The 94,054-nt window shown below is 54.0% G+C and carries 68 protein-coding genes and 3 pseudogenes; 30 read left to right on the top strand and 41 right to left on the bottom strand.

Features of this window, described 5'->3' with window-relative positions; translation table 11 throughout:
• Nucleotides 1–224, top strand: a pseudogene (locus LC431_RS21570) (IS4 family transposase); the annotation flags it as partial.
• Nucleotides 225–275: 51 nt separating this feature from the next.
• Here LC431_RS21570 and LC431_RS21565 read toward each other — a convergent pair.
• Nucleotides 276–1,694 (bottom strand): NarK family nitrate/nitrite MFS transporter, encoded by a 1,419-nt coding sequence (locus LC431_RS21565; RefSeq protein ID WP_013575418.1) that lies wholly within the window; start codon nucleotides 1,692–1,694, stop codon nucleotides 276–278.
• A 363-nt stretch (nucleotides 1,695–2,057) separates the two neighbouring features.
• Between LC431_RS21565 and narX the strand changes: the two genes are divergently transcribed.
• Together narX and narL are read left to right on the top strand one after the other, a co-directional pair.
• Entirely contained in the window at nucleotides 2,058–3,848 is a 1,791-nt protein-coding gene (gene narX / locus LC431_RS21560; protein ID WP_013575417.1) for a nitrate/nitrite two-component system sensor histidine kinase NarX, read from the top strand.
• The gene (gene narL / locus LC431_RS21555) at nucleotides 3,845–4,495 is read left to right on the top strand and encodes a two-component system response regulator NarL (protein WP_013575416.1); all 651 of its coding nucleotides are present in this window, start codon (nucleotides 3,845–3,847) and stop codon (nucleotides 4,493–4,495) included. The genes narX and narL overlap by 4 nt, the downstream gene beginning before the upstream one ends.
• Nucleotides 4,496–4,582: 87 nt before the next feature.
• Here narL and LC431_RS21550 read toward each other — a convergent pair whose 3' ends face one another.
• Nucleotides 4,583–6,091 (bottom strand): YchO/YchP family invasin, encoded by a 1,509-nt coding sequence (locus LC431_RS21550; protein WP_223510321.1) that lies wholly within the window; start codon nucleotides 6,089–6,091, stop codon nucleotides 4,583–4,585.
• A gap of 347 nt (nucleotides 6,092–6,438) precedes the next feature.
• Here LC431_RS21550 and LC431_RS21545 point away from each other — a divergent pair, with 347 nt between their 5' ends.
• The 3 genes from LC431_RS21545 to LC431_RS21535 are packed head-to-tail and all read left to right on the top strand — an operon-like array spanning nucleotide 6,439 to nucleotide 10,199.
• Nucleotides 6,439–7,188 (top strand): gluconate 2-dehydrogenase subunit 3 family protein, encoded by a 750-nt coding sequence (locus LC431_RS21545; RefSeq protein ID WP_013575414.1) that lies wholly within the window; start codon nucleotides 6,439–6,441, stop codon nucleotides 7,186–7,188.
• A 15-nt stretch (nucleotides 7,189–7,203) separates the two neighbouring features.
• A complete protein-coding gene (locus LC431_RS21540; protein ID WP_013575413.1) occupies nucleotides 7,204–8,967 on the top strand; it encodes a GMC family oxidoreductase in 1,764 nt (587 codons plus the stop codon).
• Complete coding sequence (locus tag LC431_RS21535; protein WP_223510320.1) at nucleotides 8,964–10,199, top strand: cytochrome c; 1,236 nt, start codon at nucleotides 8,964–8,966, stop codon at nucleotides 10,197–10,199. Before LC431_RS21540 ends, LC431_RS21535 begins: the two co-directional genes overlap by 4 nt.
• Nucleotides 10,200–10,265: 66 nt before the next feature.
• Here the strand turns inward: LC431_RS21535 and LC431_RS21530 are convergent, their stop codons facing one another.
• Nucleotides 10,266–10,685, bottom strand: coding sequence for a hypothetical protein (locus LC431_RS21530; RefSeq protein ID WP_013575411.1), 420 nt, complete (start codon nucleotides 10,683–10,685; stop codon nucleotides 10,266–10,268).
• A gap of 217 nt (nucleotides 10,686–10,902) precedes the next feature.
• Between LC431_RS21530 and rstA the strand changes: the two genes are divergently transcribed.
• The 5 genes from rstA to LC431_RS21505 all read left to right on the top strand — a co-directional run bounded on the left by rstA (nucleotide 10,903) and on the right by LC431_RS21505 (nucleotide 16,446).
• Nucleotides 10,903–11,634 (top strand): two-component system response regulator RstA, encoded by a 732-nt coding sequence (gene rstA, locus LC431_RS21525; RefSeq protein WP_013575410.1) that lies wholly within the window; start codon nucleotides 10,903–10,905, stop codon nucleotides 11,632–11,634.
• Nucleotides 11,631–12,974 (top strand): two-component system sensor histidine kinase RstB, encoded by a 1,344-nt coding sequence (rstB, locus tag LC431_RS21520; RefSeq protein WP_013575409.1) that lies wholly within the window; start codon nucleotides 11,631–11,633, stop codon nucleotides 12,972–12,974. Before rstA ends, rstB begins: the two co-directional genes overlap by 4 nt.
• Nucleotides 12,958–14,439, top strand: coding sequence for a carboxypeptidase M32 (locus LC431_RS21515; RefSeq protein ID WP_112198572.1), 1,482 nt, complete (start codon nucleotides 12,958–12,960; stop codon nucleotides 14,437–14,439). Before rstB ends, LC431_RS21515 begins: the two co-directional genes overlap by 17 nt.
• A gap of 418 nt (nucleotides 14,440–14,857) precedes the next feature.
• The gene (gene asr / locus LC431_RS21510; protein ID WP_015697278.1) at nucleotides 14,858–15,226 is read left to right on the top strand and encodes an acid resistance repetitive basic protein Asr; all 369 of its coding nucleotides are present in this window, start codon (nucleotides 14,858–14,860) and stop codon (nucleotides 15,224–15,226) included.
• 338 nt (nucleotides 15,227–15,564) lie between these two features.
• Nucleotides 15,565–16,446, top strand: coding sequence for a serine protease (locus LC431_RS21505; protein ID WP_013575406.1), 882 nt, complete (start codon nucleotides 15,565–15,567; stop codon nucleotides 16,444–16,446).
• A 75-nt stretch (nucleotides 16,447–16,521) separates the two neighbouring features.
• Here the strand turns inward: LC431_RS21505 and hrpA are convergent, their stop codons facing one another.
• Nucleotides 16,522–20,397: an ATP-dependent RNA helicase HrpA gene (hrpA, locus tag LC431_RS21500; protein WP_112152481.1), complete on the bottom strand. Its 3,876-nt coding sequence runs from the start codon at nucleotides 20,395–20,397 to the stop codon at nucleotides 16,522–16,524.
• A 301-nt stretch (nucleotides 20,398–20,698) separates the two neighbouring features.
• Here hrpA and LC431_RS21495 point away from each other — a divergent pair, with 301 nt between their 5' ends.
• Nucleotides 20,699–21,316 (top strand): FMN-dependent NADH-azoreductase, encoded by a 618-nt coding sequence (locus LC431_RS21495; RefSeq protein WP_013575404.1) that lies wholly within the window; start codon nucleotides 20,699–20,701, stop codon nucleotides 21,314–21,316.
• 121 nt (nucleotides 21,317–21,437) lie between these two features.
• Here the strand turns inward: LC431_RS21495 and LC431_RS21490 are convergent, their stop codons facing one another.
• Genes LC431_RS21490 through LC431_RS21480 form a run of 3 tightly spaced genes read right to left on the bottom strand, consistent with a single transcriptional unit; the run spans nucleotide 21,438 to nucleotide 24,717 of the window.
• Nucleotides 21,438–21,791, bottom strand: a complete 354-nt coding sequence (locus tag LC431_RS21490; RefSeq protein WP_217216571.1) for a YdbL family protein — start codon at nucleotides 21,789–21,791, stop codon at nucleotides 21,438–21,440.
• 8 nt (nucleotides 21,792–21,799) lie between these two features.
• Entirely contained in the window at nucleotides 21,800–21,994 is a 195-nt protein-coding gene (locus LC431_RS21485) for a YnbE family lipoprotein (protein WP_013575402.1), read from the bottom strand.
• Complete coding sequence (locus tag LC431_RS21480) at nucleotides 21,991–24,717, bottom strand: YdbH family protein (RefSeq protein ID WP_217243673.1); 2,727 nt, start codon at nucleotides 24,715–24,717, stop codon at nucleotides 21,991–21,993. The genes LC431_RS21485 and LC431_RS21480 overlap by 4 nt, the downstream gene beginning before the upstream one ends.
• Before the next feature lie 242 nt (nucleotides 24,718–24,959).
• On the opposite strand from LC431_RS21480, the gene LC431_RS21475 reads away from it, so the two are divergent.
• Nucleotides 24,960–25,946 (top strand): 2-hydroxyacid dehydrogenase, encoded by a 987-nt coding sequence (locus LC431_RS21475; protein ID WP_013575400.1) that lies wholly within the window; start codon nucleotides 24,960–24,962, stop codon nucleotides 25,944–25,946.
• A 76-nt stretch (nucleotides 25,947–26,022) separates the two neighbouring features.
• On the opposite strand, the gene LC431_RS21470 is transcribed toward LC431_RS21475, so the two are convergent.
• The 5 genes from LC431_RS21470 to LC431_RS21450 all read right to left on the bottom strand — a co-directional run bounded on the left by LC431_RS21470 (nucleotide 26,023) and on the right by LC431_RS21450 (nucleotide 31,162).
• Entirely contained in the window at nucleotides 26,023–26,952 is a 930-nt protein-coding gene (locus LC431_RS21470) for a metallophosphoesterase (protein ID WP_166860265.1), read from the bottom strand.
• A 20-nt stretch (nucleotides 26,953–26,972) separates the two neighbouring features.
• The gene (locus tag LC431_RS21465) at nucleotides 26,973–27,788 is read right to left on the bottom strand and encodes a carbohydrate ABC transporter permease (RefSeq protein ID WP_013575398.1); all 816 of its coding nucleotides are present in this window, start codon (nucleotides 27,786–27,788) and stop codon (nucleotides 26,973–26,975) included.
• Nucleotides 27,785–28,696, bottom strand: coding sequence for a carbohydrate ABC transporter permease (locus LC431_RS21460; protein ID WP_112198605.1), 912 nt, complete (start codon nucleotides 28,694–28,696; stop codon nucleotides 27,785–27,787). The genes LC431_RS21465 and LC431_RS21460 overlap by 4 nt, the downstream gene beginning before the upstream one ends.
• A 16-nt stretch (nucleotides 28,697–28,712) precedes the next feature.
• Complete coding sequence (locus LC431_RS21455; RefSeq protein ID WP_112152478.1) at nucleotides 28,713–29,993, bottom strand: ABC transporter substrate-binding protein; 1,281 nt, start codon at nucleotides 29,991–29,993, stop codon at nucleotides 28,713–28,715.
• A gap of 65 nt (nucleotides 29,994–30,058) precedes the next feature.
• Nucleotides 30,059–31,162 (bottom strand): ABC transporter ATP-binding protein, encoded by a 1,104-nt coding sequence (locus LC431_RS21450; protein ID WP_013575395.1) that lies wholly within the window; start codon nucleotides 31,160–31,162, stop codon nucleotides 30,059–30,061.
• A 202-nt stretch (nucleotides 31,163–31,364) separates the two neighbouring features.
• Here LC431_RS21450 and hslJ point away from each other — a divergent pair, with 202 nt between their 5' ends.
• Entirely contained in the window at nucleotides 31,365–31,787 is a 423-nt protein-coding gene (gene hslJ, locus LC431_RS21445) for a heat shock protein HslJ (protein ID WP_112198606.1), read from the top strand.
• Nucleotides 31,788–31,837: 50 nt separating this feature from the next.
• Here the strand turns inward: hslJ and LC431_RS21440 are convergent, their stop codons facing one another.
• Nucleotides 31,838–32,119, bottom strand: coding sequence for a DUF333 domain-containing protein (locus tag LC431_RS21440; protein ID WP_013575393.1), 282 nt, complete (start codon nucleotides 32,117–32,119; stop codon nucleotides 31,838–31,840).
• A 514-nt stretch (nucleotides 32,120–32,633) separates the two neighbouring features.
• Between LC431_RS21440 and nifJ the strand changes: the two genes are divergently transcribed.
• Nucleotides 32,634–36,164 (top strand): pyruvate:ferredoxin (flavodoxin) oxidoreductase, encoded by a 3,531-nt coding sequence (gene nifJ / locus LC431_RS21435; protein ID WP_223510319.1) that lies wholly within the window; start codon nucleotides 32,634–32,636, stop codon nucleotides 36,162–36,164.
• Nucleotides 36,165–36,344: 180 nt separating this feature from the next.
• On the opposite strand, the gene LC431_RS21430 is transcribed toward nifJ, so the two are convergent.
• The 7 genes from LC431_RS21430 to LC431_RS21400 all read right to left on the bottom strand — a co-directional run bounded on the left by LC431_RS21430 (nucleotide 36,345) and on the right by LC431_RS21400 (nucleotide 46,646).
• Complete coding sequence (locus LC431_RS21430) at nucleotides 36,345–39,002, bottom strand: glycoside hydrolase family 78 protein (RefSeq protein WP_223510318.1); 2,658 nt, start codon at nucleotides 39,000–39,002, stop codon at nucleotides 36,345–36,347.
• 47 nt (nucleotides 39,003–39,049) lie between these two features.
• Nucleotides 39,050–40,348, bottom strand: coding sequence for an MFS transporter (locus tag LC431_RS21425; protein ID WP_223510317.1), 1,299 nt, complete (start codon nucleotides 40,346–40,348; stop codon nucleotides 39,050–39,052).
• A gap of 108 nt (nucleotides 40,349–40,456) precedes the next feature.
• Nucleotides 40,457–41,323: a helix-turn-helix domain-containing protein gene (locus LC431_RS21420; RefSeq protein ID WP_112152472.1), complete on the bottom strand. Its 867-nt coding sequence runs from the start codon at nucleotides 41,321–41,323 to the stop codon at nucleotides 40,457–40,459.
• Between the two features lie 252 nt (nucleotides 41,324–41,575).
• Complete coding sequence (locus LC431_RS21415; protein ID WP_013575388.1) at nucleotides 41,576–42,286, bottom strand: FadR/GntR family transcriptional regulator; 711 nt, start codon at nucleotides 42,284–42,286, stop codon at nucleotides 41,576–41,578.
• Nucleotides 42,287–42,380: 94 nt separating this feature from the next.
• The gene (locus LC431_RS21410) at nucleotides 42,381–43,157 is read right to left on the bottom strand and encodes an SDR family NAD(P)-dependent oxidoreductase (RefSeq protein ID WP_131638924.1); all 777 of its coding nucleotides are present in this window, start codon (nucleotides 43,155–43,157) and stop codon (nucleotides 42,381–42,383) included.
• Between the two features lie 10 nt (nucleotides 43,158–43,167).
• Nucleotides 43,168–45,306, bottom strand: coding sequence for a heparinase II/III family protein (locus tag LC431_RS21405; RefSeq protein WP_223510316.1), 2,139 nt, complete (start codon nucleotides 45,304–45,306; stop codon nucleotides 43,168–43,170).
• Nucleotides 45,303–46,646, bottom strand: coding sequence for an alginate lyase family protein (locus LC431_RS21400; RefSeq protein ID WP_119261591.1), 1,344 nt, complete (start codon nucleotides 46,644–46,646; stop codon nucleotides 45,303–45,305). Before LC431_RS21400 ends, LC431_RS21405 begins: the two co-directional genes overlap by 4 nt.
• 257 nt (nucleotides 46,647–46,903) lie before the next feature.
• Here LC431_RS21400 and LC431_RS21395 point away from each other — a divergent pair, with 257 nt between their 5' ends.
• Nucleotides 46,904–48,703 (top strand): transporter, encoded by a 1,800-nt coding sequence (locus tag LC431_RS21395; protein WP_112152469.1) that lies wholly within the window; start codon nucleotides 46,904–46,906, stop codon nucleotides 48,701–48,703.
• Nucleotides 48,704–48,819: 116 nt separating this feature from the next.
• Here LC431_RS21395 and LC431_RS21390 read toward each other — a convergent pair whose 3' ends face one another.
• Together LC431_RS21390 and LC431_RS21385 are read right to left on the bottom strand one after the other, a co-directional pair.
• Nucleotides 48,820–49,062 (bottom strand): YgdI/YgdR family lipoprotein, encoded by a 243-nt coding sequence (locus LC431_RS21390; protein WP_013575383.1) that lies wholly within the window; start codon nucleotides 49,060–49,062, stop codon nucleotides 48,820–48,822.
• A 32-nt stretch (nucleotides 49,063–49,094) separates the two neighbouring features.
• Nucleotides 49,095–49,328, bottom strand: a complete 234-nt coding sequence (locus tag LC431_RS21385) for a YgdI/YgdR family lipoprotein (protein ID WP_015689902.1) — start codon at nucleotides 49,326–49,328, stop codon at nucleotides 49,095–49,097.
• 307 nt (nucleotides 49,329–49,635) lie between these two features.
• Between LC431_RS21385 and LC431_RS21380 the strand changes: the two are divergent.
• Both LC431_RS21380 and ttcA read left to right on the top strand, forming a co-directional pair.
• Nucleotides 49,636–49,767, top strand: a pseudogene (locus LC431_RS21380) (site-specific integrase); the annotation flags it as partial.
• Nucleotides 49,768–49,872: 105 nt separating this feature from the next.
• Nucleotides 49,873–50,808 carry a tRNA 2-thiocytidine(32) synthetase TtcA gene (gene ttcA, locus LC431_RS21375; protein ID WP_217216046.1) on the top strand — a complete coding sequence of 312 codons (936 nt, stop codon included), beginning with the start codon at nucleotides 49,873–49,875 and terminating at the stop codon, nucleotides 50,806–50,808.
• A 59-nt stretch (nucleotides 50,809–50,867) separates the two neighbouring features.
• On the opposite strand, the gene LC431_RS21370 is transcribed toward ttcA, so the two are convergent.
• The 3 genes from LC431_RS21370 to LC431_RS21360 all read right to left on the bottom strand — a co-directional run bounded on the left by LC431_RS21370 (nucleotide 50,868) and on the right by LC431_RS21360 (nucleotide 53,827).
• Complete coding sequence (locus LC431_RS21370; protein WP_126124854.1) at nucleotides 50,868–51,545, bottom strand: hypothetical protein; 678 nt, start codon at nucleotides 51,543–51,545, stop codon at nucleotides 50,868–50,870.
• Nucleotides 51,546–51,828: 283 nt separating this feature from the next.
• Nucleotides 51,829–52,812 (bottom strand): zinc transporter ZntB, encoded by a 984-nt coding sequence (zntB, locus tag LC431_RS21365; RefSeq protein WP_013575379.1) that lies wholly within the window; start codon nucleotides 52,810–52,812, stop codon nucleotides 51,829–51,831.
• A gap of 79 nt (nucleotides 52,813–52,891) precedes the next feature.
• Nucleotides 52,892–53,827, bottom strand: coding sequence for a LysR family transcriptional regulator (locus tag LC431_RS21360; protein ID WP_013575378.1), 936 nt, complete (start codon nucleotides 53,825–53,827; stop codon nucleotides 52,892–52,894).
• A gap of 113 nt (nucleotides 53,828–53,940) precedes the next feature.
• On the opposite strand from LC431_RS21360, the gene LC431_RS21355 reads away from it, so the two are divergent.
• Nucleotides 53,941–55,143, top strand: coding sequence for an MFS transporter (locus LC431_RS21355; RefSeq protein ID WP_223510315.1), 1,203 nt, complete (start codon nucleotides 53,941–53,943; stop codon nucleotides 55,141–55,143).
• Between the two features lie 64 nt (nucleotides 55,144–55,207).
• On the opposite strand, the gene LC431_RS21350 is transcribed toward LC431_RS21355, so the two are convergent.
• Both LC431_RS21350 and ycjG read right to left on the bottom strand, forming a co-directional pair.
• Entirely contained in the window at nucleotides 55,208–56,842 is a 1,635-nt protein-coding gene (locus LC431_RS21350) for an ABC transporter substrate-binding protein (RefSeq protein WP_166860228.1), read from the bottom strand.
• Nucleotides 56,843–56,987: 145 nt separating this feature from the next.
• Entirely contained in the window at nucleotides 56,988–57,965 is a 978-nt protein-coding gene (gene ycjG, locus LC431_RS21345; RefSeq protein WP_013575375.1) for an L-Ala-D/L-Glu epimerase, read from the bottom strand.
• 136 nt (nucleotides 57,966–58,101) lie between these two features.
• On the opposite strand from ycjG, the gene tpx reads away from it, so the two are divergent.
• Nucleotides 58,102–58,605 carry a thiol peroxidase gene (gene tpx, locus LC431_RS21340; RefSeq protein ID WP_013575374.1) on the top strand — a complete coding sequence of 168 codons (504 nt, stop codon included), beginning with the start codon at nucleotides 58,102–58,104 and terminating at the stop codon, nucleotides 58,603–58,605.
• A gap of 77 nt (nucleotides 58,606–58,682) precedes the next feature.
• On the opposite strand, the gene tyrR is transcribed toward tpx, so the two are convergent.
• Entirely contained in the window at nucleotides 58,683–60,257 is a 1,575-nt protein-coding gene (gene tyrR / locus LC431_RS21335; protein ID WP_015689897.1) for a transcriptional regulator TyrR, read from the bottom strand.
• 255 nt (nucleotides 60,258–60,512) lie between these two features.
• Here tyrR and xthA point away from each other — a divergent pair, with 255 nt between their 5' ends.
• Nucleotides 60,513–61,322 carry an exodeoxyribonuclease III gene (gene xthA, locus LC431_RS21330; protein ID WP_013575372.1) on the top strand — a complete coding sequence of 270 codons (810 nt, stop codon included), beginning with the start codon at nucleotides 60,513–60,515 and terminating at the stop codon, nucleotides 61,320–61,322.
• Nucleotides 61,322–61,723 (top strand): pyrimidine (deoxy)nucleoside triphosphate diphosphatase, encoded by a 402-nt coding sequence (locus LC431_RS21325; RefSeq protein WP_013575371.1) that lies wholly within the window; start codon nucleotides 61,322–61,324, stop codon nucleotides 61,721–61,723. The genes xthA and LC431_RS21325 overlap by 1 nt, the downstream gene beginning before the upstream one ends.
• Nucleotides 61,724–61,797: 74 nt before the next feature.
• Here the strand turns inward: LC431_RS21325 and LC431_RS21320 are convergent, their stop codons facing one another.
• The 3 genes from LC431_RS21320 to LC431_RS21310 form a co-directional block, all read right to left on the bottom strand.
• Nucleotides 61,798–62,112, bottom strand: a complete 315-nt coding sequence (locus tag LC431_RS21320) for a DUF1496 domain-containing protein (protein ID WP_013575370.1) — start codon at nucleotides 62,110–62,112, stop codon at nucleotides 61,798–61,800.
• Nucleotides 62,105–64,054 (bottom strand): DNA topoisomerase III, encoded by a 1,950-nt coding sequence (locus LC431_RS21315; protein ID WP_013575369.1) that lies wholly within the window; start codon nucleotides 64,052–64,054, stop codon nucleotides 62,105–62,107. The genes LC431_RS21320 and LC431_RS21315 overlap by 8 nt, the downstream gene beginning before the upstream one ends.
• Nucleotides 64,055–64,277: 223 nt before the next feature.
• Nucleotides 64,278–64,829, bottom strand: a complete 552-nt coding sequence (locus LC431_RS21310; protein ID WP_217243682.1) for an NAD(P)H nitroreductase — start codon at nucleotides 64,827–64,829, stop codon at nucleotides 64,278–64,280.
• Between the two features lie 179 nt (nucleotides 64,830–65,008).
• Between LC431_RS21310 and sppA the strand changes: the two genes are divergently transcribed.
• The 3 genes from sppA to pncA all read left to right on the top strand — a co-directional run bounded on the left by sppA (nucleotide 65,009) and on the right by pncA (nucleotide 68,676).
• Complete coding sequence (gene sppA, locus LC431_RS21305; RefSeq protein ID WP_013575367.1) at nucleotides 65,009–66,862, top strand: signal peptide peptidase SppA; 1,854 nt, start codon at nucleotides 65,009–65,011, stop codon at nucleotides 66,860–66,862.
• Nucleotides 66,863–67,019: 157 nt separating this feature from the next.
• Nucleotides 67,020–68,033 (top strand): asparaginase, encoded by a 1,014-nt coding sequence (gene ansA, locus LC431_RS21300; protein WP_013575366.1) that lies wholly within the window; start codon nucleotides 67,020–67,022, stop codon nucleotides 68,031–68,033.
• A gap of 13 nt (nucleotides 68,034–68,046) precedes the next feature.
• A complete protein-coding gene (gene pncA / locus LC431_RS21295) occupies nucleotides 68,047–68,676 on the top strand; it encodes a bifunctional nicotinamidase/pyrazinamidase (RefSeq protein ID WP_013575365.1) in 630 nt (209 codons plus the stop codon).
• A 76-nt stretch (nucleotides 68,677–68,752) separates the two neighbouring features.
• Here the strand turns inward: pncA and LC431_RS21290 are convergent, their stop codons facing one another.
• Complete coding sequence (locus tag LC431_RS21290; RefSeq protein WP_013575364.1) at nucleotides 68,753–69,025, bottom strand: YeaC family protein; 273 nt, start codon at nucleotides 69,023–69,025, stop codon at nucleotides 68,753–68,755.
• Nucleotides 69,026–69,120: 95 nt separating this feature from the next.
• Complete coding sequence (gene msrB / locus LC431_RS21285) at nucleotides 69,121–69,534, bottom strand: peptide-methionine (R)-S-oxide reductase MsrB (protein WP_013575363.1); 414 nt, start codon at nucleotides 69,532–69,534, stop codon at nucleotides 69,121–69,123.
• Nucleotides 69,535–69,883: 349 nt separating this feature from the next.
• On the opposite strand from msrB, the gene gapA reads away from it, so the two are divergent.
• On the top strand, nucleotides 69,884–70,882 hold the full coding sequence (gene gapA, locus LC431_RS21280; protein WP_013575362.1) for a glyceraldehyde-3-phosphate dehydrogenase: 999 nt from the start codon (nucleotides 69,884–69,886) through the stop codon (nucleotides 70,880–70,882).
• Nucleotides 70,883–71,048: 166 nt separating this feature from the next.
• Complete coding sequence (locus tag LC431_RS21275; RefSeq protein WP_013575361.1) at nucleotides 71,049–71,918, top strand: D-hexose-6-phosphate mutarotase; 870 nt, start codon at nucleotides 71,049–71,051, stop codon at nucleotides 71,916–71,918.
• 82 nt (nucleotides 71,919–72,000) lie between these two features.
• On the opposite strand, the gene LC431_RS21270 is transcribed toward LC431_RS21275, so the two are convergent.
• Complete coding sequence (locus LC431_RS21270) at nucleotides 72,001–72,855, bottom strand: aldo/keto reductase (protein WP_112152625.1); 855 nt, start codon at nucleotides 72,853–72,855, stop codon at nucleotides 72,001–72,003.
• A 130-nt stretch (nucleotides 72,856–72,985) separates the two neighbouring features.
• Complete coding sequence (locus LC431_RS21265; protein WP_013575359.1) at nucleotides 72,986–73,735, bottom strand: MipA/OmpV family protein; 750 nt, start codon at nucleotides 73,733–73,735, stop codon at nucleotides 72,986–72,988.
• Between the two features lie 605 nt (nucleotides 73,736–74,340).
• Here LC431_RS21265 and yeaG point away from each other — a divergent pair.
• The 3 genes and pseudogenes from yeaG to LC431_RS21250 all read left to right on the top strand — a co-directional run.
• Complete coding sequence (gene yeaG / locus LC431_RS21260; protein WP_013575358.1) at nucleotides 74,341–76,275, top strand: protein kinase YeaG; 1,935 nt, start codon at nucleotides 74,341–74,343, stop codon at nucleotides 76,273–76,275.
• A 34-nt stretch (nucleotides 76,276–76,309) separates the two neighbouring features.
• The gene (locus tag LC431_RS21255; RefSeq protein WP_223510314.1) at nucleotides 76,310–77,584 is read left to right on the top strand and encodes a YeaH/YhbH family protein; all 1,275 of its coding nucleotides are present in this window, start codon (nucleotides 76,310–76,312) and stop codon (nucleotides 77,582–77,584) included.
• Nucleotides 77,585–77,869: 285 nt separating this feature from the next.
• Nucleotides 77,870–78,078 (top strand): annotated as a pseudogene (locus LC431_RS21250) (integrase core domain-containing protein); the annotation flags it as partial.
• Nucleotides 78,079–78,287: 209 nt separating this feature from the next.
• On the opposite strand, the gene LC431_RS21245 reads toward LC431_RS21250, so the two are convergent.
• From LC431_RS21245 to LC431_RS21220, 6 genes are all read right to left on the bottom strand, one after another.
• Entirely contained in the window at nucleotides 78,288–78,512 is a 225-nt protein-coding gene (locus tag LC431_RS21245) for a hypothetical protein (RefSeq protein WP_173362071.1), read from the bottom strand.
• A 2-nt stretch (nucleotides 78,513–78,514) separates the two neighbouring features.
• Nucleotides 78,515–79,582, bottom strand: coding sequence for a hypothetical protein (locus tag LC431_RS21240; RefSeq protein WP_223510313.1), 1,068 nt, complete (start codon nucleotides 79,580–79,582; stop codon nucleotides 78,515–78,517).
• Between the two features lie 111 nt (nucleotides 79,583–79,693).
• Nucleotides 79,694–80,062 (bottom strand): VENN motif pre-toxin domain-containing protein, encoded by a 369-nt coding sequence (locus tag LC431_RS21235; RefSeq protein WP_223510312.1) that lies wholly within the window; start codon nucleotides 80,060–80,062, stop codon nucleotides 79,694–79,696.
• Nucleotides 80,063–80,459: 397 nt separating this feature from the next.
• Nucleotides 80,460–80,855 carry a hypothetical protein gene (locus tag LC431_RS21230; protein WP_112151910.1) on the bottom strand — a complete coding sequence of 132 codons (396 nt, stop codon included), beginning with the start codon at nucleotides 80,853–80,855 and terminating at the stop codon, nucleotides 80,460–80,462.
• 9 nt (nucleotides 80,856–80,864) lie between these two features.
• Nucleotides 80,865–91,814: a hemagglutinin repeat-containing protein gene (locus LC431_RS21225; protein ID WP_223510311.1), complete on the bottom strand. Its 10,950-nt coding sequence runs from the start codon at nucleotides 91,812–91,814 to the stop codon at nucleotides 80,865–80,867.
• A gap of 36 nt (nucleotides 91,815–91,850) precedes the next feature.
• Complete coding sequence (locus LC431_RS21220) at nucleotides 91,851–93,473, bottom strand: ShlB/FhaC/HecB family hemolysin secretion/activation protein (protein WP_223510310.1); 1,623 nt, start codon at nucleotides 93,471–93,473, stop codon at nucleotides 91,851–91,853.
• Nucleotides 93,474–94,054: the final 581 nt, after the last annotated feature.

Below are 94,054 nucleotides of genomic sequence, written 5' to 3'. Positions count from 1 at the left end.
TGCCTTATCAGCTGAGTTTTAGCGGTGCAGTGTCGGAGATATTACGGTTGTTAATCGGGCTGCCGTGGGCATCAGCGGGAGCCATCCCGGGTCATCTGAAGCATTTTTACAGCAACGCAGCGATGCTCAAACTGCCCTCGAGACGTGAGCGTGAATATGTCAGGGAAGTGAGAGAAAAAAGGTCGAAATATCCCTTAAAAAACAATGCCGGTCACCTTAAGTGACCGGCATTAGCCGAAGCCCCTTCTTTATATTTCCGTCACTGAGTATCGTGATTAGCTTTTGACTTGTTTGGTGGCAAAACCTTTGTTTAGTTTGCGCCAGTACACCAGCCAGGTGATCAGCGCACAGACCACGTAAAACACCAGGAAGACTTTCATCGCGCCAGCCGGTGAACCGGTCAGCGCCAGTGAAGTCCCGAACGCTTTAGGAATAAAGAAACCGCCAATCGCGCCGATTGAAGAGATAAAACCGAGCGCCGCAGCAGTATCCGTCACCGCTTCACGCAGCGCTTCATCATCGCTGGCGCCACGCGCTTTAGCCTGGTCGGTAGTGAGTTTGCGGAAAATCACCGCAATCATCTGGTAGGTAGAGCCACTGCCCAAACCGGCCGTCAGGAACAGCACCATAAATACCGCGAAGAATGCCGGGAAGTTGCCGCCCGCGCCGCCGACCGGCAAGGTCAGGAACAGTAAACCGGCAAAAATCGCCATGACGATGTAATTCACCAGGGTTACGCGAATACCGCCAAGGCGGTCTGACAGCATGCCTCCCGCAGAACGCGCCAGCGCGCCAAAGAACGGGCCGAAGAAGGCGAATTGCAGGATGTTAACGTCGGGGAACTGGGTTTTAGTCAACATCGCAAAACCGGCGGAGAAACCGATAAACGAGCCGAAAGTCGCCAGATACAATATGCTCATGATCCACAGATGACCGCGTTTCAGCACCGGCAACTGCTGGCGGATTGAGGCTTTAGAAGACGCAAGATCGTTCATACCAAACCAGGCAGCAAGCGTACCGATGATCAAAAAGGGTACCCAGATCCACGCCGCATTTTGCAGCCACATGTCCGCACCGTTCGCCAGCGTTTGTTTATCGCTGAAAGCCGCAAACACACCCAGGGAGATGACCAGCGGCGCAACCAGTTGCATCACGCTCACGCCCAGATTACCCAGACCACCATTGATCCCTAATGCGCCGCCCTGCTTCGCTTTCGGGAAGAAGAAGCTGATATTGGACATGCTCGAGGCGAAGTTTGCTCCACCGAAACCGCACAACAGCGCAATGATCAGGAAAACGTTATACGACGTGGTGGTATCCTGCACCGCAAAACCCAGCCACAGGCACGGCAGCACCAGAAACACGGTACTGATGGCTGTCCAGCGGCGGCCGCCGAACAGTGGGATCATAAAGGAGTAAGGCACGCGTAACAGTGCGCCGGACACGGACGGAATAGCGGTCAGCATAAACAACTGATCCGTGGTGAAGTTAAAACCGACTTTATTGAGGTTAACGGAGACCAGGCTGAACAGCATCCAGACGCAGAACCCCAGCAACAAACACGGCACGGAAATCCATAAATTACGGCTGGCCACTTTATGCCCGGTCTTTTCCCAAAAGGCCGGATCTTCCGGACGCCAGTCCTGCAGCAGGCGTGACGGTTTTTCCGTCGGTGAAGCTGATGTGTGTGACATGTGTACCTCGGTGGCAACGCATTGTTGTTGTAATGATTAAGTTATGTCGCACACACTAGGTAGAGCCCCGCTTCAGGATGTTGATACAAATCAACGCAATCGCAGGTGGATAATGCAGGAAAAATGACCATGAATCCTTTGTGAGTATCCGGTGAAAAAAGAATAAACTGCTAGTATTCATAAAGTTGATGAAGAAATATTCTTTCATCTAATGAAGGTATAAATCAGATGGAAATAAAGGAGTAACCATAAAGAGGTATAGGGAAACTTCCTCTGATCATAAAAAATGCCCACTCTGTACAGGCTGGCGTCAGCCCGGCACGGTATCCGCAGCTTTCGATATAGGTTCAGGAAATACTATTCATGTTTAAACGCGCACTGCCTTCTTTGTCGCTCATCAGCCAGATCACATTGCTGATGCTGCTGCTCGGCCTTCTGGGCATTGGCGGAATGAGCATGGCGGCGTGGATGGCGGGCAGTATCGAAGGCAACGCCCATGCGATTAATAAAGCAGGTTCACTGCGTATGCAGAGTTACCGGCTGTTGTCGCAGGTCCCTCTGAGCGAAACCAGTGCCCGTTATATCAGCCAGATGGAAGCTGACGAAAGCAGCGCCGATTTATTACAGGCGGTAGAGCGCGAAAACCTGCAACCGCAGTTTCTGGCGTTACGTCAGTACTGGCAAACTACCCTGCGCGACCAGCTTCTGGCGGCTAAGCATCCGCAAGATGTATCAGCCAATATCGCCGTATTTGTCGGCCAGCTTGATGTGCTGGTCGCCGCACTTGAGTACAAAACCGAATACCATCTGCAACAGATTTCGCTGATTCAGCGCGGGCTGGTGGCGGTCACTGTATTACTGATGGCGCTGACCATCTGGTTCCTGCGCCGCCATCTGTTAACGCCCTGGAAAAGCCTGCTCGCACAGGCCAGCGCCATTACCGCCGGGGATTTCAGCCACCGCTATCAGCGCAAACGTGTGGCGAATGGCGATGCGCATAATGAAATGGATATTCTCGGCGATTCGCTTAACAGCATGTCGCTGGCGCTGGCGGAGATGGTTGATAATCTGGCGCAGCGCGTGGCAGAAAAAACCGCCGACCTGCAACAAAAAAATCAGATGCTGGATTATCTGTACCGTGTGAGCCGTCAGCTTCACACCAGCGACCCGCTTGAGGTGCGCATGGAGCCGGTGCTGAAAGAGTTACAGTCACTGACTCCGCTGAGCGGCATTCAGTTGCGGCAATACGAAAATAACAGTGTGGAAGTGTTCAATGAATTTAGCCATGCTTCACCCCGTCAGCCTGACAGCCCTAAGGTCGGTGAACATGCGGATGACGGCGGCGAATCCCTGAGCTGGAGCCTGCGCGACGATCGTGAAAATTACGGTGTGTTGCTGGCACAGTTGCCGCCGGGCCAGTATCTGGATGACGATCAGCAGCAACTGCTACATACCCTGCTGGAACAGCTCACCAGCACCCTGATGCTGGCGCGTCAGGCAGAACATCAGCAGCAGTTAATGCTGATGGAAGAACGCTCAGCCATCGCCCGCGAACTGCACGATTCGCTGGCACAATCGCTGTCGTGCCTGAAAATTCAGGTGGCCTGCCTGCAAATGCACGCTGACACGTTCTCTGAAGAAGATAAAAATCTGTTGCAGCAAATGCGTGAGGAACTGAGTACCGCTTATCGTCAGTTGCGGGAACTGCTGACCACGTTCCGACTGACGCTCAATACTCCCGGCCTGCGTGCTGCGCTGCAACATACCGTGGATGAATTCTCGCGCCGCATGGGTTTGTCCATCGGTTTTGATTACCAGATCCCGCCGCGTTCCGTGCCGGCCAATCAGGGTATTCACCTGCTGCACATCGCCCGTGAAGCCCTGAACAATGTTTACAAACACGCTAACGCCACGCAGGTATCGCTTTCACTGCACTGTCATGACGGCGAAATCAACATGTGTGTTTGTGACAACGGCGAAGGCATTTCACAGGACGTCGAGCGACAAAATCATTATGGCCTGATCATCATGCAGGATCGCGCCAGTACCTTACACGGCAGCTGTCGGGTCGCCCGACGCCCGGATGGCGGCACAGAAGTCACGGTGCGTTTCCGTCCGGAAGCCCTGCCTGTCAATCCCCAGGAGCAAGTATGAACGACATCACCCCTTCCACTATTTTGCTGATTGACGATCATCCTATGCTGCGTAACGGCGTGAAACAGCTGATCGCGCTGGACTCGCGTCTCAAGGTCATTGGCGAAGCCAGCAATGGCGAACAAGGCGTTGAACTGGCGAAACAGCTCGACCCGGATCTGATCCTGCTGGATCTGAATATGCCGGGCATGAACGGGCTGGATACCCTCGACAGCATGCGCCAGACCTCGCTTTCCGGTCGTATCGTGGTATTCAGCGTGTCGAATCACGAAGATGACGTGGTGACAGCCCTGAAACGTGGCGCGGATGGTTATTTACTGAAAGATATGGAACCGGAAGATTTGCTGGCCGCGTTGCATAACGCCGCCGCCGGGAAGATGGTGCTGAGCGAAGCGCTGACGCCGGTGCTTGCCGCCAGCCTGCGTGAAAGCCGCCCGAGCGGTGACCGCGATATTCAGTCCCTGACGCCGCGCGAACGCGACATCATCAAACTGATCGCTGAAGGTTTACCGAACAAAATGATCGCCCGCCGGTTGAATATCACCGAAAGCACGGTGAAAGTGCACGTCAAACATCTGCTGAAAAAAATGAAACTCAAATCCCGCGTCGAAGCGGCGGTATGGGTGTTGCAGAGTAATGTGCTTTAACAAGGTGTTAGCCTTTAAACCCCCCTCCCTGCCTCCCCCTTCGCTGGGGGAGGAGCAAAAAGCCAGACCATCAGTGCAGTGGCTCGATCAGAAATTCAGCCCCGCGTCGTTGCCGTATTGCGGTTGCGCAGTCAGCGGCGGGGATACATTGAGGGTGATCCAGTTTGACGTCACTTTCTGCGATTTACTGTCTTCCACGGTCACCGACAGACGATAAATGTTGGTGGCGTCCGGGGAATCATCCCACGGCGGCACAATCACACTCCAGCCATCGGGATTACGGTTATTCGCGGGTGGCGTCAGGCTCAGCGCCTGCGTATCGCCCTGCCAGCTCAGCGCCACCACTGAATTCAGCGCGCGCAGTTGCAGTTTCAGCGGCACAGTTTCACCCGGCTGCAATGACCACGGCGGCGTGGCTAAAAACACCGACAAGGTTTTACGCTGTTTGAATTCCATCACCGGCATATTATTGCGATCAACCATGTCCATGCGGCTTCCGCGCAGCGAGCGCGCTGCCGCGACATTCAGGAAAGACAATTGTTGATCCAGCGGCACACCCAGCCGGTAATTGAGGGTCAGCTTCACCACATCCTGATTATCGCCATCCTGCCCGGCCTGATGCTCGGCCATCACCGTCACCAGCGGTACCGGTGTGTAATTCACGCCAAACGACACCGCCGAGGGATTACTCTGCCGCGTGCCGTTGCCGAACAAATCCACCTGATGACCGAAATACTGCTCATAACTCAGCGAAGCCCCCAACTGGCGGTAGAACGGTAAATAGCCTTTGGTGGTGATGTCATAGCCACGCGCCTGACGGCGCAGTTGCGCAGACGTACTGCTGTCGGCTTTATAGGACGAAAACGGATGATAATAATTGGTGGAGAAACGCAGGTAATCTGTCCAGGCTTCCGCGCCCAGACTGCCGCGCGTCAGCTGATGATCGAAATCATTATCCACAAAAGCGTTATATCCCAGCATCCACGCGCCGGTGTTGAAGCGCTGGCCCAGGCCGAAATTACCGACAGTGGCATCCGTCTCGCTTTGCAGGCCAATCTGGCTGTAAACCAGATTGGTTTGAGAATTATATAGCGGGCTGAAAAGCCGGCCGGAGCTGCCGTCAAGATTACGCCCGGTCATATCCAGTGAGGTGCTGACTGTTCCCAGCGGCGAAAGCAAACTGCTGGTTTCTTTTTGCACCAGTTTCGCGGCCTGACTCAACGCCAGCGTCTCCGCCTGCACACGCAGGGGATCATCGCTGTCCGTAGTGGTGGCTCCCAGCTCTTTCAGCGTGGTAGCAAGTTGTTTTTCAGTGGCCGTCGGTCCGGTATTGTTATGGATATACTGGCTGCCAAGGCTCGGTAACGTCTGAGACGGTTGGGTCGGGGTGCCATTGTTAAAGACAGAACTTTCGTCGCTGGCAGGCAGAAAACCGCTGAGGTTATAGCTGAGTGCGCCGTATTCGGTGGGTTCTGCCGTCAGCGCACTGGCGCTTACAGCATAGAAGGCGGTTCCCCCAGCCATCAGCAAAGAGGCGCAGGTCTTGCCTGCAAATCGCTTCAATAAATCAGAAAAAAAATCTGTGACGTCAGTCATACCTTACACATTTTGCCCGTAAGGTTTGATCTTACCGCACGGTCAGCATAATTCAACCTTCACGCCACGAACGGCCACATACATCATTTCCTTAAATGAAATCATGCCAATTCATTTCCATAGTGAATACATGGATGATTTGCCGTCACATCACAAAAAATATCACCTAAAATAACACCAGAGATATCATTGCACACATTTGATAACATTTTTAACAAACCAACCATTTATCTTTACAGTCTGTTTTCATTTATCCTTAGCAGGTTAACGATTATCCCGACGCCACCCGACTGCCCTGGCAGAGTGCGTCCGGACCTTAAAGTGATGTATACCAACAGGGAACATAAATGAGCAAAAAAACCTTGCCCGGCGTGACCCGCAGACAAATTCTCTCCTTCACGGCCGCCTCCGCAGTACTGGGTGCCGCCAAAGCCGCAAACGCGGTGACGCTCAAAGGCACGCCCGTGTGGAGCCCCTTTGACGCCAGCCCGCCGCCGCAGATTGAGACCGATGGCTGGGCGTTCTTCACCGACGCCGAAGCCGCTGCTATGGAAGCTATTGTTGACCGTCTGGTGCCCGCCGATGACCTGAGCGTGGGCGGTAAAGATGCCGGATGCGCAGTGTTTATCGACCGTCAGCTGGCCGGATTCTACGGCACTTATTCCCGCCTCTATATGCAAGGCCCTTTCCAGGACGGTACACCGGAACAAGGTGACCAGTCACCGCTGGTTCCGCAACAGCGTTACCGTCTTGGTCTGGCCGCACTGGATAAATACACCCGGTCACAGCATCAGAAATTATTCAAAGATCTGCCCGGTGACCAACAGGATCAAATCCTGTCAGGCCTTGAGAGTGGAAAAATTGCCCTTGATGGGATCGATTCCAAATTGTTCTTCGCCATTGCACTTAAGAACACGATGGAAGGTTTCTTCGCTGACCCGATTTATGGCGGTAACCGCAATATGGTGTCGTGGAAAATGCTGGGCTTTCCTGGCGCACGCTACGACTACCGCGAATATGTCGGCAAACATAACCAGAAACTCGATCTCGAACCGCTGAGCATTTCCGGCGGCGACGCATGGAAAATGAAAAGCTAAGGGCAGAACAATATTATGGCAAAAAAATTACCCAAAACCGACGTGGTGGTGATCGGACTCGGCTGGGCCGGCTCGATCATCGCCAATGAATTGTGCGACGAAGGTCTGAATGTGGTGGCGATTGAACGCGGTCCGTGGCGTGATACGGCGCGCGATTTCAACGTAGCGACCGTTACTGATGAATTGCGTTACAACACCCGTCAGGAACTGATGTTACGCACCCGTCAGAACACCATCACCATCCGCAACAATCCGGCGCAAACGGCTTTGCCGATGCGCGAATGGGGATCTTTCCATCCGGGTAACGGCACCGGCGGCGCAGGCAACCACTGGGCGGGGATCACCTTCCGTTTCCAGCCAGATGAATTCCGCCTGAAAAGCCATCTGACTGAACGTTACGGCGCGAACGCCATCCCGGAAGAGTTAGTTCTGCAAGACTGGGGCACCGACTGGGACGAAATGGAACCGCATTACGCCTCTTTCGAACGTCTGGCCGGGGTTTCCGGTAAAGCCAGTAACGTGAACGGCGAACATCATGACGGCGGTAACCCGTATGAAGGGATGCGCTCGATTGAATATCCGACCCGCCCGATGGATCAGCCTTACGGCCCGACACTGTTTGCTGAAGCCGCGCGCAATATGGGCTACAAAGCGTTCCCTGTGCCCTCTTCCCTGATTTCCGAGCCTTACACCAACCCGCTCGGTGTAAAAATGGGACCCTGTACCTACTGCGGCTTCTGCACCAACTACGGCTGCGCGAACTATTCCAAGGCCAGCGCCATCACTACCGTATTACCGGCACTGATCCGCAAGGAGAATTTCGAAGCCCGCACCAACTGTGAAGTGATGCAGGTGCTGACCGATTCCACCGGTAAACGCGCCACAGGTGTGGTCTATATCGACTCGTCCGGTGACGAGTGGGAACAACCGGCTGATCTGGTGATCGTCAGTGCCTTTACCTTCGAAAACGTCCGTCTGATGTTGCTTTCCGGTATCGGTAAACCCTATGACCCGGTCACCTTAAGCGGCACCACGGGCCGTAATTACGCTTATCAGACCGCCAACGGTGTACAGCTGTTCTTCGATGACAAAAACTTTAACCCGTTCATCGGTGCAGGCGCGGTCGGGATGGGCATCGACGATTTCAACAATGACAACTTCGATCACAGTGGTCTGGGCTTCTTTGGCGGTGGCAGTATCCGTGTCACACCCATCGGCGGTGCGCCCATCGGCTACCGCCCTGTTCCGCCGGGAACGCCGAAATGGGGCAGCGAATGGAAAAAAGCCACGGTCGCCAACTATCTCAGCTCGATGTCGATCGGCTGTGAGGCCAGCAGCTACACCACCAAAACCAACTATCTGTCGCTGGATCCGAACTATAAAGACCGTCTGGGTCGCCCGCTGCTGCGCGTGACCTTCGATTTCCCGGAAAACGATCTGAAAATGGCCGCGTATTGCACCGGTAAAGTGGCCGAAATCGCCAAAGCGATGAATCCGCGTCAGCTGGTCGCTAATCCGATGAAAGGCCACTGGAACGGTACGCCGTATCAGTCTTCCCACGTGGTCGGCGGATTTGTGATGGGCGCGGATCCGTCCACCAGCTCAGTGAACAAACACCTGCAAGTCTGGGATGTGCCTAATCTGTTCGTGGTCGGCGCGTCTGCCTTCCCGCAAAACCCGGGCTATAACCCGACCGGCACAGTCGGCGCGCTGGCGTTCAAAGCCGCCCATGCAATCCGTAACTACTATCTGAAAAAACCGGGAGAGATGATCGCATGAAAAAGTTAACCTCATTCTCACTCGGTTTACTGGCTTTGAGCATCAGCGGGCTGGCCCACGCGGCAGGCGACGGCTCTTTCGAACAGGTGGAACGTGGCCGGTATCTGGCAACGGTGGGCGACTGCGCCGCCTGTCATACCGCCTCCACGCCGGATGCCAAACCTTTCGCCGGTGGCGTACCGATTGAAACACCGTTTGGCCGTCTGGTCGGCGCAAACATTACGCCAGATGTGCAAACCGGTATCGGCAAATGGACGTTCGATGACTTCCAGCGCGCGATGTCCGAAGGCATCGGCCACGGCGGCAAACGTCTTTACGGTGCGATGCCGTTCACGGCCTACACCAAAGTAACCCGCGAAGATAACGCCGCCATCTGGGCATATCTGCAAACCCTGCAACCGGTGCATCACGAAGTCGAGACTAATCAGTTGCCGTTCCCGTTCAACGTGCGTACCAGCCTGATGGGCTGGAACTGGCTGAACTTCACCCAAGGCGAATTCAAACCGCAGATGGATAAATCAGCGGAATGGAACCGTGGCGCGTATATCGTTGAAGGTCTGGGACACTGCGGCACCTGTCATACACCGAAAAATATGATTGGCGGCGACAAGGACAGCGAGTTCCTGCAAGGCGCAGTGGTAGAAGGCTGGGTCGCGCCGGACATCACCAGCAACAAGCACACCGGTGTCGGCAACTGGACGCAGGAAGATCTGATGCAATATTTGAAAACCGGGTCTAACCGTTTCGATATCGCTTCCGGTCCGATGGCGGAAGAAGTCACCAATTCGTCTCAGCACTGGGCGGATGCTGATCTCAAAGCCGTGGCGGTGTACCTGAAAGACAGCGGTCATGACAGCGGCAGCAAAGCCCCTGCACCGGTGAAAGCCGATGATAAGGCGATGGTGGCCGGGAAAAATATCTATGCTGACCGGTGTTCCGCATGCCATACGCCAGCCGGAAAAGGTCAGGAAGGTCTGTTCCCGCGCCTGGCCGATTCACCGCTCATCAACCAGACCAACGCCACATCGCTTATCCGCGTGGTGCTGACGGGCAGCCGTCCGGTGGCTACCGACAGCCAACCGACCGCGCCGTCGATGCCATCGTTTGATGCCAACATGAGCGATGCTGATGTCGCTAACGTGCTGACGTATATCCGTAACAGTTGGGGAAATGCCGCCGCGCCGGTTTCTGCCTCAGACGTGAAAGAGTTACGCGCAGAACTGAAGAAATAAGCAGGGATCTGCTGAAATGTTAAAGGCCGCGAGAGCGGCCTTTATTTTGAATGCATCATGGAGAAATCAGTGCCGGGGCGGCATCTGCATAATCTGCACCAACAGATGATCATTATTCTGGTTTAATTGCACCAGATGTTTGCATTCTACTTTTATTGCAGTGAGCTGTTCTTCAGTCAGCGAGTACGGCAGATTAATATCAATGCTGTACATATTCTGCTGCTCAGCCAGTTCAATCAGCCGGACAATATTGGTCTCGTCGCTGACCTGGGTGGAAACTACCTGTAAGGCCAGTGCGCGCAACGCTTCCTGCCTGGATTTTTCTTTTTTCGAACGGGATTTCAGAACCATGCCAAAGAACGGCATCACGCCATAAATAGCGTCGACAAAACTCCATTTCTTTTTGCAGGATGCGGACAAGTATTCCATGTAGTCAAAGGATGCTTGTTGACTGCGCGCATCGGGTACCAGGCGGTTTTCATTCATCCCCTCTTCCTCTTCCTGGTCAGGGTCAATCAATTATTTAATCAATGTATAACGCCGAAGATATTCAGCTATATAATGGCATAATTCACTAACACTTTGCCAGTCGCTTCCGGTGCTTTCCGTAACGGAAACTGACATGTTCTATTACGCTAGCACGATAGCGTCGCCCTGCGGGTCACGCTATGCTAATCACCGGATTTCTTAAAGCAGCAAGCCAATGAATAAAATCGTTTTTGTAGAAGATGATGCAGAAGTCGGCAACCTGATCGCCGCCTATCTGGGTAAACACGATATCGACGTGCTGGTTGAACCGCGTGGCGATACCGCGCAGGCGCGTATTGAAAAAGAAAAACCCGATCTGGTTCTGCTCGACATCATGCTGCCGGGTAAAGATGGCATGACATTATGCCGCGATTTACGCCCGATCTTCCCCGGCCCGATTGTGTTGCTCACATCACTCGACAGCGACATGAACCACATTTTGTCGCTTGAAATGGGCGCCAGTGATTACATCCTGAAAACAACGCCACCAGCGGTACTTCTGGCCCGTTTGCGGCTGCATTTACGTCAGAGTCCGGCGCAGAATAGCCAAAATGAACAACCGGTTCAGACGCTCAAAAGCGGCAATGCCCTGCATTTCGGTCAGTTGTGCATCGACCCGGTTAACCGCGAAGTGACACTGGTGGATGAAACGATCGTTCTTTCTACCTCCGACTTTGATTTGTTGTGGGAACTGGCAACACACGCCGGGCGCATTATGGATCGCGAAGCGCTGCTGAAAAACCTTCGCGGGGTCAGCTATGACGGGCTGGATCGCAGCATTGATGTCGCGATCTCCCGCCTGCGTCGCAAACTGTATGACAACACCCTTGAGCCATTTCGCATCAAAACCGTGCGCAATAAAGGCTATCTGTTTGCTCCCAACGCCTGGGAGACGTTACAGGAATGAAAAAGCTTTTCATCCAGTTCTTTCTGTTACTGCTGGTCTGTTTTCTGGTGATGGCGATGCTGGTCGGACTGGTTTACAAAGTCACCGCTGAACGTACCGGCCGTCAGTCCATGAACGATTTGATGAAAAGTTCGCTCTACCTGATGCGCAGTGAACTGCGGGAAATTCCGATTAAAGACTGGAACAAAACCATCAATACGCTGGATCTGAATCTGTCTTTCAAACTGCATATCGAGCCGCTCGGAAAACGCAAACTCAGCCCTGTGCTGGATCAACGTCTTAAAGACGGCGAAATTATTGCGCTTGATGACGAATACACTTTCATTCAGCGTGTGCCGCGCAGCCATTATGTGCTGGTGGTCGGCCCTATTCCGTACCTGTTTTATATGCATGAAATGCGGCTGCTGGATCTGGGGTTGCTGATCTTCATCGGTTTATCGCTGGCCCTGCCGGTATTCCTGTGGATGCGCCCGCACTGGCAGGATTTGCTGCGACTGGAAAACTCCGCGCTGCGCCTCGGTAACGGCCATCTCGACGAACGTATTGATTTTGATTCCACCTCCAGCCTTAACCGGCTGGGCGTGGCCTTTAACCAGATGGCAGACAACATCAGTACGCTGGTCGCCAGTAAAAAACTCCTGATCGACGGTATCGCCCATGAGCTGCGTACGCCGCTGGTCCGCCTGCGTTACCGGCTGGCGATCAGTGAAAACCTGCCGGAATCCGAACAAAATGCCATCAACCGCGATATCGGGCAGCTTGAAGCGCTGATCGACGAATTGCTGACTTATGCACGTCTGGACCGTCCGCAGGTGGCGCTTAACCTGGAAAAAGTCAATCTGGCCGAATGGCTGGAAGACAAAGTCGATGATTTCCGGCTGATCACCGAGCGCACCATTCTCTATGACGCGCCGCAAAATGCCGATTTCGGCGGCGTGGATTTACGTCTGATGGAGCGTGTGCTGGACAATCTGGTCAATAACGGTCTGCGCTATTCACAACAGACATTGCGCGTCAGCCTGTGGTTAGACAGTGAACTCGCCTGCCTGCAGGTTGAAGACGACGGGCCGGGCATCCCGCCGGAAGAACGTACCCGCATCTTTGAGCCCTTTGTTCGCCTGGACCCGAGCCGTGATCGCGCCACCGGCGGCTGCGGGCTGGGGCTGGCAATCGTCCATTCCATCGCCGTCGCTTATCAGGGGCGTATCGCCGTTGACGGCAGCCCGCTCGGCGGTGCCAGTCTGCGTTTCAGCTGGCCGGTAAAACCCACATTCAATCTGGCTGCAGAACAGCCTAATCACGAAAATCAGGAAGGGAGCCACAATGACCATCGCCTATAAAAAATTACACGACACCTTCGCCCGTTTGTCCCGCTTCGGCCATTTATCGGCTATTGCAGGCTGGGATGCCGCGGCCATGATGCCACCGGAAGGCGGACAAGCCCGCTCGGAAGCGCTGGCTGAACTGAGCGTGCTGACGCATCAGATCCTCACGGCGAAACAGGTCGGTGAATGGCTGGAACAGGCCAGCGGCGAACAACTTAATGACGTTGAGCAGGCCAATCTGCGCGAAATGCGCCGTCACTATCAGCAGGCGGCTTTGCTGCCGGAAAGCCTGGTACAGGCAAAATCACTGGCCGGCGCACGTTGCGAGCAGGCGTGGCGTATCCAGCGTAAATCGAACGACTGGGAAGGCTTCTCGGATAACCTGAAAGAAGTGGTTAAGCTGAGCCGTCAGGAAGCACAGTTGCGCGCCGAGGCTGCGGGCATCAGTCGTTACGACGCCCTGCTCGATTTATACGAACCGGGCATGACCTCACAGAAGCTGGATGTGCTGTTTGGCGATCTGAAAACCTGGCTGCCGGACCTGTTACAAACCGTGGTTGAAAAGCAAAAATCCGAAACCCGTATTGCGCCACAGGGGCCGTTTGACATCGAAAAACAGCGGCAGCTTGGTCTGAAAGTGATGGGTAAACTGGGTTTTAATTTCGATGCCGGTCGTCTGGATGTCAGCGCGCACCCGTTCTGTGGCGGGGTTCCGCAGGATGTACGTATCACCACGCGTTACAATGAAAATGAGTTCCTCAGCGCCATGATGGGAGTTATCCACGAAACCGGTCATGCACGTTACGAGCAAAACCTGCCAAAAGAATGGCTGGGCCAGCCGGTTTCCAACGCCCGTTCGATGGGTGTTCACGAATCACAAAGCCTGCTGTTTGAAATGCAACTGGGTTGCAGCGAGCCGTTCCTGAAATCTGTGTATCCGCTGGTTATCGAGCAATTCGGTCACCGTGAAGGGCTGGATGAAAGCAACTTCATGAAGCTGAACCAGCACGTCCAGCCGGGCCTTATCCGTGTTGACGCCGATGAACTGAGCTATCCGGCACACGTCATTCTGCGCTATGAAATCGAAAAAGCGCTGATGGAAGGTGAAATAGAAGTTGATGATATTCCGGCCCTGTGGAACAGAAAGATGCAGGAATATCTTGGCATCGACACTGTTGGCAACTACCGCGACGGCTGCATGCAGGATATCCACTGGACCGACGGTGGCTTCGGTTATTTCCCGACATATACCCTCGGCGCGATGTACGCCGCGCAGTTGTTCCAGACGGCTAACAAAGCCATTCCGACGTTGCAGGATGACATTGTCCGCGGCGACCTGACCGCCCTGTTCCAGTGGCTGCAACAGAATATCTGGCAGCACGGCAGCCGGTTCACGACAGATCAGCTGATGAAAAACGCGACAGGCGAAACGCTGAATCCGGCGTTCTTCCGGGCGCATCTTGAAGGGCGATACTTGTAGGCGGAAGGCGTGCGTTGTCGATTTTTTAAATATAAATCAATAAGTTGAAGTTTTCTTTAAAAGGGAAGTTGCCATTAATACCCCCTCCCCGCCTCCCCCTTCGCAGGGGGAGGAGCAAACACGTGGTCCGCTCCCTCCCCTGCGAAGGGGAGGGCTGGGGTGGGGTTTTAAAGCAAAATCAATAAGTTGAAGTTTGCATTAAACGCAAACACGCGATCCACTGCCCCGTAGCAACCCCATCGCTATATCCTCCAATTTCACCGTAATTTCCTGATTTTATTACGCCCCCCTCCTTTGTACATTCCGTTACACACCGAAACCAATCACTCACGGACAACCAGATCCAACACGCCTAGTATTCTTCATACCGGCCCCGCAGTGGGGTGGACACTTAAACAAAAATTCTGAGGAATTAAAGATGAAAAAAGTATTAGCTCTGGTTGTAGCCGCTGCAATGGGTCTGTCTTCTGTCGCTTTCGCTGCTGAAACTACTGCAACTCCGGCGCCAGCTGCTGCTGCAACTACCGCTGCTCCAGCACCTGCTGCCAAGCATGTGACTAAGCACAAAACTCACAAGAAAGTAGCTCAGAAAGCGCAGGCTGCTAAAAAACACGTGAAACACGCTAAGAAAGCGGCTCCAGTAGCTCAGAAAGCGCAGGCTGCTAAAAAACACGTGAAACATGCTAAGAAAGCTGCACCAGTAGCTCAGAAAGCCCAGGCTGCTAAAAAACACGTGAAACACGCTAAAAAAGCGGCTCCAGCTGCAAAAGCAACTCCAGCAGCATAAGTAGTCAGTAAAAGTCTTTGTGAGCGTATCTACTCACCATTATCAAGACTGATGATTTAACACCCGGTTCGCCGGGTGTTTTTTTCTCCGGTTTTCTATCTTGAGGTACTGATGGAAGATGCTGCGCCGCTACCTGTTCGAAATCACCCTGTGTTCCCTGATCCTTTGCGGTCTGATCACCCTGTTCTTCTACTTCTGAGATACCCCGCGATGACGCCCGTCATCGGCTCAAAAGGCTGAGTTACCAGACAAATATATCCACCACGAAACATAACCGTCTATAATCGTTCCATAATTACGGCTTCCCGGGTTCTCCCTGTTTTCAAGGTCAGAATGTTATGCGCATCGCGTTACCGCTGTTTTTGTGCTTTTTCTGTTTTACCGCCAGTGCCCTTGTACATGCAGACTCTCCTGATGATGCAGATTCCGACACACCTTCCATCAGCATGAAAGAAAAAACGGCCCTTTTCTTTGGTCACGATCAGCGCACACCGGTGGCTGCGGCGGCGCACTGGCCATGGCAGGCCATCGGGCAGATTGAAACCGAGAGCGGCAATTTATGCACCGCGACGCTCATTTCTAAACATCTTGTCCTCACGGCGGGCCATTGTGTGCTGGCGCCTCCGGGCAAAATAGACAAAGTCGTGGCGCTGAGATTCATTTCTCATGATCAGAAATGGCGATATCAGATCACCGCATTACAAACGCTGGTGGATCCGAAATTGGGCAAGAAACTGAAAGCGGATGGCGATGGCTGGATTGTTCCGCCTAAAGCGGCACCGTTTGATTTCGCACTGGTTCGCCTGACAGATGAAAAGCTGGCATTGCCGATCAAACCCCTGCCATTGTGGGAAGGCTCCCGTGACAACCTGACCGCTCTGCTGAAACAGGAAGGCAGGAAAGTGACCCAGGCCGGATACCCGGAAGATCATCTGGATGATTTGTATGTACATCAGGATTGTCTGATCACCGGATGGGCGCAACCGGGTGTGTTATCGCATCGCTGCGATACTTTGCCGGGCGACAGCGGCTCACCGTTGCTGCTGAAAAATGCCGATGGCTGGTCGCTGGTCGCGATTCAAAGTTCCGCGCCAGCGGCACAAGACCGTTATCTGGCCGATAACCGTGCGCTGGCCGTTCCGGCCATCCGCGATGCCCTGAATACGCTGTCCTCAGGTGTGATCAGTGCGAGCACGCCGGTAACGACGCCCGCTCAGTAACCGTAAGCATCACCATTTCAGAGCATAAAAAAACCGCCTTCGTGTATCAGGCGGTTTTTTAGTTCTGAGAACCGGTTAAACCAGTTGCTCCATGGTCTGCAAAATCCGTTTATCCGAAATCGGATACGGCGTGCCCAGTTGCTGAGCGAAATAGCTGACGCGCAGCTCTTCAATCATCCAGCGTATTTCTTTCACCTCATCACTTTGCTGACGCACCGGCGGCAGTTTGTTGAACCACTGCTGCCATTGCTGCCGGATGTTTTCCACTTTCAGCATCTGCGCGCGGTCGCGATGCGGATCCATCGCCAGTTTGTCCATCCGGCGTTCAATCGCCTGCAAATAGCGCAGCGTATCCGGCAGACGTTTCCAGCCATTTTGCGTCACGAAACCGCGATAAATCAGGCCGGACATCTGGGTTTTGATATCTGAAAGCGCCAGCGCCATGTTGATATCAATCCGTCCTTTCAGCCGTTTATTGATGCTGAAAACGGTCGTCAGAATTTGCTCCACCTGAATCGCAATCTGCACCACCGTATCATTCAGGTTGGCGCGCACGTGCTCATGCAGTTTTGCGAAATCTTCTTCACGCCACACCAGCCCGCCGGACTCCGCAATCAGTTTGTCGATGCCGCAGGAAATGCAGTCGTCAATCAGATCCAGCACTTTACCATAGGGGTTAAAATACAGCCCCAGCTTGGCTTTGTTCGGCAACTTCTCATGCAGGTATTTGACCGGTGAAGGAATGTTCAGCAGCAGCAGACGTCGCATTCCGCTGAGCATTGCCTGTTGCTGTTCCAGTTCACTGTCAAACAGGCGGATCGCTACGCTGTCTTTCTCATCCACAATCGCCGGATAAGCTTTTACTTCATAGCCGCCGCGCTTTTGTTCGTAGCGTTCCGGTAAGGTACCAAAGCTCCAGACATGCAGATCGCGTTGTTCGATACCGTCATCAGCCACCGCAGAAAGCGTTTGCTGAACCTGCTCTTTCAGGCCAGATTTCAGCGCGGCCAGGTCTTTGCCCTCACGCAGCGTTTTGTTTTTATCATCGACAATGCGGAATGTCATTTTGAGATGATCGGGCACCTGATCCCACTGCCAGTCTTCGCGTGACACCGTCACGCCACTCATCTTACGCAGTTCCTTTTCCATCGCATCCAGCAACGGCATCTCGAACGGTTTGATGCGCCCGAGCAAGGCATCCGCGTAATTTGGCGCAGGCACAAAATTGCGGCGAACGGGTTTTGGCAGCGATTTAATCAGCGCCATGATCAGATCACGACGAATGCCCGGGATCTGCCAGTCAAAACCTTCTTCACTCACCTGATTGAGCAGCGGTAAAGGAATATGTACCGTTACGCCGTCAGCATCGGTACCCGGCTCAAACTGATAGGTCACGCGCAGTTTGAGATTGCCCTGATGCCAGAAATTCGGGTAATCGTGAGCGCTGATATTGCCCGCGCCCTCTTTGATCAGCATGCTTTTTTCAAAGTTCAGGCTGTCCTGCGGCTGCGTTTTCCACCAGGTATCAAAATGACGCGCCGACACCACTTCCTGCCCGATGCGTTGTTCATAGAACAGGAACAGGGTTTCGTCATCAACCAGAATATCGCGGCGACGGGATTTGTGTTCCAGTTCTTCGACCTCGGTGCGCAGACGCAGGTTAGCGCGGAAGAACGCATGACGGGTCTGCCAGTCGCCTTCCACCAGCGCATGCCGGATAAACAGTTCCCGTGACACGACCGGATCAATCGTGCCGTAATTCACCCTGCGTGCCGCCACAATCGGCAGGCCGTACAGCGTGACTTTTTCCGTCGCCATCACCGCGCCCTGGGCTTTTTCCCAGTGCGGCTCGCTGTAACTGCTTTTCGCCAGATGCTGAGCCAGCGGCTCGATCCATTCCGGTTCGATACGCGCGGCAATACGCCCCCACAGGCGGCTGGTTTCCACCAGTTCGGCGACCATCACCCATTTCGGCGGTTTTTTGAATAATCCGGAGCCAGGGAACACCGCAAAACGGGCATTGCGTGCACCGGTATATTCCTGCTTATCGGCATCTTTCTGGCCGATATGCGACAGCAAACCGGTCAGCAATGCGCAATGAACTTCGCGGTATTCAGCCGGCAGGCTGTTCACCGGCAGCCCCAGTTCTTTCACTACCTGACGCAACTGGGTGTAAATGTCCTGCCACTCGCGCACGCGCAAATAGTTGAGGAAATCGCTGCGGCACAATTTGCGGAACTGTGCAGAAGACAGCGCTTTCTGCTGCACCTGCAGGTGATCCCACAGGTTTACGAATGCCAGGAAATCAGAGTCTTTGTCGGCAAAGCGACGATGTTTTTCATCGGACGCCTGCTGTTTTTCCATCGGACGCTCGCGCGGATCCTGAATCGACAGCGCGGCGGTAATGATCATCACTTCACGTACGCAGCCGTTTTTCTGTGCTTCCAGCACCATGCGCGCCAGACGCGGATCCACCGGCAACTGCGCCAACTGACGACCGAGCGGTGTCAGCGTATAGCGACCATCGACGGCGTTATTAATGGCGTTCAGCTCTTCCAGCAGGCGGACGCCATCCTGAATATTGCGTTTGTCCGGCGCCTCAACAAACGGGAATGCAGCGATATCACCCAGCCCCAGCGAGGTCATTTGTAAAATGACGGAAGCCAGATTGGTGCGCAGAATTTCAGGGTCGGTAAATTCCGGGCGCGAGAGGAAATCCTGCTCCGAATACAGGCGGATACAGATACCTTCGGAAACACGTCCGCAGCGGCCTTTACGCTGGTTAGCCGACGCCTGCGAAACCGGTTCGATCGGCAGGCGCTGCACTTTGGTGCGGAAACTGTAGCGGCTGATACGCGCGGTGCCGGGATCAATGACATATTTGATACCCGGCACGGTCAGTGAAGTTTCGGCGACGTTGGTCGCCAGCACGATACGGCGACCGGAGTGCGACTGGAATACGCGGTTCTGCTCGCTGTTCGACAGCCGCGCATACAGCGGCAAAATCTCGGTGTGAGGCAAATCCAGACGGTTCAGCGCATCGGCGGTATCACGAATTTCACGCTCACCGCTCATGAAGATCAAAATGTCGCCCATGCTTTCGCGACCGAGTTCATCGACCGCATCGAAAATCGCCTGCAACTGGTCACGATCCACATCATCTGCGTCATCCACAATCGGGCGATAACGCACGTCAACCGGATACGTCCGGCCGGAAACTTCAATGATCGGTGCATGATTAAAATGACGCGAGAACCGCTGCGGATCGATAGTCGCCGAGGTAATAATGACTTTCAGATCGGGGCGTTTTGGCAGCAACTGACGCAGGTAACCGAGGATAAAGTCGATATTCAGGCTGCGTTCATGCGCTTCATCGATGATCAGCGTGTCGTACTGCATCAGCATGCGATCCTGCTGGATCTCCGCCAGCAAGATACCGTCGGTCATGAGCTTAACGAGGGTGTTTTCACTGACCTGATCGTTAAAGCGAACTTTATAACCGACCGTGTTACCCAGCGTGGTATCCAGCTCATCGGCAATACGGTTGGCCACAGTACGCGCCGCCAGACGTCGCGGCTGAGTATGACCAATCACGCCTTTAATCCCGCGACCGAGTTCCATACAGATTTTCGGGATCTGTGTGGTTTTACCGGAGCCGGTTTCACCTGCGACAATCACTACCTGGTGATCGCGGATAGCGTTATAGATGTCTTCTTTCTTCTGGCTGACCGGCAGGTTTTCCGGATAGCTGATTTTTGGCCGTGAGGCTTCACGGGCACTGACTTTCTTCAGGCTCTCGTTGATGGCGGTCTGGATTTCAGCACTTAACGCGTCGAGTGCTTCAGGTTTATCAATCTTTCTGGCACCCTGCAAACGGCGTTGCAGGCGTTGCCGGTCACGTAGCATCAGCCCGTCTAACTGCGCTGATAATGCCGCGAGCGGTGATTTCACGTTCACAATTCCTTGTTGCATGTCAGCCGGAGAGCAAAACGTCTGCGCCAGCTGAATCTGAATGGGTGATGAGGAAGGTTTAAGCCTTGCCTGCTTGTGTCTATGTTAACACAAGGTATTGAACATGCTGAAAACGGGTGATTACGCCGCAGGATTAAAGTTGTTCAAAAAAATCGATGATAGGTCTCTAAATATTGCGCTATCACTGAATAAGCTTTGTGAATAAAGTAAGTTCCATTCGGGGGACGTTCTGGTTATAAAAAACCATTCCCTATGTATCACACAGTTAAGGAACTCACTAATGAGCAAAGTACTCGTTCTGAAATCAAGCATTCTGGCTAACTTCTCTCAGTCAAACCAACTGGCCGATTACCTGATTGCACAGTATCAGTCTGCAAACAGCGGTTCTGCCGTGACAGTTCGTGACCTGGCGGCTAACCCAGTCCCTGTATTAGATGGCGAACTGGTTGGCGCACTGCGTCCTTCCGATGCTCCGCTGACGCCACGTCAGGAAGAAGCACTGGCGCTGTCTAACACCCTGATTGACGAACTGCAGGCGCATGACGTGATTGTTATCGCTGCACCCATGTACAACTTCAACATCCCGACTCAGCTGAAAACGTATTTCGACCTGGTTGCCCGTGCTGGCGTGACGTTCAAATACACCGAGAAAGGCCCTGAAGGCCTGGTGAAAGGTAAACGCGTTATCGTTCTGACCAGCCGTGGTGGTATTCATAAAGACACCCCAAGCGACCTGGTTGCCCCATACCTGTCTCTGTTCCTGGGCTTCCTGGGGATGAGCGACGTAGAATTCGTTTACGCGGAAGGTATTGCTTACGGTCCTGAAGTGGCGACCAAAGCACAGACTGATGCGAAAGCAGCAATCGATGCCGCCATCAAAGAACTGGCTGCTGCATAATTATCGTTATCACAATCTGAGCACCCATTCACTTAAGAATCTGTCCGTTCCGCTCAGATGATGTTGTGATAAAGCTATTGCGCGCTGAAAGGCGCGCTTTTTTTTGCCTGCGATCCTCTGCTTACTTCTGCAACCACTGTCCGTTGATGCCCCGCACATATTCGCCCTTTCCGGCACGGGCGACCAGTTTTTGCCCGGCCAGTCTGGCGACATCGTCGGTACTGACGTTATTGTCCTGCGCCACCTGTGCGTATTGCTGCTGGCGGGCATCATTGATTTTTGACACCAGCGCGACGCTCTCCGCATCCTGTTTCAGCGGTGCCAGATAGCCGGACAGCGTTTCGCCCACGCGCCCTTGCTGTTTGGCTTCATTGAGCGTTAACGCGAACGCCTGACTGCAAAACAGTAAACCACCCGTCAGTAACATCAGGCTGATTCTCCTGATGCTGTTTTTATTGAAAAATATCGCGGACATAGTGGCCCCTAGAATAAATCGCTTTGATTCTTCAGCAGATTTTCCACGTCTTTATCCACTTTGATATGGATCTCGTGTTCGATTTTCACGTTCATGTTGATGGTGATCGGCTCTTTCGGCGCGGCCAGTTCGATACGCGGCACGCAACCGCTGAGCATCATTACGCAAAGCGCCACGCCCGGGCCGACAACTCGCAATTTCATTGTTCCTTCCTCACTGTTGGATCCTTTTTCTGTCCCGCCGCAGACGGATTTTTTGACAGCGCATCAGCAGGCAAAGACATCTGCTGTTGCAGCCATTCCTGAAGATTGTCGCCAAAACGCAAACTGCGCCAAAGCTGATAGATATTTTCCTCATGGGAATAATTGAGGACGATTTCACGTTTTTCTTTATCGCCACCGTGCGTCGTGTCGGTGTAATTCACACCGTCAACTTTAGCCTTCATGGTCAGCACACCAAGATTATCCAGACTGACCTGCGCATCGGAACGGCTGATTTCCAGATAGCGCAGCAGGCCAATGACCATATTGTTGGCGAAATTGCCGCTGGCCATTGCATCGGCAAATTGCGGGTCGAGGCGCAGCGTCAGGCTGCCATCGTTTCTGATCCAACCGTTATGGATGATCCACTGCGGATTTTCCACATACAGCGGCAACTCACCATAAATCACACCGGACATCGCCAGTTGCTTGGGTTTCAGCGCCGTAAACAGTTCGCTGAGATTGATCTTTTCCAGCTTCAGCACGGCCGCATCATGCTGCGGCATACGCAGCGCCGACAAACTGAGATGACCACGCAATATATCGACGCCCAGATTGCTCAGGGTCAGTGGCGTTTGTTCACTCCACGGATAATGTCCCTGTAAATCGGCCGTCACGTTCTGCATTTTGACCAGATTGTTCACTTCGCCGATACGCAGCGTCACCGGCTTTTTCACGCCGAGCTGCCAGACCTGATCCTGAAGGCGATACGGCAGGCTGAAATCCAGCCCGCTCAGGTCGCCGTCTTGCATCCAGAAGCCCCCGTTTTTCACCACCCAGTGCCCCCCCGCGACAAATCCCTGCCCGCGCGCGGCCGAAAATGCCGACTGCGCGTAGAAGGTGCCTTCACGTAATTTGATGTTCAGATCCGGCGTGAGAAGCGGCTGGAACGCGGTCAGTTGCTGTTTCGGCCACCAGCCTTCCCCGCGCAGACGTTCGCCATCCCAGCGCCCGTTGAGCCGGATCGGGCCGATCGGTTTGGCATCCAGCATCCCGCGCATAATGAAACTGTCCGGGCTGCCACCGCTGAGCTGTAACGTCAGCGTGGCGGGCGGCAGATAGCCGCCGTTCGCCAGCGAAATCTTCTTCGCCACCAGTTTGATGTCCCCTTTAAACGCCGTTGGCTCATCAGGATACTGCGGTTTGAAGCGGGCGGATGGCGGACGTTTCCAGATCAAAGGGTGTTCGAGCGTAAGGCGCGGCGCATCGACATCTGCCAGCCCGTAATGCAGGCGGTCAAAGCCCGTCGAGAGCGAATTAATGCTGATCAGATTGTCGTGCCACTGGCCTTTGCCAGACATGTCCCAGCGGCCGTTCAGTGGCGGCAGATGCCCGTTGCCCCAGTAATTGAAATTCCACAACCCAATGTCCGGCCAGAACGCCAGCGATTTCCCGCTGAGATGCAGATCAAACGCGCCCCAGAAACTGTGACGTGCTTTGAGGATCGCTTGCAACGGCCCGCTCACGCCCTCTGCGGAGACTTTGACCCCCGCCAGTGGCCAGCGCGCATCGCTGATGGTCAGTTCCGGCGTCGGCTTACCCCACGCACGTAACAACGAACCGCTGCGCAATGAAAGCGTCGGGTTAAGCACCGAGCCGCTGAGCTGGCCCGGCAATGACGCACTCAGAGACGTGGTCTGTAAATTTGCCTGACCGGTCAGGCGGAAACCTAAATCGCTGTCGAGTAAACCAATGCGTCCCGGCCCGAGCGTCAGCACCACGTTGGCCTTGCCGTTGTGGCCCTGCGTCAGCACATTCAGCCTTGCGGTAATGTGGGTCTGATCAAACGCCGGTGACCAGTCGCTGAGCGTCAGATTTACGCCCCCTGCCAGGGGTTGTGCGGCATAAGGCCAGCGCCATTGTCCCTGCGTGATCTGTAATTCGTTATTGTTGAGTTTCCATGGCAGCATCGCCAGAGGCTGATCACTGCCCTTTTCGGTCAGCGTCAGAATACCGTCGGTTGCCTGCCAGCTCAGCGTAATATCCAGCGGCTGAGGCACCTGCGCCGTTTGCATTTCGGCGTGCAGTTCGCCGGATTCAGGCAGATGATCGAGATTCGCTGGCAGCAGCAGTTTACCGCTGAGCGTCACCGGCTGCGTACTGCCCGGCGGCGTCAGACTGAATGAACGGATGGCAAGCTGACGGTTACCGTCAAGCACGGCGTCAAGTTTCAGGGCATCGCCATTCACAGAAAGATGTTGTATGCCGTCCAGATTACTGAGCTGCACACTGGCAGCGTAATGCTGCCACGGCGTCACAGAAAACTGGCCGATACTGACGTCACCGGCAGGCAGGAGTTGCTGTATCTCTGCGAGGGAAAGCGTTGACTGACTTTCGCTTTTGGGCAGTTTTGCCAGACAGGCGGTATCGACCGTCAGCGCATCAAGCTTCAGCGCCCATTGGCCGGTGTTATGACTGAGGCGGGCATTTCGCGCCGTCGCGAGCGTGCAGTCCCCGGCCTGATAGCGCAAGCCCGGCAGTTGCAGGACGCCGTGCGACCAGTGCGGAGAACCACTCAGCACCAGTTGGGTTCCGCCCGGCAACCAGTGGCTGGCAACAACGGGCAACCAGCGCGGCACGGTTTTCCATAACACCCACAACAGCAGCGCAATAATCACCACTATACTCAGGAGTATCTGCGCGCTTTTCTTCAGTCCGTTCCTCATGACTTGCCTTGTCTTATGCTTCACTAAATGATCTAAACGCCCGCAAGATATCATAATTAGCGTAACAACTGATGACAGGAATGCCAGAGCACCTGAATCAAATAGCACAGGATAAATTGTCTGCCTTCCTGCGCTCTGCTAGTTTGATGGCATATTGCGAATTGTTTCTGAAACTGTTTATTCCTTATAAAACAGGCGGAAGCCGTTTCGCCAGAGATTCAAACTCACTGCGGAGAAACACCATGAAAGTGGCTGTCTACAGTACTAAAAATTACGACCGGAAATATCTGGAACTGGTCAACGCGCATTATGGCTATGAACTGGAATTTTTCGACTTTCTGCTGACCCCGCAAACAGCGAAAACGGCGGTAGGTGCCGATGCAGTCTGCCTTTTCGTGAATGACGATGGCGGCCGCGAAGTGCTGCAGGAACTGGCCTCTCTGGGCATTAAAACGCTGGCACTGCGTTGTGCAGGCTTTAACAATGTCGATTTAGATGCCGCAAAAGAACTGGGAATTTCGGTGGTGCGCGTACCGGCTTATTCGCCGGAAGCGGTGGCTGAGCATGCAGTGGGAATGATGATGTGTCTTAACCGCCACATCCATCGCGCTTATCAACGCACGCGTGAAGCCAACTTCTCGCTGGAAGGTCTGATCGGTTTTAACATGTATCAGCGCACCGCCGGTATTATCGGTACGGGTAAAATTGGCGTGGCGACGATGCGGATCCTGAAAGGTTTCGGCATGCGCATTCTGGCGTTTGATCCGTATCCCAGCCCGCTGGCCCTCGAACTCGGCGCGGAGTATGTCGACCTGGATACGCTGTATGCCGAATCCGATGTCATTTCGCTGCACTGCCCGCTGACACCGGAAAATCATCATCTGCTTAATGCAGAAGCCTTCTCCAAAATGAAAGACGGTGTGATGATCGTCAACACCAGTCGTGGCGGATTACTGGATGCCACTGCCGCTATCGATGCCCTGAAAAAGCAAAAAATCGGCGCACTGGGCATGGACGTTTACGAGAATGAACGCGATTTATTCTTCGAAGACAATTCTAACGAAGTGATCCTTGATGACGTCTTCCGTCGTCTGTCGTCCTGCCACAACGTGCTGTTCACCGGCCATCAGGCCTTCCTGACCAGCGACGCACTGACCAGCATTTCAGAAACGACGTTGTTGAATATTGATCAGCTGTCGAAAGGTGTGGTCTGCCCGAACCTGCTTTAATCACGTAATCAGCATCATCATTATAAGGCTCACTCCGGTGAGCCTTTTTACTTTCTGCATCTGCGCTGCAACACACTCAGCGGCTCAGCACGCGGCTGATTTCCGGGCCGTAGCCGGTGAGGGTCAGGACATCATCAGCCAGCGTGACCGAGGAAAATGGCAGGCTGCTTTCGCCGTCGACCATACCTTTCAGCGTAATAAAATCAGTATTGTCTACACGGTCATAACCGCCACGGTGATCGTGACCGGCGAAATAGGCGCGAACGTCGTACCGGCACAGCAATTCCACCAGCGTTTCACAATTCCACAGGTTGTGGCTGTTAACCGGTGTCAGCGGATAGTGGCCGAAAACCAGTACCACCTCGCACTGCTCACGCGCCTCAAGCAAGTTTTTCTCAATCCATTCAAGCTGTTTCGGCCCGACCGCACCGTTCCAGGGCTGCGCCTGCGACTGCTGACATTCTGTCAGTTCTTCCAGCATATATTCTGCTAACTGGCGGTCATCGGCATTGGCGTGGTTGCAATACAAACTGACGTCGTTACCGTCGATGACCAGAAAACGATAGCCCGGCAAACTGAACGAATAATAACTTTTCGGTAAACCGATGGCCGGTTTCTGCGCCCCGAGATGCTCGGAAATCACCTGCGCGTCGTGGTTGCCGATCACCGCCGCATGCGGGTGGCGCAGCGCCTCATAACGGGCAAGAACGGCCTGAAAGCTGCTCCAGTCGCGGTCCACCAGATCACCCAGCGTGACCACAAAATCGAGTTTGAGATCATTAAGCTCATTGATGGCGGTGGCCAGTTTATTCAGGCTGTTGCGGTAATAACGGATTTTTTGGGGTTCGGCATCCGCATACTGCGGGTCGGCAATCAGCCCGAAACGCAGCCGTGTGCCAGTGACCAGCGCATCGTGAACGTCCGGCAACTGATAAAATGCACTCACGTTGCCCAGCGCCAGCGCCTGCCGTTCGGATAACAAAGGGGATAAAGTGGTGACGGCCATAACATTCTCCTGTCGGGATCTTAACGGATCCCTGCCCGCATAAAGGATTGAACAAACTGACGCTGAAATATCAGAAATAACACCAGCAGTGGCAACACGGTCATCAGGGTGGCGGCACTGATCAGCGCCCATTGCACGCCCTGCTCCGGCGCGGAAAACAACTGTAGTCCGACCGTCACCGGCCGCACTTTGACGGAATCGGTGATCACTAACGGCCAGAGAAAATCGTTCCAGTGGAAGCTGATGGAAACCAGTGCAAAAGCGACATAAATCGGTTTCGCCAGCGGGATATAGATTTTGCGCAGGATATAAAACCGGCTGGCGCCTTCCACAATGGCGGCTTCTTCCAGCACCAGCGGAATACTTTTAAACGTCTGGCGCAGCAGGAAAATGGCAAACGCCGAGGCAAAATACGGCAGCGCGATGCCCGCCAGCGTGTCACGCAACCCGAGCGCGCCAATGGTTTTGTAGTTGTTCAGGATCAGCACATCGGGGCTTATCATCAGTTGCAGCAAAATGAGCGCGAAGATAAAGCCTGCCCCTTTCAGTTTAAACCGCACCAGCGCGTAAGCCGCCAGGGTCGCCAGAATCAGCTGGCACACCACAATCATCATCACCAGCAAAGTAGTGTTCATGAAGTAGCGCGCGAAAGGTGCCGCCTGCCAGGCGTTGATGAAATTCTGAAAAGTCAGCGGCGCAAACAGCGAAAAACTGCCCTGCACTGACGCCGGATGAATCGCCACCCAGACCGCGACCAGCACCGGTAAAAACCACAGTAACGCCGCCAGCCAGATGGCGAGATTCAGGATCAGGCGGCTGAAAGAAAACGGTTTCACTGATAATGCGCCCTTTTATCCAGCAGGTTGAATTTAATCAGCGCGATGACAGCGAGGATCACCAGTAACACGACGGTCATTGCCGACGCAGCCGGTAAATCCCAGTAACTGAACGCCGTGCGGTAGATGTAAAACAGCAGCAAACTGGTGCTGTTGTTCGGCCCGCCATTGGTCATCGCAATCACCTGATCGACAATCCTGAATGCATTCATCGAGGCGTTGATCAGCACGAATAATGTGGTTGGCATCAGCAGCGGCCACTGTACCCGGCGGAAGAAATAGCGCCGTGATGCCCCTTCGATTTCTGCCGCTTCGGCCAGCTGCGGGTCGATTTGCTGTAATGCGGCAAGGTAGAAAATCATGAAGAACCCGGCCTCGCGCCAGACTGAAACTGCCATCAGGCTGTAGAGTGCCGTGCCCGGTTCACCCAGCCAGTTGACCGCAGGTAGCGAAAAGAGCGCCAGCATTTTGTTGAGCAAACCGAGTTGCGGCGTATAGAAAAATAGCCACAGATTGGCAATCGCCACCATCGGCAGCAGCGAAGGAATAAAGAAAGCGGCGCGGGTCAGCGCATTGCCGCGCAGACGGCGGTTGACCGCCAGCGCCATCAGCAGCGCAAGGGCAACCGACAGCGGGATGGTGATAAGGGCGTAGAGCAGATTGTTGCGTAACGACAACATAAACACGTCGTCGTCCAGCAGCGCACGGTAGTTATCCAGCCCGACAAACTGCGGCGGATGCCCGCTGCGGGCAGCGCTGAACAGGCTTTCCCACACCGTTGCCAGCGCCGGATAGTGGGTAAACAGCAGCAGAAAACCCAGCGCGGGCAGCAGCAACAGATAGCCGTAAAGTTGTAATGACAACCCGCGTGTGCGGGTGGCCGGAAGAACCGCGTGAAATGTGCTCATGCTGTTCCTTTCGCGCTTACTGATACGGTTTCAGCAGGCGGTCAGCCTGTTTCTGCGCCGAACTCAGCGCGTCTGCCGGCGTTTTTGCCTGTGTGACCGCAGCTTCAATCGCGTGGTTCATCAGTTCCTGAATTTGCACACTGTTATAGGTCGAGAGTTCCGGCTGCGAATATTTCAGTTGTTCGCGGGCCACCAGCGCCTGCGGCACCTGTTTCACATAATCCTGCATGACCGGGGTTTCCCACGCAGCAGGCGATGTCGCGACATAACCGGTGGCGATACTCCAGCGCGCCGCCTGTTCAGGGGCAGAAACCCAGCGGATAAATTCCAGTGCCGCTTTCTGTTGTTCCGGCGTGGTGTTTTTGAAGACGTAAAGATTACCGCCGCCGGTCGGGCTACCACGCTGCGTTTTCTCCGGCAGCATCGCCACACCAAACGGGAATTTCGCGTTCTCACGCACGGTCGTCAGGTTGCCGGTCGTCGTGACCATCATCGCCGTTTTGCCGTCGATAAAGTCCTGCGGAGTGGTGCCCCAGGCGATGGTGCCCTTCGGTGACACCGCTTCTTTCTGCGACAGATCGGTCAGCCATTGCAGGGCTTCCACATTGGCGGGTGTGTCAAATGTCACTGCCGTGCCTTTGCCATTATCCAGATGGCTGCCGTTGGTGGCCGCAATCCCCTGGAAATTCCAGTAACCGTTCGGCGTGGACGGGATTTCAATGCCCCACTGCTTCACTTCAGAACCGTCACGCACCACCAGTTTTTTGCCGAAATCGACCACCTGCTGCCAGCTGGCAGGCGGCGTGTCGCCATTAAGACCCGCCTTCTCAAACGCCTGTTTGTTCCAGTACAACACCACCGTCGAACGCTGAAACGGAATGCTCCAGACTTTGCCCTGAATGTGGCGGATAAAGGCCGGATAGAAGCCGTCGATCCATTTTTTACCGTCTGCGTCATTCGCCAGATCGCTGACCGGCAAAATCGCGCCCGCGTCGATCAGGGAATACGCTTCAATATCGCCGATCACCGCAATTTGCGGGGCATTGCCGCCACGAAACGCCGTCAGCGCTTTGGTGACGGTGGTGGCGTAATCACCGGTATACACCGGCTGAATGCTGATATCAGGATGTGTTTTCTGGAAATCTTCTACCAGCGTATCCACCGTATGACTGATTTTCCCGCCGACAGCAATCGGGTAATACATTTGTAATTTCACCGGATCTGCCGCAAAAGCAGAGGTGCAGGAGATGAGCAGAACGGCGGTAGCGAGACGTGAAAAACGGTGAACAGATGACATAGTTTTCCCTTCGGCAATAGGCGTTGTATGAGTCAATAAAAGTGAATAACGGCAAAAAATGACAACTACACAGCAACTCTGTGATCTGACGGTAAACAGGATTGCTCAGCGTGGAAGCAGCGTTTTCCGTCTGCTGTAATGAAAAAATATTGTGCGCCCGTGGTCCATTGCAGACCGACCCTCTGACCATCAGCAAAGCGTTTCATGCCCGCGACTTTCACGGTCATTAGCTCGGGATATCCGGCAAGTGCGCAGGCCACCAGGGTGTCCGCCCCCATGTATTCATGGCTGACCACCCGGGCGGTCAGGCTGGCGTGTTCAGGCGAAATCAGCTGAATATCTTCGGCGCGCAGGCCGAGACTCAGGGCGTTTTCGTTGAGGTTTTCCACCACCGGCAGCGGCGTACCGGCGAGATAGTGATGCTGCCCGCGGCGTTCGAGCGGCAGAATATTCATTGGCGGCGCACCGATAAATTGCGCGGCAAAAATGCTGGTCGGGTTGTTATAAAGGTTATCCGGGGTGTCGTGTTGCTCGATGCGGCCATCGTTGAGCAAAATGATTTTGTCCGCCATGCTCATCGCTTCGGTCTGATCGTGCGTGACATACAATAAGGTCAGGCCGAGCTTCTTCTGAATTGCACGGATTTCGCGGCGCATACTCTGGCGCAGTTTGGCGTCGAGATTGGAAAGCGGTTCGTCCATCAGGCACAGCCTGTTGTTGGCAATCACCGCCCGGCCCAGCGCCACGCGCTGTTGCTGACCGCCGGAAAGCTGCGAAGGTAAGCGGTCGAGCAGCGGCTCCAGTTCCATCAGCCTGCTGACGTCCGCCAGCCGCGATGCAAAATGACGCTTGTCTTCGCCACGCGCACGCAGGCCGAAAAGCAGATTTTCGCGCACATTCATGTGCGGGAATAACGCGTAAGACTGAAACACCATCGACAGTTTACGCTGCGAGGGTGCCAGCGACGTGACATCGGATTGCTGAAAATACAACGTACCGCTTTCCGCCGTTTCCAGCCCGGCGATGGTGCGTAATAACGTCGATTTTCCGCAGCCGGAAGGACCGAGCAAGGCAATAAAATCACCCTCTTCCACATCAAAACTGATGTCATTGAGGGCCACTTTCGTCCCCCAGGATTTCCGGATGTGATGCAGTGATAGGTAGCTCATGCCGCTGTAAGTCTCTCTGACCGATGATGGGCATAACCTATCGGGCTAAAATGACGCTTTTATGATCGGGAGATGACGGGATAAAGACGGACAAGGTTTTAAGTCCCATTCATTCACGCTATAATACGCCAACAAATATCGCATAAGTCAGTTGAATATATCGACATGGCGAATGCCAAAGGAATATTTCTCAGGAGAGAAGATGAAGAAGTCACTGTTTGTTCTGGCCGCCGCGATGACCCTGGGGGCGTGCAGCATGAATCAGAATACCGCCGTTAAACAGACCGATTTGCAGCATCACCGTTTTGAGTTGCTGAGCGTCGATGGTCAGACGGTTCCTGCCGCGCAAGGGCGCATTCCGGACATTGAGTTCGGCTCAAACATGCACGTTTCGGGAAAAATGTGTAATAACTTCATGGGTCAGGGCCAGTTGCAAAACAACGTGCTGACCGTGAAAGGACTGGCATCCACCATGATGATGTGCCCGGATGAAAACCTGAATAAGTGGGATCACGTGATCAGCGATGTGCTTAATAACGGCGCGGCGCTGACCTTGCAGGAAAACAAACTGACCCTGACACAAGGTAAACACCAGTTGATTTATCGTCTGAAAGACCGGATGTAAATTTATTGCCACGTTAACTGCAAAAACGCCAGACGACTGTCTGGCGTTTATCAGGCTTTACACACACCCTGCATCAAAGCACTTTCCGAGCACTGACGACCATTAGCCATCGAACACATACCGACGCGGCTGCCATCAAGTTGCGGCGCCATCCGTAATTGCCCGCCCGCCATAGAACAGGCTGCATACGCCGGGCTATCCATATTAACGGTACGTTGCCCGATATTAACGCTGTTGCCTTTTTGTGGAACGTCAGCCGAATCGTCGTGGCTGCTGCATGCGGCTAACACCAGCACACCGGCGGCCAGTAACACGCGAAACGCAGTGATCATCTGTCCTGCTCCTGAATATGACGGGGATTTTTTTGCGAATCGCCATCATATCCGACGTTTTTCGCCTGCGTCGAGCCTTTCGGCAAAATAACATCAACTTTTTCCTAAAATAATCTCAAATTTAAACACTCAGACACATTTTATTTCGGCCGGTTATTTCTTTAACGCATAAAACCAACAGTAATTAACCGCTTTTCCCGCTGCATTCGCGGAAAAATATAATGATAAGGCGCTTATATGCTGACTGAATTTGTCGAAAGATATTCATTAATCATCACGCGCGCGCCCTTCACGCCCCTATTTAGCCGCTGTCCCAAACCGGCTTCTGCACGACAGCTAATAATAATCCCAGCGCCTCGGGTTATTCAGTAACCGCTTAAAATATCAGCCGAAATAGCCCTGCACACAATCAGGATAAATCGATTAATCCGCCCTCTGCTAAGCTTTTAACATTCCCGCCAGCAACCGACTTTTCCGCTGGCTGCCATTGTGAGCAGAGCAAAAAAGGTATTCCATGATCACCACTGATGGTAATAATGCAGTCGCTTCCGTGGCTTATCGTACCAACGAAGTGATTGCTATCTACCCGATCACCCCCAGTTCAACCATGGCCGAAATTGCCGGTGCCTGGTCAGGCGAAGGGAAGAAAAATTTGTGGGGCGATGTCCCGACGGTAATGGAAATGCAGTCGGAAGCCGGTGCGATTTCCACCGTGCATGGCGCGTTGCAGACCGGCGCACTGTCGACCTCGTTCACCTCGTCTCAGGGTCTGTTGCTGATGATCCCGACGCTGTACAAGCTGGCCGGTGAACTGACGCCGTTCGTGCTGCATGTCGCTGCGCGCACCGTAGCCACCCACGCGCTGTCCATTTTTGGCGATCATTCGGATGTGATGGCCGTACGCCAGACCGGTTGCGCCCTGCTCTCTGCCGCCAGCGTGCAGGAAGCGCAGGATTTCGCGCTGATTTCTCAGGTTGCCAGTCTCAACAGCCGCGTGCCGTTCATTCATTTCTTCGACGGTTTCCGGACCTCGCACGAAATCAACAAAATTGCCCCGCTCAGTGATGACACGCTCCAGCAGATGTTGCCGCAGGCGCAGATTGACGCGCATCGCGCCCGTGCTCTGTCGCCGGACCATCCGGTGATCCGCGGCACCTCCGCCAACCCGGACACTTATTTCCAGTCCCGCGAAGCCACCAATCCGTATTACAACGCCACCTGCCAGCATGTCATTGATGCGATGAATGCTTTTGCCGTCCTGACCGGCCGTGAATATAAGCCGTTCGAATATGTTGGCGATCCGCAAGCCGAACGGGTGATTGTGCTGATGGGTTCCGGCATCGGCACCGCCGAAGAAGTGATTGAAACCCTGAATGCCCGTGGCGAAAAAGTCGGCGTACTGAAGGTCCGGCTGTACCGTCCGTTCAGCGCCGGACATTTGCTGTCCGTGCTGCCACAAAGTGTGAAAAGCATCGCGGTGATGGATCGCACCAAAGAGCCGGGCGCGCTGGCTGAACCGTTATACCTCGACGTGATGACCGCGCTGGCCGAAGCCTATTCCCGTGGCGAACGCGATTCACTGCCAAAAGTGAGCGGCGGCCGTTACGGATTATCCTCGAAAGAATTCGGGCCGGATTGCGTGCTGTCGGTGTTCCGCGAACTGTCGCTCAGCCAGCCGCGTCCGCGCTTTACCGTCGGCATTTATGACGACGTCACCGGCCTTTCCCTGCCGGTGGTGGAAGAAGCGTTGCCGCAGCACGCGTCGCTCGAAGCCCTGTTTTACGGGCTGGGCAGTGACGGTTCGGTGTCGGCCACCAAAAACAATATCAAGATCATCGGTAACAGCACGCCGATGTATGCGCAGGGTTATTTTGTCTACGACTCCAAAAAGGCCGGTGGCCTGACGGTGTCGCATCTGCGTGTCAGTGAAAAGCCGATCAAATCTGCTTATCTGGTGAGTCAGGCGCATTTCGTTGCCTGTCATCAGTGGCAGTTTATCGACCTGTATCAGATGGCAGAACGTCTGCGTGCTGGCGGGATTTTCCTGCTCAATACGCCGTTCAGCGCTGATGAAGTCTGGGTGCGTTTACCGCTGGAAGTGCAGGCGACACTTATCCAGCGCGAAGCCCGTTTCTATGTGATTAACGCTGCCAAAATTGCCCGCGAATGCAAACTCGGCGCGCGCATTAACACCGTCATGCAGATGGCGTTCTTCCACCTGACGCAGATCCTGCCGGGCGAACAGGCGCTCGCCGAATTGCAGGGCGCGATTGCCCGCAGTTACCGCAGCAAAGGCGAAGAGATCGTCACCCGCAACTGGATGGCGCTGGCCGCTACGCTGGAAGAACTGGTCTCCGTGCCGCTGCAGGCTATTCCGGAAAATCCGCGCAAACGCCCGCCGATTGTTTCCGATGCGGCACCGGATTTCGTCAAAACTGTCACCGCTACCATGCTGGCCGGTCTTGGCGATGCCCTGCCAGTTTCCGCGTTCCCGCCGGACGGCACCTGGCCGACCGGCACCACGCAATGGGAAAAACGCAACATTGCCGAAGAAGTGCCGATCTGGAAACCGGATTTGTGTACCCAGTGCAATCATTGCGTCGCCGCCTGTCCGCACTCGGCGATCCGCGCCAAAGTGGTTCAGCCGGAATTTATGGCAGATGCGCCGTCTGCCCTGCAATCGCTGGATGTGAAATCCCGCGACATGCGCGGTCAGAAGTACGTGTTGCAGGTCGCACCGGAAGACTGCACCGGCTGTAATCTGTGCGTTGAAGTGTGTCCGGCGAAAGACCGTCAGGATCCGTCCATCAAGGCCATTAATATGGCGGATCGCATCGAACATCTGGAAGAAGAACGCGCCAATTACGATTTCTTCCTCAAACTGCCGGAGATTGATAAAACCACGCTGGAACGCATTGATATCCGCACGTCTCAGCTGATCACCCCGCTGTTTGAGTATTCCGGTGCCTGCTCCGGGTGTGGCGAAACGCCTTACATCAAACTGCTGACCCAGCTTTATGGCGACCGTTTGCTGATCGCCAATGCCACCGGCTGTTCTTCTATCTATGGCGGTAATCTGCCTTCAACGCCGTACACCACTAACGCCGAAGGTCGCGGTCCGGCATGGGCAAATTCACTGTTTGAAGACAACGCCGAGTTCGGGCTGGGCTTTCGTCTGACGGTGGATCAGCACCGCCGCCGCGTGCTGCGTCTGGTTGCATCGCTGGCGGAACATATTCCGGCGGACGTCCTCGGTGGCCTGCGCAATGACACGTCCACGCCTGAAGTGAAACGCGGGCATGTCACGGCGCTGCGTAAAATTCTGGCAGACATCGACACGCCGGATGCGCGTCAGTTAGCCACCGATGCCGATTATCTGGTGGATAAATCCATCTGGCTGATTGGCGGTGACGGCTGGGCGTATGACATTGGTTTCGGCGGACTGGATCACGTCTTAAGCCTGACCGAAAACGTCAACGTGCTGGTGCTCGATACCCAGTGTTATTCCAACACCGGCGGACAGCAGTCGAAAGCGACTCCGCTCGGTGCAGTCACGAAATTCGCAGAACAGGGAAAACGCAAATCACGCAAAGACCTGGGAGTGAGCATGATGATGTACGGTCATGTGTATGTGGCGCAGATTTCACTCGGCGCGCAGCTTAACCAGACCGTCAAAGCCATTCAGGAAGCCGAAGCTTATCCGGGGCCGTCGCTGATTATCGCGTACAGCCCGTGTGAGGAACACGGCTATGATCTGGCGCTCAGTCACGACCAGATGAAACAACTGACTACCACCGGTTTCTGGCCACTGTACCGCTTCGATCCGCGTCGTGTCGAAGAAGGCAAACCGGCACTGGCCCTCGATTCAAGACCGCCTTCCAGCGGGCTGACCGATACGCTCAATAATGAACAACGGTTCAGAAGACTGAACTCCCAACAGCCGGAAGTAGCAGAGATGTTGTATGCGGCGGCAGAGAAAGAGTTACAGGCTAAATATGACTTTTTAGCCATGCTGGCGGGGAAGAAGACCGAGCCGGAGTCTTGAGTTTTTAAACTGTGAGTTGAGAAAAAAACGCGGTCGGCTCCCTCCCCTGCGAAGGGGAGGGTTGGGGTGGGGTATCACAGACAAATCAAAAAGTTAACCTGTGCTTTGACGGCCGTTTTGTCTGCTAAACTCCCTCCCGACCTCCCCCTTCGCAGGGGGAGGAGCAAACAAGCGACCTCACTAAACTAACCGGTATTCCACCCGATATTCCCCCGATCCCACCTCAGCGGTGTATCCCTGTGCACAGCGCACAAAATCAATCCCGTCCGCTTCCTGCACAGATTGACCGTCCGTCAGGACCACGGTGGCGGAGGTATTTGCCGGAACCGTGACGTTAAGGAAGACGGTCTGACCGCTGACTTCCCAGCGTACGCCAATCGCACCATAGATTGACTGATAGCGGGTATCGAGCCAGCTCAGGCCGCCGCCGGTCTGCGGTTTGATGATGACGTGTTTGAATCCGGGCTGTTCCTCATCAGCTTCAATCCCTGCCGCCACGCGGTAGAGCCATTCCCCCACCGCGCCGTAAGCGTAGTGATTGAAGGAATTCATGTCCGCGCTCCACATGCTGCCGTCCGGTTTAATGCCGTCCCAGTGTTCCCAGACAGTGGTGGCACCGGCTTTCACCTGATACAGCCACGAAGGGAAATCCTCTTTCAGCAGTAAATTCCAGGCTTCTTTAGTACGGCCATTCTGGCTGAGTGCGTGACAGAAATACGGCGTGCCGACGAAGCCGGTCACCAGATGCCCGTCGTGCTCGTTGAGCAATTCAACCAGCGTATCGGTGGTGCGCTGGCGGAATTCGTCAGGGACCAGATTGAAGTACAGTGCCAGAATATGCGCGGTTTGCGTTCTGGCCGCCAGACGACCCGATGGCGTAAAGAACTCCTCCTGAAAACGACGGACAATCGCCTGATGCAAGGCAGTGTAATGTTGATAGTCTTCAGTACGATTCAGCGCTTTGGCGGCTTTGGCGAACAATTGCGTGGAATAAGCGTAATACGCCGTGCAGGTCAGGTCGTTTGGGGTAGCACCGAAATAACTGCCCTCTTTGGCATCCAGCGCCACCCAGTCACCAAACTGTAATTTGTAATGCCAGATGTAATTTTCCGCATGCGCGGTCATGAAATCAATCCAGCCTTTCATGCTGGCATACTGGTTTTCCAGCACGTTGGTATCGCCATACATCAGGTACATTGTCCACGGGTTGATCACCGCGGCATCCGCCCAGGCCGAGGCAGAATGGGTTCCGCCTTCAGACAACAGGCGGTCCTTGCCACAGTAACCGGTCAGGATATCCGGGATAACGTGCGGTACACCACCTTCAGCCGTCTGGTCATAACGAAGATCGGTCAGCCATTTGGCGAAGAAATTGCGGGTTTGCATCAGATAACTCGCCGTACGGCAAAAAATCTGCGCATCCCCCGTCCAGCCAAGCCGCTCGTCACGTTGCGGGCAGTCCGTCGGCACGTCGACAAAGTTACCTTTCAGCCCCCACAGAATATTGTGGTGTAACTGATTCAGATCCGGGTTTGAACAGGCGAAAGACCCGGTCTGCTCCATATCGGAATGCAAAACAATGGCGGTGAAGTTATTCAGATCCAACTGCGCCGGATATTCCTCAACCTTCACAAAGCGGAAACCTTGCCAGGTAAAGTGCGGATGCCAGGTTTCTGCCCCTTTACCTTTGAGCACATATTCAGTGCGTTGTCGGGCAGAACGCAGATTATCGAGATACACATTGCCCTCTGCGTCCAGCACTTCAAAGTGGCGTAACACGACTTTATCGCCCGCCTTGCCGCTGACCGTAAACTCTACCCAGCCACTGAGATTCTGGCCAAAATCAATGACTGTGTCGCCTTGCGGCGTGGTGAGCAGCGCAACAGGCTTAATTTCTCCCATTTTCCTGACCCTGTTGCTTCCCTGCGCCACCAGTGTGGATTTTTCATGCATCGCCAGACTGACCGGACGCCATCCCTTCTCTGCGAAACCTTTCACGCACCAGCCGGGGATTTCCCTGCGCGCATCGTAAGTTTCGCCGTCATAGATTTCTGAAAACAGAATGGCGGAATCCTGTCCTTTCCAGCTTTCATCGCTGACCACAATTTCATGCGAGCCATCGTTATAATTAATGACCAGTTGGGAAATAAGCGCGCTCCGTTCACCATAATAATTGCGATGACGGCTGAAGCCCATATCGCCTTTGTACCAGCCCGCACCGACAATAGCGCCAATAACGTTTTCGCCTTTTTCCAGATGTCCCGTCACATCATAAGTCTGATAAAGTAAATGATGGTGATAACTCGTCCAGCCGGGCGTCAGGGCATCTTCTCCGACTTTATGACCGTTGAGATGTAATTCATAAAGTCCGAGTGCACTGACATGAATAAAGGCAGACTGAATATCTTCCGCACGGTTCAGAACAAAAGGTTTTCGCAATAATGTTGCACCGGAATTGTCTTTATCTGCCGACGTTTCGGCGGTAATAAAATCAGCCAGCCATTCATGGCTATACAGCACGCCGGAAATCATCTCCGCAGGTGAACTCCAGGCGCTGGTTTCGTCATAATTATCACGTATCTGTACACGGATAAAATAATGCTGCGAGGATGTGAGCATTAATTCCGTCAGGGAAACATTATTTGAACATTCGCTTTCCTGCCATTCGCCGCGAAGCAGGATATTATCAAAATTCTGATCCTGGCTTATCTGGATCCGGTAAGCAGTTTGCCGGACATTTCTGTTATGGCTTTCAATTTCCCAACCTAATACAGGCAGTTCCTGCACACCGTGCAATGCAGATTCCTGATTTACTGTAAGTCTGATCACTGCGAGCATAATGCCTTACTCCTCATGTAATGTTGTCTGAGCGGTAAAATAAACAACTAGATTTGCTTTATGGCGGATGCCGGATATTGTGTTGCCGGTTCTTTAATAACCGTACCGGCTTCGCTGTTAAATTCATTTCTTTGCTTGCCGTGGAAACAGATCCAGCCGATCAATAAACCGGAAGCCACCGTAGAGGATAAGATGAAATACAATACCAGCGGACCGGCATCAAGCAGCAGTGGCGTAATGAATGCCAGCACACCGCATAACAACCGGGAAATAGCGACGATAATACCTTGTGCTGTAGACCGGAGCATGGTCGGGAAGGATTCCTGCGACCAGACTTTCATTATCCCTTCGAAGGCCAGACCGCTGCCTATCGCGGTAAAGAATAAACAACCGAACCAGGATACGGGTGAAAAGTTAAATACTACCGGCAGGAAGAATCCTCCCGCGAAACAAAATGCCCCCAAAATAAACGCGGGGATACGCTTCGGTGTATCGACAAAACGCATAAACATGATCCCGGCAAATACCCCGACCGGCATGGTCAGCAGGTTCCACAGCGAGTGTTGCCCGACGGAAATACCCACTACGTTAACTGCAATATAAGTCCCAAACTGACCGCCGGTATTCGCTGCAAGATTGGTAAAAGTATAGAACAGACACAACGCAATAAACGGCCACAGATATTTCCCGTGGATAAGATCTTTAAACGACGCTTTCTGCGCACGCACCGTGACAATGCCTGCACGCCGTTCGTTTCGGGCAATCAGCCATAAAGGCGACTCCGGGATCGTACAGCGCAACGCCAGCAGAACGACGGCCACCACGCAGACATGCAGATACATAATCTGCGCACCGGGCCTTCCCCAGTCGCCCACCATGGCAGAAATTGCCATCGTGGTGCCAATCCCCAAAAACCACAGCAGATTCGACAATCCGATAATTTTCCCGCGATTTTTATCCGTCGCCGCTTCAGCAATGGTCGCCAGTGATACCGGTAAGTCTGCACCGGTAGCTAACCCGACCAACAATGTGCCAGTCAGCAGCACCGGAAAGGTATTGCCGAATGCCAGCAGCAGCGTACCGATAATGATCATTGCCATGGTGACAATAAACACTTTGCGTCGGCCATAACAATCCCCCAGTCTGCCGCCCAGAAATGCACCCAGTGCAATACTCAGGGTTAATATGCCAGAAAGTATGCCTATCTGAGCTGATGTTGTCCCTATCGTTTTCTGATAAATAACCAGGGCCGTTCCGTTTGAAACAATCGCGGCTGAATCAATATATGACGCCATGCCGGAAACCACCCCGACGTACCAGGGATTAGGTTGTTTAGTGGTTGACATAATAATGTCCTTCAGAGGTAATGGTGAATAAAAAAGTCCGTGAGTTATCCTTAATTCTTAGTGTTGTTATGGTTTTATATTATTAATTCTTATTATTGAATTTTGTTTTTAATAGCGTGTTTTAATCACACTGTTACTGACTCTCATTCGCTCCTGAGAGGGTGTTCTGTGAAACTCTTTTTTATAGGCTTCCGTCAGACGTGATGGGGTGGAAAAACCGCACACGGTGGCTATTTTCCCGACAGTTAAATCTGAGGTACGCAATAATTCCTGTGTTTTTAACAGACGGTAACGCTGCTGAAATTTTTCAGGTGTAAATCCTGTCATCTCTTTTATAAATCTGAACATCGTTCTTTTTGCCACACCACTTTCTTCACATAAATAATCCCAGTTGATGCTGCATGTGTAATTCTCGCGTAAATAATTCAGCAGATGTCGCTTGCCGGAATCTGTCGGGCTGGCCCGGCATTCCTTGCGGGTCGCACACTGGTACAGGATGACCATCATCGAAAATAAATAAGACTCTGCTGTGGCAAAGTAGGCGTTGTCGTAACAGGCATCACTTTGTCGGGTGATTTTATCGGTCAGCTCAATAACTTTCGTCAGTTCCTCGTCCGTTAATCCTGCACGCCGCTTTTTTATCGAGGCAGTATAATCTTTGATCCCCGCAGTCAGTTGTCCAATATTATTGAGAAAATAAAACGGGCGCTCTTTATGGAGCAAAATATTAGTAATTGACAGCTTATTGGTGGATTCATAACAATGGACATCATGAGCGCTGACGATGAAAAAATCGCCTTTATGAATAAATTCCGCCTGGTCGTTGATTATATGAAATCCGCTGCCGTTGCGGACAATAACCAGCTCATCAAACTCATGCCCGTGTACATCTTCCATCGACTGGCGATTCATATCGAATAAACTGAAAGCATGATGTTCCGAGAGAAAGAAATCACTGACCTTGAGTATTTTCATATATTCACCGGGTTAATAACTAAAATAAATATCGTTAATCACTCTGCGCCATAAAATATTATGTCCTGATAAAATGATTAAACCGTAATAATTATGACAAGTCTATATAACCCACTGGCACTGGGGCGTAACCGCCCGTGACGTTTGTTTCATTTTTGTATCAGTGAGCTCATTTGAGGATCATCAGACATAAAAAATGCGCAGAGAGATCTGCGCATCGGGAGGAACGGCATGAAACGGTTTTGCTGAACGTTATGTCTGATGCAACCGGTGCTTATGCCCTTTCATCAGACTCAGCGAGGCAGAAAATGCCGCACCTTCGTCACCGGCCATAATCGCTTCGTAAATACGTTTATGTTCACTGAGGCACATGCCCCCTTCTTTTGAGGAATACTCAAAGAACCATTTGAAAATGGTGGTCAGCACGTTGCCGAACGGCACGTAAAAACAGTTTCCGGAGGAAATGAAAATCATCCGGTGGAACTGCGTATCGATATCGACCCAATGTTGTGCATCGAAGTTTTCGGCTACGTGACACATCTGGCGATAAATTCTTGAGAGTTCAATGCGTTGCTCTTTACTGGCGTTCACCGCCGCCAGCGCGGTGGCGTGCGGTTCAATCGCTTTGCGAAATTCCAGAAACTGGTGGTAAATATCTTCCGTCGCTTCCATGCCCTGCATCCACTCCAGCAACTGCGGATCCAGCATGTTCCATTGCGGACGCTCTTTCACGCGGGTGCCGATTTTTGGCCGCGACTCCAGTAATCCCTTGGAGGTCAGCAGTTTCAGCGCTTCACGCAACGCAGTACGGCTGACGCCAAACTGTTCGCCCAGCTCGATTTCACTCGGCAGTATCGCGCCTGACGCCAGTTCGCCCGAAAGAATTTTGCGGGCGATGTCGCGGGCGATATGGGTATTCAGGCCACGGGTCATGCCTGCGGCGGTTTCAAACTGCATCGTCATGCTCTTCCCTTTTTCCTGTGCAGATTGCCGACATCATAGTTCAGGTGGCGGCGCGCTGCATGCCCCCGCCACACTGAAACACCCGAACTGTGCGCTACGGCGCCATCTGGCCGCCATTCACATCCAGAATCTGGCCGGTGATGTAACCACTGCAGGCGTGCGAGGCGAAAAACAGGTAAGACGGCGCCAGTTCTTCAGCGGTGCCGAAACGACCCATGGCGATGGAGCCGGCGATTTTTTCGCGCACTTCTGCGCTCTTATCCGCGTGAAAAACGGTGTCGATGGTGCCGGGCGCGATCACGTTAAAGCGGATATTGTCCCGGGTGAATTCTTTCACCCAGTTGCGGTGCACATTGTGCAGCCAGGCCTTTGAAGCGGCGTAGAGACTGGCACCCGGCCCGCCGCCTTCGCGTCCGGCAATCGAACCGGTGCTGATCACCGATGTGGTTTTGCCGCTTTGTTTCGCCGCGTGACGCAGATGCGGAATAGCAAATTTTGTGACCATCAGCGCCGAGCGGGCATTGAGATCCATCACATGGTCATAAAAATAATCGTCAATGCTTTCCAGCCCCTGACGTCCGCCCAGGCCGCCCGCGTTATTAATCAGCACATCAATGCCACCAAAGCGTTCGACAAAACTCGCCACCAGCGCTTCGCACTCGGCCGACTTCGTCACATCCGCACCAAAATAGGCCACTTCGCCGCCGTTCTTAGCGATATCAGCCGCCAGTTTGTCCAGGCTGGCATCATGACGATGGCCGTTAATCCCGACTTTTGCGCCCGCTGCGGCAAATGCCTGCGCCGCCGCCAGCCCGATACCTTTGGTTGAACCGGTGATCAAAACACGCTGACCTTTCAAATCGTTAAACATAGTGACTCCTTTATGATTCAGGGATGTTCAGAGGTGAAACGGATTGCCACGCCACGCTGAACGCATCTTCCGCAGCCGGTGCGGCGCGGTTGCTGATGCGGACGTTCAGTGTCCGGTTGGCGGCAAAGTAAATATTCAGTTCGGTTTGCACGTCGTCATGGCTGACCACGCTGACGCGTTCAACCTTGCCACACGCGTCAAGGGACGTTTCGCTGGCTTCATCAAAATAGCCGTGGGTTTCAAACACGCTGGCGAAAATGGCGTTTGCTCCCCGGGTTCGCAGCAGTAAAGCGGGTTCATTACGCAGGTTAAAATTCGGATCGCTGGCACCGGTGCGGGCGACAATCAGTTCGCCACCGTAGGGAAAGGCGCTGACCAGGGTGCGGTAACTGTCGCCGTCAAGCCAGCTGAATAAGGCCGAATCTCCCGCCGCAATATCAGCCCTCGCGCAATCCCATAAATGCTGATAGCCGTGATCTTCGCCGAGTGGCGTCAGCTGGCTGGCAGCATCAAGAGCGGTATCAGTGCGGACAAACTGACCGAGATGATGCAGGCAATAATCGTACTGGTGCGGCTCATGGCTGGTAAGCCGGAACACATCGACGATCAGCGGCGAAGACAGTTCCGGCAGGCTCAGCATCAGCACCGTTCGTTGCTGGTTCACCCCCGGATAATAATCATTAAGCCGCGCACTCATCCCCTGACAGGCCGGATTACCCGTGACGAAGAAATGCGGTTCGCCCCAGCGTGTTTCGGCCTCAAGACTGTTGCCGCCATTCTGGCTTTGCCCGTCAACCACCACGGTGTTATGCGCGACGGTCTGCTTGCAGTAACTATTGTTTTCAGGAATATAGCGGCCACCGAATTTAGGCTCGACGTTGACCCAGCGGCCAAAGCCGTAATCACGCAGGAACTCGCGTCCGCCGCTGAACAGGCTAAGATGCAGGCCGTCAAAGTGGCCGTGATTGAGCGCCGAATGCAGGCGGGGAATGCTGCCGTGCTGGCCGTACCACATCAGCGCCATGTCCTGATTTTCTGCGTCACTGCGTAAAATCCCGATGCCGCCCTGCGTGCCTTGCGGGCCATCGCGCAGTTCTGCGCTGCCCCAGTCCACGGGCGTTGCCGGGGCTTTTTTCAGGGCAACAGAGAGTTTCAGCGCGGCCGCACTCACCCACACCGTTTGCTGTTGTTGTGCGACAGCAATCCACTGCGGATTGTGGCCATAGCGGGAATAGCAGACGCTGGCGGCGATCACCGCGCCGTCATCACGGATATTGATGGTTTTAGAGGAATCATTCAGCGCAGGCCAGACGCCGTCGGGGAATGCGGTCTGCATCAGGGCTTCACAGGTTTTACGGATAATCTGCTCACGGAACTGATAAATCTGTAAATCCGGCTGACGCCGTTCAATGGCCTCCGCCAGCAGTAACAACGGACGCAACGCAAAGCGGTGGTAATACGGCCCTTCGATATAATAACCGTCCGGCGAAAAAAGCTGGCTGAGCTGGGCAAAGAATCCACCACTTTCACTGTCGCCTTTCAGGCCATATAAGGCTTTTTCTACCAGCGATGCATCGTCCAGCACATAACCGCTGATCGCCGCTGCGGCCACCGACCAGATACCGTGGTTATGCACGATATCGAAATCACGGCTATGCCGGTTCAGCGCATCATCTGCCATCACCTGAAACAGGTTAGTTTCGATATGTTCCCGCTGAGCCGCGCTAAGCGATGGCATCACACAGTGGTAGCCTTCGACGGCGTACAGCCAGAACATATTTTCATTCAGGGTCTGATGGAACAAACGACCGGGCGCATTGCTGTCTTTGCTGGTCGCGCTGCCCAGCGAGGGATAAATGTCGGCGTAACCGGTCAGCAGCGCCAGCGCGTAATCGCCATAACGTGGCTCACCGGTGATCAGCGCTAAACGCCCCGCCAGATTGATTCCCAGATAGTTTTGCTTGTGCTGCGTATGCTCAGGGCCACCGGCCTCGCCGTGACCGGGAATCGTCAGCGGCTGCACGAGCATGTTTTCCAGCGTGGTGATTTGCGCACGCAGCGCCGCACCCAAAGGAGAATCTGCATTAATCTGTCCGCGCAGTTCATCCGCTTCGCCCGCGCTTATCTGCAACGGCTGCCAGTGATTCATTTATGCATCTCCTGAGGCTGTGGCGCGACATATCCTGCCGCAAACGATGGCAATGACAGCAGCCAGGTTTCGCGTTCAGCCTCCATCACCGCGCCACGGGTCAGGTCTTCGTGGTATCCGCCGGAAGCCGGTTTCACCGCTGGCGGCAAGGTGAATTTCGCGCTGCGGATGTATTGTTCGTAACGGTTTTCACCCGTAGCGTTATCCGCCCAGGACAGCAACGGCACCGGACGCACACGGATCTGATCGAGTGACTTGTATGGCCAGGGCACTGACGGATCGGTAAAGCGCGCCATGAAATCCAGCGAGGTCAGCACGCTGCCGCCTTGTGACGTTTTGTAATGCCAGAGGTCAATGCCGTTTTTCTGCGCCAGCACCGCCATCATGCTGATTGCCTGCAAATTGAAGTAGCTGTAATGAAACGAACGCGTGCGCGCCAGCTCGGCAGGCTGCGTGCCATCGGGTTTGAGTTGCACATCCAGCTTGCTTTTCATCAGCTTCGCCATGTCGCCAGTCAGCGCTTTATCGCCCAGATACCAGGCAATACCGGAGACTTGTGTCACATACCAGTTACCGTGATTGTTCTCCGTTCGTCCTTCTTTTTTCGCGATTTTACTGCCCTGCAACCACTGCAGATAATCCTGCATCCACGCCCGCATTTGCTGTTCGTCGTTATCTGTCCAGGCCGGATTTCCGCGCAACAGCACTAACGAATCGACAATTCGGGTGGAGAAATAGCGGCCATCCAGCACACCGGCGTTACGTCCCGGCGAAATGCCCGGCACGCCCTGCGCATAATTCAGATTCGGGTTCATGCGCGTTTCCGGGTTGATAAACCAGGTGCGCAGCAGGCTGGCGGCTTTATCGGCGTATTTCTGTTCGCCGGAGAAATACCACGCCAGCGTCAGGTTCTGCACCCGTGCGGTAAAATCGGCCAGCCGCACGCCATCACTCTGGTCGTTTTTACTGGCGGGATTCACATGACCGTCCTTGCGCACCCACGGCAGCCCGTCGGGTGTGCTGTCGTCCGGCCACCAGTACGCACTCAGGCTGAGATAATCATGCTTCGAGCCTCCCGGCGGCGTCATGCCTTTGTCGGTCACGCTCAGCTCAGGCTTGTTCAGGGCGGAATCCGCCGCGGCCAGCAAGTGCTGATACGCCTCCGCCGTTTGCGGTGCCGCACGGTGATCGTGCAGTTGCTGGCGGACAACAGACATTTGCGCCGTATTCAAAAATGCCGGTTCCGCAGCCAGTGCTCCGGCAGAACCCGTCATCAGCGTCAGCAACAGCACCAGGCTGGCCGTCACTCCTTTTCCATTACTGCACAGCATTAACGTCATGTATTCTCCCGGCTCCGCGCCATTTCCCCGTTGAGATTTCACGCTTTAGTCATACTAATAAAGCAATGAACCTTCATTTTCGCCAGCCAGAATTGACTTAAAAGCCGATATTAGGCCAAACAAGTGACCAGAATCACAATTTGATAACAAACTAAGCATTTCTTATTTGTCCGACTTTTAATTTCAATTCCCTCTTCTACGCTTGCTCAATACATAACCAAAAAACATCTCACCCTACAAACAAGAGAGTAACGACAATGGATATCAACGTTCTGGTCATGATCGGTTACTTCGTCTTAATGATTGCCATCAGTTATGCCTTCAAAAAAATGGCGTCCGGCTCCTCGAGCCACTATTTCCGCGGCGGCGGGCGAATGCTCTGGTGGATGGTCGGCGCGACCGCCTTTATGATCCAGTTCAGCGCCTGGACATTTACCGGTGCGGCCGGTCAGGCTTACCGCTACGGTTTCAATGTCGTCAGCGTGTTTGCCGGTAACGTGTTCGGCTATCTGATCGCCTGGTGGTGGTTTGCCGCCCGCTTCCGCCAGTTGCGTGTTGATACCGCAACCGAGGCAATCAACCATCGCTTCGGCAAAGGTAATGAACAGTTTTTCACCTGGATGATCATTCCGCTGAGCATTCTCAGCGCCGGCGTATGGCTGAACAGCCTGGCGGTGTTTGCCAGCGCGGTATTCCGGCACGACATCACTCTGACGCTATGGGTGACGGGCATCGTGGTGCTGGTGATTTCGCTGCTGAGTGGGGCGTGGGGCGTGGTCGCCAGTGATTTTGTGCAGACGCTGGTGGTGGCGATTATTTCCATTGCCTGCGCAGTGGTGGCGTTATTTAAAGTCGGCGGCCCGGTGAAACTGGTGACGGAGTTTCCTTCCGGCTTCATTACCGGCCCTGACGTTGGCCCGCATTATATTTCCCTGCTGGTGGCCTGTTTCCTGTTCTTCTTTATCAAGAATGTGCAGAGCATCAATAACCTGCAGGATTCCTACCGCTTCCTGAATGCCAAAGACAGTTTCAATGCCAAAAAGGCGGCATTGTTCGCGTTAGTGCTGATGCTGGTCGGTACGATTATCTGGTTCATTCCGCCGTGGGCGGTGGCGATCCTTTATCCTGACGCGGCAACCGCGCATCCGGAACTGGGCAAAAACGCGACCGATGCGGTGTATCTGATTTTTGCAGAACGCGCCATGCCGGTGGGCACCGTCGGCCTGCTGATGGCCGGACTGTTCGCCGCCACCATGTCTTCTATGGATTGCGCACTGAACCGTAATTCCGGGATTTTTGTACGCAGCTTCTGGACGCCGGTCATTAACCGCGACAGTGAACGCAGCGACAAATATCAGTTGCGCGTCGGCCAGATTGCCTGCGTGGTGAATGGCGTACTGGTCATTCTGGTGGCGCAATACATGCACACCATGCAGACAGTCAGCCTGTTCGACCTGATGATGAAAGTCGGCACGCTGATGCAGGCACCGATTGTGGTGCCGCTGTTCCTCGGTGTGTTTATCCGTAAAACGCCGGACTGGGCGGCATGGGTCACCGTATTATTCGGATTATGTGTGTCTTATGTGGTGGCGAACCTGTTCACCGCGCCGGATGTCGCCCGTCTGCTGGGGATCACCCTGACGGCACGTGAGCTGCTGGATGTGGCGATCATGTGGAATATCTTTGCGCACCTGGTGTTTACCGGCGGGTTCTTCTGCCTGACCACTCTGTTCTATCGCGAGTCCGATACAGTGCGGGAAACTCAGCGCCAGCAGTTCTTTTCTGACATGGAGACACCCGTCTATGCCGACCATGAACAAGATGAGTTCGACCGCCTGCAGCGCGATAAAATCGGCCGTATTTCGATGTACATGGGCGCGGGTTTGCTGCTGATGGTGCTGGTGCCGAATCCGTTGTGGGGACGGCTCCTGTTCCTGCTGTGCGCCCTGTCAGTTCTGCTGTTCGGCTGGATATTGCACCGCAGCGCAGAAAAAGGCATGAAAGCCGCACTGGCCAAAAAAGCATTAAAACGCAATGTGGTGACGTCGCAAAGATAGGGGCAATGAGAAAACCAATGCAGAGATTTGGGCAACGGTTTGCGGTAATCCGTTCATAAAAAACCCGCTTTAGCAGCGGGTTTTAATATCAGACAAAAAAAGATTACGCACCGGATTTACTTCGGAAGTTCTGTTACCTGTTTCACTTCAGTTTTGCTGATTTGCTGTTTCACACCATTGGCGTCGGTATATTCCAGCAGACCGGAATCTGCTTCTTTCGGTTTACCGTCGCTGATGATGGTTCGCGCATCATTGGTCTGAATCGCATAACTCGTGCGGGTACAGCCAGACAGCGCTGCGACACACAGGATAGCGGCTAAAGGCAAAAGCATTTTTTGAGGCAATAAATTCCTGTTCATCATTCTCTCCTTTGTCAGAATTTCCGGATAAATCAGTTATCCAGTTCACTCATATTTTTAACCTGGTCGCGATTGATCTGCTCGGTTTTACCCGTCTCGGCATTTTTATAAGACACCAGACCGGTATCGTCATCTACCTGAGGTTTACCGTCTGTGACGATGGTTTTCCCGTCCGTAGTTTTAATCGCCTGATTAGACGCGCAACCTGCGACAAAAAGAATGGATACAGCGGCAAGTGACGCGGCAATAAGGTTTTTCCTGTTCATACTTCTCTCCTGAAAGTGATTCTGATTTAACAATGCGTTTAGTAAGCATAGTTAGCATTTCAGCTTGTTCATTGAGAAACATCTGTATTTGCCCCCGTACCTTCATCACAGGTGTGTCATTCAAGGCACAAAATCCCTTAAACAGCCCCGCTTCCCCTCTGCGGACAGGTAAAATAACCTAAACTGTTGCCTGAAAAATTTGCCGATTATTGGCCGGAGATGACCGAAAATACTCATGAACATCTGAAAGTCTATTTGTCGTTATGACACCGGAAATAAGGGTCGCCTCTTCTTCCAGACCTGCAACTCCCTTTCCCCAATCGGAGCATGCCGGAATGCTGCTATAAAACGCGCTGACATTTCACGGCGTAATCCATATCATACGCGCCACACGAACGCATGCCGGATGCTGACTGCGGGAACAAACCCGCCTTTTATCATCGGCAGTTGGAGCATGAAAGCGACCCGACCGGTATGCTGAACAAGAAACTCGCGTTGCAGGTTTTCCCCCTGCTGCGCCACCAGACGAATCGAACATCAAAAAATGTCAGATAATCAATTAGTTAATAAAAAAGAGCAGTACAACCTCAACAAGCTACAAAAGCGCCTGCGCCGTGACGTTGGGAAAGCAATTGCTGACTTCGGTATGATCGAAGAAGGTGATCGCATTATGGTTTGTCTTTCCGGCGGAAAAGACAGCTACACCATGCTCGAAATTTTGCGCAATCTGCAACAAAGCGCGCCGGTGAATTTTTCACTGGTGGCGGTCAATCTTGACCAGAAACAACCGGGGTTTCCGGCACACATCCTGCCTGAGTATTTAGACGCGCTGGGTGTGGAATATAAGATTGTCACCGAAGACACCTATTCCATCGTCAAAGATAAAATCCCGGAAGGCAAAACGACCTGTTCCCTGTGTTCACGTCTGCGCCGCGGGATTTTGTACCGCACCGCGACGGAACTGGGTTGTACCAAGATTGCCCTCGGCCATCACCGCGATGACATTCTGCAAACCTTGTTCCTCAACATGTTCTACGGCGGCAAGCTGAAAGGAATGCCACCAAAACTGATGAGCGACGACGGTAAACACATCGTGATCCGTCCGCTGGCATACTGCCGCGAGAAAGATATCGAACGTTTTGCGATTGCGCGCGAATACCCGATTATCCCTTGTAACCTGTGCGGCTCGCAGCCAAACCTGCAACGTCAGGTTATCGGCGACATGCTGAAAGACTGGGATAAAAAATATCCTGGCCGCATTGAGACCATGTTCAGCGCGATGCAAAATGTGGTGCCTTCGCATCTAAATGACATGAATCTGTTCGATTTTAAAGGGATCCGTCATGGCGATGCCGTAGTCGACGGTGGAGATCTGGCGTTTGACCGTGAAGATATTCCGATGCAGCCTGTTGGCTGGCAGCCGGATGAAGATGAAGCGGCGGTGCCGGTTGAGCGTCTGAACGTGCTGGAAATTAAATAATCTCCCGCGCAGCGTTCACTGTGAATCTTATAGCCCGCGCAATGCGGGCTTTTTGTTTATCAGGCTAGTGTGAACGTCTCCGTCCAGTTGTAATTAGTCATGACAAGGTTCACCGGCAAACTCAGCGAGCCAAAGTCTTTCTGCCGGTTTTCATGGAACCAGACACGCAGCGATTCAGGCAGATATTGCGCGCTGTAACGCAGCAAGGTGCTGTGCCAGAAGACTTGCGGGATTTCCGTGTTGGGGAATCGCTCTCTGATCCTGGCTGCCCACGGCGTATTCAGCAGATGCTCAACCAGCGCCTGTCTCACCAGCAAACTTTCCGCGTCCGGAAATCCCGCCAGCAGAAGCTGATCCGGTAAAGCCACCAGCCGCAAATCGCTGATCTGCATAACATGGCCACGGCAATACTGTTCAAAAATGCTGATCAGATCCGCGAGGCCTTCCGCGTCTTCAGGGCGGTCATACAGCGCCTGCGTGATGGCGAAAAAAGTGAAATGCATGCCGTTAACCTGCGCCACATCGGCCAGCGGATCCCCCTGCGCAGCGGTGGCTAAGTCTGCCAGTAACCCCGCCATCCGGGGGCCTGCGCGATGACCGCTGGTGATGGCAAGCCGCGTCGGGTGATAAAAAGGCTCAGTGCGGATTTCGCCCGTGTCGCGGTGGTTTTTCCAGATGCCGGATGTTTTAGTGGTCGTATTTTCATACGCCTGATGAATCATTTCCCGGGTATGCACAGCAATCTCCTGTTATGTCGAAAATAAGGCAGGCAAGCAAAAATGCCTGTACAGGCCTTCCGCAGGGGAGAAACCTTAAAAAAGATTGAGCGAAATCAACATTAGAATGGCTGAATCGGTGCAGTATCTATTCCGCAGGTGAATGCAACGTCAAGCGATGGGCGTTGTGCTCCATATTGTCTTATTTCCAAATTTTTAGAATTAATGCATAGCACAATTTAATTCGAACGACGCCGGTCTTATGACCGGCTTTTTTTTGGCTTTTTTTCAGCCAGTTAATGCTCTACAGCCACCGGCTTTTTTTCATCCACAGTGCGACACCACCGCCCAGCGCCAGCAGACAGGCACAGAAAATCCCGAAACCAAACGGCGAGGTATTGCCGGGAATACCGCCCAGATTGACACCAAACAGACCGGTCAGGAACGTCGCAGGCAGGAAGACCATCGCCAGCAGCGACATGGTGTAAGTGCGGCGGTTCAGTGAATCGGCCAACAGTGAGCTGATTTCATCCGAGAGCACGGCAGTACGCGCAATGCTGGCATCCAGATCATCCAGTCCGCGCCCCAGCCGATCGGAAATTTCCTGCATCAGACGGCGGTCATCGTCATTCATCCACGGCAGGCGTTCACTGGCAAGGCGGGAGAACACATCGCGCTGCGGCGCCATATAGCGACGTAAAACGATAAGCTGTTTGCGCAGCAACGCCATCGCACCCCGCTCCGGCACCTGCTGCTCCATCAAATCATCCTCAATATCGATAATTTTATCGTGCAGATCTTCAATGAAATTACTGGTGTGATCGGTCAGTGCATCGCAAATTTCCACCAGCCAGCGCCCGGTATTCCTCGGCCCGCTGCCTTGCTTCATATCCCCGATCATCTCTTCCATGGAAAACACTTTCCGGTGCCGCGTGGAGACAATCATTTTATCGGTGAGGTAGACGCGGATGGTGACCAGCTGATCGGGCCGCGCATCCGCATTAAGATTGATGCTGCGCAAGGTGATCAGCGTGCCCTCGCCTACGCGCATAACTTTCGGGCGGACGCTGTCCCCGGCCAGTGCCTCGCGCACGGTATCCGGTAACACCGGCGTGCTGTTAATCCACTGTTCGCTGGCAGGAAGCGTGTAATCAAGATGCAACCAGCAGGGTTTATCTTCACTGGCGACACATAGCGGACTGATATCGTTCACGCCGCCCTGTCCGTCCATCTGGAAAGCATAAACGGCATCTGAAACCTGTAGTTCTTTTCCCTTGATGACTTCCACGACATTCCTCGCTTTTTCTTCGTTATCTGTTTTAAGTTTAGCGCTAAGTCTCTCAGTTTCGCGACATAACCGAGTGTTTCTACCCGCCGGGTGTCTGCATTTCGGCCAGTTCAGGCATCACGCCGCGCATCATTTCGAGGAATTTGCGCAGGCGCGCCGGATAATAACTGGAATACGGATAGACCAGATAAACCGGCAGCGGCAAGGCGTTCCAGCCGGGTAATACGCGCTGTAAACGTCCTTCGGCGATGTCTTCTTTGACGATCCACGCAGACACAATGCCCGCCCCTAATCCCGACAACGCGGCCTTACGCATGGCGTATAAACTGTCAGTCGCCATACGCGGCGCAATGTTGCAACTTTCCATTCTGCCGTCATTGTCATGTTTTAGCGTAAATTCGTTGCGGTAATACGTGCTGAAAGAAATCCAGGGTAATTTTGCCAGTTCGCTGACCCGGGTAACCGGATGCTGCCGCAGCAGTTCCGGCGTCGCCACCACAATACGTGGCACCTCGGCCAGCAAAATGGCCACCATCGACGGATCGGCAACATTCCCCACCTGAATGGCGCAGTCAATATCTTCAGAAATGAAGTCCGGCGTGCGGTCATTCAGCATCCAGTCGACGGAAAGATTCGGGTATCGCTGTAAATAACGGGTCAGCGGCGCGATCAGCTGGTCCTGTCCGAACGCATGCGGCGCACGCACCCGCAGGGTCCCCACCGGTTCATCACCCGCCCCGCTTAGTTGATCTTCCAGCGAGACCCAGCGTTCGAGTAATAATTTTGCCTGCTCATAACACCGCTGGCCGTCGTCGGTGAGCTTCATCGCGTGGGTGGTGCGCAGGATAAGTTTCGCGCCCAGCAGGCGCTCGAGTGACTGCAAACGGCGACTGACGGTCGGCTGGCTGGTGCTCAGTTGCGCCGCAGCCGCAGACAAACTGCCGCTTTCCACAATACGCACAAAAGTTTGCATCAGGTCGATACGGTCAATACCGCTGGTGACGGGTGTATTCATACGCCTCACGTATAACAGTTTTACCTTTCTGCAGGCTACCACTTATAACCATTCGGGTGAAGAATGCATTCCACGCACTTACGGCTACAAACTTATTATTCAGGGGTCACGTTATGTCAGAACTTACCAGCACATCCCATGTTGAGGGATCCGCCCTGTCGGGCAAAATCATTTTTACACTGGCCGCCGGTGCGGGGTTAAGCGTCGCCTCGATTTACTACAGCCAGCCGATGCTCGGCATTATGGGCGGTAATCTGCAAGCCAGCACCACGTCCGTCGGTCTGATTCCGACGCTCACACAGGCCGGTTACGCATTGGGAATTCTGTTTCTCATTCCGCTGGGTGACCGCCATGACCGCCGCACCATTATTCTGCTGAAAAGCATTTTACTGGCCGCTGCGTTGTTGCTGTGTGGTTTTGTGCCAGGCATTCACGGTTTGCTGGTCGCCAGCCTGATCACCGGTATCGGTGCCACCATGGCGCAGGATATCGTGCCCGCCTCGGCGCATCTGGCGCCAGCCGCACAACGGGGGAAAACGGTCGGCACAGTGATGACCGGTCTTCTGGTCGGGATTTTGCTTTCCCGCGTACTCAGTGGTTTTGTGGCCGAGTATTTTGGCTGGCGGGTGATGTATCAGCTGGCGGCGCTGAGCGTCGCGCTGATTGGCGTTGCGCTCTGGCGGGTATTGCCGCGTTTCAAACCGGATACGCGTATCAGTTATGCCGGTCTGCTGCACTCGATGTTTGGCTTGTGGAAAAACTATAAAACACTGCGTCATGCCGCACTGGCTCAGGGTTTGCTGTCCGTCGCGTTCAGTGCCTTCTGGTCAACGCTGGCGATTATGCTTAACGAACAGTTCCATCTGGGCAGCGCGGTGGCCGGGGCATTTGGTCTGGCGGGTGCAGCAGGGGCATTAGCTGCGCCGCTGGCCGGTGCGTTAGCCGATAAGAAAGGCCCGGCGCGGGTCACGCAAATGGGTTCAGCACTGGTGATGATTTCTTTTGCGGCGATGTTCCTGTTACCGCTGTTGTCATCGCACGCTCAGCTGGCGCTGATTGTGCTGAGCGCCATCGGTTTTGACTTAGGTATTCAGGCCACGCTGGTGGCACATCAGACGCTGGTGTATGGCCTTGAACCAGCGGCACGCGGCAGACTGAATGCCCTGCTGTTCACCGTGGTGTTTATCGGCATGTCAGCCGGTGCGGCGCTCGGCAGTAAAGCGCTGGCAACCGGTGGCTGGACGGGTGTGGTGGCGCTGGCAACGATTGCGGCCGGTGCGGCACTCTTGCTACGTCTGTTCAGCCGTAAAAACTGAAAGATGAGGTAAAAGAAAAGCGCCCGCAGCTATTCACTGCGGGCGCTTTTTTACGTCAGAAATATCAATGTCTGAGGATGTACATTTCCTGACTGTAAGCCACATCTTCCGGGTTATTAATCGGATAGCCTTTCACCCAGGGTTTGATCAGTCGGCCATTGGTGTACTGATAAATCGGCGCAATGGGGGCCTGCCCGGTAATAATCTGCTCGGCTTTGTTGTAGTCATTATTGCGGCGCGCTTCGCTGGTTTCACGGCTGGCGTCACTGATGACTTTATCGTATTCCGCATTGCTGAATTTGCTGATGTTGCCGTTATGTGTGGACGTCAGCAGCGACAGAAACGTCGAGGCTTCGTTGTAATCGCCGACCCAGGACGCGCGGATCACATCGAAATTACCGGTGTTGCGGCTGTCGATGTACGTTTTCCATTCCTGATTCACCAGTTTCACATCGGCACCCAGCGTCTTTTTCCACATCGATGCCACTGCGATGGCAATCTTCTGATGGCTTTCCGAGGTGTTGTACAGCAGCGTCAGATGCAGCGGTTTTGACGGGCCGTAACCGGCCGCCGCCAGCAGGCTTTTCGCCTGTGCGTTCAGTTCTTCCTGTGAATATTGCTGCAGCTCACTTTCAACCGGTTTGAAGCCGTTGGTCACATCCGGCGTAAAGCGCCACGCCGGTTTTTCGCCCGTGCCCAGCACTTTTTCAGCAATAATTTTACGGTCAATGCTCAGTGAAAGCGCCTGACGCACCCGGACGTCGTCGGTCGGCGCACGGCGGGTATTGAAGGCGTAATAATAAGTGCCGAGCTGATACGGCGTGTAAACCTGCCCCGGCAAATCGTGCAGCAATTTTTTGTACTGGTCTTTCGGGAAGGACTCGGTGATGTCGATATCATTGGCCAGATAACGTTTCGTGGCGTTGGATTCTTTGTTGATCGGCACGAAGGTGACTTTCGTCAGCACCGTGCGGGCATGATCCCAGTAATACGGGTTCGGTTCCAGCACCAGCTTTTCATTGACCACGCGGTCTTTCAGCACATACGCGCCGTTACCCACCAGATTGCCCGGTTTAGTCCATTCATCACCGTATTTTTCAACAGTGGCTTTATGCACCGGGAACAGGCTGAAATTCGCCAGCAGACTGACGAAATAAGGCACCGGTTTATCCAGAGTAACGCGTAAAAGCGTCGGGCTGACGGCGGTCACACCCAGTTTATCCACCGGCATTTTCCCGGCGATAATCGCATCCGCATTAGCAATGCCGGCCAGCCCGGCAAACCACGCGCCGGATGATGACCCTTTCGGATCCACCAGACGCTGCCAGCTATAGACAAAATCCTGTGCGGTCACCGGATCGCCGTTCGACCATTTGGCGTCTTTGCGTAAAGTGAACAGGAATACCTGATTGTTCTGGTTTTGCCAGCTTTCCGCCACGCCCGGAATATTTTTCCCGGTGGCGTCCTGATTCACCAGCCCTTCGAATAAATCACGCGCCACCTGCGCTTCCGGCAGGCCGACAACTTTTGCCGGATCCAGTGAGGCGGGTTCGTCTTTAATGTGACGGACAATTTCCTGTTTGGTAGCGAGCTGGGAACCGGCAGGAACCTGAGCGGCGATAGCCTGACTGGCAGTCAGCGCCGCCAGCACAGCGCATACGGAATACGATAAAAGCGGAAATGGATTTCCCTGCAGCATAAATTCTCCTGAACTGACAAAGGGCTACGCCCTGAAACATTCACGAGTTTTATCATTACCGGTAATAATTCCCTATAAGAAATCATTACAGATTTGCCTTCGCGCACAAAACCGCCGGGTTTGGTGAATAAAAAGCCGGGCGAAGTCAGTCCGAACCGGCAACGTCAATGCCACCGCAGTGAAATTTCATGGCCGGTTCGACGTCCTGAGCCAGCCAGGTCGGGCCATCAAGGTCAATAAACTTAGCCCCCGCCGTCAGCGGTAATGCTGCGCGAACCGCCCGTGACGTGCACAACATGCAGCCGAGCATAATCTCAAAACCCTGTTCACGCGCGGCTTCTGCCAGCACCAGTGCACCGGTGAGTCCACCGGTTTTATCCAGTTTAATGTTCACCATGTCATAGCGGTTTTTCAGCGCCGGTAAGCCTTCAACCGTATGACAGCTTTCGTCAGCGCAAATCGGCAGCGGGTGGATAAAGTTTTCCAGTACCGAATCCTCACCGGCAGGCAGCGGCTGTTCAAGCATCAGAATGCCGAGGTCAGCCAGCAACTGACAGCGAGCCGCCAGTCCGTCACTTTGCCAGGCTTCATTAGCATCGATAATCAGCGAGGCGTTCGGCACGGCGGCACGCACCGCCACCAGCCGTTCGGCAATCAGGCGGTCATCAAGTTTGATTTTCAGCAGAGTCGCCCCCTTTTGCTGCAAGGCCAGCGCCGCTTCCGCCATCGCTTCCGGCGAACCGATACTCACCGTCTGCGCCATGCTGATGGAAGGCAGCGGTTCAGTGCCGGTCAGTTGCCATAAATTCAGGCCACTGGTCTGGGATTCAAGGTTCCACAGCGCACAGTCCAGCGCATTGCGGGCGGCGCCTGCCGGAAGTATCTGTTGCAGTTTTTCGCGGCTGGCACCCTGTTCTATAGCGGTAACGACGCTGGCGATTTGTGCCATTACCGAGGTTTCGCTCTCGTCATAACGCGGATACGGCGTGCATTCCCCGACGCCGCGAATGCCGCTTTCTTCTATTTCGACCACCACCACCCGCGCTTCAGTGCGGCTGCCACGGGAGATCACAAACGGCGTATGTAACGGCCAGGCTTCAGGATAAAAGCGAACACTTCTCATAGCGTCTCCAATAGTGAAATGCGCCCTGCGGGATACAATCAATACATACAACTTATTAACAAATAATCTATATCCAACATAGCATTGTTCCCCTAAACTGAAAGCCGTTTGACTCAAATGGAAATAGGAAATAATCATGACCCAGACAGTACACTTTCAAAGCAACCCGGTTAGCGTTGCAGGCAAAATCCCTCAGAAAGGCGATGTTGCTAAGCCTTTCACCCTGGTCGCTAAAGATCTTTCTGATGTCAGCCTGAGCAGCTTCGCGGGCAAACGTAAAGTCCTGAACATTTTCCCAAGCATCGATACCGGCGTTTGCGCCACGTCCGTCCGCAAATTCAACCAACTGGCGGCTGACATCGACAACACTGTGGTGCTGTGCATTTCTGCTGATCTGCCCTTCGCACAGTCCCGTTTCTGCGGCGCGGAAGGCCTGTCCAACGTGATTACCCTGTCCACCCTGCGTGGCGGTGATTTCAAATCCGAATACGGCGTGGGCATTACCGATGGCGCATTGTCCGGTCTGACTGCCCGTGCGGTTGTGGTGCTGGATGGTCAGGATAACGTGTTGTACAGCGAGCTGGTGAATGAAATCACCACTGAGCCTGACTATGAATCTGCGCTGGCTGTGCTGAAATAATCACTTCTTAGCAGATGAAAAAAAAGCAACGGCGTAATCCGTTGCTTTTTTATTGTGCATAATTTCTGAACCGGGAATTACTCGTCGCTGTCGCCCGTTTCGCCACGACGACTGCTGAGGCCGTATTCGCGCAGTTTGTTAGCAATAGCCGTGTGTGAGACGCCCAGACGTTTCGCCAGTTTACGCGTGCTCGGATAAGTGCGGTAAAGCCGGGTCAGCACGGAGCGTTCGAAACGTTTGCTGATGTCGTCAAGCGAACCGTTCAGTGCTTCCTCACCTATCGTCACTTCAGCGTCAAAGTCCGGCAGAACGATGTCCTGCGGGCGTAGCTCTCCGCCTTCCAGTTGCGTCAGCGCACGATAAATGGCATTTTTCAACTGGCGGACGTTGCCCGGCCAGCCGTAATGCGTCAGGTAATTCGCCAGCTGTGAAGACAGTTTCGGACGCGGCATCCCCTGTTCATCCGAGAAACGCGCCACGAACAGTTCAGTCAGCGGCATCACATCCGCAGGACGGTCGCGCAGTGGTGGCAGTGTCAGGCTCAGCACGTTCAGGCGGTAATACAGATCCTCACGGAACTCGCCGCGCTGCACCAGTTCCACCAGGTTTTTCTGAGTGGCGCACATCACGCGGACATCCACTTTCACTTCGTGCTCTTCACCCACGCGACGGAACGTACCGTCATTGAGGAAGCGCAGCAGTTTGATCTGCATTCTCGGCGACATTTCACCGATCTCATCGAGCAGCACGGAGCCGCCGTTAGCCTGTTCAAAGAAGCCTTTTTTGCCTTCCAGCGCATTCGGATAAGCGCCTGCCGCGTAGCCAAACAGCTCACTTTCTACGACGTCATCCGGCAGCGACGCACAGTTCAGACCGAGGAAAGGTTTTTTGCCGCGTGCACTGCGCAGATGGCAGGCATGCGCCAGTAAATCTTTACCGGTGCCGGTATCACCGACAATCAGCAGCGGCGCATCCAGCATGGCAAGTTTACGCGCCTGATCCAAAACGTGACGCATTTTGGTGCTGACTGCGACGATGTGGTCAAACTCACTGTCATCGTTAACAGTCAGATCCTGCAACTGACGTCCCATGCGGGCAGCCGATTTGAGCATGACGACGGCGCCGGCAATTCCGCCTTTTTCGTCTTCGTCATCCACATGTATTGGCGTGAGATCCATCAGGAAATCCTGGCTGCGGATCACAATACGTTCGGTGTGTGGCTGGGCATTTTCGCTTTCCAGCCAGCGCGTGACGTTGTAACCGGTGATCAGATTCGCTGCTGTCACATTGCGGATTTTGTCTTCATCGAGTTCAAACAATGCCATCGCCGACGGATTGGCCTGCTCGACCTTGCCTTTCATATCAATGGAAAAAACCGGTTCCGGCATGGAAACCAGTAAAGCGCGTAACGCACGATGCTCCCGTTCGGAAGGCATGAACGACACGGTACGGACGTCCGTCACGCCGTCGATGCGGCGGATTTCAGCCATCAGGGCGCGAAAAGTATCAAAATCCAGTTGGGAAAAATTCAGGTAAATACGGCCAATCGAGGCAATCTCGATACCGCGTAAATCAATACTGCGTAAAACCAGTAAATCGAGGAGTTCACGGGTGAGACCCAGGCGGTCTTCGCAAAAAACTTCCAGACGCATCAGTGTTGACCTTTTTCTGCCGGTGCGGAAATCGCTGCAGGCATAATACTCTTTCATGTACACCGGAAGAAGAGACTGTCACGAAAAGTTGACAAAATAATTCGCTGAATGACATCTGACTGCCATGATGATCGGGTAAGGATTTTGCTTTCATAGTGATTTCTGCTGACAGCATCCGGCACATGTTGGTTTCGCCATCCCGCCTTTTTCTGCTACTATCGCCCTTCTGATTTCATCGCCAAATGGTTCCCGACTATGAAGTTCGTCTCCTTTAATATCAATGGATTGCGCGCACGTCCACATCAGCTTGCGGCAATAATCGAACAGCACCAGCCTGACGTTATTGGTTTACAAGAAACCAAGGTGCATGACGATATGTTCCCGCTGGAAGAAGTCAGCCAGCACGGGTATCACGTGTTTTATCACGGGCAAAAAGGCCATTACGGCGTCGCCATGCTGACGAAGCAAGAACCCGTCGCTGTACGCCGTGGTTTCCCCGGTGATGATGAAGAATCTCAGCGCCGCATCATCATGACCGATATCGAAACGCCACAAGGCATTCTGACGGTCATCAACGGTTACTTCCCGCAGGGTGAAAGTCGCGACCACCCGACTAAATTCCCGGCAAAAGAGAAGTTTTACCGTGATTTGCAGGATTACCTGACCACCAGTTTGTCGGTGAACAATCCGGTCGTGGTGATGGGCGATGTGAATATCAGCCCGACCGATCTGGACATTGGTATCGGCGAAGACAGTCGCAAACGCTGGCTGCGCACCGGTAAATGCTCGTTTCTGCCGGAAGAACGTGAGTGGATGGATCGCCTGAAAGGCTGGGGTCTGATCGACACCTTCCGTGCCGCCAACCCCGACACCGCTGATAAATTCTCGTGGTTTGATTACCGTTCACGCGGCTTTGATGAAAACCGTGGTCTGCGTATTGATCTGATCATGGCGAGCACGCCGCTGGCCGCGCGTTGTATCGCCACCGGGATTGATTACGATATCCGCGGGATGGAAAGGCCGTCTGACCATGCGCCAATCTGGGCGACGTTCGACCTGAAGTAATGACCATGAAAACGATTGACGTGGTCGCCGCCCTGATTGAGCGCGAGGGCAAATTGCTGCTTGCCCGTCGGGATGCGTCCGGCGATCAGGCCGGTTTGTGGGAATTTCCCGGCGGCAAAGTCGAAGCCGGGGAAAGCCAGCCTGCTGCATTAGTGCGCGAGTTGCAGGAAGAAATGGGCATCACTGCCACGGTGGAAGATTTCATCGCCACCAGCGTTGTGCAACAGTCTGAACGGTTAATTCGTTTGCATGGCTGGCGGGTCAGCGGGTTTACCGGCGAGATTAGGTTACAGTGTCACTCTGAAATCTGTTGGGTAACGCCGGATGAGGTGCTGTCGTTTGAACTGGCACCGGCGGATATCCCGCTGGCACAAGCTTATCTGGCAAAATTTGCCGGTTAGCGATCATGGCAAATAAAAAGGCGCGGACTGTTGCCAGTTTCGCGCCTTTTTTGTCTGAACATTTTAAGAAAGCGTTATTTCTTCAACACTTGCCATTTGAGTTCGTTGGTGCCCACCACATTCGGATCACGGGAACACTGCAGGACCACGCTGTCTGCCGTGACAACGGCCCCCTCGCTGTAACTCTGGTTGTTGTAGATACAGCAATTGTGGCAGGTTGGCGCGCTGTTATTGTTGTTGCCGCTGTTCTGCCAGATTTGCGGCGGCAATGGCACAACGACATCCGTACCGTTGCCGATATTGCTGCGGTTCGCCATCGCCGGTGCAGCCAGCAACGCGGAACTGATCAGCGCTGCCATCAGAACTTTACGGATAAAAACATTATTCATCACTGTTTGCTTCCTTCCCTTTGGTACTCGCTTTGCGGCGTTTAGGGGCGCTTTTGCCTTTCGCCACAGCGCCCGCCGGTTTGGAAGGCAGACTGCGGAATGCCGAAGACACCCGGTTCGTTTTGGCCTGCATGATGAGATTCTGCAACGTCGCGACCAGCGGTTGCATGAAATCCTGATAACGGCAGCTCTTTTCACTGATACGCGTCAGCGTGGATTCCCAGTCAGCGGTCATATCCGGGCGGGCGGCGATGTCCGGCAGCGAGTGGATCAGCGCGCGGCCGGTATCGCTGGAATGAATATAGCGCCCTTTCTTATACAAAAATTCGCGGCGGAACAGCAGCTCGATAATCCCGGCACGCGTTGCTTCCGTACCTAATCCATCTGTCGCACGCAGGATTTTTTTCAGTTCTTTATCCTGCACAAAACGCGCAATCCCGGTCATGGCGGAAAGCAATGTAGCATCGGTAAAAGGCCGCGGCGGCTGGGTCTGGCGTTCAACCACTTCTCCGCGCTCGCACAACAGTTCGTCACCTTTGGCCACCACCGGCAGCGGCGTGCCTTCGTTTTCCTCGTCGCGTTCTTTACTGCCCAGCAACGTGCGCCAGCCCGCCTCGGCCAGAAAACGCGCTTTGGCGATAAATTTACCGCCCGCGATATCCAGGTCGATAACACATTTGCGGTAAACCGCATCCGGGCAGAACTGCATCAGATACTGGCGCGCCACCAGACCGTAAATTTTGCGTTCGTCATCCGTCAGGTTGACGTTACTGCTGCGCGCCGTCGGGATAATCGCATGGTGCGCATCAACCTTTTTGTCATCCCAGCAACGGTTACGTAAATCGGTATCCACTGCCGGTTGTGGCATCAGGTCAGGCCGGTGAACGCCAATGGCATTCAGCACGGCATGACGCCCGGCAAAATGCTCTTCTGGCAGGTATCGGCAATCCGAACGCGGATACGTAATCAATTTGTGCGTTTCATACAATTTCTGACAGATATCAAGAATTTGCTGAGCACTCAGCCCGAAGGCTTTAGAGCCTTCAATCTGCAATGTGGAGAGTGAAAACGGCAGCGGCGCAATATCATTCTCACGCTTGTCATTATAGCCGGTGACCATCGCCGGTTGTCCGGCAATACGCGCCACGACATGATCGGCCAGCGGACGGTGCAGCAATCGCCCTTCTTCATCCTGATACGGCTCGCAGGAATCACTCGGCTGCCACAGCGCGACAAAACGCTCTTCGGCAGGTGTGACGATATGCGCTTTTACTTCAAAGAAATCTTTCGGCACGAAGTTTTCGATATCTTCATCGCGACGGACCACCAGTCCGAGAACCGGGGTCTGTACGCGTCCGACGGAGAGCACGCCGTTGTAACCGGCGTTGCGCCCCAGAATGGTGTAGGCGCGGGTCATATTGATGCCGTAAAGCCAGTCGGCACGGGCGCGGGCCAGCGCGGAAACACACAGAGGAATAAAATCACGGTTGTCGCGCAACCGCTCAATAGCACGCTCGACGGCCTGCGGGTTGAGATCGTTAATCAGGCAGCGCTGGGTCGCGTGACGTTTTTCCGGCGTCAGTTCGAGATAATCCAGCACTTCATCCACCAGCAACTGCCCTTCGCGATCCGGGTCACCGGCGTGGACAACCTGCGAGGCCTCGAGCAATAAGCGTTTAATCACGTTGAGTTGTTTGGCGACGGAAGAACGCGGCTGAAGCTGCCACTTTTCAGGAATGATCGGCAAATCGGCGAGCGACCAGCGCGCAAAGCGGCTGTCGTAGGCATCGGGCTGCGCCTGTTCGAGTAAGTGGCCGACGCACCAGGTCACCACCTGATCGTTGCCACAGGCAATATAACCATCGCCCCGGCGATGAGGTTTCGGCAGGACATCCGCAATCGCGCGGGCAAGGCTGGGTTTTTCGGCAATGAACAGACGCATCAACAGGCACCTGTTTGCGGTGTAATCGCGACAAAGATTTCCATTATCCCACCCTTCATTTCACTACGTCCTCATCATGCAGAGTGGCTATGTTAGCCGCTGACGGCGTAATTAGTAAGATGGTTACAAGGATCCGCGACGGCGGTCGCTCATTTAGGCAGCAAAAAACCGGTTTAATCGGAAAAGGCCGATCAAAACCGGTTAATAAGCGAGCGGTCTGATTTTACAAATGCGTGATGAATGGCGTGCTGTCGGCCGGGATCACCTGCAAACTGGCTTTCAGTTGCGGTGTACCGAGATACAGGAAACCGACGATTTTATCGTTTTCACCACATTTGAACGCCTTGCGTACGTCCGGATGATCAGTCCACGCGCCGGTACGCCAGATGCCGTTAAAACCCTGCGCCAGTGCAGCCATCTGCATGGCGTGAACCGCACAACCGGCGGAAAGCAACTGTTCCCATTGCGGTACTTTAGGACTTTCTTTGCACACGGCAATCACGGTAATAATTTGCGGTGCGCGCAATGGCGCCTGCGTGGCTTTCTCAATGGCTTTTTCATCCGCGCCGTCTTTTATGGCGGCCGCGCGCAGCACCTCACTGAAACGGGTCAGGCCGTCGTTTTCAGCAATGACAAAACGCCAGGGTTGCAGGGCACCGTGATCCGGGGCGCGCATACCCGCATGGATGATGTTTTGCAGCGCTTCACCGGCCGGTGCCGGTGCAGCCAGGCGGGAAGCAGAACGGCGGTTAAGTAATAAGTCCAAAGCGTCCATGATGTTCTCCTGAGAATAATTGCTATTTAAATTACGTTAACATAATCGTAACGCCTTTTTCCAACGGTCAACTGGCTTTCAGATAATGCATCACTGCCAAACTCTGACATGATTTAAAGCTGACATTTTTCTGGCGGGTCATTAGGATAGCGGGACTTATCTGTCTTGTTGGAGAGACCATGCGCACATTGTGGCGAATTATCGCCGGTTTTTTTAAGTGGACCTGGCGTCTTCTTAATTTCGTCAGAGAATTCATTCTCAACGTATTCCTTATTCTCATTATTCTGGCTGGTGTTGGCATCTGGTATGCCGTGCAGGACAAGCCTGTCGAAACGACCCAAGGTGCACTGCTGGTTGATCTCAGCGGCTCAGTGGTCGACAAGCCTTCCGTCAATAATAAAGTCCGTCAGTGGGGCCGCGAATTGCTGGGCACGTCGAGCAGCCGCTTGCAGGAGAACTCACTGTTTGATCTCGTCGAGACCATCCGCTCCGCTAAAGACGACAAAAACGTTACCGGGATTGTGTTACAGCTGACCGATTTCACCGGCACCGACCAGTCTTCACTGCAGTACATCGGTAAAGCGCTGCGTGAATTCCGCGATGCAGGTAAACCGGTTTACGCCATCGGCGACAGCTATAACCAGTCACAATATTATCTGGCCAGTTATGCCAACAAAATCTATCTGTCGCCACAGGGCGCGGTCGATCTTCACGGTTTCGCCACTAACAATCTGTATTACAAATCACTGCTGGATAAGCTGAAAGTCACCACCAATATCTTCCGCGTCGGAACCTATAAATCCGCCGTTGAGCCATTGATCCGTGATGATATGTCTCCTGACGCCCGTGAGGCAGACAGCCGCTGGATTGGCGGATTGTGGACCAACTATCTTAATACCGTGTCAGCCAACCGTCAGATCACGCCCGAACAACTGTTCCCGGGCGCGGCGGGCGTGCTGGCGGGTATGCAGGCAACCGGCGGTGATATGGCGCAATATGCGCTGAAAGCCAAGCTGGTTGATGCACTGGCGTCACGCACCGAAGCCGACAACGAGATGGTGAAAGCCTTTGGCTGGAACAAAGACACCAAAGACTTTAATTACACCAGCATTTACGATTATTCGCCGAAGCCAAAACCGGACAACAACGATCCGCAAATCGCGGTGATCTTTGCCACCGGTGCAATTAACGACGGTGAAGAACAACCGGGCGCAGTCGGTGGCGACACCACGGCACAGCAAATTCGTGATGCCCGTCTGGATCCGAAAGTGAAAGCGATTGTCTTGCGCGTTAACAGCCCGGGCGGCAGCGTCAGCGCTTCTGAAGTCATCCGTTCCGAACTCGCGGCTGCGAAAGCCGCAGGTAAACCGGTTGTGGTTTCAATGGGCGGTATGGCGGCATCCGGCGGTTACTGGATTTCCACACCAGCCAACTACATCATCGCCAGCCCGAGCACCCTCACCGGCTCCATCGGTATCTTTGGTGTAATCAACACGTACCAGAACACACTCGATTACGCGGGTGTTCATACTGACGGCGTGGCAACGTCACCGCTGGCGGATATCGCTTCCACCAAAGCGCTGCCGCCCGAGTTCTCGCAGATGATGCAACTCAATATCGAGAACGGTTACAAAACCTTCCTCGGCCTGGTTGCCGATTCCCGCCACAAAACGCCTGAGCAGATCGACCAGATCGCCCAGGGCCACGTGTGGATCGGTTCAGATGCCAAAGCCAATGGCCTGGTTGATGAGCTGGGTGATTTCGATGACGCCGTGAAGAAAGCCGCTGAACTGGCCAAACTGCCAAAATGGCAACTGAACTGGTATGTCAGTGAGCCAAGCCTGAGCGACCTGGTATTCTCGCAGGTCAGCGCATCGGTTCACGCTATGTTACCGGCGGCAATCCAGGCGTATCTGCCTGCGCCGGTGAGCAAAATGGCCATGGCGCTGAAATCACAGGCTGACCTGTTCAGCAACATGAACGATCCGCAGAACCGTTACGCACTCTGCCTGACCTGTGGTGATGTGAAGTAACGTTCCGTTTTGGGATAATGTGGGATAAAGAATCGCCTTAATGCACAGCCCGGAGCTTCTTGCTGAGAACTCCGGGCTTTTTTAGGGTGGGACGTCAGCCACGAAGCCTTTATACTTAGCGCAGTTGCTTTCACCTTTCTAAAAAAGAACATCTTCGATGACTAAAAAATCTATTTACGTTGCCTATACCGGCGGCACAATCGGTATGCAGCGTTCTGAACAGGGTTACATTCCGGTGTCCGGCCATTTACAACGTCAGCTGGCGCTGATGCCTGAATTCCATCGCCCTGAGATGCCTGAATTTACCATTCAGGAATACGCGCCTCTGATGGATTCCTCCGACATGACGCCGGAAGACTGGCAGCACATCGCCGATGATATTCAGGCGCATTACGACGACTACGACGGTTTTGTTATCCTGCACGGCACCGACACCATGGCATTCACCGCTTCTGCACTGTCGTTCATGCTGGAAAATCTGAGCAAACCGGTGATTGTGACAGGGTCACAGATTCCGCTTGAAGCGTTGCGTTCTGATGGTCAGATCAACCTGCTGAACTCGCTGTATATCGCCGCGAATCATCCGGTCAACGAAGTCACCCTGTTCTTCAACAACCGTCTGTATCGCGGCAACCGCAGCACCAAAGCGCACGCAGATGGTTTCGATGCCTTTGCCTCACCGAACCTTTCGCCTCTGCTGGAAGCCGGGATCCACATCCGCCGACTTTCCACGCCGTCACTGCCTGAAGTGCCTGCGGCGAAGCTGAAAGTGCATCACATCACGCCACAACCGATCGGCGTGGTAACGATCTACCCGGGCATTTCCGCCGAAGTGGTACAAAACTTCCTGATGCAACCGGTAAAAGCGCTGATCCTGCGCTCCTATGGTGTCGGTAACGCCCCGCAAAAAGGCGACCTGCTGAAAGTGCTGAAAGACGCATCTGAGCGCGGCATTGTGGTGGTTAATCTGACGCAATGTATTTCAGGGCGCGTCAACATGGGCGGCTATGCCACCGGCAACGCCCTCGCCCATTCCGGTGTGATCAGCGGCTTTGATATGACCGTGGAAGCGGCACTGACCAAGTTGCATTATCTGCTCAGCCAGTCACACACTCCCGAGGAAATCCGCGAACTGATGCAGCAAAACCTGCGCGGCGAACTCACCGAATAAATCAGAGGGCGATATGAAATCTGCTTTGTTGCTGGTCGATCTGCAAAATGATTTTTGTCGCAGCGGCGCGCTGGCCGTGACTGACGGCGACGCCACGATTGCGGTTGCCAATAAGATGATGACATGGTGTAAAAGCCATGACATCGCCGTGGTGGCATCGCAGGACTGGCATCCGGCGGGACATCGCAGCTTTGCGGTGAATTCCCACGCGGAGCCCTGGACGTCGGGCGAACTGAACGGTCTGCCTCAAGTCTGGTGGCCGGTTCACTGCGTTCAGCGTGAACCGGGCGCTGAATTTCACCCGGGGCTGAATCTGCCGCAGGTGGATTTTGTGGTGCAGAAAGGCACCAATCCTGACATCGACAGTTACAGTGCGTTTTTCGATAACGGACATCGTGCTGCTACGATGCTCAATGACTGGCTGAAAGCGGCGCAGATTACACATGTGTATGTGATGGGGCTGGCGACGGATTACTGTGTGAAATTCACGGTGCTGGATGCGCTGGAGCAAGGTTATCAGGTGACACTGCTGACCGACGGTTGCCGTGGCGTCAATCTGCAACCCGAAGACAGTGCTGAAGCGGTTGAAGCGATGCGTAAAGCAGGGGCAAAAATCAGTACCTCTGAGGCAGTAACAGGCTGAATTTGTCTTCCCGTCTGACTTGATAAAGGCGCTTCAGCGCCTTTATCAGCAAACAGCACTTTCGCAACCCGCCCACTTACTCCGGCTTCAGTTTAATCAGCGTATCCTGCGCAAATTGCTGTTTCAGTTCCTGCTTGCTTTTGGTGACAATCTGCCCGTCCGTGCCAATGCTCATGTGCTGGGCATCAACATTGTGACGCGACTGATACAGCATCACGGCCTGCAGGCTGTGTTCTTTCTGTTCCGGCGTCAGCGCGACACCGTCCGGCCACTTTCCGAGTTCAACTGCCTGCGCGAGACGTGCGTAAATTTCCGGCGTCATTACATCAATAAGTTGATTAATTTCCATCTGAGCACCTTGTGTTCATCTGTATTATTCAAACGGTTTTGAATAATAGCTGAATCGATTTTGTCGGTAAAATTACATCACCATTTTCTTGCGAACTAACCGCGGGTTTTATTGCCACTTTTGCCATCAGTAAAGCTCATTGAGGCAGAGTTTATGCAGTAACGTTCACCTGTCGGTTTCGGGCCGTCCGGGAAAACATGCCCCAGATGAGCTTCACAGCGGGAGCAGCGGATTTCGACACGCGCCATTTTATGCGAATTATCAGTGAGATATTTGATCGCATCAGGGTTAACTGGCTGATAAAAACTTGGCCAGCCACAGCCGGAATCGTATTTGGTATCGGAGTAGAACAGCGCTGACTCACAGACCACGCAATGATAAATCCCTTCGCGGCGGTTGTGCAGCAACTTTCCGGAGAACGGAGGTTCTGTTCCGTGCTCCTGCGTGACATAACGTTGAATTTCAGTGAGTTGGTCAAGTGTAGGGGAAGATTTGGCTTCAATGCTCATGATTCTCGTTCTCTGACGAATATAAAAATCAACTTAAATAACAGTTTATAATAACAAAAAATTAACAACGAGTCTGCCCGTTTTGTCCTAAACTGTATGGCATCAGCGTTAGCCAGCTTGCAACTTGTGATGGCGATCACACTCCTGATCTTCCGGCTCTTTATATTCTGTTTTTCGCCCCCATGTGGTTGTGAGCCGATTTAAAAACGGAACGTGCAATAAGCGAGCAAGAGTAGGTCGTCGCTTTGACTTACAGCAATAATTGACACGATTCCGCTTGACGCTCAGCAAGGTTTTTGTAATTTTACAACCAACCTTTTATTCACTAAAAAAATAGCTGGTGGAATATATGACTATCAAAGTAGGTATCAACGGTTTTGGCCGTATCGGTCGCATTGTTTTCCGTGCTGCTCAAGAACGTTCTGACATTGAGATCGTAGCAATCAACGATCTGTTGGACGCGGACTACATGGCATACATGCTGAAGTACGACTCAACTCATGGTCGTTTCAACGGTACTGTTGAAGTTAAAGACGGTCACCTGGTTGTTAACGGCAAAACCATCCGTGTTACCGCTGAGCGTGACCCAGCTAACCTGAAATGGAATGAAGTTAACGTTGACGTTGTAGCTGAAGCTACTGGTCTGTTCCTGGATGATGCGACTGCTCGTAAGCACATCACTGCAGGCGCTAAGAAAGTTGTTCTGACTGGTCCTTCTAAAGACAACACCCCAATGTTCGTTATGGGTGTTAACCATAAAGAATACGCAGGTCAGGAAATCGTTTCTAACGCATCTTGCACCACTAACTGCCTGGCACCACTGGCTAAAGTTATCAACGACAACTTCGGTATCGTTGAAGCACTGATGACCACTGTTCATGCAACTACCGCAACTCAGAAAACCGTTGATGGCCCGTCTCACAAAGACTGGCGCGGCGGCCGCGGCGCATCCCAGAACATCATCCCTTCTTCTACCGGTGCTGCTAAAGCAGTAGGTAAAGTTATCCCAGCTCTGAACGGTAAACTGACGGGTATGGCGTTCCGCGTTCCTACTCCTAACGTTTCTGTTGTTGACCTGACTGCACGTCTGGAAAAACCAGCGTCTTACAAAGAAATCTGCGCAGTAATCAAAGCAGCTTCTGAAGCAGGCGATCTGAAAGGCGTTCTGGGCTACACCGAAGACGACGTAGTATCTACCGACTTCAACGGCGAAAAACTGACTTCCGTATTCGATGCGAAAGCAGGTATCGCGCTGAACGACAACTTTGTGAAACTGGTTTCCTGGTACGACAACGAAACTGGCTATTCAAACAAAGTATTGGATCTGATCGCTCACGTTTCCAAATAATTGGTTATGTGAATGAACTGATTGAAGGGCGACGCAAGTCGCCCTTTTGCTTTCTGTCGGATGCACTTTTTTATCAGCACATGAGTGCGATCAAACAGACGGGTTTGGTTCATGTGTAGTCTTGGTTCAAAATCGTAATTGTTTAACCCTGACAGGATTTTAGATAATGACAGAACAACTCTTTTCTCTTCCGATCGTAAACCAAATCTCTACCTCCGTTAGCCAGCGTCTTGTCGACGAACTGCCGGTACTCGTGGTGACTCATCCGAAAGTCCGTGCTGCCATTGCCCTGCAAGGTGCACATCTGTTGGCATGGCAGCCTGAAGGCGAAGAGCCGGTGCTATGGATGAGCAGTGCCAGCGCGTTCAAAGAAGGCGTTGCGATTCGTGGCGGTATCCCTATCTGCTGGCCGTGGTTTGGTCCGGCGGGCAAACCCTCACACGGTTTTGCACGTAACGTTGCGTGGGAACTGACTGACCACAAAGAAACTGACGAAGATGTGGTACTGACCTTAACGCTGAAAAGCTCCCCTGAAACACTGGAATTATGGCCGCATGCATTCACGCTGACGGCACGCTTCACGCTCGGGGCAACCTGCCACATCGAGCTGGAATCAACCGGTGATTTCGAAGCCAACAGCGCCCTGCACACCTATTTCAACATTGGCGACATCGCCGATGTCACTATTAAAGGCCTGGGCAACAGCTTTATTGATAAAGTCGATGGCGCAAAAACCAAGCAGGAAGACGGTGATCTGACCTTCACGGGCCAGACTGACCGCATCTACACCCAGCCGCAAGCCACCAGCGAAATCGTTGATCCGGTTCTGAAACGTACGCTGGTTGTCGCACATGAAAATAACGCCGATGTGGTGGCCTGGAATCCGGGTTCTGCACTGTCGGTGAGCATGGCTGATATGCCGGATGACGGATATAAAACCATGGTGTGCGTTGAAACGGCGCAAGTTTCCCATACACACACCTCTACGCATGCCGCGCCAGCGCGTCTGGCAGTGACCTTCTCTGTCCGTAAATAACCGGTTTAGGTTTGCAGCAAAGATGACATAGGGGCCAGATGGCCCCTTTTTATCGTCTGATGACCGATGTGAATGATTGACTTCAAACCATATCCAGCGGCGTTTTATGATTCGGTGCCGGGAATACTGTGTCAATTCGTGCTATTTCATCGGCCGTCAGGCTGAGCGTCAGCGCCGCCGCATTATCTTTCACGTGCTGCGGTTGTACCGCTTTAGGAATAGCGATCACGTTACCGGTGCGCGTTACCCAGGCCAGAGCAATCTGCGCGCTGCTGACACCCCGAGCGTTGGCGATTTCCTGCATCACCGGTGCAGTCAGGACGTCGTGACGTAACTTGCCGGCCTGCGCCAGCGGGCAATAGGCCATAACGGGAACGCTGTGCTCCTCACACCACGGCAGCAGGTCAAACTCAATGCCACGGACTGCCGCGTGATACAGCACCTGATTGGTCATGCATGCATTGCCTCCGGGGATTTTCCACAGCGCCTGCATATCGTCAGTATCAAGATTAGAGACACCCCAGCGCCGGATTTTGCCGGATTGCTGCAATTTTTCCATCGCCGTGACAGTGTCATGTAGCGGAATCGAACCACGCCAGTGCAACAAATACAGGTCTAGACAATCTGTTTTTAAACGCTTCAGACTTTGCTCACAGGCGGCGATCGCTTTCGCGCCACCGGCATGATGCGGATACACTTTTGACACCAGAAACACGTCATCACGCCGCCCGGATATCGCTTCACCGACCACCCTTTCCGCACCGCCATCCGCGTACATTTCTGCAGTGTCGATCAGCGTCATACCGGCATCCAGCCCTTGCTGCAAGGCCTTCACTTCGGCACGGAGATCACTGTTCCGTTCCCCCATATACCAGGTACCTTGTCCGATTGCGGGTACTGTCGTGCCATCAGGCAATTGCACGGTCTTCGCTTTCATCTGTTTCCTCCGGTTGGGTCATAGCTGAAAAGTTAATTCGATTCTTTGAAAATTTACTGATCTATAAATGTGCAAATGGGGCGATACGCCCCACTAATGTGCAATATGTTCACCATGATGGTGCATTGCCTCAGAAGGTGTAAGTCACACCCGTCCACAACACGCCAGTCCAGTTATTTTCGATGATCGGGCTGTCGGTCACTTCACTGGACAGACGCAGGTAGCGACCGGTCACGAACCCTTGCCATGCTGGCGTGAAGTTATATTTTGCGGAGACTTCAACATACGGGCTGAAGCTGTCGTTCGGGGAATAGCTATGGAAGCCACTGCGACGGGATTCGTCTTTGGTCACGCCATAATAATACTGGGTGAGATTCGAGCTAAACCAGGTCACACCAAAGCCCGGTACCACAGCCCAGTTAGAGCCTTTAATGGCATACAGATAAGCCAGATCAGCAGTCATGCCATTGCTGGTATCCAGCGTATCCGCATTGAAGCTGGCGCGGAGGGTACCCCACTCGGCATTATGCGAATAAGCCAGACCGGCCATCAGCGTTGAGTGACGTTTATCGAGGCGCTTCATGCGCTTATCGTCGCTGTCGCTTGGGTCAAAGCTCAACGGGAAATAGCTGGCGGTGACGCTCAGTTTGTTGGCGTCATCATTCCACAGGTAATAGCCCGCCATCAGGGTGTGAAAATAGAAATCATCATTGTCGTAATTGATGATCGGTACCGGGTATACGTGGTCATTATTACCACGGTACGGATCCGGAGCGACCAGCGCAGATGCACCCGCCTGCCAGGTTCCCGCCACGGCAGCATGACTGCAAAGCACTGCCGCGCTAACGATGGACAGTGTTTTTAGATTGATCATTTTCATTGTCTTAATTCCATTAAGTAAAAAAACGTCGCTAGTGTAAATGAACCTTAAACGTCACGCTTAGCAATTCTGGGTCTATAAAAAGACATATCCAGAAAAACCGGGGCGATCGCACAATTTAACTGCAAAATATGAAATAAAAATGACTAAAGAAACAACTTCCGCTCTGCAGGGCACGTCCTGTAAGGCTTTTCAGAGCATTCCGCACAACTGAGTCATTGATATGACTTAAAAAACGCCAAAACCAGAGAGGAAATTTTCTTAATGCCAAACTACGCTTATAAATAGATGAAAGACTTAGCCTGAACGGTTGCCCGTCCCACCGAATAAAGACAGTTCTCAAACCATCGAGATTGTCGCTTTCCAAGGGGTTTTGCAAGTTGGCATAAGGGTTGCTGTATTTCAGGTGGGAGATCTTTCTTCCGGGAGCGCTGAAAAAAGCTCTCATTAACCTGTGCGTTACCCGAATCATTGGAATTGCAGCAAGGCGGCAAGTGAATGATTCCCGATGAGCTTACACAGTTAAGTGACCCGGGTGAACAAGCGAAGCCAACGAAGGTGCGGTTCCAAAGACGAAGGGTAAAATAACGAAGGACGGGCATCGTATGAACATATTTGACCATTATCGCCAGCGCTATGAGGCTGCCAAGGACGAAGAGTTCACACTGCAGGAATTTCTTACCATTGCACGGCAAGATCGCAGTGCTTATGTCAATGCGGCGGAACGTCTGTTGATGGCAATCGGTGAACCAGCGATGGTAGATACCGCGCTTGAACCACGCCTGTCGCGTTTATTCTCGAACCGTGTTGTTGCACGTTACCCTGCATTTGAAGAATTTTACGGCATGGAAGAGGCTATCGAACAGATTGTCTCCTACCTGAAACACGCCGCGCAGGGTCTGGAAGAAAAGAAACAAATCCTTTATTTACTGGGCCCGGTGGGTGGCGGTAAATCGTCACTGGCCGAACGGCTGAAATCCCTGATGCAACGTGTACCGATTTACGTGCTGAGCGCCAACGGCGAACGCAGCCCGGTAAACGACCATCCGCTGTGCCTGTTCAATCCGCAGGAAGATGCGCATATTCTGGAAAAAGAATACAACATTCCTCCGCGCTATCTCGGCACCATCATGTCGCCATGGGCGGCAAAACGTCTGCATGAATTCGGGGGGGACATCACGAAGTTTAAAGTCGTGAAAGTCTGGCCGTCGATTCTCGAACAAATCGCCATCGCCAAAACGGAACCGGGCGACGAAAACAACCAGGACATCTCCGCACTGGTCGGGAAAGTGGATATCCGTAAACTGGAAAACCACGCGCAAAATGATCCGGATGCTTACGGTTATTCCGGTGCTTTATGCCGCGCAAACCAGGGTGTGATGGAATTCGTTGAGATGTTTAAGGCACCGATTAAGGTGCTGCACCCGTTACTGACGGCGACACAGGAAGGTAACTATAACGGTACCGAAGGGATCTCCGCCCTGCCGTTCAACGGCATTATTCTGGCGCACTCCAACGAATCTGAATGGGTGACGTTCCGTAACAACAAGAATAATGAAGCGTTCCTTGACCGTGTGTACATCGTGAAAGTGCCTTATTGCCTGCGCGTGTCTGAAGAGATGAAAATCTACGACAAGCTGCTCAGCAACAGTGAACTCTCGCATGCTCCTTGTGCACCGGGAACTCTGGAAACGCTCGCGCGCTTCTCGATTCTCTCGCGCCTGAAAACGCCTGAAAACTCCAGCAGTTATTCCAAAATGCGGGTGTATGACGGTGAAAGCCTGAAAGATACCGACCCGAAAGCCAAGTCCTATCAGGAATACCGCGATTATGCGGGTGTGGATGAAGGCATGAACGGGCTGTCGACGCGCTTTGCGTTTAAAATTCTCTCCCGTGTTTTCAACTTTGACCATGTGGAAGTGGCTGCCAACCCGGTGCATTTGTTCTACGTGCTGGAACAGCAAATCGAGCGCGAACAGTTCCCGCAGGACATCGCTGAAAAATATCTGGAGCACCTGAAAGGCTATCTGATCCCGAAATACGCTGAGTTTATCGGCAAAGAGATCCAGACTGCTTATCTGGAATCCTATTCAGAATACGGACAAAACATTTTCGACCGTTATGTTACCTACGCTGACTTCTGGATCCAGGATCAGGAATACCGCGATCCGGATACCGGTCAACTGTTTGACCGTGAATCGCTGAATGCCGAGCTGGAAAAAATCGAAAAACCGGCCGGGATCAGCAATCCAAAAGATTTTCGTAACGAAATCGTCAACTTCGTGCTGCGTGCCCGCGCCAATAACAGCGGCCGCAATCCAAACTGGACCAGTTACGAAAAACTGCGCACGGTCATTGAGAAAAAAATGTTCTCAAATACCGAGGAATTACTGCCAGTTATCTCGTTTAACGCCAAGACGTCGACAGATGAACAGAAAAAACATGATGATTTTGTCGACAGAATGATGGAGAAAGGATACACACGCAAACAGGTACGCCTGCTGTGTGAATGGTACCTGCGCGTAAGAAAATCCTCGTAACAGAAGATCGTTGGCAACGTCGTTTGGGGGAAATATGACGTATTTTATTGACCGTCGGCTGAATGGCAAGAATAAAAGCGCGGTGAACCGCCAGCGCTTTTTGCGCCGCTATAAGTCGCAAATCAAACAGTCGATTGCCGAGGCCATCAACAAGCGTTCGGTTACCGACGTGGATAGCGGGGAATCCGTTTCGATCCCCAATTCCGATATCAACGAGCCCATGTTTCATCAGGGTCGCGGTGGCTTGCGCCACCGTGTTCATCCCGGCAACGATCACTTTGTGCAGAATGACCGCATCGAACGACCGCAGGGGGGCAGTGGCGGCGGCAGTGGTCAGGGCGATGCCAGCAAGGATGGTGAAGGCGAAGATGAGTTTTCATTCCAGATTTCAAAGGACGAATATCTCGATCTGCTGTTTGAAGATCTGGCGCTGCCAAACCTGAGAAAAAACCAGCATAAACAGCTGAATGAATTTAAAACCCACCGCTCCGGTTACACGTCTAATGGCGTACCGGCCAATATCAGTGTGGTGCGCTCTTTGCAAAACTCGCTGGCCCGCCGCACGGCGATGACAGCGGGTAAAAAACGCGAGCTGCGTGAGCTGGAATCGACGCTGACCGAGGTCGAGCACAGCGAACCGGCACAATTACTGGAAGAAGAACGGCTGCGTAAAGAGATTGCTGAGCTGCGGGCAAAAATCGCCAAAACGCCGTTCATCGATACCTTTGATTTGCGCTACCGTAACTATGAACGTCGCCCCGAGCCTTCGAGCCAGGCGGTGATGTTCTGTCTGATGGATGTCTCCGGTTCGATGGATCAGGCAACCAAAGACATGGCCAAACGTTTCTATATCCTGCTCTATCTGTTCCTGAGCCGGACGTATAAGAACGTCGACGTGGTCTATATCCGTCACCATACACAGGCTAAAGAAGTGGATGAACAGGAGTTCTTCTACTCGCAGGAAACCGGCGGGACCATCGTTTCGAGTGCACTGAAACTGATGGATGAAGTCATTCAGGAACGCTACGACCCGGCGCAGTGGAATATTTACGCCGCGCAGGCCTCCGATGGCGATAACTGGGCTGACGACTCCCCGCTCTGCCATCAGCTTCTGGCACAGAAGATCCTGCCGATGGTGCGTTATTACAGCTATATCGAAATCACCCGCCGCGCCCACCAGACGCTGTGGCGTGAATACGAAGTGCTACAGGAGAAATTCGATAATTTCGCCATGCAGCATATTCGTGAACAGGAAGATATTTATCCGGTATTCAGGGAGCTGTTTCATAAACAGGTTCAGGATCATTAATGTTTAGCCTTTAAAAACAGCCGGTTAAGTTACTTTTACTGGCTGTTTCCTTTCACTTTTGAGTGCATATTCCCTTTCAATGAGATCAATAAATTACTCTTCGTTTTGGTGAAGATTTTCTTTCCAGTCGTCCAAACTATACCGTTTCATATGACGCAACAGCACAGTGAGTAAAATAATTTATTGATTAAAAAAGTAAATATCACCATTTATGAACGTATTTATTGGCAAATCATTTCAAAAGTGATGAGCATGCGAAAATAAAGTTACTAAGGACTTCTCTCCGGCATGCCTGCAGATAACCCATTGATCGAATCGTTCAATGGCAGTCTGAGGAATGCCTGAATATCCACTCGTTCCTGTCGATCGAGAATGCGCAAGAAAAGCTCGATCGCTGGCGGAAGGAACATAACCATGATGGGCCACATTCCTCGTTAAATAACCAGACTCCGGCAGAATTTATCCGAAGCCTGCAAACAGGCCCGGATCTTTGATTTATCCTGGCACAGATATTGGGAAGGGATCAGAAACCGGAAATCTCAAAAAGTGCGTGGAACTAAAACTGGTGTGCTTACAAGGGAGGAGAAAAAAGGACTACAAAAATGATATAGCTTGAGTGCAAGAAGGTTACAGAATGGGTGCAAAAACACCGGCGCAAGGCCGGTGTCGATAGTGCCTGACCAATGTAGGTATTTTGAAGAGACTACATCTGTCGAATATCAGATAAAAATTCATGAAACTCTTTTTCTGTCATCTCAAACTCTGGCCCTTCGACCATTGCAATTAGTGACAGCAACGCAAAATCTAACTTTTTCGTGAGTGAAAAACTTGGATCTTGATAAATATCAAGTGCCTCTTTTGATATTTTAAAAATATCAAACCCATCCGCAACTATTCTTTCAAGCCTATCAGCCACTACGTCTTCCATGCTCATTGCTGCCCCCAATTCTTTAATTCTGCTCCGGTCGGAGGGTAGTGCTGAGCATCAACCGATTGGCCATTAATACTTTTCGGGTGGACACGGATTACCTCCCCTGAATGATCATAGCTTTCCATCCACTGCCTCGTACTGCCCGTTTTAGGATCAAACTCTGTAACAAAAGAAGCCCCCCGAGTAGGGCCTTCCGTTCTGGCTGGAACCTCTTGTGTGTAGTAACGAATGCGGCCATCAGGCAGTGTTTTAGTGACCGCTGCTGTCTCTTGAGCTTTTTGTAGTCCTGATAGTTTCGCTCTCAATGCAGCTTGGGCATTTGCACTTGTGGCTTCAGTAGCTACAACTTCTCCCGTCGTAGCAGTTGCTTTTGCACCCACATCGGCAGTAACTGACGTCGCTTTTCCTACTCCGCCAATCCCCGCCGCGCCCACCTGCGTCAGGCCGTAAATCCCTTCCGAGTACTGTGGAGAGACTCCCAACCCTTCCAGCAAATACGCACCGCTGGTTTTCTGGTTGACACCAGACAGGAAGGTGTTAAAGCCTGCATTAGCCGTATCTATCCCTGAGGCTGCCAGATAACCGCCTGCCAGGCAAGCTACACCCGCGGTGGTCGTGCATATTGCTGCCCCACCCACCGCCTGGAGTTCCCCGGCGGTAAATTGCGTCAGGCCACCTAAACGCGTCCCCACACCGTAGTGGGATAGCGCATCCCCGGTTTGATCACTAACCGAATACCCGAACATCGGCAAACTGGCGCTGGCATAGCTGCCCATTGCGTAGATCAGCTGGTTACCGCTCTGTGATGCCAGTACTGTACGCTCACTGGCATACGCATCACTGTTACCTAACTGCTCCAGCGCCTGCGCTTTCACATAATCCGGAGAACCTTCCGCAAACTCAGCGGAACATTTCACCAACGCACAGGCCGCCGCTTTCAGACGCGCTTCTTTATCTTTATCCCCACCGGACAATTGCTGGATCCGGGCTACTTCATCCGGGTGTAACTGGCGGTTATAGCGTTCAGCATCCAGTGAGACGGCTGCGCCGGACTGTGCACCGGTCATTCCGCCAATAATTCCGTCAATTGCACTACCACTTACCTACAGCAGAGCGGGGCGTACCACTGGCATTACCGCTACTAAACGCCATCGTCGGGAGCGGCGGGATCATCTGATTTATTTGATCGGTCTTGCCCTCTTTATCACGGATATCGCCCCTTGCACGCCTGCCAATGACGAATTCCCGGCCACACCACCCGCCAGACCGGCAGCTAATGTACTTAATGCGCTGACATTTGCCTTCTGATCCTCCGTCAGATCTTCTGGTTTGGTATTGGGGTAAAATGCACTGATGATGATTTTCGCAGCTAATTCTCCCGCAGCACCGCCTGCTGCGCCGCCCGTCACTGAGCCACCCTGAATATAGGCTGTCACAGCCCCGGCCAGCGCATGCCCAACAGTGTTAGCGACAGCGCTGTCCCCCGTGACTTTTTTTACCTCCTGAGACAGATAAGGTGCCAGCCCGCCCGCCAGCGCCTGCCCCATATCGCCTCCGGTGAGCCCGGCAAGTGCTCCGCTGATAACCTTCCCGTTTTCCCGCTGGCAGAAATCCCCACACTGCGGGCCTTGTAATCCGCTTCATTCTGGATATCTGTCCAGCCCAGCGTGCCGATATTGAGGCTGTTCCGTCGAGGCAATCACAGCGCCGTTAAGTTGAGTAAGGGTGCGTTATGCCAGAGTTCTTCATGAGCAACGCGCCACTAAAATGGCCACGTGTTATAGCCGCACGGACGGCCTGCACCTGAAGGGTAACTGACTGGGATACTTACATTTGGGACTGATACTCTGATTACCATTGCTGTAGAACGCGGGCAACTGGTGATCCGAGCTGCTGAGTGACACGTAAAAATATCCCGGCTCAGAAGTGAGCCGGGATTATTGATTAATCAAACTCTTTTTCTAATCGTTCAACAACGCGTTTGTAGATTTCAACGACTTCTGGGACTCCGTCACTTAGATCGTCATGGAAGTACTCCTGATAAAACTCCTCCGGCCAAAGTGATATTTCGTATTCACTACGCTTTTGGATCTTCCAGTATTGCGATGGACGGTTATCAACGATTTCAAAAATGCATAAGGGAACCGATATAATATAATCCATTGGTATTTTTTGTAATTGCAGCAATGTTCCCGCATTAACACCAATTTTGCTACTTATAGCCAAAACCGTATAAGTTTGCCCAACAATATATGGATACTGAGGATCTTGATTATCCATTAAGCCGAGCACTGTCTTCTGTTGTGCTGTTAGGTTAGTCGCAAGGCATTTTACTTTCATAACGTCCCACTATTTTTTTATCGCTATCGTTTTTGGCTCAACAACTTGGCCTGTAGCCGCATTACGGTAAGCATGGATTTCGAAAACAGTACCATCAACAGCTTTGTAGCTTTGACTACTAACTTTACTCCAGTCGGCTGTTTTTCCACCATATTCTGCAACTAAACGGGCAGAGTCTTTCAGCACGGCACCAGATCCATGACCAGCCACTGAAGTCCCTCCACTTCTGGATAGCTCAGCCAACTGAGCCTCACTTGCCAGCGACTTATTCAGATTCAGGCCACTAACGGAACTATTAGCCCCCCTACCCGGTAAACTCCTCCCGTTCTTCGCCGCCACAACCAGCATAGCCAGCGACATCCCTTCGGTCATTTGACGCGCTGTCTCAACCTCAACACCCAGCTTATTACTCAGTTCAACCACATACTGATTACGTACAAACTGCTGGCTGTCGTTGAGCTTATCCGCTTCGCCGTACTGGAACAGTTGCTTGTCTTCCGTCCCTGCATAACCCGGATAGTTACCGTAACTTTCTTTAAATTGTGTAACCCAGTAGCTGTCCAGCGCTTTACGCTCTTCTGGCGTCGCGGCCTGATTTTTTACCAGCGCTTCATAATAGGCCCGTTGCTCTGAACCCAGCGCAAACTCAGCCGCGCAATCTACCCGGCGACAGGCTTCAGCTAACAGTCGCTGCTCTTTCTCTTCGTCTCCGCCTGCCAGCTTTTTGATTTCAGCTCGTTCATCCGGGTGTAACTGGCGGTTATAGCGTTCAGCATCCAGTGAGACGGCTGCGCCGGACTGTGCACCGGTCGTTCCGCCAATAATTCCGCCAATTGCACTACCACTTAACGTGGCGGCCCACTGGGTGATAGCCCCTCTTTCATTGCGGTCCAGTTGTGTGTTGTTACTCAGATAAGTATCGACCATCTGACTAAACGCTTCGCTGCTCATCCCGGCCAACCCGCCGGCCAGCGCATTGCCGCCGCCGAAACTCGCCTGGATTGCACCTATCACACCGTGGATCGCGGCTTTTTCGGGGCTATTCGGTCCCCAGCCCATCGCCTCACCAAGATCACCGGCAGCTGAGTTCGCCATCTGCCCGAACACCGCCGCCAGTTCCTGTTGCTCGGCAATTTTCTTCTCATCGAAAATCTTATCGATATGACCATTGGCGTTGTCGGTATCGCGGCTTAGCCCTGCAATATCCTGCGTCTGCTTCTCACTGTCTCGGATGACGATACTGCCCGCAGCAATGGCCGATTGCGTTGTACCTGAAGCGTCACCGCTGCTCTTAACACCAATAACAGGGACAACGCCGCCGCCGTTAACCCGCTCGCCTTTATTATTTTTTTCCGATGAAAAGCCACCGGCAAGCCCCTGGCTACTGGCACTGTACTGCGCTTCGTTATTGATATCGCTCCAACCCAACGAACCGGTATCAAGCAGGTTCTTATCGGCTGTTGCAGTGCTCGCTATGACTGCACCATCCAGTTGGGTATGGTTGCCTACCGTAATATCGAACCCTTTATCCCCGGCAAACAACCCGCTTTGCTCACCAACGCTTGCGTAGTCGCTGTCGGTTTTGCTCTTATTAATACTCAGTGAGGCTGAACCGGTCATTGACCCGAAAGTGAAACTGGCGCCGCCACTCACGCTTTTCTGCTGGCTGTGGTACTCGTCAGTATCCTGCAGGCTGGTTATCGTCAGGTCGCGACCCACCTCAGCAGTGATTTTTTCACCCAACACCTGCGCACCGGAAATAACCGTATCCCGTCCGCTGCTCAGGCTAAGCCCATCACTGGCGTTGACCCGCGTATTAACATATTCGGTACTCTTACCGTCAGCCGTTCCTTTTGACTGGTAACCGCTGGCCGACACGCCAATTCCCGTCTCCTGACCCAGCGATATATGCACACCGACATTCCAGCCGCTGCTGTTATTCTTACTGGTTTGCTCGGTGTTGTTCGATGCGGCATCCAGCAGCAGATCATTCTGCGCCACAAGAGTGACATTATTGCCTGTCACACCGCTGCCGCTGATATGAAGATCACCGCTGGTACCTTTGTTACCCGTAGCCACCAGCGTGGTATTTCCGCCTGCGCTGAGGGTGCTGCCGCGTACCTGATTTTGTGTAGAACTGGATTCAGATGAGCTTTTACTCGAACCTACGCTGAGTTCCACCTTCACGGCGTTCAGATTGCCCTGGGCTACATCAGTCGCCATGGAAGAGGCACCCGCGACAGCTATCCATGCGTTATCTGCCGCCTGCACGGCATACAGCGTTTTCAGCCGTTCGTCGCTGACCTCCCCACTTCGTTTGAGTGTGCTGTTCGCTGCAAGAATGGCATCGGTCACCGGGCTGGACACTGACAATGTCAGACCGCTCTTTTTCTGTTCGTAACTCTCTTTACGTCTCAACAGATCGTTACCGGGGTCAACCACAATTTCGCCCGCGACAACGTTCAGGTTTTTATCGGCAATCACATCCGCGCCGCTGATATGTGCTTTTTCACCCGCGATAATATTTGCGTTACCGCCGGTTGAACCAATAGTGCTGACACTCTGACTTTGCGTGGTCCCATCTTCATTGAGCTGATGTCGCGATTGTGCGCTGCCGATGGTTACACCAAAACCTCCCGTGCCCATCAGCCCGTTTTTTTTAGTCTCGCTCAGGCGGTAGCTGGAACTGGTATCGGTGGCTGCAAGGATATTGACATCTTTCTCCGCCTTCAGCGTCACATCCCCGTCACCGACCACCGATGAACCTTTGACCGTCAGGTCCTGCCCGGCAACAATTGACACCTTGTCGCCACTCAGCTGCGAGGCTTTCTCTGTGGTGGCATAGTCCTCTGCGACCGTGTGCGTGGTCGTGCCGGAGAACAGGTGTTTTTTGGTTTTGGTTTTTTCGTCGTAGCTGTACTGGCTTTCCTGTGCGGTGGTGATATTCACATCCCGCCCGGCGTTCAGGGCCAGGTCGCCGGTGGCCTGTACTTGCGCGGCCTGTGTCGTAATGTCACGCCCGGCGGCAATGCTGGTGCTTACGCCGCTGACCACCGCTGTCCCTTCCTGCCCCACATTCTCGCGGATACTCACGCTTTTACTGCCGTGGGTTTCGCTGTAGGTGCTGGTCTGCTGCGCGTTCAGGTTGACGTCGCGACCGGCGCTGAGTGAGGCGTTGAGGTCGGCGGTCAGTTGCGCGGCCTGCGAGTTGAGGTCGCGCCCGGCGCTGAGCGTCAGGTCACCGCCGCTGCTCACCACCGTGCGGGTGGCGTTGTTGCTGTCAGCCTGATTTTTGCCGCTGGTCTGATGGCTGCTCTTGTCCATCGTGTTGAGGTTGATGTCATTGACTGCCGCCAGCGTGGCGTCGCCTTTGGCGGTGACGGCGCTGCCCGCCACGGTCAGGTCGTGCCCCGCGCTGGCCGATAAATTACCGCCCGCGCTGACCGTGCTGGCCTGGCTGTCGGTGGTCTGCGCGCTGCTTTTTGCCGTGGTATTGCTGGTGCTGAGCGCGTTGCCGGTGATGCTGATGTCGTTCAGCGCCACCAGTTGCAGGTCGCTGCCCGCCGTGAGCCGGGCGCCGGTGTTGTTGATGTCGTGACCGGCGGTAAGCGAGAGCCCGTCAGTGGCCGAGATACCGGCCACGTCGCCGGTCTGGGTCTGGCTGAAGGTCAGCTGAGACGTTTTGCTTTTGCTGGTGGTCGGCGCGGCCGTCCACTGCTGCGCCTGCGTAACGTTGTTAATATCGCCGCTGACCGAGGCCAGTGCCACGGTCTGTCCGCTAATCGAAGAACCGATATTATTGATATCGCCCAGCGCGCTCAGTTGCAGGCTGCCGTTAGAGGCAATCAGCCCGGCGTTAAGGTTATCCAGCGAGCTGCTGCTTTTTGCTGCCAGTTGCGTCCGGGCCTGCAGGGTACTGCCCGCGTTGACGATATGCCCGGCGTCGAGATTGACGGTGTTCCCGGAAATCACGCTGCCGGTCACCGCGTGGGTGTCGTTAGCAGAAAGATAGAGTTTAGGTGCCAGAACCGTCTGGCCGTTGACGGTGGTTTTTTCCCACCAGACGATGCTTTTGGTCAGCGCCGCGACCTGTTCCGGCGACAGGCTGACGCCCAGTTGCAGGCCCAGACCGGCCTGCTGTTCGGCGGCGTTATCAATCAGATACTGCATCTGCGCGAGGTCTGACCCTGTGCCGCCGACGTAGCGCTGTCCGGTCTGACTGAGCACGGCTTTATCGACATAACGGGTATCGAAGGCGGCATCGCCGAGGAATTTGTAGTCATAGTCCGGCGTCAGCTTCAGCCGGTCCATAAAGTAGGCCGAGCCGAGGAACTTGCTCTCGTCGGTATAGACCGGTGCCGTTTCAATGCGCGGGTTGGACGGCGTGCCAGGCTGAACCGCAGGATGGACAACCTGACCTGCCACCGGCGTTGCAGAAAAGGCCGCAGAGGTCAGGCCGGTACCACCCGGGGTGGCCTGTTTGCCCACGGCAGATATCGCAGACGTCGGTCGCGCAAGGTAATCGTTCAGCGCATTGAACAGTGACGGATCGGTTTTACCGATCCCGCCAAGTTGCGGGTTGGTGGTGATCAGATACGGGCTGGAAGGATCCTGACTCGCCACAAACAAACCGTTATTGCCGGTCGGCAGCGGGTAATCCGTCAGTGCAGCGCCCTGATTGCCGATTTGCTTTAACGCATCGGTGACGGAATTGTTCCACTGTACCGAGCCGACGGTCAGGTTTTGTGCGGATGCCAGTTGTTTACTTTGCGAACCGCTGACCTGTTGCAGGCCCGACGTGCCGTTCAGAGACGGGGCGCTTATCGCATGGGATAAACCGCCTGCGTTAGCGGAGGTCGTGGTATTGCTGATGTTATTGCTGAAACTGGCGTTAACTGCCCCACCGGCCTGAATAACTGAGCGGAGGCCTTCGCCGGTGCTGAGGGTTTCGTAAGTTGCGCCGTTCGCTAACTGATAGGTAACTTTAGTATTGGTATCGGCATCAACGTAATAGCAGTTGCCACAGTCAGGGTCAAAGTAAGCTAAGCCGTGGAGTTTATCGAAGCTCTCAGTGGCTGTAACGCCCGTATATTTATAGGTCAGATATTCATTTTGGACGCCATTCTCATAAGACTGATTATTCAAAGAACTGCCGGACAGGGTGATGTTTCCCCCTGCCAAAATATTGCTGGCGATATTATCTACATTACTGGCTGCAATATTTAAATCGCGGTTTGAAGCAATACGCCCCGCGCCTCCTGAGGCGGTAGCATTAACGGTTGAGGTACTGACCAGATATTTCTTTTCTGCAGCCGTCGCTTTCGGCGCAAGGTAAAAATGGTCATCAACGGAACCGTTACCTTGTCCCATACTTCCGCCAGTTCTGACCGATACCGTGTAATAACCGAGGTCGCTTTCGTTGAGATCCCCTAATCTCATGGTCACGGAGCTTTGCCCCAACCATGACGGCGCATCCACCGGCGTTTGAGAGGAACCGGACACACTCAAACCGTCCCGCTGATTCAGCAGATGGCCGGTATTGATGGTGATATCGCCGTTAGTAGTATCAATATCCCCTGACGTGTTGACCACTTCACTGTTGGCGTTGCCCGCCGCGTCCCGCTGCAGCCACAGGCTGTTGCCCGCCAGAATATCGCCGTAGTTATTGTGAATACTGTCGGCCAGCAACTGCATGTTGTTACCGGCGTACAGCAGTGCGCTGTTGGCAAGCGGCCCGGCTGCGGACATCACCACGTTGCCCGCCCCGCCGACAAAGCCGCTGTTGTTAAGCACGCCACGGCTGGCCAGGCGGATATCCCCGCCGGACTGCACGCTGCCGCTGCCGTTGAGCTGGATGTTGCTGGCGTCCACGCCCACCGTCCCGCCGCCGCCGCGCAACTGACCGCTGTTGGTAAAGTTGCCGGTCGAACTGAGCTGGATGCCGTTGCCCTGCAGGGTGCCGAGCACGTTCAGGTCGCCCTGCGTGCTGAGGTTGAGGGTCTGCCCTGCCGCCAGCGTGCCGGTCTGGGTAAAACCCGAACCGAGTTGCAGCGTCATATCCCCCAGCGCCAGCAGGCTGCCCGCCTGATTGAGCACCGGCGTCACCAGCGTCAGGTTGCCTGCGCTGTAGAGTTTGCCGCCCGCCTGGTTGTCGGCGTTCTGAACGTTAAGCCCCAGCGACTGACTGCCCAAAACGGTGCCGGTGTTATGCAGTTCGTTACCGGTCAGCGTCAGCCGGTCGCCCTGAAGCTGGCCCTGATTGGTCATCTGCGTGACGTTCAGCGCGCTGTCGCCCTGTCCGGTCAGCGTACCGCTGTTGTTGAGCGTGCCGCCGGTCATGGTCAGGCCCTGTGCCTGCAGCGTGCCTCTGTTGGTCAGCACCGGTGCAGACACTGTCAGCCTGCCACCGCTCAGTAAGGTGCCCTGATTATTGAGATTATTGGAAAGGGTCAGATGGCTGACGCCGTCGCCCTGCATCTGGCCCTGATTGAGCAGCGTCTGTGCGCCCAAATCTAACGTCCCCTGACTGCGTACGGTGCCGCCGCTCAGGTTGGTGATGCCGTTTTGTACCGTACCCTGCAGGCTTTGCTGGCCCTGTAACTGCCCGCCGTTGCTAATACTGTTGGTGGTGAGCGTCAGGTTACCGGCCTGAAGAGTGCCGCTGTTAGCAATATTCCCGGCGTTCACCGTGGCGGTGCCGCCGCTGAGTAATGTGCCGCCCTGCTGAACCTGAAGTTGCCCGCTGAGCGTGGTCGCAAGCTGACTGACACCGCTGATGCCGCCGCTGCTGGTCAGCGTACCGCCGGTCAGGGTGAGATTATCCGCCGACCAGCTCCCCTGATTATTCAGGTTCGCCGCCTGCAAAATAGCCAGACCGGTTGAGATGATTTTGCCCTGCGCCTGCGTGTTGAGCGCACCGGTAAGAGTAAGCTCCGCGCGCGAGGCGGTCTGGATCGCGCCGTTAAGATCTAACTGACCGGCGTGTACATCGGCGCTGTCGGCCTGCCAGTTGCCGTTGTTGGTGACGTGCGCGGCGGTGACGGTGAGTGCGCCCTGCGTCAGCATCTTGCCGGACGTGGCGTTGGTTAAATCCTGCTGCAACTGCGCCGTCAGGCCCTTCAGGCCAATCAGGTTGCCGCTGTTGTCTGCGGAACCGGCGGTAACGGCCAGCACGTCGCCCTGGATTTGCCCCTGATTGGTCAGATGGTTAGCCGTCACCGTGGCGGTTTTATCGCTGAGCAACTGACCACTGTTTTCCAGCGTGGCGGCGTTCACCGTGACATCACCGGATGAGAGCAGGCTGCCGCTGTTGGTGAGATCCCCCTGCATCTGCGCGTTCAGGCCATTCGTGCCTAATGCCGTGCCGCCGTTGGTCAGGCTGTTACCGGTCAGAGTAAGCTGGCTGCCCTGTAAACGTCCCTGATTCTGGGTATCGCCTGCCTGCACACCCAGCGTGCCGCCGGACAATACCTGCCCCTGCGTACCGTTGGTTAACGTACTGGCGGTGAGCGTGGTGCCGCCGTTGCCCTGCATCAGCCCGTTGTTGCTGATACCCGTGGCATTCACGCCGACGGTTTGTGCCAGAAGCTGGCCGTTGTTGTTCACAACCGGTGCCGTCACGGTCAGACCATTACCCGCAGATATCACGCCGGTGCCCTGATTGGTCAGACTGCCGGTGACATTCACGCCGACGTTACCGCCCGACACGTTGCCCTGATTGACCAGCGTCTGGCCTTCCAGCGTCATCTGGTTCTGCGCAGACAGGCTGCCTTGCTGCTGCAACGTACCGGCTTTCACATGCAGGCCGTCGTCGGCGGTGATGGCACCGCTGTTGGTCAGCGAGGTGGCCGTGATATCAACATTGTCCGCACCCAGCGCCGCGCCGTTGGTCAGCGTACCGGCCTGAACCGTCAGCGTGCCCGGTGTCACCAGTTTCCCGGCCAGATCGGCTTTTTCAGACGCACTGATCCCCAGCGCGTTTTTACCCTGCGTCTGCGAGCCGTTGCCGGTGGTGAGCTGTTGCGTGGTCAGCGCCGCGTTACCATCTGCGGAGAGAAAACCCTTTAAGTTCGCGGTATCCGCACTGAGGTTCACATCGCCCTGGCTGGACTGTACCGATCCTGCGCGGGTGGTCAGCGCGGTGGCGTTAAGTGTTGTATCCTGCGTGCCGGTCAGCGTGCCGCCCAGATCTGCCTGGGCGGTGTTGAGCGTCAACTGACCATCGGCCAGTAAGGTTGCCGCATCACCGTTGGTCACGTCGTCCCGCGCGTTCAGTATGATGTCGCCGCGGGTGCCGGTCAGCCCCTGATTGTTAAACTGACTGAGGGTCAGCGTCTGGTCACCGCCGGACTGCGCCGTGCCGTTGTTAGTGAAGGTGTCGCCGTCAAGCTGCTGCGTGCCGAGGGATTGCAGCAGGCCGTTATTGGTCAGGGTGCCGAAGCTGAACTGGCCGTTGCGGTTGGCGGCCAGCGTGCCGCCGTTGCTGAAATCGTGCGAGGAGAAGTTCAGGTCACGCCCGGCAATCAGGCTGCCGGACCACTGCCCGCCGCTGGCAACCGTGGCCTGCAAGTCATTTTGTGCCGAGGTTTTACCACCCTGTGCGGCATTAAGCTGGTCAGCGTTAATCGAAAGATTATTGCCCGCGCTGGTGGTACCGTCGAGCTGCTGCTGGCGGGCGGATAACTGCATATCTCCCGTGGAGGCCAGTGAACCGGTGCCGGTCACCTGCAATGTGCCGCCACCGGCTTCCAGCGTGTTGCCGTCGAGCGCACCGGCCAGCATGGCGCTGCCGGTTGCCGTCAGGGATAAATCTTTATCGCTGTGAACGGACCCCTGCGCCCCGACGGACAGATCCGTAGCGTTCAGGCCCACGTTACCGGAGGTCGACAACTGGCCGCCAAGTGTCTGCTGCGCGGCAGTAAACTGAATATCGCCAAGGCTGGTGATCAGCGAGTTTTGCCCGGCGTTCAGGGAAGTGCTGTTGAGCGTCAGGCCATTTTTGCCGGTCAGCGTGCCGTCGACAATCATCTGACCGCCGCCGATGTTCAGCCGGTCACCGGCAAACAGCGAGCCCTGTTCACCCACGGTCATCTGGTCAGCAACCTGCAACCCCAGCCCCTGCTGCGAACCGATCAGCCCCTGATTGCTGAGGGTGCTGGCAGTAATATCTTGTTCGCCGCCGGACTGCATTTTGCCGCTGTTGTTCAGTTCGCTGGCGTTCAGGATCTGTGTACCCCGCGCCTGTATCAGGCCGCCGTTGGTCAGTTTTTGCGTGGTGAGCTGCGTGTTGCCGCTGGCGGCCAGCGTGCCGTTGTTGGTCATGTCGCCCGCACTGACGCCCAGATTACCGCCCGCCGTCAGGCTGCCGTCCCACACGCCGTTATTACCCGCCTCCGCCTGCACATTCCCGACAGCGTAAAGCTTAGCGCTGCTGGCCGAACTCAATGAGCCGCTGCTGAGCCGCAGGTTTTGTCCGGCGCGGACGTTCCCGCCGAACATCGCACTGTTCTGCACGCCGATATCCGCATCGGTACCGGACTGAATCTGCGACCCTGCGAGGGTGGAAAGTTGCCCGAAACGCCCGGTCAGTTGATTGTCGCTCGACAGCAATCCGCCAAGCTGCGTCTCTCCGGCGGTGAGGGTCAGGGCACCGCTGGCCTGCACCACCCCGCTGTTATCCAGCGTTGTCGCCTGAAGATCTTGCGTCCCCTGTGCCTGCAGCGTGCCGGTATTGGTCAGCCGCTGCGTGGTGATACGGGCGTTTCCGTTTGCGGCGATCAGTCCGTTATTGGTGAGATATCCGGCGTTCAGTTGGAGATCTTTCCCCGCCGTCAGCTTGCCCTGCCACTGGCTGCCATTACCGGCAGTAGCATGAATATTGCCTGCCGCAGACACCTGCGCGGTATTGCCTGAATTGAGCTGGTCAGCGGCCAGGGTCATATTGCCGCCGCTGGTCACCTGGCTCCCCTGAACGGCCAGTTGCCCCTGGCTGTTGAGCGCCATATCGCCGCCCGATTGCTGGGTGCCGTTAAGGGCGATGGCCTGCGCATTCGCCGTCAGCTTGCCGGTGGAAGTCGCATTACTTAGCGTCAGCTTGCCGCTGGCATCAATCTGCATATCGCCAACCGAGGCGTTCAGGTTGCCGAGGTTGACCCCGACGCCCTTGTCGCTGGAAACCAGATGAATGCGGTTGGCGTACATGCCGCCGAGTGCGCCGGTGTCAATCGCCACCGCCGGTACGCCTGCGCCGGATATCGGCGTGGCATTGCCCTGCGCATCGACACGGTTGGCACCCAGGGTGACGTTCAGGTCTCTGGCGTACAGCCCGGCGTTAATCTGCGCGGCGCGGGAAATCAGTGAAAAAGAATCGCTCGTGCGGGCATCCAGCCCCTGACCTTCAACGGTGATCGCGCCCTGCGTGACGTCGAGGGATTGCAGCGAGCCGTCCGCATTCAGCACCGGCCTGCCGGTGGTCAGCGTGGCGTTAGGGGTGTTGAGGAAGCCGCAGCCGTTACAGGTGATGCCGTAAGGGTTGGCGACCATGACGTTCGCGGCTTTACCGGCGACTTCCATGTAGCCGTTAAGCTGCGAAGGGTTCGACGACACCACTTCGTTAATGATGCCCTTCGCTTCCTGACCTGCCGTAAGATTGGGGTTGTTCTGTATCAGCCCGCCCAGCTGAGTCTGGGTCAGTTTGCCGGTGGCGTTGTTGAGAATGAGGCCCTGCTGGCCGACGTTGAAATCGTTGTATTTATTATGCGAAATCCCGGCCTGATTCGGGGTGGCGATGTTCACCACCGGCACGCCGTTACCCGCCTGATCGGTGCGGGTGTTGCCTTCGGCTACCGTGATACCCGCCGCAAATGCAGGCATCACCGGTTGCCAGACCAGCCAGCCCATCAGCCCGTAGGCCAGCGCTTTACGCCATAACGCGACCGGTTGCTCTGTGATCGATTTCATCGCCGAATTCCTTCTCTCTTATGCAGAGGTACAACGCTAAAGTGCAAAACCGATGCGGTAGTAGACCGTGACGCGATCCGGTGCCAGTGAGTCCGGATAGCTCAGCGGCCAGCCGACGGTAAACTGGCTGGAGAAATGTGCGTTGGTACTGGCAAGCCCGACCGCCGCGCCCCACAGAGTGCCGGAGGCGTTGGTGTCGTGATTGCTGCGTTGCAGGTAGCCGCCGTCGAGGGCCGTTACGCTGCTGATTTGTCCGAGCCCCGGCATGGCGAACAGTTGAGTGTCCAGCTCATTACGCCAGTAGCCGCCGTTGTCGCCGGAGAGGTATTGCTCTTTGAACCCCCGCACCGAGCTTTCGCCGCCAATCGTCAGGCGTTCGCTGCCGTAAAGACGGTCATCGCCCCACTGGCCGTAGGCGCTGGTCAGCCAGGTAATGCGTTGGGTGACAGGCCGGTAATAGCTGGTGGACAGCGTCCATTTGGAGAACTCCGCGCGTGGGGCATCCGGATTTTTATCTTCATCGCTTTCGCCGCCAAACCACGGTACACCACGGCTGAACGCCGGGTTGAGCGTGGCGTATCCGCCCCAGAGTTTCTGGCTGTGATTAATGCCTGCGGTCCAGCTGGTCAGGCTGCGGGTGCTGCTTTCCAGCGGGGCGTCGTTGAGATAATTTCGGTTGAGGCGGTGCGTCAGCCCAAGGCTGGCGGCGGTTTTCATGTCGCCGTTGCGAAACAGTACGCGGGAAAGGGTGAAGCGGTGTGCCTGGCTGTCGCCGGTGGAGCGCCACAGATAGCCCTGCGATTCAATGGTGCTCAGGTAGTCGCTGTAGCTGTAGTTGTAATCGAACAGCCAGTAGCCGTAAGGCAGATTAACGCCCGCCTGCACGCTTTTCGCGTCGTGGTCGCTTGCGCCGTCGCTGCTGCGTGACGCACTGACAAACCACTGATCCGCCAGCCCGAGCAGGTTATTGCCGGTCAGCGAGCCGCTGACCTGTCCGGTGCCGGTGCTTTTCTGCCCTGAGTTATCAAAACCGGCGCTGGCCTGCAGGGGAAACTCAGGCTTTGAGGTGAGGTTGACGATGGAGTATCCCGGCTGGCTGCCGGGCTGGATTTCAATCTGCACCGGCGTTTTGCGCAGCCGGTTAATCTGCTCCATCCCCTGTTCGATATCGTGCAGGTTAAGGATGTTGCCGGTCAGCCCCGGAAACGCCATCGCCAGCATTGCGCCGCGTTGATTTTCCATTTTGATGGCTTCGAGTTTGCCTTCCATCACCGTCAGGCTGAGCGTGCCGGAAGACAAATCCTGTTCGGTGAGAAACGCGCGGCTGGTGATATAGCCCTGGCCGATATACCAGTCAGAGACCTGTTTCACCAGGGCATTAATCTGGCCAATGCCGAGGCACTGTTGCAGATAGGGTTGGGTCAGTTTTTGCTGTATTCGCGCGGGCATATGGTCTGCGCCGCTGAGGGTAATGTCGTGAATATCGAAGCACGGGCCGCCGGAGTGTACGGGAGTTTGCGGAGCGGGGGCGACTGACGTGCTGCGCTCCAGTTCCTGACGCTGCTGCTGGTTCTGCTGCAGAAGTTGCCGCTGCTGCTGTTCGATACTGTCGCGGTCGGCGGGGCTGAGCGGCGCGGCCTGCGCGGTGAGGGAAAACATTCCGGTAAGTACCAGCAGGCAGGAAACTCGCCACCGCAGGGAAAGACACGCGCACGCCGAAACAGTGCGGGCTAATGGTGTAAGAAAGCTTATGATTTCCATATCCGGTGTTTTCTATCGCCAGAACCGCTTGCCTGTACGCCTCAAAAACACAGCATCAGAAGTGGCTATGGCATTGATTTAAGATTAAACATTCGGTTTCTATCGGCAGGGATAAGATTTACTTTAGGTTTTTTTTAAGTTTATAAAAAAATTCTGCAAGAAGCATAGCGCGAAACATAAGAAATCATGGTTTATAGGGGTATTCATTCTGTTGCCCCTGCCAGCACCGTTTGTGGCCTTCAGGGATATTTTCTTGTGGCTTACAAGCAGGATACAGGGAATATAATCGGGAGGCTTAATAGCCATCCGCTTATTTAAAATTCAGTGCAAGATGCTGGCAAAAATAACCCATAAAAATCTATGGTCACCCCCTTTTTTGCAACGTTGATTTTGATTTATGATGGGCTTGCTTAAATCTATACGGCGTCTGATGGGCAACCTTACGTTGCCCGCGCCACGATGAAGTCCGCGCCTGCAGA

The sequence above is a fragment of the Rahnella sp. GSA61A genome, assembly GCF_019969905.1.
GTDB lineage: Bacteria > Pseudomonadota > Gammaproteobacteria > Enterobacterales > Enterobacteriaceae > Rahnella > Rahnella aceris.
This window is presented reverse-complemented; position numbering and strand designations above follow the sequence as displayed.

Excerpts from the sequence above, each read along its gene's own strand:
- LC431_RS21565 (WP_013575418.1), bottom strand. The coding sequence starts at position 1,694 with ATGTCACACACATCAGCTTCACCGACGGAAAAACCGTCACGCCTGCTG.
- narX (WP_013575417.1), top strand. The coding sequence starts at position 2,058 with ATGTTTAAACGCGCACTGCCTTCTTTGTCGCTCATCAGCCAGATCACA.
- narL (WP_013575416.1), top strand. The coding sequence starts at position 3,845 with ATGAACGACATCACCCCTTCCACTATTTTGCTGATTGACGATCATCCT.
- LC431_RS21550 (WP_223510321.1), bottom strand. The coding sequence starts at position 6,091 with ATGACTGACGTCACAGATTTTTTTTCTGATTTATTGAAGCGATTTGCA.
- LC431_RS21545 (WP_013575414.1), top strand. The coding sequence starts at position 6,439 with ATGAGCAAAAAAACCTTGCCCGGCGTGACCCGCAGACAAATTCTCTCC.
- LC431_RS21540 (WP_013575413.1), top strand. The coding sequence starts at position 7,204 with ATGGCAAAAAAATTACCCAAAACCGACGTGGTGGTGATCGGACTCGGC.
- LC431_RS21535 (WP_223510320.1), top strand. The coding sequence starts at position 8,964 with ATGAAAAAGTTAACCTCATTCTCACTCGGTTTACTGGCTTTGAGCATC.
- LC431_RS21530 (WP_013575411.1), bottom strand. The coding sequence starts at position 10,685 with ATGAATGAAAACCGCCTGGTACCCGATGCGCGCAGTCAACAAGCATCC.
- rstA (WP_013575410.1), top strand. The coding sequence starts at position 10,903 with ATGAATAAAATCGTTTTTGTAGAAGATGATGCAGAAGTCGGCAACCTG.
- rstB (WP_013575409.1), top strand. The coding sequence starts at position 11,631 with ATGAAAAAGCTTTTCATCCAGTTCTTTCTGTTACTGCTGGTCTGTTTT.
- LC431_RS21515 (WP_112198572.1), top strand. The coding sequence starts at position 12,958 with ATGACCATCGCCTATAAAAAATTACACGACACCTTCGCCCGTTTGTCC.
- asr (WP_015697278.1), top strand. The coding sequence starts at position 14,858 with ATGAAAAAAGTATTAGCTCTGGTTGTAGCCGCTGCAATGGGTCTGTCT.
- LC431_RS21505 (WP_013575406.1), top strand. The coding sequence starts at position 15,565 with ATGCGCATCGCGTTACCGCTGTTTTTGTGCTTTTTCTGTTTTACCGCC.
- LC431_RS21495 (WP_013575404.1), top strand. The coding sequence starts at position 20,699 with ATGAGCAAAGTACTCGTTCTGAAATCAAGCATTCTGGCTAACTTCTCT.
- LC431_RS21490 (WP_217216571.1), bottom strand. The coding sequence starts at position 21,791 with ATGTCCGCGATATTTTTCAATAAAAACAGCATCAGGAGAATCAGCCTG.
- LC431_RS21485 (WP_013575402.1), bottom strand. The coding sequence starts at position 21,994 with ATGAAATTGCGAGTTGTCGGCCCGGGCGTGGCGCTTTGCGTAATGATG.
- LC431_RS21480 (WP_217243673.1), bottom strand. The coding sequence starts at position 24,717 with ATGAGGAACGGACTGAAGAAAAGCGCGCAGATACTCCTGAGTATAGTG.
- LC431_RS21475 (WP_013575400.1), top strand. The coding sequence starts at position 24,960 with ATGAAAGTGGCTGTCTACAGTACTAAAAATTACGACCGGAAATATCTG.
- LC431_RS21470 (WP_166860265.1), bottom strand. The coding sequence starts at position 26,952 with ATGGCCGTCACCACTTTATCCCCTTTGTTATCCGAACGGCAGGCGCTG.
- LC431_RS21460 (WP_112198605.1), bottom strand. The coding sequence starts at position 28,696 with ATGAGCACATTTCACGCGGTTCTTCCGGCCACCCGCACACGCGGGTTG.
- LC431_RS21455 (WP_112152478.1), bottom strand. The coding sequence starts at position 29,993 with ATGTCATCTGTTCACCGTTTTTCACGTCTCGCTACCGCCGTTCTGCTC.
- LC431_RS21450 (WP_013575395.1), bottom strand. The coding sequence starts at position 31,162 with ATGAGCTACCTATCACTGCATCACATCCGGAAATCCTGGGGGACGAAA.
- hslJ (WP_112198606.1), top strand. The coding sequence starts at position 31,365 with ATGAAGAAGTCACTGTTTGTTCTGGCCGCCGCGATGACCCTGGGGGCG.
- LC431_RS21440 (WP_013575393.1), bottom strand. The coding sequence starts at position 32,119 with ATGATCACTGCGTTTCGCGTGTTACTGGCCGCCGGTGTGCTGGTGTTA.
- nifJ (WP_223510319.1), top strand. The coding sequence starts at position 32,634 with ATGATCACCACTGATGGTAATAATGCAGTCGCTTCCGTGGCTTATCGT.
- LC431_RS21430 (WP_223510318.1), bottom strand. The coding sequence starts at position 39,002 with ATGCTCGCAGTGATCAGACTTACAGTAAATCAGGAATCTGCATTGCAC.
- LC431_RS21425 (WP_223510317.1), bottom strand. The coding sequence starts at position 40,348 with ATGTCAACCACTAAACAACCTAATCCCTGGTACGTCGGGGTGGTTTCC.
- LC431_RS21420 (WP_112152472.1), bottom strand. The coding sequence starts at position 41,323 with ATGAAAATACTCAAGGTCAGTGATTTCTTTCTCTCGGAACATCATGCT.
- LC431_RS21415 (WP_013575388.1), bottom strand. The coding sequence starts at position 42,286 with ATGACGATGCAGTTTGAAACCGCCGCAGGCATGACCCGTGGCCTGAAT.
- LC431_RS21410 (WP_131638924.1), bottom strand. The coding sequence starts at position 43,157 with ATGTTTAACGATTTGAAAGGTCAGCGTGTTTTGATCACCGGTTCAACC.
- LC431_RS21405 (WP_223510316.1), bottom strand. The coding sequence starts at position 45,306 with ATGAATCACTGGCAGCCGTTGCAGATAAGCGCGGGCGAAGCGGATGAA.
- LC431_RS21400 (WP_119261591.1), bottom strand. The coding sequence starts at position 46,646 with ATGACGTTAATGCTGTGCAGTAATGGAAAAGGAGTGACGGCCAGCCTG.
- LC431_RS21395 (WP_112152469.1), top strand. The coding sequence starts at position 46,904 with ATGGATATCAACGTTCTGGTCATGATCGGTTACTTCGTCTTAATGATT.
- LC431_RS21390 (WP_013575383.1), bottom strand. The coding sequence starts at position 49,062 with ATGAACAGGAATTTATTGCCTCAAAAAATGCTTTTGCCTTTAGCCGCT.
- LC431_RS21385 (WP_015689902.1), bottom strand. The coding sequence starts at position 49,328 with ATGAACAGGAAAAACCTTATTGCCGCGTCACTTGCCGCTGTATCCATT.
- ttcA (WP_217216046.1), top strand. The coding sequence starts at position 49,873 with ATGTCAGATAATCAATTAGTTAATAAAAAAGAGCAGTACAACCTCAAC.
- LC431_RS21360 (WP_013575378.1), bottom strand. The coding sequence starts at position 53,827 with ATGAATACACCCGTCACCAGCGGTATTGACCGTATCGACCTGATGCAA.
- LC431_RS21355 (WP_223510315.1), top strand. The coding sequence starts at position 53,941 with ATGTCAGAACTTACCAGCACATCCCATGTTGAGGGATCCGCCCTGTCG.
- LC431_RS21350 (WP_166860228.1), bottom strand. The coding sequence starts at position 56,842 with ATGCTGCAGGGAAATCCATTTCCGCTTTTATCGTATTCCGTATGCGCT.
- ycjG (WP_013575375.1), bottom strand. The coding sequence starts at position 57,965 with ATGAGAAGTGTTCGCTTTTATCCTGAAGCCTGGCCGTTACATACGCCG.
- tpx (WP_013575374.1), top strand. The coding sequence starts at position 58,102 with ATGACCCAGACAGTACACTTTCAAAGCAACCCGGTTAGCGTTGCAGGC.
- tyrR (WP_015689897.1), bottom strand. The coding sequence starts at position 60,257 with ATGCGTCTGGAAGTTTTTTGCGAAGACCGCCTGGGTCTCACCCGTGAA.
- xthA (WP_013575372.1), top strand. The coding sequence starts at position 60,513 with ATGAAGTTCGTCTCCTTTAATATCAATGGATTGCGCGCACGTCCACAT.
- LC431_RS21325 (WP_013575371.1), top strand. The coding sequence starts at position 61,322 with ATGACCATGAAAACGATTGACGTGGTCGCCGCCCTGATTGAGCGCGAG.
- LC431_RS21320 (WP_013575370.1), bottom strand. The coding sequence starts at position 62,112 with ATGAATAATGTTTTTATCCGTAAAGTTCTGATGGCAGCGCTGATCAGT.
- LC431_RS21315 (WP_013575369.1), bottom strand. The coding sequence starts at position 64,054 with ATGCGTCTGTTCATTGCCGAAAAACCCAGCCTTGCCCGCGCGATTGCG.
- LC431_RS21310 (WP_217243682.1), bottom strand. The coding sequence starts at position 64,829 with ATGGACGCTTTGGACTTATTACTTAACCGCCGTTCTGCTTCCCGCCTG.
- sppA (WP_013575367.1), top strand. The coding sequence starts at position 65,009 with ATGCGCACATTGTGGCGAATTATCGCCGGTTTTTTTAAGTGGACCTGG.
- ansA (WP_013575366.1), top strand. The coding sequence starts at position 67,020 with ATGACTAAAAAATCTATTTACGTTGCCTATACCGGCGGCACAATCGGT.
- pncA (WP_013575365.1), top strand. The coding sequence starts at position 68,047 with ATGAAATCTGCTTTGTTGCTGGTCGATCTGCAAAATGATTTTTGTCGC.
- LC431_RS21290 (WP_013575364.1), bottom strand. The coding sequence starts at position 69,025 with ATGGAAATTAATCAACTTATTGATGTAATGACGCCGGAAATTTACGCA.
- msrB (WP_013575363.1), bottom strand. The coding sequence starts at position 69,534 with ATGAGCATTGAAGCCAAATCTTCCCCTACACTTGACCAACTCACTGAA.
- gapA (WP_013575362.1), top strand. The coding sequence starts at position 69,884 with ATGACTATCAAAGTAGGTATCAACGGTTTTGGCCGTATCGGTCGCATT.
- LC431_RS21275 (WP_013575361.1), top strand. The coding sequence starts at position 71,049 with ATGACAGAACAACTCTTTTCTCTTCCGATCGTAAACCAAATCTCTACC.
- LC431_RS21270 (WP_112152625.1), bottom strand. The coding sequence starts at position 72,855 with ATGAAAGCGAAGACCGTGCAATTGCCTGATGGCACGACAGTACCCGCA.
- LC431_RS21265 (WP_013575359.1), bottom strand. The coding sequence starts at position 73,735 with ATGAAAATGATCAATCTAAAAACACTGTCCATCGTTAGCGCGGCAGTG.
- yeaG (WP_013575358.1), top strand. The coding sequence starts at position 74,341 with ATGAACATATTTGACCATTATCGCCAGCGCTATGAGGCTGCCAAGGAC.
- LC431_RS21255 (WP_223510314.1), top strand. The coding sequence starts at position 76,310 with ATGACGTATTTTATTGACCGTCGGCTGAATGGCAAGAATAAAAGCGCG.
- LC431_RS21245 (WP_173362071.1), bottom strand. The coding sequence starts at position 78,512 with ATGGAAGACGTAGTGGCTGATAGGCTTGAAAGAATAGTTGCGGATGGG.
- LC431_RS21240 (WP_223510313.1), bottom strand. The coding sequence starts at position 79,582 with ATGACCGGTGCACAGTCCGGCGCAGCCGTCTCACTGGATGCTGAACGC.
- LC431_RS21235 (WP_223510312.1), bottom strand. The coding sequence starts at position 80,062 with ATGGGGCAGGCGCTGGCGGGCGGGCTGGCACCTTATCTGTCTCAGGAG.
- LC431_RS21230 (WP_112151910.1), bottom strand. The coding sequence starts at position 80,855 with ATGAAAGTAAAATGCCTTGCGACTAACCTAACAGCACAACAGAAGACA.
- LC431_RS21225 (WP_223510311.1), bottom strand. The coding sequence starts at position 91,814 with ATGAAATCGATCACAGAGCAACCGGTCGCGTTATGGCGTAAAGCGCTG.
- LC431_RS21220 (WP_223510310.1), bottom strand. The coding sequence starts at position 93,473 with ATGTTTTCCCTCACCGCGCAGGCCGCGCCGCTCAGCCCCGCCGACCGC.